Origin of the sequence: Citrobacter sp. B72 (assembly GCF_016894305.1) — a bacterium.
In the GTDB taxonomy this organism is placed as follows: domain Bacteria; phylum Pseudomonadota; class Gammaproteobacteria; order Enterobacterales; family Enterobacteriaceae; genus Citrobacter; species Citrobacter portucalensis.
In genome coordinates, this window is the sequence record NZ_CP069801.1 from 3,507,525 (window position 1) to 3,622,867 (window position 115,343).

Annotated in this window: 105 protein-coding genes, 1 tRNA gene, 1 other RNA gene, 1 pseudogene and 1 other annotated feature (2 of these 109 cut by a window edge); of the genes and pseudogenes, 48 read left to right on the top strand and 60 right to left on the bottom strand. The window is 52.5% G+C overall.

What is annotated here, in order from left to right:
- The 4 genes from JQN59_RS16775 to JQN59_RS16790 form a co-directional block, all read right to left on the bottom strand.
- Positions 1-1,669 carry the 5' portion of a CusA/CzcA family heavy metal efflux RND transporter gene (locus JQN59_RS16775; RefSeq protein ID WP_008784025.1) on the bottom strand. 1,475 nt of this gene lie to the left of the window's left edge, so the window shows 1,669 of its 3,144 coding nt (coding positions 1-1,669); it begins with the start codon at positions 1,667-1,669; the stop codon falls past the left edge of the window.
- An 11-nt stretch (positions 1,670-1,680) separates the two neighbouring features.
- The gene (locus JQN59_RS16780) at positions 1,681-2,973 is read right to left on the bottom strand and encodes an efflux RND transporter periplasmic adaptor subunit (protein WP_008784024.1); all 1,293 of its coding nucleotides are present in this window, start codon (positions 2,971-2,973) and stop codon (positions 1,681-1,683) included.
- A 76-nt stretch (positions 2,974-3,049) separates the two neighbouring features.
- A complete protein-coding gene (gene cusF / locus JQN59_RS16785) occupies positions 3,050-3,397 on the bottom strand; it encodes a cation efflux system protein CusF (protein ID WP_032942611.1) in 348 nt (115 codons plus the stop codon).
- Between the two features lie 32 nt (positions 3,398-3,429).
- The gene (locus JQN59_RS16790; RefSeq protein ID WP_048214747.1) at positions 3,430-4,812 is read right to left on the bottom strand and encodes an efflux transporter outer membrane subunit; all 1,383 of its coding nucleotides are present in this window, start codon (positions 4,810-4,812) and stop codon (positions 3,430-3,432) included.
- Positions 4,813-5,007: 195 nt separating this feature from the next.
- Here JQN59_RS16790 and cusR point away from each other — a divergent pair, with 195 nt between their 5' ends.
- From cusR to JQN59_RS16815, 5 genes are all read left to right on the top strand, one after another.
- Positions 5,008-5,691: a copper response regulator transcription factor CusR gene (gene cusR / locus JQN59_RS16795; protein ID WP_048226190.1), complete on the top strand. Its 684-nt coding sequence runs from the start codon at positions 5,008-5,010 to the stop codon at positions 5,689-5,691.
- Positions 5,681-7,132: a Cu(+)/Ag(+) sensor histidine kinase gene (locus JQN59_RS16800; protein ID WP_128317225.1), complete on the top strand. Its 1,452-nt coding sequence runs from the start codon at positions 5,681-5,683 to the stop codon at positions 7,130-7,132. Before cusR ends, JQN59_RS16800 begins: the two co-directional genes overlap by 11 nt.
- 125 nt (positions 7,133-7,257) lie before the next feature.
- Positions 7,258-7,584, top strand: coding sequence for a hypothetical protein (locus JQN59_RS16805; protein WP_048214749.1), 327 nt, complete (start codon positions 7,258-7,260; stop codon positions 7,582-7,584).
- A gap of 372 nt (positions 7,585-7,956) precedes the next feature.
- Positions 7,957-8,460, top strand: a complete 504-nt coding sequence (locus JQN59_RS16810) for a hypothetical protein (RefSeq protein ID WP_008784020.1) — start codon at positions 7,957-7,959, stop codon at positions 8,458-8,460.
- A gap of 83 nt (positions 8,461-8,543) precedes the next feature.
- Positions 8,544-9,347, top strand: coding sequence for an MBL fold metallo-hydrolase (locus tag JQN59_RS16815; RefSeq protein ID WP_149607755.1), 804 nt, complete (start codon positions 8,544-8,546; stop codon positions 9,345-9,347).
- A gap of 69 nt (positions 9,348-9,416) precedes the next feature.
- Here the strand turns inward: JQN59_RS16815 and JQN59_RS16820 are convergent, their stop codons facing one another.
- Both JQN59_RS16820 and JQN59_RS16825 read right to left on the bottom strand, forming a co-directional pair.
- Positions 9,417-11,861: a trimethylamine-N-oxide reductase 2 gene (locus tag JQN59_RS16820; protein WP_204528092.1), complete on the bottom strand. Its 2,445-nt coding sequence runs from the start codon at positions 11,859-11,861 to the stop codon at positions 9,417-9,419.
- 20 nt (positions 11,862-11,881) lie between these two features.
- A complete protein-coding gene (locus tag JQN59_RS16825) occupies positions 11,882-12,976 on the bottom strand; it encodes a NapC/NirT family cytochrome c (RefSeq protein ID WP_103015048.1) in 1,095 nt (364 codons plus the stop codon).
- A 530-nt stretch (positions 12,977-13,506) separates the two neighbouring features.
- On the opposite strand from JQN59_RS16825, the gene uspF reads away from it, so the two are divergent.
- Positions 13,507-13,935 (top strand): universal stress protein UspF, encoded by a 429-nt coding sequence (gene uspF / locus JQN59_RS16830; protein ID WP_003831130.1) that lies wholly within the window; start codon positions 13,507-13,509, stop codon positions 13,933-13,935.
- Between the two features lie 55 nt (positions 13,936-13,990).
- Here the strand turns inward: uspF and torD are convergent, their stop codons facing one another.
- Genes torD through torC form a run of 3 tightly spaced genes read right to left on the bottom strand, consistent with a single transcriptional unit; the run spans position 13,991 to position 18,310 of the window.
- Positions 13,991-14,605 (bottom strand): molecular chaperone TorD, encoded by a 615-nt coding sequence (gene torD / locus JQN59_RS16835; RefSeq protein WP_103015047.1) that lies wholly within the window; start codon positions 14,603-14,605, stop codon positions 13,991-13,993.
- Entirely contained in the window at positions 14,602-17,142 is a 2,541-nt protein-coding gene (gene torA, locus JQN59_RS16840; protein WP_149607756.1) for a trimethylamine-N-oxide reductase TorA, read from the bottom strand. The genes torD and torA overlap by 4 nt, the downstream gene beginning before the upstream one ends.
- Entirely contained in the window at positions 17,132-18,310 is a 1,179-nt protein-coding gene (gene torC, locus JQN59_RS16845) for a pentaheme c-type cytochrome TorC (RefSeq protein ID WP_003831126.1), read from the bottom strand. Before torC ends, torA begins: the two co-directional genes overlap by 11 nt.
- Positions 18,311-18,441: 131 nt before the next feature.
- Between torC and torR the strand changes: the two genes are divergently transcribed.
- The gene (gene torR / locus JQN59_RS16850; protein WP_204528213.1) at positions 18,442-19,134 is read left to right on the top strand and encodes a two-component system response regulator TorR; all 693 of its coding nucleotides are present in this window, start codon (positions 18,442-18,444) and stop codon (positions 19,132-19,134) included.
- Here the strand turns inward: torR and torT are convergent.
- Positions 19,107-20,138, bottom strand: a complete 1,032-nt coding sequence (gene torT / locus JQN59_RS16855; protein ID WP_149607757.1) for a TMAO reductase system periplasmic protein TorT — start codon at positions 20,136-20,138, stop codon at positions 19,107-19,109. The genes torR and torT overlap by 28 nt on opposite strands.
- Positions 20,139-20,220: 82 nt before the next feature.
- Between torT and torS the strand changes: the two genes are divergently transcribed.
- The gene (gene torS / locus JQN59_RS16860; RefSeq protein WP_149607758.1) at positions 20,221-22,986 is read left to right on the top strand and encodes a TMAO reductase system sensor histidine kinase/response regulator TorS; all 2,766 of its coding nucleotides are present in this window, start codon (positions 20,221-20,223) and stop codon (positions 22,984-22,986) included.
- Positions 22,987-23,023: 37 nt separating this feature from the next.
- On the opposite strand, the gene JQN59_RS16865 is transcribed toward torS, so the two are convergent.
- A tRNA-Arg gene (locus JQN59_RS16865) sits at positions 23,024-23,100 on the bottom strand.
- Positions 23,101-23,139: 39 nt separating this feature from the next.
- Complete coding sequence (locus JQN59_RS16870; protein ID WP_003831122.1) at positions 23,140-23,319, bottom strand: hypothetical protein; 180 nt, start codon at positions 23,317-23,319, stop codon at positions 23,140-23,142.
- A gap of 34 nt (positions 23,320-23,353) precedes the next feature.
- Here JQN59_RS16870 and fimW point away from each other — a divergent pair, with 34 nt between their 5' ends.
- From fimW to fimZ, 3 genes are all read left to right on the top strand, one after another.
- On the top strand, positions 23,354-23,947 hold the full coding sequence (fimW, locus tag JQN59_RS16875; RefSeq protein ID WP_008784010.1) for a fimbria biosynthesis transcriptional regulator FimW: 594 nt from the start codon (positions 23,354-23,356) through the stop codon (positions 23,945-23,947).
- A 386-nt stretch (positions 23,948-24,333) separates the two neighbouring features.
- Positions 24,334-25,056 (top strand): fimbria biosynthesis regulator FimY, encoded by a 723-nt coding sequence (gene fimY / locus JQN59_RS16880; protein WP_032942589.1) that lies wholly within the window; start codon positions 24,334-24,336, stop codon positions 25,054-25,056.
- 586 nt (positions 25,057-25,642) lie between these two features.
- On the top strand, positions 25,643-26,275 hold the full coding sequence (gene fimZ, locus JQN59_RS16885; RefSeq protein ID WP_003831119.1) for a fimbria biosynthesis transcriptional regulator FimZ: 633 nt from the start codon (positions 25,643-25,645) through the stop codon (positions 26,273-26,275).
- A 49-nt stretch (positions 26,276-26,324) separates the two neighbouring features.
- Here the strand turns inward: fimZ and sfmF are convergent, their stop codons facing one another.
- From sfmF to fimA, 6 genes are all read right to left on the bottom strand, one after another.
- Positions 26,325-26,819: a fimbria assembly protein gene (sfmF, locus tag JQN59_RS16890; RefSeq protein WP_187392937.1), complete on the bottom strand. Its 495-nt coding sequence runs from the start codon at positions 26,817-26,819 to the stop codon at positions 26,325-26,327.
- Positions 26,820-26,853: 34 nt separating this feature from the next.
- Positions 26,854-27,861 carry a type 1 fimbria D-mannose specific adhesin FimH gene (gene fimH, locus JQN59_RS16895; protein ID WP_048214757.1) on the bottom strand — a complete coding sequence of 336 codons (1,008 nt, stop codon included), beginning with the start codon at positions 27,859-27,861 and terminating at the stop codon, positions 26,854-26,856.
- Between the two features lie 4 nt (positions 27,862-27,865).
- A complete protein-coding gene (locus tag JQN59_RS16900) occupies positions 27,866-30,487 on the bottom strand; it encodes a fimbrial biogenesis usher protein (RefSeq protein WP_149607759.1) in 2,622 nt (873 codons plus the stop codon).
- Between the two features lie 7 nt (positions 30,488-30,494).
- Positions 30,495-31,187 carry a type 1 fimbria chaperone FimC gene (gene fimC / locus JQN59_RS16905; protein WP_008784004.1) on the bottom strand — a complete coding sequence of 231 codons (693 nt, stop codon included), beginning with the start codon at positions 31,185-31,187 and terminating at the stop codon, positions 30,495-30,497.
- Between the two features lie 41 nt (positions 31,188-31,228).
- The gene (gene fimI, locus JQN59_RS16910; RefSeq protein WP_048214759.1) at positions 31,229-31,762 is read right to left on the bottom strand and encodes a type 1 fimbrial protein subunit FimI; all 534 of its coding nucleotides are present in this window, start codon (positions 31,760-31,762) and stop codon (positions 31,229-31,231) included.
- Positions 31,763-31,839: 77 nt separating this feature from the next.
- Positions 31,840-32,394, bottom strand: coding sequence for a type 1 fimbrial major subunit FimA (gene fimA, locus JQN59_RS16915; RefSeq protein WP_032934356.1), 555 nt, complete (start codon positions 32,392-32,394; stop codon positions 31,840-31,842).
- Between the two features lie 575 nt (positions 32,395-32,969).
- On the opposite strand from fimA, the gene folD reads away from it, so the two are divergent.
- From folD to JQN59_RS16930, 3 genes are all read left to right on the top strand, one after another.
- Entirely contained in the window at positions 32,970-33,836 is an 867-nt protein-coding gene (folD, locus tag JQN59_RS16920) for a bifunctional methylenetetrahydrofolate dehydrogenase/methenyltetrahydrofolate cyclohydrolase FolD (protein WP_003831112.1), read from the top strand.
- A gap of 1 nt (position 33,837) precedes the next feature.
- The gene (ybcJ, locus tag JQN59_RS16925; protein WP_003831111.1) at positions 33,838-34,050 is read left to right on the top strand and encodes a ribosome-associated protein YbcJ; all 213 of its coding nucleotides are present in this window, start codon (positions 33,838-33,840) and stop codon (positions 34,048-34,050) included.
- A 125-nt stretch (positions 34,051-34,175) separates the two neighbouring features.
- Positions 34,176-34,700 (top strand): metal-dependent hydrolase, encoded by a 525-nt coding sequence (locus tag JQN59_RS16930; protein WP_048214760.1) that lies wholly within the window; start codon positions 34,176-34,178, stop codon positions 34,698-34,700.
- A 77-nt stretch (positions 34,701-34,777) separates the two neighbouring features.
- Here the strand turns inward: JQN59_RS16930 and cysS are convergent, their stop codons facing one another.
- A complete protein-coding gene (gene cysS / locus JQN59_RS16935; protein ID WP_003831109.1) occupies positions 34,778-36,163 on the bottom strand; it encodes a cysteine--tRNA ligase in 1,386 nt (461 codons plus the stop codon).
- Between the two features lie 173 nt (positions 36,164-36,336).
- Here cysS and ppiB point away from each other — a divergent pair, with 173 nt between their 5' ends.
- The 5 genes from ppiB (at position 36,337) to mnmH (ending at position 40,550) form a co-directional block, all read left to right on the top strand.
- A complete protein-coding gene (gene ppiB, locus JQN59_RS16940) occupies positions 36,337-36,831 on the top strand; it encodes a peptidylprolyl isomerase B (RefSeq protein ID WP_003021875.1) in 495 nt (164 codons plus the stop codon).
- Between the two features lie 2 nt (positions 36,832-36,833).
- Positions 36,834-37,556 carry a UDP-2,3-diacylglucosamine diphosphatase gene (lpxH, locus tag JQN59_RS16945; RefSeq protein ID WP_149607760.1) on the top strand — a complete coding sequence of 241 codons (723 nt, stop codon included), beginning with the start codon at positions 36,834-36,836 and terminating at the stop codon, positions 37,554-37,556.
- A gap of 238 nt (positions 37,557-37,794) precedes the next feature.
- Positions 37,795-38,304, top strand: a complete 510-nt coding sequence (gene purE / locus JQN59_RS16950; protein ID WP_149607761.1) for a 5-(carboxyamino)imidazole ribonucleotide mutase — start codon at positions 37,795-37,797, stop codon at positions 38,302-38,304.
- Positions 38,301-39,368, top strand: coding sequence for a 5-(carboxyamino)imidazole ribonucleotide synthase (gene purK / locus JQN59_RS16955; protein ID WP_149607762.1), 1,068 nt, complete (start codon positions 38,301-38,303; stop codon positions 39,366-39,368). The genes purE and purK overlap by 4 nt, the downstream gene beginning before the upstream one ends.
- 96 nt (positions 39,369-39,464) lie before the next feature.
- Complete coding sequence (mnmH, locus tag JQN59_RS16960) at positions 39,465-40,550, top strand: tRNA 2-selenouridine(34) synthase MnmH (RefSeq protein ID WP_149607763.1); 1,086 nt, start codon at positions 39,465-39,467, stop codon at positions 40,548-40,550.
- Here mnmH and JQN59_RS16965 read toward each other — a convergent pair whose 3' ends face one another.
- The 6 genes from JQN59_RS16965 to ybbA form a co-directional block, all read right to left on the bottom strand.
- A complete protein-coding gene (locus JQN59_RS16965; RefSeq protein WP_003831085.1) occupies positions 40,551-41,210 on the bottom strand; it encodes a methionine ABC transporter permease in 660 nt (219 codons plus the stop codon).
- Entirely contained in the window at positions 41,203-42,219 is a 1,017-nt protein-coding gene (gene sfbB / locus JQN59_RS16970; RefSeq protein WP_032942581.1) for a virulence-associated ABC transporter ATP-binding protein SfbB, read from the bottom strand. The genes JQN59_RS16965 and sfbB overlap by 8 nt, the downstream gene beginning before the upstream one ends.
- Positions 42,220-42,282: 63 nt before the next feature.
- Positions 42,283-43,113 (bottom strand): MetQ/NlpA family ABC transporter substrate-binding protein, encoded by an 831-nt coding sequence (locus JQN59_RS16975; RefSeq protein WP_003831083.1) that lies wholly within the window; start codon positions 43,111-43,113, stop codon positions 42,283-42,285.
- A gap of 260 nt (positions 43,114-43,373) precedes the next feature.
- Positions 43,374-44,507: a porin gene (locus tag JQN59_RS16980; protein WP_048214766.1), complete on the bottom strand. Its 1,134-nt coding sequence runs from the start codon at positions 44,505-44,507 to the stop codon at positions 43,374-43,376.
- Positions 44,508-44,693: 186 nt separating this feature from the next.
- Positions 44,694-47,108: a putative ABC transporter permease subunit YbbP gene (gene ybbP, locus JQN59_RS16985; RefSeq protein WP_149607764.1), complete on the bottom strand. Its 2,415-nt coding sequence runs from the start codon at positions 47,106-47,108 to the stop codon at positions 44,694-44,696.
- Positions 47,105-47,791, bottom strand: a complete 687-nt coding sequence (gene ybbA, locus JQN59_RS16990) for a putative ABC transporter ATP-binding protein YbbA (protein ID WP_149607765.1) — start codon at positions 47,789-47,791, stop codon at positions 47,105-47,107. The genes ybbP and ybbA overlap by 4 nt, the downstream gene beginning before the upstream one ends.
- Between ybbA and tesA the strand changes: the two genes are divergently transcribed.
- From tesA to JQN59_RS17005, 3 genes are read left to right on the top strand one after another with little or no spacing between them, the layout of a single operon-like run.
- Positions 47,759-48,385, top strand: a complete 627-nt coding sequence (gene tesA, locus JQN59_RS16995; RefSeq protein WP_003021850.1) for a multifunctional acyl-CoA thioesterase I/protease I/lysophospholipase L1 — start codon at positions 47,759-47,761, stop codon at positions 48,383-48,385. The two genes, ybbA and tesA, sit on opposite strands and share 33 nt — an antisense overlap.
- A 28-nt stretch (positions 48,386-48,413) precedes the next feature.
- Entirely contained in the window at positions 48,414-49,184 is a 771-nt protein-coding gene (locus tag JQN59_RS17000; protein ID WP_003835790.1) for an SDR family oxidoreductase, read from the top strand.
- Between the two features lie 58 nt (positions 49,185-49,242).
- Entirely contained in the window at positions 49,243-50,097 is an 855-nt protein-coding gene (locus JQN59_RS17005; RefSeq protein WP_048226259.1) for a co-chaperone YbbN, read from the top strand.
- A gap of 105 nt (positions 50,098-50,202) precedes the next feature.
- On the opposite strand, the gene fetB is transcribed toward JQN59_RS17005, so the two are convergent.
- Together fetB and fetA are read right to left on the bottom strand one after the other, a co-directional pair.
- Positions 50,203-50,982 (bottom strand): iron efflux ABC transporter permease subunit FetB, encoded by a 780-nt coding sequence (gene fetB / locus JQN59_RS17010; protein ID WP_048214769.1) that lies wholly within the window; start codon positions 50,980-50,982, stop codon positions 50,203-50,205.
- Complete coding sequence (fetA, locus tag JQN59_RS17015) at positions 50,969-51,646, bottom strand: iron efflux ABC transporter ATP-binding subunit FetA (protein WP_048214770.1); 678 nt, start codon at positions 51,644-51,646, stop codon at positions 50,969-50,971. The genes fetB and fetA overlap by 14 nt, the downstream gene beginning before the upstream one ends.
- Positions 51,647-51,779: 133 nt before the next feature.
- Between fetA and JQN59_RS17020 the strand changes: the two genes are divergently transcribed.
- The 4 genes from JQN59_RS17020 to JQN59_RS17035 are packed head-to-tail and all read left to right on the top strand — an operon-like array spanning position 51,780 to position 56,002.
- Positions 51,780-52,697 (top strand): SPFH domain-containing protein, encoded by a 918-nt coding sequence (locus JQN59_RS17020; protein ID WP_003831073.1) that lies wholly within the window; start codon positions 51,780-51,782, stop codon positions 52,695-52,697.
- Complete coding sequence (locus tag JQN59_RS17025; RefSeq protein ID WP_048214771.1) at positions 52,694-53,152, top strand: NfeD family protein; 459 nt, start codon at positions 52,694-52,696, stop codon at positions 53,150-53,152. The genes JQN59_RS17020 and JQN59_RS17025 overlap by 4 nt, the downstream gene beginning before the upstream one ends.
- A gap of 19 nt (positions 53,153-53,171) precedes the next feature.
- A complete protein-coding gene (locus tag JQN59_RS17030) occupies positions 53,172-55,316 on the top strand; it encodes a hypothetical protein (protein WP_149607766.1) in 2,145 nt (714 codons plus the stop codon).
- Positions 55,286-56,002, top strand: a complete 717-nt coding sequence (locus tag JQN59_RS17035) for a DUF3142 domain-containing protein (RefSeq protein WP_048214773.1) — start codon at positions 55,286-55,288, stop codon at positions 56,000-56,002. The genes JQN59_RS17030 and JQN59_RS17035 overlap by 31 nt, the downstream gene beginning before the upstream one ends.
- Here the strand turns inward: JQN59_RS17035 and cueR are convergent.
- Complete coding sequence (cueR, locus tag JQN59_RS17040) at positions 55,999-56,409, bottom strand: Cu(I)-responsive transcriptional regulator (RefSeq protein ID WP_048226264.1); 411 nt, start codon at positions 56,407-56,409, stop codon at positions 55,999-56,001. The two genes, JQN59_RS17035 and cueR, sit on opposite strands and share 4 nt — an antisense overlap.
- 109 nt (positions 56,410-56,518) lie before the next feature.
- Here cueR and copA point away from each other — a divergent pair, with 109 nt between their 5' ends.
- From copA to ybaK, 3 genes are all read left to right on the top strand, one after another.
- Complete coding sequence (copA, locus tag JQN59_RS17045; RefSeq protein WP_149607767.1) at positions 56,519-59,020, top strand: copper-exporting P-type ATPase CopA; 2,502 nt, start codon at positions 56,519-56,521, stop codon at positions 59,018-59,020.
- 153 nt (positions 59,021-59,173) lie between these two features.
- Positions 59,174-59,968 carry a TraB/GumN family protein gene (locus tag JQN59_RS17050; RefSeq protein WP_136391587.1) on the top strand — a complete coding sequence of 265 codons (795 nt, stop codon included), beginning with the start codon at positions 59,174-59,176 and terminating at the stop codon, positions 59,966-59,968.
- Between the two features lie 201 nt (positions 59,969-60,169).
- On the top strand, positions 60,170-60,649 hold the full coding sequence (gene ybaK, locus JQN59_RS17055) for a Cys-tRNA(Pro)/Cys-tRNA(Cys) deacylase YbaK (RefSeq protein ID WP_149607768.1): 480 nt from the start codon (positions 60,170-60,172) through the stop codon (positions 60,647-60,649).
- Positions 60,650-60,830: 181 nt separating this feature from the next.
- Here the strand turns inward: ybaK and ushA are convergent, their stop codons facing one another.
- Complete coding sequence (ushA, locus tag JQN59_RS17060) at positions 60,831-62,483, bottom strand: bifunctional UDP-sugar hydrolase/5'-nucleotidase UshA (RefSeq protein ID WP_149607769.1); 1,653 nt, start codon at positions 62,481-62,483, stop codon at positions 60,831-60,833.
- 174 nt (positions 62,484-62,657) lie between these two features.
- On the opposite strand from ushA, the gene fsr reads away from it, so the two are divergent.
- Entirely contained in the window at positions 62,658-63,878 is a 1,221-nt protein-coding gene (gene fsr, locus JQN59_RS17065; protein WP_003021788.1) for a fosmidomycin MFS transporter, read from the top strand.
- Positions 63,879-64,103: 225 nt separating this feature from the next.
- The gene (gene ybaL / locus JQN59_RS17070; RefSeq protein ID WP_048214776.1) at positions 64,104-65,783 is read left to right on the top strand and encodes a YbaL family putative K(+) efflux transporter; all 1,680 of its coding nucleotides are present in this window, start codon (positions 64,104-64,106) and stop codon (positions 65,781-65,783) included.
- Positions 65,784-65,828: 45 nt separating this feature from the next.
- Here the strand turns inward: ybaL and gsk are convergent, their stop codons facing one another.
- Positions 65,829-67,133: an inosine/guanosine kinase gene (gene gsk / locus JQN59_RS17075; protein ID WP_003021781.1), complete on the bottom strand. Its 1,305-nt coding sequence runs from the start codon at positions 67,131-67,133 to the stop codon at positions 65,829-65,831.
- A 152-nt stretch (positions 67,134-67,285) separates the two neighbouring features.
- On the opposite strand from gsk, the gene aes reads away from it, so the two are divergent.
- Positions 67,286-68,245 carry an acetyl esterase gene (gene aes / locus JQN59_RS17080; RefSeq protein ID WP_149607770.1) on the top strand — a complete coding sequence of 320 codons (960 nt, stop codon included), beginning with the start codon at positions 67,286-67,288 and terminating at the stop codon, positions 68,243-68,245.
- Here aes and hemH read toward each other — a convergent pair.
- The 8 genes from hemH to JQN59_RS17120 form a co-directional block, all read right to left on the bottom strand.
- Positions 68,242-69,204: a ferrochelatase gene (gene hemH / locus JQN59_RS17085; protein WP_003831052.1), complete on the bottom strand. Its 963-nt coding sequence runs from the start codon at positions 69,202-69,204 to the stop codon at positions 68,242-68,244. The genes aes and hemH overlap by 4 nt on opposite strands.
- Before the next feature lie 163 nt (positions 69,205-69,367).
- Positions 69,368-70,012: an adenylate kinase gene (gene adk / locus JQN59_RS17090; protein WP_003021773.1), complete on the bottom strand. Its 645-nt coding sequence runs from the start codon at positions 70,010-70,012 to the stop codon at positions 69,368-69,370.
- Positions 70,013-70,243: 231 nt separating this feature from the next.
- Positions 70,244-72,118: a molecular chaperone HtpG gene (htpG, locus tag JQN59_RS17095; RefSeq protein ID WP_032942554.1), complete on the bottom strand. Its 1,875-nt coding sequence runs from the start codon at positions 72,116-72,118 to the stop codon at positions 70,244-70,246.
- 110 nt (positions 72,119-72,228) lie between these two features.
- The gene (recR, locus tag JQN59_RS17100; protein ID WP_003021767.1) at positions 72,229-72,834 is read right to left on the bottom strand and encodes a recombination mediator RecR; all 606 of its coding nucleotides are present in this window, start codon (positions 72,832-72,834) and stop codon (positions 72,229-72,231) included.
- Positions 72,834-73,163, bottom strand: a complete 330-nt coding sequence (locus JQN59_RS17105) for a YbaB/EbfC family nucleoid-associated protein (protein ID WP_003021764.1) — start codon at positions 73,161-73,163, stop codon at positions 72,834-72,836. Before JQN59_RS17105 ends, recR begins: the two co-directional genes overlap by 1 nt.
- 57 nt (positions 73,164-73,220) lie before the next feature.
- Positions 73,221-75,149: a DNA polymerase III subunit gamma/tau gene (dnaX, locus tag JQN59_RS17110; RefSeq protein ID WP_149607771.1), complete on the bottom strand. Its 1,929-nt coding sequence runs from the start codon at positions 75,147-75,149 to the stop codon at positions 73,221-73,223.
- Positions 73,824-73,888: a sequence feature (DnaX frameshifting element), on the bottom strand. (Overlaps the previous gene by 65 nt.)
- A 209-nt stretch (positions 75,150-75,358) precedes the next feature.
- Complete coding sequence (gene apt, locus JQN59_RS17115) at positions 75,359-75,910, bottom strand: adenine phosphoribosyltransferase (protein WP_003021759.1); 552 nt, start codon at positions 75,908-75,910, stop codon at positions 75,359-75,361.
- Positions 75,911-76,103: 193 nt separating this feature from the next.
- Positions 76,104-76,481: a DUF454 family protein gene (locus JQN59_RS17120; RefSeq protein ID WP_008783969.1), complete on the bottom strand. Its 378-nt coding sequence runs from the start codon at positions 76,479-76,481 to the stop codon at positions 76,104-76,106.
- 69 nt (positions 76,482-76,550) lie between these two features.
- On the opposite strand from JQN59_RS17120, the gene priC reads away from it, so the two are divergent.
- The 3 genes from priC to JQN59_RS17135 all read left to right on the top strand — a co-directional run bounded on the left by priC (position 76,551) and on the right by JQN59_RS17135 (position 78,253).
- Positions 76,551-77,078 carry a primosomal replication protein N'' gene (gene priC, locus JQN59_RS17125; protein ID WP_182315468.1) on the top strand — a complete coding sequence of 176 codons (528 nt, stop codon included), beginning with the start codon at positions 76,551-76,553 and terminating at the stop codon, positions 77,076-77,078.
- A gap of 14 nt (positions 77,079-77,092) precedes the next feature.
- Positions 77,093-77,260 (top strand): pleiotropic regulatory protein RsmS, encoded by a 168-nt coding sequence (gene rsmS / locus JQN59_RS17130; RefSeq protein ID WP_065772037.1) that lies wholly within the window; start codon positions 77,093-77,095, stop codon positions 77,258-77,260.
- 69 nt (positions 77,261-77,329) lie between these two features.
- Complete coding sequence (locus JQN59_RS17135) at positions 77,330-78,253, top strand: Rpn family recombination-promoting nuclease/putative transposase (RefSeq protein WP_048214781.1); 924 nt, start codon at positions 77,330-77,332, stop codon at positions 78,251-78,253.
- 39 nt (positions 78,254-78,292) lie between these two features.
- Here JQN59_RS17135 and mscK read toward each other — a convergent pair whose 3' ends face one another.
- Together mscK and acrR are read right to left on the bottom strand one after the other, a co-directional pair.
- Complete coding sequence (gene mscK, locus JQN59_RS17140) at positions 78,293-81,658, bottom strand: mechanosensitive channel MscK (RefSeq protein WP_048214782.1); 3,366 nt, start codon at positions 81,656-81,658, stop codon at positions 78,293-78,295.
- A 128-nt stretch (positions 81,659-81,786) separates the two neighbouring features.
- Positions 81,787-82,437, bottom strand: a complete 651-nt coding sequence (gene acrR, locus JQN59_RS17145) for a multidrug efflux transporter transcriptional repressor AcrR (protein WP_149607772.1) — start codon at positions 82,435-82,437, stop codon at positions 81,787-81,789.
- A 141-nt stretch (positions 82,438-82,578) separates the two neighbouring features.
- Between acrR and acrA the strand changes: the two genes are divergently transcribed.
- From acrA to JQN59_RS17175, 6 genes are all read left to right on the top strand, one after another.
- Positions 82,579-83,772, top strand: coding sequence for a multidrug efflux RND transporter periplasmic adaptor subunit AcrA (gene acrA / locus JQN59_RS17150; RefSeq protein ID WP_020996573.1), 1,194 nt, complete (start codon positions 82,579-82,581; stop codon positions 83,770-83,772).
- A 22-nt stretch (positions 83,773-83,794) separates the two neighbouring features.
- Positions 83,795-86,944 carry an efflux RND transporter permease AcrB gene (gene acrB, locus JQN59_RS17155; RefSeq protein ID WP_008783964.1) on the top strand — a complete coding sequence of 1,050 codons (3,150 nt, stop codon included), beginning with the start codon at positions 83,795-83,797 and terminating at the stop codon, positions 86,942-86,944.
- A 488-nt stretch (positions 86,945-87,432) separates the two neighbouring features.
- Complete coding sequence (gene tomB, locus JQN59_RS17160; RefSeq protein ID WP_003021733.1) at positions 87,433-87,807, top strand: Hha toxicity modulator TomB; 375 nt, start codon at positions 87,433-87,435, stop codon at positions 87,805-87,807.
- A 27-nt stretch (positions 87,808-87,834) separates the two neighbouring features.
- Entirely contained in the window at positions 87,835-88,053 is a 219-nt protein-coding gene (locus tag JQN59_RS17165; RefSeq protein ID WP_002892050.1) for an HHA domain-containing protein, read from the top strand.
- Positions 88,054-88,234: 181 nt separating this feature from the next.
- Positions 88,235-88,786 carry a maltose O-acetyltransferase gene (maa, locus tag JQN59_RS17170; RefSeq protein ID WP_003835924.1) on the top strand — a complete coding sequence of 184 codons (552 nt, stop codon included), beginning with the start codon at positions 88,235-88,237 and terminating at the stop codon, positions 88,784-88,786.
- Positions 88,787-88,902: 116 nt separating this feature from the next.
- Positions 88,903-89,373 (top strand): YlaC family protein, encoded by a 471-nt coding sequence (locus tag JQN59_RS17175; RefSeq protein ID WP_149607773.1) that lies wholly within the window; start codon positions 88,903-88,905, stop codon positions 89,371-89,373.
- A 78-nt stretch (positions 89,374-89,451) separates the two neighbouring features.
- On the opposite strand, the gene ykgO is transcribed toward JQN59_RS17175, so the two are convergent.
- The gene (gene ykgO / locus JQN59_RS17180) at positions 89,452-89,592 is read right to left on the bottom strand and encodes a type B 50S ribosomal protein L36 (RefSeq protein ID WP_005125190.1); all 141 of its coding nucleotides are present in this window, start codon (positions 89,590-89,592) and stop codon (positions 89,452-89,454) included.
- Position 89,593: 1 nt separating this feature from the next.
- Positions 89,594-89,854, bottom strand: coding sequence for a type B 50S ribosomal protein L31 (locus JQN59_RS17185; RefSeq protein ID WP_008783961.1), 261 nt, complete (start codon positions 89,852-89,854; stop codon positions 89,594-89,596).
- Positions 89,855-90,042: 188 nt separating this feature from the next.
- On the opposite strand from JQN59_RS17185, the gene JQN59_RS17190 reads away from it, so the two are divergent.
- Positions 90,043-91,596: an EAL domain-containing protein gene (locus tag JQN59_RS17190; RefSeq protein ID WP_149607774.1), complete on the top strand. Its 1,554-nt coding sequence runs from the start codon at positions 90,043-90,045 to the stop codon at positions 91,594-91,596.
- Between the two features lie 51 nt (positions 91,597-91,647).
- Here JQN59_RS17190 and JQN59_RS17195 read toward each other — a convergent pair whose 3' ends face one another.
- Positions 91,648-92,001 carry a DUF1428 domain-containing protein gene (locus JQN59_RS17195; protein ID WP_048226278.1) on the bottom strand — a complete coding sequence of 118 codons (354 nt, stop codon included), beginning with the start codon at positions 91,999-92,001 and terminating at the stop codon, positions 91,648-91,650.
- A 64-nt stretch (positions 92,002-92,065) separates the two neighbouring features.
- Positions 92,066-92,695, bottom strand: coding sequence for a membrane protein YczE (gene yczE / locus JQN59_RS17200; protein ID WP_071445860.1), 630 nt, complete (start codon positions 92,693-92,695; stop codon positions 92,066-92,068).
- 87 nt (positions 92,696-92,782) lie between these two features.
- Here yczE and yczR point away from each other — a divergent pair, with 87 nt between their 5' ends.
- Positions 92,783-94,210 (top strand): MocR-like transcription factor YczR, encoded by a 1,428-nt coding sequence (gene yczR / locus JQN59_RS17205; RefSeq protein WP_149607775.1) that lies wholly within the window; start codon positions 92,783-92,785, stop codon positions 94,208-94,210.
- 59 nt (positions 94,211-94,269) lie between these two features.
- Here yczR and JQN59_RS17210 read toward each other — a convergent pair whose 3' ends face one another.
- The 3 genes from JQN59_RS17210 to ffs form a co-directional block, all read right to left on the bottom strand.
- A complete protein-coding gene (locus tag JQN59_RS17210) occupies positions 94,270-94,488 on the bottom strand; it encodes a hypothetical protein (protein WP_048226283.1) in 219 nt (72 codons plus the stop codon).
- The gene (locus JQN59_RS17215; RefSeq protein ID WP_149607776.1) at positions 94,485-94,736 is read right to left on the bottom strand and encodes a hypothetical protein; all 252 of its coding nucleotides are present in this window, start codon (positions 94,734-94,736) and stop codon (positions 94,485-94,487) included. Before JQN59_RS17215 ends, JQN59_RS17210 begins: the two co-directional genes overlap by 4 nt.
- A gap of 198 nt (positions 94,737-94,934) precedes the next feature.
- An RNA gene (gene ffs / locus JQN59_RS17220) (signal recognition particle sRNA small type) lies at positions 94,935-95,031 on the bottom strand.
- 84 nt (positions 95,032-95,115) lie between these two features.
- Here ffs and JQN59_RS17225 point away from each other — a divergent pair.
- A pseudogene (locus JQN59_RS17225) lies at positions 95,116-95,505 on the top strand (MGMT family protein).
- A gap of 31 nt (positions 95,506-95,536) precedes the next feature.
- On the opposite strand, the gene JQN59_RS17230 reads toward JQN59_RS17225, so the two are convergent.
- On the bottom strand, positions 95,537-96,106 hold the full coding sequence (locus JQN59_RS17230; RefSeq protein ID WP_003021666.1) for a YbaY family lipoprotein: 570 nt from the start codon (positions 96,104-96,106) through the stop codon (positions 95,537-95,539).
- Between the two features lie 212 nt (positions 96,107-96,318).
- On the opposite strand from JQN59_RS17230, the gene tesB reads away from it, so the two are divergent.
- Positions 96,319-97,179 carry an acyl-CoA thioesterase II gene (gene tesB / locus JQN59_RS17235; RefSeq protein WP_003831027.1) on the top strand — a complete coding sequence of 287 codons (861 nt, stop codon included), beginning with the start codon at positions 96,319-96,321 and terminating at the stop codon, positions 97,177-97,179.
- 50 nt (positions 97,180-97,229) lie between these two features.
- Here tesB and amtB read toward each other — a convergent pair whose 3' ends face one another.
- From amtB to decR, 5 genes are all read right to left on the bottom strand, one after another.
- Positions 97,230-98,516, bottom strand: a complete 1,287-nt coding sequence (gene amtB, locus JQN59_RS17240; protein WP_008783954.1) for an ammonium transporter AmtB — start codon at positions 98,514-98,516, stop codon at positions 97,230-97,232.
- Positions 98,517-98,547: 31 nt separating this feature from the next.
- Positions 98,548-98,886 (bottom strand): P-II family nitrogen regulator, encoded by a 339-nt coding sequence (gene glnK / locus JQN59_RS17245; protein ID WP_003021657.1) that lies wholly within the window; start codon positions 98,884-98,886, stop codon positions 98,548-98,550.
- 248 nt (positions 98,887-99,134) lie between these two features.
- Entirely contained in the window at positions 99,135-100,913 is a 1,779-nt protein-coding gene (locus JQN59_RS17250) for a SmdB family multidrug efflux ABC transporter permease/ATP-binding protein (RefSeq protein ID WP_008783952.1), read from the bottom strand.
- Positions 100,906-102,678, bottom strand: coding sequence for a SmdA family multidrug ABC transporter permease/ATP-binding protein (locus tag JQN59_RS17255; protein WP_048214788.1), 1,773 nt, complete (start codon positions 102,676-102,678; stop codon positions 100,906-100,908). The genes JQN59_RS17250 and JQN59_RS17255 overlap by 8 nt, the downstream gene beginning before the upstream one ends.
- A gap of 44 nt (positions 102,679-102,722) precedes the next feature.
- Positions 102,723-103,181: a DNA-binding transcriptional regulator DecR gene (gene decR, locus JQN59_RS17260; RefSeq protein ID WP_003831023.1), complete on the bottom strand. Its 459-nt coding sequence runs from the start codon at positions 103,179-103,181 to the stop codon at positions 102,723-102,725.
- Positions 103,182-103,297: 116 nt separating this feature from the next.
- Between decR and JQN59_RS17265 the strand changes: the two genes are divergently transcribed.
- Positions 103,298-104,353: a PLP-dependent cysteine synthase family protein gene (locus tag JQN59_RS17265; RefSeq protein WP_220471131.1), complete on the top strand. Its 1,056-nt coding sequence runs from the start codon at positions 103,298-103,300 to the stop codon at positions 104,351-104,353.
- 49 nt (positions 104,354-104,402) lie between these two features.
- Here JQN59_RS17265 and cof read toward each other — a convergent pair whose 3' ends face one another.
- Positions 104,403-105,221 carry an HMP-PP phosphatase gene (gene cof / locus JQN59_RS17270; RefSeq protein WP_008783948.1) on the bottom strand — a complete coding sequence of 273 codons (819 nt, stop codon included), beginning with the start codon at positions 105,219-105,221 and terminating at the stop codon, positions 104,403-104,405.
- A 144-nt stretch (positions 105,222-105,365) separates the two neighbouring features.
- Here cof and JQN59_RS17275 point away from each other — a divergent pair, with 144 nt between their 5' ends.
- Positions 105,366-107,066, top strand: coding sequence for an SgrR family transcriptional regulator (locus JQN59_RS17275; RefSeq protein WP_048214789.1), 1,701 nt, complete (start codon positions 105,366-105,368; stop codon positions 107,064-107,066).
- 65 nt (positions 107,067-107,131) lie between these two features.
- Complete coding sequence (gene queC / locus JQN59_RS17280) at positions 107,132-107,827, top strand: 7-cyano-7-deazaguanine synthase QueC (RefSeq protein WP_003021638.1); 696 nt, start codon at positions 107,132-107,134, stop codon at positions 107,825-107,827.
- 105 nt (positions 107,828-107,932) lie between these two features.
- Here the strand turns inward: queC and fadM are convergent, their stop codons facing one another.
- The 6 genes from fadM to clpX form a co-directional block, all read right to left on the bottom strand.
- Positions 107,933-108,331, bottom strand: a complete 399-nt coding sequence (gene fadM, locus JQN59_RS17285) for a long-chain acyl-CoA thioesterase FadM (RefSeq protein WP_003021636.1) — start codon at positions 108,329-108,331, stop codon at positions 107,933-107,935.
- Between the two features lie 106 nt (positions 108,332-108,437).
- Positions 108,438-108,812 carry a helix-hairpin-helix domain-containing protein gene (locus JQN59_RS17290; RefSeq protein ID WP_048214790.1) on the bottom strand — a complete coding sequence of 125 codons (375 nt, stop codon included), beginning with the start codon at positions 108,810-108,812 and terminating at the stop codon, positions 108,438-108,440.
- A gap of 146 nt (positions 108,813-108,958) precedes the next feature.
- Complete coding sequence (gene ppiD, locus JQN59_RS17295) at positions 108,959-110,833, bottom strand: peptidylprolyl isomerase (protein ID WP_003831016.1); 1,875 nt, start codon at positions 110,831-110,833, stop codon at positions 108,959-108,961.
- A gap of 268 nt (positions 110,834-111,101) precedes the next feature.
- Complete coding sequence (hupB, locus tag JQN59_RS17300; RefSeq protein WP_003021629.1) at positions 111,102-111,374, bottom strand: nucleoid-associated protein HU-beta; 273 nt, start codon at positions 111,372-111,374, stop codon at positions 111,102-111,104.
- Between the two features lie 208 nt (positions 111,375-111,582).
- A complete protein-coding gene (lon, locus tag JQN59_RS17305; RefSeq protein ID WP_003831014.1) occupies positions 111,583-113,937 on the bottom strand; it encodes an endopeptidase La in 2,355 nt (784 codons plus the stop codon).
- Positions 113,938-114,121: 184 nt separating this feature from the next.
- Positions 114,122-115,343, bottom strand: the 3' portion of a protein-coding gene (gene clpX, locus JQN59_RS17310; RefSeq protein ID WP_003831013.1) for an ATP-dependent protease ATP-binding subunit ClpX. The gene runs 53 nt beyond the window's last position; 1,222 of the gene's 1,275 nt are visible here — the last part of the coding sequence; the start codon falls outside the window, past its right edge — the gene reads right to left on this strand; its stop codon occupies positions 114,122-114,124.

Consider the following 115,343-nt stretch of genomic DNA (forward strand, 5'->3'; position numbering starts at 1 on the left):
CTTTATTCAGCGGGTAGACAACCGTCAGTATTGAAAGCACCGCCACCAGAATGGTGGTCTTGGGCCAGTGCAACACCTTCAGCAACAACGGATGGTAAATACGGATCAGAAAACGGTTAAGCGGGTTGCTACTTTCGGCCGGTATTTTTCCACGGATCCAGAACCCCATCAGGATAGGAATAACCACAATCGCCAGAAATGCCGCGCCTGCCATCGCATACGTTTTGGTGAACGCCAGCGGGCCGAACAGTCGCCCCTCTTGCCCCTCAAGCGTGAAAATGGGGATAAACGACAACGTGATGATCAACAGGCTGATGAACAATGCCGGGCCGACTTCTACCGAGGCGTCAGTAATAACCTTCCAGCGCGTTGCGTTATCGAGCTTTTCATTCGGATGCTGATGCCCCCACTCTTCGAGCCGCTTATGGGCGTTTTCAATCATCACGATTGCGGCATCAACCATCGCCCCGACGGCAATGGCAATTCCCCCTAGCGACATGATGTTGGCGTTCAAACCCTGGAAATGCATCACGATAAACGCGATACACAGCCCCAGCGGCAAGGAAATAATCGCCACCAGCGCCGAACGCAGATGCCACAGAAACAGTGCGCACACCAGCGCCACGACGATAAACTCTTCCAGCAGCTTGTAGCTGAGGTTATCAATGGCACGATCGATGAGCTGACTGCGATCGTATGTTGTAACTACCTCTACGCCTTCCGGCAGGCTGCTTTTCAGCGTGTCGAGTTTGGCTTTAACGGCAGAGATCACCTCACGCGCATTTTTACCGGAACGCAGGATAACCACCCCGCCCGCGACTTCGCCTTCACCATTCAGTTCGGCGATCCCGCGGCGCATTTCCGGCCCAATCTGTACGCGCGCCACATCGCGCAGGTAAACAGGTACACCGTCGGCCCCTGTTTTCAGGACGATGTTATTAAAATCATCGAGCGTTTGCAGATATCCACTGGCGCGGACCATATATTCCGCTTCAGCCATCTCAACAGATGAGCCGCCCGCTTCCTGATTCGACGTATCCAGCGCCGATTTCACGTCCGCCAGGCTGATGCCATATTGCGTCAGCTTCATCGGATCGATAACGACCTGATACTGTTTAACCACGCCGCCTACCGAAGCTACTTCCGCCACGTTAGGAATCGTTTTTAACTCATACTTTAAAAACCAGTCCTGAAGAGAGCGTAATTCCGCCAGATCATGTTTCCCACTGCGATCCACCAGCGCGTACTCAAATATCCAGCCGACGCCCGTGGCGTCCGGTCCCATTTCCGCGCTAACGCCAGCCGGTAATTTTCCCTGAACCTGGTTGAGATACTCCAGTACGCGCGAGCGCGCCCAGTAAGGATCGGTACCATCTTCGAAAATGACGTACACGTAGGAATCACCAAACTGCGAGAAACCGCGCACGGTTTTCGCGCCGGGTACCGACAGCATGGTGGTGGTCAGCGGGTAGGTCACCTGATTTTCAACAATTTGCGGCGCCTGCCCCGGATAGCTGGTTTTGACGATCACCTGAACATCAGAGAGATCGGGCAGCGCATCAACCGGCGTATTGATGATGGTCCAGGTTCCCCAGACGCTAAGAAACAGCGCCCCCATCATCACCAGAAAACGGTTTGCCACCGAACGACGGATAATCCATTCAATCATTTATCATGTCCTCAGTGTGAATGGGTCGCCTGGGCTGGCATGGCGGCTGCGTCTTGCGCCTTACTGTTCTGGGCGCGCATACGGTCCAGTGCGCCAGAGATATTCGCTTCAGAATCAATCAGGAACAGGCCACTGGACACCACTTTTTCGCCTTCGGTCAGGCCGGAGCGGATAGCCGTCAGCCCCTGGGATTCATGGAATACCGCAACCTGTTTCGGCACAAATCGGCCTTCGTTATCAACGGTGATGACCCGCTGCTCGGTACCCGTATCAATCAGTGCTTTAGACGGGATCAGCAGCATTGGCTCGCTTTGTGTTTTCAGTTGTAGGTAAGCATTCATCCCGGGCTTGAGCGCCTCGTCGGGGTTATCGACCTGTAAACGGAGCTGGAGCGTACGCGTGGTAGCATCAACGCTTGGTAAGATACTCCACTTGCTGATGGTGAAAGGCTTATCCGGCCAGGCGGGCACGGTGATGGTAAATTGCGAGGCATCTTTAATCAGCCAGGCGATAGATTCCGGGACCGACGCGCTAACCCATACCGGGTCCATACCCTGAATTTTCGCGACCACATTGTCTTTGGAAATGTTCATACCGGTACGCAAATCGAATGCGGTGATCACCCCATCGATAGGCGCTTTCAGAGTAAAGCGGGTCTGAATTTTACGCGTCGATTTTAAGCGCTGAATATCCGCTTCAGGCATTCCAGCCAGACGTAATCTCTCCAGAATCCCTTCCACCTGCGTCGCGCTGCCGCCCGTTTCCCGCAGCAATAAATATTCGCTCTGCGCCTCAACCCAATCAGGAATAGTCAGGTCGATCAGCGGCGAACCCTTCTTAATTTTGTCCCCCACGGTCAGCGGGTAAACCTTCTCGATAAAGCCCGCAGAGCGTGCCTGGACAATAACAAACTGGTATTCGTTATAACTAACGTTGGCCGGGAAAGTTTGCGCGTAGTGCAGTGGTCCACGACGCACTGGCTCTGTTTTCAGCCCCAGGTTCTGGGTCTGTGTAGGATCGATGCGCACGCCTGGTGATGATGCGTTCGCGGTCTCTTCATCGGCATATTTCGGGATCAGATCCATATCCATAAACGGTGATTTACCCGGTTTATCAAAGCGCGTGTTCGGATACATGGGGTCATACCAGAACAACACTTTTCTGGCTTCTTTTTGCTGAACTGGTCCGGCTACAGACGATATTTTTGCCGATGAATAATAAGTATAAACACCGACAGAAATAATCCCGCCGGCAATCATGCTACCGAGAATAAGCGCGGTATTTTTAATATTTAAAGACGCCATAGTGATTTCCATTGCGCGATAGTCTCGCCCGCGTTCGCAAAAACCCGGGCAAGAATAAAAGAGACCAGCGAGAACGTTATTTACTGATGTGAATATCGCGTAACACAGAGAGATTTCCCTGCTGAACAAACGTAAACGCGACCTTATCGCCTGGCTTAATATCATCAGCCTTCGTATCAGCAACCAGCGTAAAGCGCATCGTCATGGCCGGCCAGTTCACCGCTGGAATAGGGTCATGTTTGATCGTGATTTTTTTACTCTCCATATCAACAGCTTCAATCACCCCGGTAGCGCTAATGCGTTGTTCCTGTTGAGCCGCTGGCTGCATATTCATCATCTCACCATGCTGATTCTCACTGGCCTGAGCGTTAAACATAACCACAGAGAAAAGGCTAAACAGTACGGCTTTGGCGGTAGTATTCATACATCATGCTCCTGAAAAGTTAATATTAAGGATTACTCCACCCAACCGCCGCCTAAGGCAGCAAACAGTTTAATTTCATTAACCTGTTGGGCGTAATTAAGATCGAGCAGCGATTGCCGCGTAGCGAATAAAGAACGTTCTGCGTCTAATACTTCGATATAGCTAACTGCGCCATTCTGATAAAGCGCTCTGGCGCGCTGTAGTGTGATTTGCAATGAATCCAGATAACGCTGCTGCCCACTAATTTGATCGGCAATGCTTTGGCGTAACACCAGTGCATCCGCCACTTCTTTAAACGCGTTCTGAATTTTTTGTTCGTAATTCACTACCGACTGTTGCTGGCGAATTTCTGCCAGGTCGAGATTGGACTGATTACGTCCGGCATTGAAGATTGGAATATCTATTTTGGGGACAAAATTCCACATGCCGCTGGAGGCATTAAATAAATTGGAAAGATCGCTACTGCTACTGGACACGGAACTGGTCAACGTTATCGACGGAAAAAATGCCGCCCGTGCAGCACCGATATTGGCATTTGCCGCCAATAATCCGTGCTCAGCTTCCATAATATCCGGGCGCTGCAACAGTATTTGCGACGAAAGCGATGGCGGCAGCGTTACCGGTTTAATATCCCCACGGCTGCGCGCCTGGTCATCGGGTAATTTCCCGTATGTACCCAGCAACAGTTGCAGCGCGTTATTGGCCTGTGCCAACTCACCTTTACGCTTGGCAATTTCGCTACGCGTACTTTCAATCACGCCGCGCGCTTGTTCCAACGCCAGTACGTTGGTGCTACCGGTTATCAGTTGCTTCTCTACAAAAGCATAAGAGCGCTGATAGTTTTGCAGCGTTTCTTCGGCAACTTGCAACTGCGCGTAAGCCAGACGCTGGTTGAAATAACTTTGCGATACGTTGGAAATTAATAAGATATGCACCGCCCGATGCGCCTCTTCGCTGGCGAAGAAGTTCTGCCGTTCGGCTTCACTCATATTTTTAAGCCGCCCAAAGAAATCCAGGTCGAAACTGAGATTGAGTCCAGCTTCGAATTGACGATCGGTGCTGCTATCACCTTTTAATTTACCGCTGTAGGTACCGCTGGAGCCTGCCGTGATTTGCGGATAACGGTCAGCGTCCGTGACGCCATACTGCGCTCGCGCTTCCTGAACCTTCAGCGTCGCCATGCGTAAATCGCGGTTATTGATCAGCGCTTCACCAATCAACGCCTTCACCTGGTCGTCAACAAAAAAGGTTCGCCACCCCGTGTCCTGGTATTCACCAGGAGCCAATACCAGGGAATTCTGGCTTAAAGAAAATTGCTGTGGCACCGGCAAGGCCGGGCGCTGATAGTCCGGCGCCAATGAACAACCAGCGAGCACGAATATAGCGCTGAGAGTAAGAAGCTTAAATTTGCTCATAGTTCTTCTCGTCCTGACCGGACTGATGTCCCTAAAATAAGTAGGAATTTATAGTCTTGTACTTTAACGAAGTGACTCTGTTTAACCGGTGACAGGAAAATGACAAAACTGTCATTTTCCCAATAACAGATTGCTATCCGATCCCGCTTCCCTAGAATTGAAAGTCCGCACAACCAGTGCGAGAAGGAGAATGCGATGAAGGTTTTGATAGTCGAAGATGAGAAAAAAACCGGTGAATACCTGACAAAAGGCCTGACGGAAGCGGGTTTTGTCGTGGATTTAGCGGATAACGGCCTGAACGGGTATCACCTGGCGATGACCGGCGATTACGACCTGCTCATACTCGACATCATGCTGCCGGATGTAAACGGCTGGGATATCGTGCGGATGCTGCGTTCCGCCAACAAAGGAATGCCCATTCTTCTCCTCACCGCACTGGGTACCATTGAACATCGGGTTAAAGGTCTGGAATTGGGTGCTGATGATTACCTGGTTAAACCGTTTGCCTTCGCGGAACTGCTGGCACGGGTCAGAACGCTGCTGCGCCGGGGCGCTGCGGTGATTGTTGAAAGCCAGTTTCAGGTCGCGGATTTAATGGTCGATCTGGTCAGCAGGAAAGTCACCCGCAGCGGTACGCGCATCACCCTGACCAGCAAAGAGTTTACGCTGCTTGAGTTTTTCCTGCGCCATCAGGGGGAAGTTTTACCCCGCTCACTGATCGCCTCCCAGGTCTGGGATATGAATTTTGACAGCGATACTAATGCCATCGACGTCGCCGTTAAGCGTCTGCGCGCCAAAATTGATAACGATTTTGAGCCGAAACTGATTCAGACCGTGCGCGGTGTGGGATATATGCTTGAGGTTCCTGATGGCCAGTAAACGATGGCGACGCCCTTTTTCGCTGGCGACACGACTGACCTTTTTTATCAGCCTGGCGACAATTGCTTCATTTTTCGCCTTTGCATGGATAATGATCCACTCCGTGAAAGTCCACTTCGCCGAGCAGGACATCAACGATTTACAAGAGATTAGCGCCACGCTGGAGAGGATTATTAACCAACCCAACGAGCCAGAATCACGCCGCCTGGAAACGCTAAAAAATGTGGTGTCGGGTTATTCGAACGTCATTATTTCTCTGGAAGATAGCAACCAGAAGGCCATTTTCCATTCGCCCAATGCGCCGGATCTCCGGCAGTTTATCGCCAGTGCAAGGCCGGATAAAAATGCTCATGCCAGCGATGTTTTTATTATCTCAGGCCCCACACTGCAAACCTCCAAACATATCCACGGACAGAAAACATCGTCTAACTGGCGAATGATTCGCCTGCCGGTAGGACAACTTGCCGATGGAAAACCAGCGTATACGCTGTATCTGGCATTATCGATCGACTTTCATCTGCACTATATTAACGATCTGAAAAACAAGCTGATTATGACAGCATCGCTGATTAGCATGATGATTGTTTTTATCGTGTTGTTCGCCGTATACAAAGGTCATGAACCGATTCGTAACGTCAGTCGTCGCATCCAAAATATCACCTCGAAAGATCTCGATGTACGCCTCGATCCGCAAGCTGTTCCTATTGAACTGGAACAACTGGTGAGTTCGTTTAATCACATGATCGAACGCATCGAAGACGTATTTAAACGCCAGTCGAACTTCTCAGCGGATATTGCCCATGAGATCCGCACGCCAATAACTAACCTCGTCACCCAAACGGAAATTGCGCTCAGCCAGACCCGCAGCCAAAAAGAGCTGGAAGATGTGCTGTATTCTAATCTCGAAGAGTTTGGCCGTATGTCGAAGATGGTGAGTGATATGCTGTTTCTGGCGCAGGCGGATAACAATCAGCTGATCCCAGAAAAAAAAGCGCTCAATCTGGCTGATGAGGTCGGTAAAGTGTTCGACTTTTTCGAAGCCTGGGCTGAAGAGCGTGAGGTTGGTTTACGGTTTGAAGGACGCGCATGCTGGGTTTCAGGCGACCCATTAATGTTACGCCGGGCAATGAGTAATCTGCTGTCAAATGCCATGCGCTATACGCCAAAAGGCGAGTCGGTAACCGTACGGGTGAAAGAGGCGGATGGCCAGGTGCAGATAGTCGTTGAGAATCCCGGAAACCCCATTCCCCCGCAACATCTTCCGCGACTCTTTGACCGCTTTTATCGAGTGGACCCTTCACGACAGCGTAAGGGCGAAGGCAGCGGCATTGGTCTGGCGATTGTGAAATCAATTGTGACTGCCCATCAAGGAAAAGTCTCGGTGACTTCCGACCCTCATGCCACTCGCTTTATTCTGACGCTGCCCAAGCACGCGATTTAATTTATGGTGATGACGCTTATACCCGTCATCACCTGTTGTCTGACACAACCGTCATAATCCTGTCACGCCACTGACAGCCCCTATTAATTATACTTTCTTCCGTAAACCCAAACAGGAGAAATATGATGAATAAGATGTCCTCTTTTTTAGCTATCGCGTTTTTTATTTCAGCTGGCGTTAATGCGGCAGAAACACCCAAAATGCATCAGCAGGCCGCAATGGCTCATGAAATGATGAATAACAGCGACGCTCCTGCACATCAACAAATGGCACAAGCACACGCCGCGCAAGCAAATAATTCATCGTCAATATCAACCAATGCGAAATCATTTTCACAAATGAATGAACATGAAAAAGCGATGGTTGTTCACCAATCGGTAAACAACGGCCATTCATTTGCTCATGAGGTACAGGCCGAGCAGCACCGCGCGCAGATCTCCACTCAGGGGTAAAGACGAACTATATTGACAACGACATCCATAAATACGCGAAGTTTGAATATTGTGGACTACTCTCCCCACGCGGGCCTGTTTATATACAAGCCCGCGTCCCACTTCATCGTTAATGTCAATATTAATAATTTATTAAATCCTTCTTCTAAAAGTGAATACATCTTAGTTCTCTACCCGGGTTGTATAAAATAAGTAAATAAACGGCTTGTTTTGTTGCGTATTACAGCATTCATCACCCCACCCTAATTATAAATTAGGATTCCCCCTGGTATGCTTCATTAATATTTAATGGGAGACTGCCGTCGTCGTAAACATGACAGTCCAAAAGTTCGTATGCCTATAAATAAATTTAATGATGATAGTGAGTAAAAAATGAATAAACGTCTGCTAACCCTCCTGGTCCTTGGCCTGACAACTGCCACAACAGCATGTGCAATTACCCCGGCAATGCAGAAAAAGTATGAACGTTCAGGTTGTACACAGATGAGTGAACTCAATGGCTGCGATGTGAATAAATCCTATCAGTGGAACCGCGATCATGGCTTTATTGAGAACAGCAACGGCCAGCAGAATCGTCATCATCATGGTGAAAAACAGCAAAATACCACTAACACGGATAACCACGATAATGCCGGTATTGATGGCAAATTCAGCGGAAATTACGTAGCCAAATTTGCCAATGGTCAACGCAGTGTTGATATTCACGTCGAAGATTCCGGCGTTTACGTCAATGGTAATGAAGTGCGTGACGTAAATACCTATAAGGATACGATGACCTTCCGTGTCGGCTATGCCACCTATACGATTAAAACAAATGGTCACGGTAGCTGGAATGACAGCGATGCAGGAAACGCAGGCAAAATTGTGCGTGAATAACGGATAACGCTAAAGAGCGCTGAGATCACAGCGCTCTCAAAAGCGATGCATTACAGTATGCCGTTTTAATACGGGAGTCAGGCATGGCTTTAACCCTCACGGTGCTGCTTGAAAACCGACGCGCTGCTGGCGCAGAAAAATCAATACTGGCCAAGCCTGGATTAAGTCTGTTAGTTCAGGATGAAACAACCACCATATTGTTTGATACCGGGCCGGATGGCAGCTTCATGCACAACGCTGCACAAATGGGCGTGGACCTGACCCAATTAACCGCCGTAGTGCTGTCGCACGGTCATTATGATCACTGCGGCGGCGTGCCATGGCTTGCGGATAACAGCCGTATCATTTGCCATCCCCAAATAGCCTGCGAACGGTACGCCTCAGTTACGGTTGCGGGAACACCACGAAAAATAAAAAAACTCTCGCGTGATAACAACTACTCTCGATTCATAATGGAATACACCCGCGAGCCGCTGGCTATCAGCGATCGCTTTTTGTGGTCCGGGGAAATCAGTGTCCCCACGCCACAGTCCTATGGCGTGATTAGCGAGAAAACACTCCAGCCAGATTACATCAGTGACGAAGGCGTATTGATCTATAAATCTGCACGCGGGTTAGTCATCATTACCGGTTGCGGGCATCGGGGAATAGAAAACATCGTACGCCATTGCCAGAAAATCACCGGGGTTAACAAAATTTATGCCCTGGTCGGTGGGTTTCATTTACGCGCCGCCTCCCCCGCTAAGCTATGGCGGACTCGACAATTTGTTCAGCAACAACAACCCGAAAAACTGCTCGGCTGTCATTGCACCGGTTCGTGGGGGCGATTGTGGCTACCGGGAACTGACGCCCCGGCAACGGGAGATGTGATTGTGCTGGCTGAGTAACAACAGTAAAAAGCAGCCCAAACAGCAATAAAAAACGGGAGCCTTACGGCCCCCATTTATCAGTCATCACTACATGGTGACAATTGCTGGCTCATCAAAGACGGTGAGTTTTGGCGCTTCACCGGTGTATTTTTCTGCGTATACCAGGCTGGTATTCCCGGCACAGCCGTTCGCCAGTCTTGAAGTCGGGATATCCGCCGTCAGCACGTTCGCGCCGCCATTTTTACAGATACCGTTTTCAATATCCGGCCATGCGCCTTCATGAATACAGATGATGCCCGGTTTGATGCCGTCGCTGACGTGCGCCCCAACCAGAACCTGTCCACGAGCATTCCATACGCGGACCAGATCGCCCTCGGCAATCCCTCTGGCTTTTGCGTCATCCGGATGAATCGTCACCGGTTCACGATTGGCAATCGCGTACTCTTTACGTAGCGACGCGTAGTTCAGCTGACTATGCAGACGATGTGCCGGGTGCGCCGTCAGTAGCTGCAGCTGATCTTTATCCGCAGTTCCTTTCCATTCATCCGGTTCAATCCAGGACGCATGCGGCGGACAGTCTTTATACTGATAGCCTTCAATCGTTTTCGAGTAGATTTCTATCTTGTCGCTCGGCGTTCCGAGTGCGTTCATCACCGGATCGCTGCGGAAATCCGCGTAGCGCACATATTTGTTATTCTTTTCATTCTCACGCATTTCGATCAGTTTATTCTGCTGCCAGAACGCGTTGAACTGAGGCATGGCAACACGCTGGGCGCGGGCGGCTTTTTGCGCGACGTCATAGAACTGCTTCAGCCACGCCATTTCATCTTTGCCTTCGGTGTAGACAGCTTTCCCCCCCGGCTTGAGCATCTCAGCCAGATCGGCAAAGACGTCAAAATCACTACGCGCTTCAAACTGCGGCTCAATGACCTGCTTCATCGGTACCAGATGCTGGTTACTGTAATCACCGGTCATGGTCAGATCGTTACGCTCAAACGAGGTGGTGATTGGCAGAACGATATCGGCGTGTTTGGCCGCAGCGGTCCAGTAGCATTCAGAGATGACAACCAGTTCAGGCTTCTGCCAGGCTTTGATTAAGCGGTTGGTATCCTGATGATGGGTAAAGTTAGCGCCGCCCGCCCACCAGATCATTTTGATATCCGGGAAGGTTTGCTCTTTACCGTTATGTTGATATTTGCCGCCTGGGTTTTCCAGCGCCTCGACAATTCTCGCTACCGGCAGGCTGGTCACCGCATCGGAAACCGCCCAGTCATTACCTGCCGATGACCCACCCTCAATTTTGGCGGAGATCGCCGGTAAGACTCCACCGATGCGCGTTGGATTACCGCCGTTGGAATAGTGATAAGAGAACCCGAAGCCGCCGCCTTCGGTACCAATTTGCCCCAGCATCGCCGCCAGAGTCACCAGCATCCAGTGTTTTTGCTCACCGTATTGCTGGCGCTGAATCCCCCAACCTGCCATGAGCATGGTTTTGTTGCTGGAGAAAATTTCCGCCAGCTTTTCCAGTTGCTCAGCAGGCACGCCACACACGCCAGATGCCCACTCGGCGGTTTTCTCTACTTTATCGCTCTTGCCGAGCAGGTACTCTTCAAACTGCGGATATCCGGTAGTGTATTTTTCCAGGAAGGCTTTGTCGTGAAGGTTTTTCTTCACCAACGTATGGGCAATCCCTAACATCATTGCCACATCGGTCCCCATATGTGGCGCAATCCAGGTCGCATTATCACCAAAGAACTCGATAGTTTCAGAACGCATCGGATCGATGGCGATGACGCTTTTCCCTGATTTCTTCAGCAGATTAAAGTATTCGATCCCTTGTTCATCCGTGCTGCTCCAGGCAATCTTAAGGGTGTTGAGCGGGTTCATCCCCCACAGCACCACGACCTGACTGTGCTCAAGCACCATCGGCCAGGTGGTTTGCTGCTCATAGACCTCAACCGATCCCACAACATAAGGCATGATCACCTGCGCGGCACCGGTTGAATAATCTCCGGTATGCCCAGCGTAGCCACCGGCCATGCTCATATAACGTTGCAGTAAGGTTTGCGCCTTATGCAGAACGCCGCTGGATCGCCAGCCATAAGAACCGGCAAATATCGAAGCGGGACCATAGCTGCTGCGGATCCGGCTGTGTTGTTCATGAATGAGCTTCAGCGCTTGCTCCCAGCTGACCCGCACGAAAGGATCGTTACCGCGTTTGCCATCCGCTTTACCCGGGTTTTCCAAATAGCTTTTGCGCACCATCGGATACTTAACGCGGATATTGGTATGAACCTGATCTGGCGCAGTTTGCTGTAATGAGTTCGGCACCGTTTTCGGCAACGCACCTTTTGAGGAAACCACTTTTCCGTCTTTTACTTCCACGTATACCGCACCCCAACGTGCTGCCGTCAGGATTGCTCCGCCATTCTGGCCTTCGGCCCAGGCTGGCATTGGGATCACCGAAGAAATCGCCATTGTCCCGGTTGCCGCGCCAGCCGTCTTAATAAAGTCACGTCTTGTGAGTTTCATGATTTCTCCTGATTGATCGCTTATTTATTCATGTCTTTAGCGTTGTACTGGAAGTAACGGCTCAGGATATCCAGTTCGGTTTCACTGATATTGGTGCGAGCGCCCATCCCTTTGGCTACTGAAGGCCAGGCGTTGAGCGTGAAATGATTCGCCGGAATTGGCGCATGACAGCCTGCGCAGTACACATTGTCGAGTTTGCGCGCGTAATCCCACATTGGTTCGCGGCTGGCGAGAGCGGAACCGCTCCATTCCCCCTGTAGCACGACATCTCGCCACGCATTGCCGTAGTCATCTTTTTTCCAGTCGGAGAGGATCTTCAGCGACTGTTGACCTTTTTCACTCAGGCTGGCAAGAATCAAACGCTGCCCTGCTGCGTAGTAAATAACCTGTTCACTTCCTTGCATCTGGCTACCGCGAATCTCGACCAGTCGCGCGTTGTCCGTTGTTTTCAGGACCTGCATTTTAGTTGCCGGGTAAACGGTTCCCAGATCGCCCAACGCGGTGTTGCTTACAGCATAAAGTTCAGTTGCTGAAGCTGGGGTGGAGGCTGACTGCGCTTCAAGCCCTTTAAGCGCGCTGTCATCCATTTTTATTTCAGGTGGGAAATGGGCGACGCCTTTATGGCAATCAATACAGGTTTGCTTTTCCGCGATGCCCATTTTGTGCATCTTCTGAGCATCCGCGCTTTGTGCGGTAAGATCCATGGAGTCCATACTGTGGCAGCTACGGCAGGTCGCAGAATCATTAGCCTTGAGCTGTGCCCAAACGGTTTGCGCCATCTCCAGACGGTGTTCTTCAAATTTTTCCGGGGTATCGATCTTTTTGGTGATGAACTGATGATAAACATCTTTTGAGGCCCGCAGCTTAGCCACCAGAAAATCCAGACCGCCCTCCGGGATATGACAGTCCGCGCACTCTGCGCGAATGCCTTTCTGATTCTGGAAGTGAACCGAGCCGGTATATTCTTCGTAGGGCGCCTGCATCGTATGGCAAGACAAACAGAATTCTGTACTCGAGGTTTTATGTAATGTCCATTGCCCCGCCAAAACAATAACTGCGCCAAGAACAATGCACAGCAGCATCGTCCATAGGATAGTTTTATTTATTTTTCTCATCTTTTATTTCCATCAGACGAATACCCTTTTAGAGGTAGACAATAAATATCCTAAAGCAGCTATTTATTGATATTCATCAAGCAAAGAGAGAAATAAGAATCAGCCAATGGGTAAGTTTGAAGGGGCTCGCATAATTAGTGAGAATGAAATGTAAATATCAAATTTCGTTTAAAATTAGAGTTTTATTCTACACGCAAGGTTTGATTATCCATTAACCACACAAACTTCAGAATAAAAATTCTATAAACAGTAAAAGTCGCTGAAGTTAATCCCGCGTTAACACTCGCTATATAATTAAATATACAATGAAAGCATATAAAAAAGAACCCTTTTCTATTTTGCGATTACACGTATTAATGAAGATACCTGTCTTACTATTTCGCTCACATATACATTACGGCCAGACATACGACACACACACATTTCATTGGCCCGCACTGATGCACACATTCTTGATCTGGTCACTTATTATACAGAAACAACTTTCGCTACACTCAGGGTAGAGGTAAAACAAACAGGAGGTAGTGAATATGTATCGCTCAATTCTGGTGCCCATTGATATCTCTGAAGCCGATCTCACTCGTCATGTTGTGCCGCAGGTCCAGGCGCATGCCAAAACCGCGAAGGTCCACTTTTTAGCAGTTATTCCTACCGTTCCGTTCTATGCCTCGCTGGGACTGGCCTACTCTACCGAATTTCCGGACAGAAGTGGTCTGCAGGCCAAGGCCAGCGAAAAACTCGAAGAGATTATTAAGCAGTTCAATATTCCTGCCGGCAGGACTCAGACCCACGTTGTTTACGGCCCGCCGAAGGATCAGATCCTCAAGCTGGCGGAGGCGGTTGACGCCGAGCTTATCGTCATCGCCTCACACAAGCCGGGGTTTAGCACTTATTTACTGGGTTCAACGGCGGCAGCCGTAGTCCGCCACGCGAAATGCCCGGTGCTGGTTGTGCGGTGATAGGGTTAAAACGGGAGCGAATGTGCTCCCGTTTTTCTGTGGCTCAGGCCATCACTCAGTTCTGATGATCCAGCCTGACAAATGCCAGCAGCAGCTGGCTCAACGCACCGTAGAAACCAAAGTCATCATATCGGCGGCATTTAGCGGTGAACTCCGGTAACCAGCGTAACAGCCCCGCCAGCGTTTCTCTGCGCAACGCATCAATACGCTGACGGCTCCCTCCTGGCTCACCAAGAGAAAAATGCAGATGACTCAGCAATTCGATAAAAATCGCCAGATGATCGGCTGATTCGCTAAACGTATCGCTTACCTGCATGCCCGTATCAGATAACAGTTGTTTAATGACCCCGTAGTTTGGCCCTTCTTCAAGATGAGCCGACGCATAGGGTAACGCGGCGTGTTTATCCGACATCAGGAACAGGCTGCAAAAATCTGCCGCCAGTTCCAGGGTAGCGTCTTCACGTACCTTGAGCGCGGCAATTTTCGCTTCCAGCAAAAGAACATCCGCCTCAAGCGACGGTTCACCTTTGAGTACGGTGAACCACTCAGTCATTTCGCTGGACTGCAATTGCGCTAATCCCTCACCGTCACGCTCCCGGGAAAACATTTGCGCCAACCATGCATAAACACAGGCCATCTGTTCTGTCGTCAGGGAGGTGTGTTTCATCATGACGTCACCTTCTGTGCCGGGACATATTCACACTGCGCCACCATTTTTATCGGGCCGCTGAACGCCGTCACGTTATCCACCTTACCGGTATATTTCTCAATTTCCACCAGCGTAGTATGCGCACTGGTCGCCTGCGCCAGCTGAGACGTACCGATATCTAGGGTTAACACGTTCGGATTGCCGTATTTACACAGCGCTCCGATTTCTCCTCCGTTATCAGGATCGTACCAGGCACCTTCATGGATGCGCGCCACGCCCGGCGAGTAGAGATCGGAGACAACCGCGCCGGCCAGCACTTGTCCACGCGCGTTAAATACACGAACTATATCGCCGTTGCGGATCCCCCTGACGCTGGCATCCTGCGGGTTAATAAACACCGGTTCTTTGCCACCTACCGCGTAATGCTTACGCAGCGCTTCGGACTCGCAGAGCTGTGAATGCAGACGGAAATCCGGGTGGACGGATTGCAGATGCAGCGGCCAACGTTGCGATCCAGGCCCACCGTGTGAACGTTCGATTTTCTCAAACCACATCGGATGCCCCTGGCAATCGTCATATTGCATATCGGCAATAGTTTTCGAATAGATCTCGATCAAACCGCTCGGCGTCCCCAGAGGTTCAAGGTCGGGATCTTCGCGGAAGGCCTGATGACGGACAAACATCTGCGGATGTTCGAATTCAACGTACTCCTGCTGATTCCAGAAAACGTCGAAAGCCGGGAGATGGACGCCGCGCCCTTTCCCCTGCTGGCTACCTTCCTGCCAGATCCGTTTTAACCAACCCATCTCATCCAGCCCTTCGGTGAAGGCTTCTTCACGATTAAAGCGGCGGCAAAGATCGCGGAAAATATCGAAATCATTACGCGCTTCAAACTGCGGCTGCACCAGCTGCTTCATAGCGATAATGCCGCGGTTGGAGTGGTTGCCATATTGGTCGAGATCGTTACGTTCAAACTGGGTCGTCGCCGGCAATACGATATCAGCGAATCGACAGGTCGAGGTCCACTGATTGTCGATGGCGATAACGGTTTCCAGCTTACGCCAGCCCTCAATAATACGGTTGATCTGCTGGTGACGATGGAACGGATTGGTCCCGGCAAAAACGCACATCTTCAACGGTGGCAGCTTGACGGTTTTACCGTTCCAGTTAATGCTCTTGCCGGGCTCCAGAATCGCATCGATAAAACGCGCGATCGGAATGGTACTGCTGTAGCCCTTATAATCGGTGCTGTCATGTACCGGTGGAACGGTGGTAGAACCAGAAAATCCGCTCAGGATAACGCCTTTACGACCTGGGGTGCCCGCGCCGTTGTAATGCCAGCCAAAGCCAAATCCCCCGCCGGGTAAGCCAATTTGCCCAAGCATTGAGGCCAGCACTACGATCATCCACGCCCACTGTTCCCCATGCTGCATACGCTGCACGCACCAGCCAGCAATAATTTGCGTTCTGCCCCCCGCCATCTGCCGAGCCAGTTCACGGATTGCCTCAGCATCAATCCCGCAGATTTTTTCCGCCCACTGAGCATCTTTAGGCTGTCCGTCACTTTCTCCCAGCAGATAAGGCAGAAATTGCTCAAACCCAACGCAGTAGTTCTCGAGGAAATGCTTATCGTAGAGCTTCTCGGTATACAGCGTGTGTGCCAGCGCCAGTTGTAGTGGCACATCAGCCTGCGGGTTTACGGCGATGTGCTTAACCTTGTCGCGGCCCAGGTAGTCATGAGTCGAGGTGACGACCGGGTCAACGCTGATGACCGAAATCTCGCCCCGCGCCACTTTATCCTTCAGTTGCTCGTAGTATTCGTAGACATCATGATCCGGGCACCACCAGTTCGCCTGCTGGTTTTTGATGAGGTCAGAACCCCACAGCACAATGGTTTTGCTGTTTTCGAGTACCAGTGGCCAGGAGGTCTGCTGTTCATATACCTCCATTGAACCCACCACGCGCGGCAGAATGACCTGAGCGGCACCGGTGGAATAGTCGCCCCCCGTACTCACGCTGTTGCCATGCAGCGCAATGGCACGCGCCAGCATCCCGGAAGCATTGTGGAACATCCCGGTCGATTGCCAGCCGCTGGCCGTTAGCAGCGCGCTCGGACCATAAGTCTTCTGAATGCGCTCCAGCTCCTGATAGAAGAAATCCAGCGCTTCATCCCACGAAACGCGCACAAAGCGGTTATCTCCACGTTGCGAGGTATCGCTCTGATGGCGTTTACGCAACCAGTCCACGCGGACCATCGGGTAGCGAATACGCGCTCCACCATGTACGTGATCCGGGAGTCCGGCAATCATTTTTGACGGGTATTTATCGCGCTCGAACGGCCTGGCCTCAATGAAACGACCGTCAACCACGGTGGCACGAATCGCCCCCCAGTGAGAACCGGTCAGAATCCCCTCTTTGACGCCTGCCCCCTGTACTTCTGCAGCATTAGCGCTACGCGGCGTGAGCAGCGAAGGCCCTAACATACCAGCTACGGTCAAGCCGCCCAGTTGCAGCAAAAAACGTCGGCGCGATGCCTGAAAGAGATCGTTATTTTTCATTGCTTTCTCCCTTATCGCCATGCGGCTTATCCGTAGTGTCAGAGGCATTCATCTGCAAATATTTCAGCAAGGTACGTTCTTCACGTTTATCCAGACTGGTAAATCCAATCATGCCGTTCAACGTGCCAATCCAACCGTTAGCATCAAAGTGTTCTTTCTCTGGTGCACCGTGGCATTGGTTACAGGTTCCGTTATAGAGCGAGTCGGCATAAGCCCAGATAGGTTTGATATCGTTGACCATATCGCCCTTCTGCATCCAGGCAGTGGCCTGCAATTTACTCCATGGCGTATTCGTTTCCGCAACGGTGGTTTGCTCCAGCGTCTTCACGTGCTGCTGGATGTCGCCACGAATGGAAGCCACAAAAATGCGCTTGCCCGGCAGTTGCGCCAACACGCGCTGACGCCCATTACTCTCGGTCCAGCCCACAATTTCAATTTGCAGCCAGTCACCATCACGCTTTAACACTTTCACTTCAGAAGCGGGCAGCAGTGAGCCTGCAGGTTCTTTATCACCTTTGGCGGCATAAATAGGTTTGATGTCCAGAGAGTAGAGCGTCTCGCCATCGTCGTTCGCCCTGGCGCGTAACTCATCAAACTGCTTGCGGAAACCGCTGCTCATATCGGGAAGCTGGTGTGCAATACCTTTATGGCAGTCGATACAGGATTGGTTGTCCTTGGCCGCAATCTTCATCTGGCGCGCAGCTTCAGGATGTTGTTTCGCGTGGTCCATCGCATCATAGTCATGACAAGAACGACAGGTCGCGGAGTTGTTCTCCTTCATTCGCGCCCATTCGCGCTCCGCCAGCTCAGCGCGTTTGGCTTCGAATTTCTCTGGAGTATCAATAGAGTGGGCAACAAAGGTTTGGTAAATATCGTTGCTGGCCTCCAGCTTACGTTTCACCATGCCTGGAATATCGGATGGAATGTGGCAGTCATGACATTCTGCGCGCACCCCGGAGGCATTCTGAAAATGCGCAGACTGTTTATATTCTTCGTAAACCGGCTGCATACTGTGGCAGCTCACGCAAAACTCGGTAGAACTCGTTAATTTAATACCAACGTGCGGCAAGACGATCAGCGCAATACCGACCACAATCCCGATAACGACCAGCGCCAACACTGACCAACGTGCGCTCGGTCTGAGCAGCGCCCTCCATAGTTTCCGCATAATAGCCCCTGTAATCTTATGGTTTAGTTACAGAGGATCTTATTTCTCAAATGTGAACAGCAACACTGGTCAGGATGAATGGCTTACGGCACAATGTGAACAGATATGAACAGAAAGAGAACGCCATCAAGATGCCGCATCACATTGTCATTGTTGAAGATGAACCCGTCACCCAGGCGAGGTTACAGGCATATTTTGAACAGGAAGGCTATCATGTCTCTGTCACCGCCAGCGGAGCTGGTCTGCGTGAAATCATGTCACAACATCCTGTCGATCTCATTCTGTTGGATATCAACCTCCCGGACGAAAATGGCTTAATGCTGACCCGCGCCCTGCGCGAACGCTCAACGGTGGGGATCATTCTGGTGACAGGTCGTAGCGATCAAATTGACCGGATCGTTGGCCTGGAAATGGGCGCTGATGATTATGTCACCAAGCCGCTGGAGCTACGTGAACTGGTGGTTCGGGTTAAAAATTTGCTCTGGTGTATCGATCTTGCCCGCCAGACACAGCCGGAGACCAAAGATAACTGCTATCAGTTTGCCGGATACTGTCTGAATGTCTCCCGGCATACCCTGGAGCTGGGCGATGAGACGATCAAACTCACCCGCGCCGAGTATGAAATGCTGGTCGCCTTTGTCACCAATCCGGGGGAAATTCTCAGCCGCGAACGTTTACTGCGTATGCTTTCGGCACGACGGGTAGACAATCCAGACTTACGCACCGTAGATGTACTGATCCGCCGTTTGCGCCACAAGCTACGGGCTGATTTACTGGTGACGCAGCACGGAGAAGGTTATTTTTTAGCGGCCGACGTGTACTGATACAGATAAACCGGACGGAACCCGCCAGGAGACAGCGAGCGTTGAACATGCTGGCTGTCGGCATTTTTCGGGGTGAGCACCAGGATCGGCGGACTGATATTTTCCGGTACCGGTTGCCCTTGTAGTACCCTGATCGCCTGTTGAATCGCCAGTTCACCTTGCCAGACCATCTGATCGCTGGCAGCCATAATGATTCTTTCGCGTTTAAGTCCGCGATACACCTGATGCGACAGGTAAAAAGAGACCACGGTGAGCGGCGTCCCCGGATTCCGCTTCTCTCCCATCGCCGCTTCCGCAGCAATTGCCGTACCGGCAACCACATCGACATCCGGGTGACGCTCAAGCATCTCCTGCAACAGGTTGCGCTGAACTTCAATATCATTATCCCCCAACGCCACATCCACGATGTTCACCTGACTACCGGCAATCGCCTGACGGAATCCTGCCACCATTTCGCGGCTGCCTCCGGCGTCATCAGGTCCTGGCAATAGCAGAACCTTTAACGGTTTGCCGCCGCTCCACTTGACCAGATAGCGGCCCGGCTGGTACCCCATCTGGAACCACGGAACGCCGACCCGTGCTTTCACCGTCGGATCGTGTATCGCATTCACTACCTCAATGACTGGCAACGCGCCTACCTGCGCGGAAAGATCCGGGAAGGTCGTCGTGCTGCTACCCAGCAATATGGCATCTGCTCCCCATTGCTGGCACTGGGCGATTTGTGTTTTTTGCGTGGAGAACTGACGATACCCTCCCGCCTCTAACACCTTCAGACTTACTCCGTATTTTCTCGCCGCCTCAAGCATGCCGTAATTCACGGAAAGCCAATAGGAGTCTTTCAGGCTGGGATACAGCGCGCACAGTTTCCAGACTTTGTTTGCAGTAACGTCCGATTGCAGTTCCGGGACTGCCTGCTGCGTATCCTGCCAGCGCAGCAATGCGGACCCGGCCGCATAACTCAAACCGGGAAAAAGCGTGATTAACAGGAAAACCAATACGCGCATGATAGCCTCAACATTGATAAGGCTTTATCCTAGTTGCTTTCCTCTTTTGGACTCAACCTTTTTAATCTGTGGCGACCAGACAGTGAATTTATCTCTGACCAAACGACTGTGGATAGGCTTTGCGCTGATGGCGGCACTGACTCTCATCAGTACGCTGACAGGCTGGTATAACCTGCGTTTTGTCAGCCAGGTTGAGCAGGCCAATACCCAGGCGCTAATTCCAACCATGGATATGGCGCGCCAGCTCAGCGAGGCCAGCGCCTGGGAACTGTTTTCCGCACAAAATCTGACCACCGCAGACAATGAAAATATGTGGCTGGCTCAGGGGAGAATGTTAACCGCCCAGAGCCTGAAAATAACCACATTACTCAAAACCCTTCGTGAACAGGGCTTTGATACTTCTGCCATTGAACAGCAGGAGAAAGAAATCGCCCGGTCGTTAAGCCATCAGGGGGAGATGGTTGGCGAACGCCTGAAATTACGTGCTCAACAGCAACAACTCAGCCAGCAAATTATTGAGGCCACCGCCGACGTTGCCGAAATGGCACGCGGACAGGCCAGTAATGCCGCCACGTCGGCGGGTGCGACACAGGCCAGCATTTATGATTTGATTGAGAGCCATCAGGGGCAGGCCGCTGAACACGCGCTGGACAGGCTCATCGATATCGATCTGGAATATTATAACCAGATGAATGAACTGCGCCTGAGTGCGCTACGCGTGCAGCAAATGGTCATGAACCTGGGGAATAACCAGGCGCAGAATAACCTGGCTGCGCTGGAAAACCAGTTGAATGCCGCCGTCAGAGTACTTCAGCGCCGACAAATACGTATTGAAGATCCCGTGGTGCGCACTCAGGTGGCCAACACCGTCAATACGATTAGCCAATATGTTGAGCTGCTGTCCCTTTATCGCCAGGATAATGACATCACGACCCAATTGCAGATCTTATCGCAGAATAATATCGAGCAATTTACCCGTTTCAGTAGCGAAGTCAGCCAGTTGGTGGAAACCATCGGCCAGCGTAATCAAAGTGGACTGGCGCATCTCAAACAGGCCAGCCAGCGCGGGCAACACTTGCTGCTGCTGTTAAGTGGCGTGTCATTATGTTTGCTGATTCTTATACTTTGGCGTGTGGTTTATCGCTCAGTCACTCGACCACTGGCACAGCAAACCCAGGCGTTACAGCGTCTGCTGGAGGGGGATATTGACTCCCCATTCCCGGAAACCGCAGGCGTTCGTGAACTGGATACCATCGGGCGGTTGATGGATGCCTTTCGCGGCAGCGTTCACGCCCTCAATAGCCATCGCGAACATCTGGCCGCACAGGTTAAAGCTCGCACCGCCGAGCTGCGTTCTATGGTATCTGAACACCGACAGGCCCGTGCAGAAGCTGAAAAAGCTAACCAGGCAAAATCGGCATTTCTTGCCGCCATGAGCCATGAAATACGCACCCCGCTGTATGGTATCCTCGGCACAGCGCAGTTGCTCTCAGACAATCCCTCCCTGGCACAGCATCGGGAAAATCTACGCGCAATCACCGACTCGGGCGAGTCTCTGCTGACCATCCTCAACGATATCCTGGACTATTCCGCCATCGAAGCCGGTGGAAAAAATGTGGCGATAGGCGATGAGCCTTTTGAACCCAACCCCTTGCTGGAAAGTACGCTTCAACTCATGAACAGCCGCGTTGCTGGTCGCCCGGTCGTGCTGGTTGCGGATTTTGCCAATGACGTTCCCGCTTCCCTGCGTGGCGATCCGCGCCGCATCCGGCAAATCATTACTAATTTATTAAACAACGCACTACGCTTTACCGATCGGGGACACATCATCCTGCGTAGCCGATGTGAGGGCAAAAACTGGTACATCGAGGTTGAAGATACAGGATGTGGAATTGACCCTGCCCGCCAGCACGATATTTTTCAGCCGTTTGTTCAGGTAAGCAGTAAACGAGGTGGAACCGGACTCGGACTAACCATCAGCGCCAGTCTTGCCCAGGCAATGCAGGGAGAGCTGAGCGTCACCAGCACACCCGGCGTCGGGAGTTGTTTCCAGCTGCGTCTGCCATTGCGGGCAACCACGATGCCCATCATGAAACCCGCACAACGCTCCATATCGTTACAGGGCTTACGCTTATTGCTTATCGAGGATAATCCTCTTACACAACGTATCAGTACTGAAATGCTCATCCTCAATGGCGCACAGGTTACTGCTGCCAGCAGTGCCGCTGAGGCGCTAAAAATATTGCAGGAAGATACACACTACAATGCTGCTCTGGTTGATTTCGATCTTCCTGATATCGACGGGATCACGCTGGCACAGCAGTTAGCCCACGACTATCCGGCACTTAACCTGATCGGCTTTAGCGCGCACGTCATCGACGAAACGCTAAGCCAAAGAACCAGCACCCTGTTCCTTGGGATTATTCAAAAACCAGTCCCCCGGGATGAACTCAGTCGACTTATTACGCATTATCTGCACGGTAGTGCGACTCTCCCGCTTGCATCAGAAAATAACAACAAACGGTTAGATTTTCAGCAATTGGCTGGAGATATCCAGGTTATGGGGTGGCAAAAGGTGCACGAATGGTTAGCGCTCTTTAAGCAACACACTCTTCCTGTATTAGATGAGATTGACGCTGCCCGCGCAGCACATGACGACGAGCAGATAAAACGTCTGATGCATCAGCTAAAAAGCAGCTGCGCCAGCATGGGAATGCGCTCAGCCAGCACGATGTGTGCAGCACTTGAACAGCAGCCGTTGGGTGATTTTTCACTCAGAGAGGAGATCCAACAAAGTCTTTATGAGGTAGAACGTTGGCTGGAAAAAGAAAAACCGTCCCGCGCGTAACGGTACGTTGAAGCTGAGCATAGGGACTAACTTTAAATGGTACGCCCTGTAGGATTCGAACCTACGACCTACGGCTTAGAAGGCCGTTGCTCTATCCAACTGAGCTAAGGGCGCATTGCGAAGTGATTACTTCATGCAGATGAAACGCGTGAATTATACGGTCAGCGCCTGCTGAGTCAATGCCTTTTGTTTCAGTTGCTGGCGAAGTGAACGAATGTTGATTTTTTCTGCTTGTTCAAGGGTATCCAGGAAATCGCCTGGTAACAACTCAGCCCACGAAACGCCAGATTTAGGGATACATGTATTTAGAATATTTATGATTTTGCTTAACATTCCCTTACCCCTCCAGCGGTTCAGGAACTCTTTAATGTTAAGTATCGCCATCAAGGAAGAAAACAGTCACTTCGAACATGGACTAAAAATTATCATCTCCCATTTGGCAAATCAGTGGCATCAGGAGATTTGCTTTTTGCCTGTCGAGGATATCGATCGCGCTGACATCGCGTTTATTTCCCTGGATGAAGATTGGCTCAGCGCCGATTGCTATCAGATTCCGGTCCATACCCGCCGCCAACACCGGGTTGTCATCTGCAACAGAAACGATAAAGATAAGCTGATGTTCCGGCCCTGCCTGTACATGTTGCCACTGATCTATCGGGAAGATGACGTTGAGGAAATGACTAAAAAATTAGTCCTCATCCTGCAAAAACGTGCGCTGCGCAACAACGTGCCCGCAACTATCTGCCATTACTGCACCACTCGCAACTTTTCTATCGAAGAACGTCAGTTCTTAATGTTTCTCGCCAGCGGCTATACCTTAGCCGAAACGGCTCACTTGCTCTCGGTAAGCGAAATTCAGGCTAAAGCCACCCGTCGCAGCATTATGAAAAAGCTGCATGTGAAAAACGATCAGCAATTCTTAAGATACATCCGGGCGCATCTGAACTTTCTACAAAATTAGGTGGCATCTCTCTGCCTGATTTTTTATTGAGAAAAATCTCATCACCAATTAAGTATCGGCACCTACTGTACCTATCTCCATGCTGCCAGAATAATCCTGGCTTACTATTTCCGGGGTAACAGAAAGACACACCCGGTAATATTTTATCTAATCCCATAGAGAGGTTGAACTGGATAAAACGACTTTTTGGGCATTGAGTAAGACATCAGAAAACTTCCGGCAGATTATTCTGATGGGATACGCAATTGCCAGTCTGATGATTGCTGAAGCATTGAAACCCAACAGCACAAGGAAACTCGCCTTTACGCTGGAGAAAATTTGGGTCAGGGATGTTTATAGCCAGCAATTTATCCAGACCTGCCGCAACAGAAATGGAATGGAAAAGGATGCACAGCGCAAAACGCCGGGATCGACATCGCCGTATACGAAACACTAACTGTACCTGGCAATATCCTCACTACACATCACAGGTATTTGACCAACTTGAGTATCTGACGCAAAAACTCGAATACACATTACCGAGTGACACTATATCTCAGGCGATTATTACGACAGATTACTATCTGGCCTATGCGCTGGGTCGACATTTATTTTCAGGAGCACGTACCGCAATCTTCCAGACCATTGAATCGGCCAAAATCAGCCTGCGAGAGTCGGTAATTAGTCAGTTAGTGGTTGATATGGAAGGTTTAACAATCTCTTATTTTGATGTTCTGGAGTATCTGCGCCAGCTAATTAAACCGCGGAATAACATCCAAATCTTCATATTACTTTCCCGCCACGATGAAGACCTAATCCCTTTTATTTCTCTGTCCGGTCCATTTTATATCTTGTCACGTAGCCTGCGCCTCCCGGAGATGCGCCGCGCTTTATTGTCGCCAGTCCTTAACTATATTCACTCCAGGCACATAAACCAGCTTGATTGGGAGATGGTGGAATTACTCTTACAAGGTAACTCCTTAAAAGAGATTGCTTTGTTACAAGCTCGCCCCTACCACCGTATCATCTATCGCCTGAACCAGCTGATTGCGCGTCTGGGCTTAGCAAACCGGCAGCGTTTTTTGCACCTGATACATCGCCTCAGCGTTACCTCTGCTCATTTAATTTAACACCCTAACCCTATGTGCCATAAGATTTTTTAGGAAATTACTTATTTTTATATGAGATAAAAGATCTAAATTTCACAACTATTTAATATTTACAACTATTCCTGGTATTATGCTAACTTCCACCACCCCAGTAAACCATACTGATTCTGTGCATATCAGCACAAATAGCGTCATTCCCACCTTAACAAATCCTAAACAATTAGTTTATTGTATTGTTTTTACCATTTAAAAATTTTTTTCAGTCTGCCATAATTCAAACAGCAGTAAAATAATGCCAATAGTCATTAACACATCTGGATCTTTTAGAACATCCTAACTGACATTAACAACCTGAATGTTGTAAGCCTTTTCCGAAAGAACAGAGCAGGTATAATCCCCATAGTTTTCTGATTAATTGTTAGTTTTCCCAGTGTGAAATGGATTTTCCACAAATTCATTGTTCTGTAGAAGAGCAACCGAATAAACAAGGATGAAATAATATTTATTCGACTCTCCCTCAGAACAACCCTTGGCTATTTGACAATATTATAACGCCTGATGTTTTATAAAATTATCAAGATACGCATACAGTTTGAGGCATACAACAATGAAACCAGCATCCGTTATCATTATGGACGAACACCCTATTGTCAGAATGTCGATAGAAGTACTACTTGAAAAAAACAGTAATATCCAGGTTGTGTTGAAGACCGATGACAGCCGTACGGCAATAGAGCACCTGCGCACTTACCCTGTCGATCTTGTCATTCTGGATATTGAACTACCTGGTTCAGATGGATTTACATTACTCAAGAGAATAAAGTCTCTGCAGGAGAATACTCGGGTGCTGTTTCTCTCCTCCAAATCGGAGTCTTTTTATGCCGGGCGTGCTATCCGGGCCGGTGCAAATGGTTTTGTCAGTAAACGAAAGGATTTGAATGATATCTACAATGCGGTAAAAATGATTTTATCGGGATATTCTTTTTTCCCTTCAGACACCCTTAACTTCATTAACAATATAAATATGAAAAAAGGTGTATTGAATGACATGCCGCTCTCTAATCGCGAAGTTACGGTTTTGCGTTATCTGGCAAATGGCCTTTCTAATAAGGAAATTGCTGAGCAGCTGTTACTCAGCAATAAAACGATTAGTGCTCACAAAGCTAACATCTACGCCAAACTCGGCTTACATACTATCGTTGAGCTGATCGATTACGCAAAAATGCATGAATTAATGTAATAGCACTCCCGGCGAGACTTCGTTCGGGAGCGTTTTATCCGCGCATTGATTAGTTATAGTTAATCATAAATGTGGCATCGGCCCTGGCGAGGCCAGGCTGAACCCCGTCTGCTAACGCGATATAGTTGGCGAAAAAGGTCAGCGTGGCATTGCCGTTCTCATCAATCCCTACGGTTTGGCTGGCCTGCTCGAGCGGTAATCGCGTACGGTCGCTGTCATGCAGTTCGATCGCCACCTTTTGCGCCATCACCGCGTCATCAAGCGCCAGCAACGTCGTACCGGGGGCCGGAGTACCAGAAAACGTTATTGACGCGGATCCCGGCGGGCAGCCTTCCAGCTTCAGCGTAAACGCGACTGGTTGGGTAGTATCCCCGCTGGTCTGTAACTGCTTTGTTGGCCAGGTGCCCAATTCAACCGACTTATTGCTGTCGCTGGCAATCACCGCACAGGTAAAGTCCACCACGTTTCCGCGCAGTTCAATATTGATTTCGCCCAGCGATGAGGCCGCATGGCACAACGAGCTGAATGTCAGTATGGGCAGCATCACCAGAAGCGCCCATGAAGTTGGCGTTTGCTTGTTAGTCATAATCTACTCGCAGATAGCCACGGGCAGTAAAAGGCCCTTCGGTAGGTTTATTCCCCGTCACGCTGACCGGCCAAGTCCGAATACTCACGTTTGCCGCGGCGTTATCATCCAGTTGAAATGGGATCGTGCTGGACAGATTATTGGGCGTCAGCGGTCTACCGGTTTTGTCGGCGACAATGAACCCTAAGTCAGGATTGTCCGATACCATCATTTGCCCAGAGGCTTTCTCGGCCTCTACCCGCATGGTTAAGTAGGCCTGTGCAGCGACGTTGGTGCATTTTATCGCCACCGTTTTGGTCTGCGGATTAATGCCTTCGGGACGGTTTCCTGCCCCCGCCTTGCTGAACAACGATGCGCCAATATCGCCAAAATCAAACTCGACAATCTGCCCTGCGTTCACCTCACAGTTTTGTGGAACCTCCACCTTACCGCTGTAGCTGATGGTATAAACCGGCGTGCTTAGCGCATCTCCGGTACTGGTCGTGACATAGACTCTGAACATGGTCTGGCGCGGGATCGGCACCATGTTAATAAACGAGCGGATCACTTTGAGTTTAAACACCAGGTTTGAATCCTGTACGCCAAAAGGCTTCTGCTTCGAAACGTTCGAGTCAACGCCCATACGGATATAATTTCGCGGAGGATAAAACAACCCGGCATAGCTGTCGGTGATGCTCATGGCCCCCAGCAGGTAGTCATTGAGCTTCAGATACTGAAAACCACCCTCGGTACTTTGAACCGGAAGTTCAGTGACATAGCTTCGATAGGTGTAATTCACCGTTGTCCCAGCCGGACAGGTGGCATTAACGCCAACCCAGCCCGATTTTTCCGGTAACGTCACCACCTGCCCCGGCTGATTATTGCTGCTGTTAAAGACGTTCGACAGATCGTAAAAAACATCCGTTGGTGTGCCATTCGAGTTTTGGCAGACCGTCGCCCAGGACGAATGAGCCATCAGCAGTAAAGCGCTTCCCAGTAACAAACCTGTTTGTCGTTTCATCGTATTATTCCTGTCGTGCCGTTGGAGATTCGCACGTCACGTTCGTGAGCGTCACCGCCTGTTTCAGACTCTCCTCAGGCAAGGCATAGTGCGCCACGCAGCGAGCGTTAGCGCTTTCCCCCCATTGGATCAGCAATTCGCCTTTTAGCGGTAAGCCGCTCAGGTAGATTTGTCCGTCTTCGCCCACCATACTGGTCACGCCGCTGGTGTTTTCACGCACAACAGATCCAAATGGCACAGGTTTACCTGCATATTTCGCGGTTATCAGCGCCCGCACGCCGATACGTGTATCAAACGCTGCTCGCACCAATGCCCCTTGCGTTGGCACGACGCTGCTAACGTTATTTTCCACATCGGTATTGTTGTTCATTGAATTGGTATCTAACGCGACGCGGTTATAGCGATAAACGGTGGCATACGGCATCACCGCGTATCCGCGCCAGTCGGTTTGCACGCCGGTCTGGTTTTCTATCCGCACCCCCTGCGCGCCAGGTGCTTTAACCAGCACATTGGTGTCCCCCAGCGGCTGACTGAGGGTAATACCGTCCGCATGCCCCACCACGCCGCCGGAGAGCTGCCAGTTATAGTCATGTTGATCGCGATCGTAGTTGTATCCCACGCCCAGCGTGCCATAAGCCGCCTGCCAGTTGGCGCTGGCGTTTCCGCTGTAACCGTTAGTACTGCTGTGCCCCTGATTCACGCTGTAGCTCAGGTTGCGTCCATCCAGTAACGTACCGCCGATCCCGCTCTGCCAGCTGTTTTGTCCGTTGCTGTTGCGGTTGGCATTAAAAGTGGCGTAGGTGCGATCGAGCGCGTTATCACGCGAGTAGCGCCGTCCGCTTAGCAGGCTGAACGGCACTGACATATTGAATGCCAGAATACGGTCGGTGTCGGAGATGCCTACCGATTCATTCCACGACCAGGAGAGTGAATAGCTAATTCCCTGCCAACCGCTGGCATAGCCCACCTGATACCAGGTATTGGTGTCTGAGGTATTCCAGTACGTTTGCTGACTCCCCGAAACATACAGCGAGCCGTAGTCTCCCAGGTTCTGCGAAATGTTAATCTGGAAGCGGCCCTTTTTGCTGTAACTCAGGTTGTGGTAACTCTTCACATCGGGCACGTCGTGGCGATTGCCTTCGCTGTCGTATTCATACTCATACCCTTCCATGCTGCGATACGCGACATCATCAAGGGTATAGAAGCCGCGCGTTGAGTAGCGATATCCCAACAGCTGGAAGTTTGTGCCAAAGTTGTTCAGCGATTTTGCATACAGAAAACGCAAAGACTGCCCCTGGTGCGTACTGTCATCCGCCAGTTGACTGCGCGCATGGGTTAAATCCACAGAAACCGCCCCCCAGTCCCCCAGGTTTCGGCCGGTGCCTAAAACTACCGCGGTGTAACGTGAGGCCAGCTGCGTACCGCCATAAGCGGTGTAGCCTTCTGGTAATCCGGCAATTAATGTTCCCTGGAAAAAGAACGGTGAAGATTGCTGGCTATTGCCGCTGCGAAAATCCCCGGCAACCACGTCGTATTTGAAACGCCCTTCTCGTTGTAACAAGGGAACCGTGGAGTACGGCACCGTATAGCGCTGCTGGCTGCCGTCCTTTTCGTCCACCGTCACCTCAAGGTCACCGCTAGATGACGTCGGGTTGAGATCGGTTATCGAAAAAGCGCCCGGTGACACATAGCTTTGATAAATCACATAGCCATTCTGACGAATGGTCAGTTTCGCTGCGGTACGCGCAATGCCGCGAACGGTTGGCGCGTAGCCCTGTAAGCTGTCGGGATACATACTGTCTGAGGAATAAAGCCGCGCCCCGCGAAATCCGACGCTGTCAAAAACGTCGTTGCCGGTGTTGCTGTCGCCCATCACCAGTTCACCGTTCAGAGGGATAATCGCGCGCTGAAGCCATGTACCGATATTTTTCCAGCTTTGTGAGTGGTATCCGTCACCTTTGGAATAGCTCCATGCGCCGTTATTTCTCAAGCGCCAGGGGCCATAATTCAGGCCACTGAGCATACTTAAGAAATAGCTGTCAGTGTCACTGCCGCGGCTGCCGGTAAAACTGTAGTTGACCAGCGCAGCCGGGATCCCTTCATCCCACTCCTCCGGCGGAATATAGCCACGCGCGCTGTTTAACATTGACGCCTGCGGCAGGCTGACGTTTAAGCGCAGGGTAGAAAAATCAAATGCAATCTCACTGCCTGGAATCGCCTCCGGTAGATTGATGCAGGTATCGTTCGGATCCTTACTGAGTGCCGGAAATGCAGCGATATTGACGCCAAGGCGCTTCACCCAGTCGAGTCCAAAACACGGCATCAGCCCACCAGACTTCTCCCCGGTTTTTCCCGCACTGCTCGTAAAACGAATATCCTGAGTGGCAACAAACTCATCGTTGCGCCAGATATCCACACGATAAACGCCTTCAGGCTGATGATTGCCTTTTTCAAAACGTGATAAATCCGCCACGGTTGCCGTATCCGCAGATAAAAAGGCCGGATTAAAATAGCTTTCCCCATGGCTTAAAGAGGGAAAGAGCGCCGCCAGCGTGGACAACGCCACCCCCGCCAGCGGTGGCGTAACCCCCGGTAACAGGCCAGGAAAATACGTTGTCTTATTCATCGTTATCTCAACGCACGCTAACCGTTTGGGCCGGAGTCACGGCGCCATAATCATTGACCGTCTGGAACGTGACGTTGCCCTGAACGCCCGTTGGTAGCAGTACCTGCGCATCACTTTTCGGCGCGACCATCACGTTATCAACCTTCGTTTTCCCCACGTTGAGATTGACCAAGGTGACGTAATACGCTGACGGATTATTGATTTTCAGGTGGTTGCCGGTACGGGAAAATTTCAGCATCCCGGGCGCATCTTCCGGAATTTGCGGCAGATTATTCGGACGGACAAAAAGCTTGATGCGGGACAGAATCGCCAGTTGCAGAACGTTTTTACCCTCAAGGCTGTTTTTATTGACTGACGGAATGGCTTTCACATTCATCCAGAACAGCGATTCACGGTCTTTGGGCAGCGGAACACCTGCATAGATGATACGCAGCGTGTTTTCGCTTTTGGGTTCGCTGACGAACAGCGGAGGCGTAACCACAAACGATTTTTCTTTAACGCCTGCGCTATTCTCGATCCATGAATTGACCAGGTAACGTTCTTTGGTATCACTATTGCTAATAGACAGGGACGTTTGTTTGGCATCGGCTGGATAAATAACGCGGGTGGCGCCTAATGCAATGCCTCCGGCAGCCTGAACACTGGCAGCAGAAAATAAGGCCAGTAAAAGGATAAAACCTGATTTTAGATAATTAAACATAGCTACAAATACCTTTGGTGTGATTATCGTTGGGAAATTAATCAGGGATAAACCAACGTAAACCACACGTCTGAACGAAGCGTTCCCGGCGTTATATTTTCCGAGACAGCCCGATAACGAGCAGTGAAATGAAACGTCATCTCTTGCGTTATAATCGGCGCATAATGAAGCGGCAGCGCATTCGGAATAATTTGCTGTTGGCGCTCATCAAATAACGCCAGACCGATCCCCGAAGCCGCAGACGCATCACCACTAGCAAGAAAAACCTGCGGATCTTCTGCTGGTGTCACACCTGCAAACGCAATCCCAACGTGGTCGTAAACATCGGAGCTGCATGACGTTAAGCGCAGTGAAAACGGCACGCTGGTCGAGGCAAAGCTTCCCGTCCCGGAGAAAGCATTGGTGCGATACTGCCCCATTTGCACCCGCAAATTTTGGCTGTCGGTAGCGACCGTACAGGCACCATTGACGAGCTGCCCCCGTAAGTGAAGGCGGCCACTTTCCAGTATTACCGTATGTGCAAACACAGGCAGTACGCACAGCATTCCCGCCAGCGCCACGCCTTTCCCTATCATCTGCCGCATCCTTCATCATCCCCGGAAATTGCCTCATCCAGTGAGGCGAACGTCATCCTTGCGCAAATCAGAACGGCTTATTCGTACTTCATGATGAACGTCGCGTCGGCATTTGCCTGACCCGGCGTAGCGCTGGTGGCTGTGGCTTTGTAACGCGCAGAGAAACGTAGGGTGTTGGTCCCTTCTACCAGCGCCTGAGCGGTAGAGAAGGTGGCTCCATCCGGCTTCAGCGCGGTGGACGTATTGTCCAGGATTTCAATCCCGACACCGCTGGCAGTAGTACCGTTATCTGCAGAAGTGACAGCCAGCAGGTTGTTGTTGGTAATATCGGATTGACCAGAGAAAGCCACGGCTGCGGTTGCGGCAACTTTCGGGTCACAGTCGTTCAGCACGATTGAGAACGGAATTTGCGCCGTTGTATCGCCAACTGCGGTAAAACTGGCGGTACGATACTGGCCTAAGGTGACAACCTGATCGGATGACTGAGTACTGACTGCACAGGCTGCATTGACCAGTTCACCTTCAAAATGCACAGTACCGCCGCTAACGCTTACCGGATCGGCTGCAACCGCTGCACCTGCAACTAACATCAGGCTGGCAATAACAGAAGAGGTCATTAATTTACGTTTCATGGATTTCCCTTGAATTACACACATCCGGCTCCGGCGTCCTGCGGGATCCGTTTGAATCATTATCGACATTAAATGTCAGGCTAATTATCTCTGCATCCTGTAAAGATATATATCGCAAGAGAATTAGCTAACCTTTTACCCCAACTCTCCTGAGTATTTGATTCACTAATTAATCTTCGCGAATATGACTATTCGTCACAGGGTTAAATTAAACATTTCAATTAATGAAAAATACCTGCAAATCCTTTTATTGACCCTGGCCAATTCTTATTGGGACCTAAGAAAAATCTGGGTGAATATTACTTAAATGCTCCCATAAAGGTACGTAACAGATTGGTTTATGGCGCATTACCCCTGAAAACACCAGGGTGATGAATTGTTTCATTCACGTTAATTTTAATTCGCATGCTCATTAATTACCTGGGAGACTTCAGCCTCTGTGCTGATCCCATGCTCTGACCATGGCGCCCGTTATCGCACGTAAAAACGCAAACGAAAACTGACAGCACGCCCCGCTTCTGACAAAATAGTGACATCCCCTTCGGTTTAACGTAACAGACGGAATTCTCTCTCTGATGGCAGCAAAGATTATTGACGGTAAAACGATTGCGCAGCAGGTGCGCTCTGAGGTTGCTCAAAAAGTTCAGGCGCGTTTAGCGGCTGGATTACGCGCCCCAGGCCTGGCTGTTGTGCTGGTAGGTAGCAACCCGGCTTCGCAGATTTATGTTGCGAGTAAACGCAAAGCCTGTGACGAAGTGGGGTTTGTCTCCCGCTCCTATGACCTGCCTGAAACCACCAGCGAGGCGGAGCTTCTTGAGCTGATCGATACGCTCAATGCAGATACCACCATCGACGGTATCCTGGTACAACTGCCGTTGCCGGCGGGTATCGACAACGTGAAAGTGCTGGAACGTATTGCACCGGATAAAGACGTTGACGGTTTCCACCCGTATAACGTCGGTCGCCTGTGCCAGCGCGCGCCGCGTCTGCGCCCATGTACTCCGCGCGGTATCGTTACCCTGCTTGAGCGTTACAACATCGATACCTACGGTCTGAATGCCGTGGTCATCGGTGCCTCGAATATTGTCGGTCGCCCAATGAGTATGGAGCTACTGCTGGCTGGCTGCACCACCACCGTCACCCACCGATTCACTAAAGATCTGCGCCGCCACGTAGAAAATGCTGACCTGCTGATTGTTGCCGTCGGTAAACCGGGCTTTATTCCTGGTGAGTGGATCAAAGAAGGTGCGATTGTGATTGATGTCGGCATCAACCGTCTGGAGAATGGTAAGGTTGTTGGCGATGTGGTCTTTGACGATGCGGCCGCACGAGCGTCATATATCACGCCGGTCCCCGGCGGCGTAGGCCCAATGACGGTCGCCACACTTATCGAAAACACGCTGCAGGCGTGTGTTGAATATCATGATGTAAAGGACGTTTAAGATGGCCACATTTTCACTGGGTAAACACCCACACGTTGAACTCTGCGATTTGCTGAAGCTGGAAGGCTGGAGCGAAAGCGGCGCCCAGGCAAAAATTGCTATTGGCGAAGGGTTAGTGAAGGTCGATGGCGTTGTTGAAACGCGTAAACGCTGCAAAATCGTTGCCGGACAGACCGTCAGCTTTGAAGGCCACAGCATTAACGTCGTGGCGTGACCCTAAGTGCCGGATGAGGTTAACACCGTATCCGGCCACTTCCCCCTCTTGTTTTCAGATAATGACTTCATCTCCACTTCACAGTGAACTGATAGCATGTTGTTTTTCCTCACGAAGCGATCATCATGCCCACTATCGTTACCCACGCGGCCGTTCCGCTCTGTTTAGGGTTAGGTCTCGGACTTAAAGTCATCCCCCCACGATTACTGTTTGCTGGCGTCGTTCTGGCCATGCTGCCAGATGCTGACGTGTTGTCATTTAAATTCGGCGTCGCCTACGGCAATGTGTTTGGTCACCGGGGTTTTACCCACTCACTGCTGTTCGCCTTCGTGGTACCGCTGCTCTGCGTCTTGATTGGCCGACGATGGTTTAAGGCGGGATTGATTCGCTGCTGGCTATTCCTGACGGTTTCACTGCTGTCGCACAGTCTGCTGGATTCTGTCACCACCGGCGGCAAAGGCGTCGGCTGGCTGTGGCCGTGGTCGGATGAACGCTTTTTCGCGCCGTGGCAGGTGATTAAAGTCGCGCCGTTCGCGCTGTCACGCTACGCCACGCCATACGGGCACCAGGTGATCATGTCGGAGTTGATGTGGGTATGGCTGCCGGGAATCGTAATGATGGGTGTGCTGTGGTGGTATCGGAAATATTAATCTGCCGGATGCGACGCGATGCGTCTTATCCGGCCTACACGGCCCGGTAAGCGTAAGCGCCACCGGGCATTACAGAGTTACTTACGACGCCAGGTGGTACCCTGCGGGCCGTCTTCCAGCACGATGCCCATCTCGTTGAGACGGTCACGCGCGGCGTCAGCTGCCGCCCAGTCTTTCGCCTTACGCGCATCCAGACGCTGTTGGATTAACGCTTCAATTTCAGCGACTTCACCGTCATCCGCCTGCGCACCGCTTTGCAGGAACGCTTCTGGATCCTGTTCCAGCAGGCCCAGTACGCTGGAAAGCTTACGCAGATGCGCAGCCATGCCGTTAGCCGCCGCCATATCTTCACCCTTCAGACGGTTTACCTCACGTGCCATATCAAACAATACGGAGTAGGCTTCCGGGGTGTTGAAGTCGTCGTCCATCGCTTCAATAAAGCGCGCTTCAAAGGCTTCGCCACCGGCTGGCGCAACGGATTTGTCGGTGCCACGCAGCGCGGTATACAGACGCTCCAGCGCAGAACGCGCCTGCTTGAGGTTCTCTTCGCTGTAGTTTAACTGGCTACGGTAATGACCAGACATCAGGAAGTAGCGAATGGTTTCGGCGTCGTAGTATTTCAGCACATCGCGAACGGTAAAGAAGTTGCCCAGCGATTTGGACATTTTCTCGCGGTCAACCATCACCATCCCTGAGTGCATCCAGTAATTAACGTACTCACCGTCATGCGCACAGGTGGACTGAGCAATTTCGTTTTCATGGTGCGGGAACATCAGGTCCGAACCGCCGCCGTGAATATCGAAATGGTTGCCCAACTGTTTGCAGTTCATCGCCGAACATTCGATGTGCCAGCCCGGACGGCCCGCGCCCCACGGAGACGGCCAGCTCGGCTCGCCTTCTTTGGACATTTTCCACAGCACGAAGTCCATCGGGTTGCGCTTCACATCAACCACGTCAACGCGCGCGCCTGCCTGCAGCTGATCCAGATCCTGGCGCGACAGCTGGCCGTAGTTCGGGTCAGTCGGCACGTCGAACATCACGTCGCCGTTATCGGCAACATAAGCGTGACCTTTGGCAATCAGCTGTTCAGTGATTTCGATAATTTCAGCGATATGGTGCGTAGCACGCGGCTCCAGATCCGGGCGCAGAATATTCAGCGCATCGAAATCGCTGTGCATTTCCGCGATCATTCTGTCGACCAACGCCACAAAGCTTTCGCCGTTTTCATTCGCGCGTTTGATGATTTTGTCATCGATATCGGTAATGTTGCGCACATACTTCAGCTTATAGCCGAGGAAGCGCAGATAACGCGCAACGACGTCGAAAGAAACGAAGGTACGTCCGTGGCCAATATGACAGAGATCGTAAACGGTAATACCACACACGTACATGCCGACTTCCCCGGCATGAATAGGTTTGAATTCCTCTTTTTGGCGCGTCAGTGTATTAAAGATTTTTAACATCGAAGATTCCGTGTAGACGTGTGTGGATAGTAAAGTCTGTATAATACCCATAATTTAGACCGGAAGCAGCACACTTTGCGAGGTGATCGCAGCTTGCGGTTATGCTATAACACACCCCTAACTCTGACCCTTGACGGGGTCGAAGCACCAATCTATCGGAACAGGATGCAAAAATGGTTACTTTCCACACTAATCACGGCGATATCGTAATCAAAACGTTTGATGATAAAGCGCCTGAAACAGTTAAAAACTTCCTGGACTACTGCCGCGAAGGTTTTTACAACAACACCATTTTCCACCGTGTTATTAACGGTTTCATGATCCAGGGCGGCGGTTTCGAGCCAGGCATGAAGCAAAAAGCCACGAAAGAAGCGATCAAAAACGAAGCGAACAACGGTTTGAAAAACACCCGTGGTACGCTGGCGATGGCGCGTACTCAGGCTCCGCACTCCGCAACCGCACAGTTCTTCATCAACGTTGCAGACAACGACTTCCTGAACTTCTCCGGCGAAAGCATGCAGGGTTGGGGTTACTGCGTGTTCGCTGAAGTTGTTGAAGGCATGGACGTGGTTGATAAAATCAAAGGCGTTTCCACTGGTCGCAGCGGTATGCATCAGGATGTGCCAAAAGAAGACGTTATCATCGAAAACGTGACCGTCAGCGAGTAATCGTGGCGACACTGTTTATTGCAGATCTTCACCTCTGCACAGAAGAACCGGCGATCACCGCCGGTTTTCTGCGTTTTTTAGCCGGTGATGCGCGAAAGGCCGATGCGCTATACATTCTTGGCGACCTGTTTGAAGCCTGGATTGGCGACGACGATCCTAATCCGCTGCATCGTGAAATGGCCGCGGCGATAAAATCACTGACTGATTCCGGCGTTCCCTGCTTTTTTATTCACGGCAACCGTGATTTTCTGCTCGGTAAACGTTTTGCCCGTGCGAGCGGCATGACCTTGCTTCCCGAAGAAAAAGAGCTCGACCTGTATGGCCGCAAGGTGCTGATCATGCATGGCGACACCTTATGCACCGACGACGCAGGCTATCAGGCATTTCGCGCCAAAGTGCATCAACCCTGGTTACAGAAGCTGTTCCTCGCTCTGCCGCTGTTCGTTCGCCAGCGAATCGCTGCGAAAATGCGTGCCAACAGCAAAGCAGCCAACAACACCAAATCGCTGGAAATCATGGATGTGAATCAGCAGGCCGTGATTAGCGAGATGGAAAAACATCAGGTTCAGTGGTTAATTCACGGCCATACCCACCGCCCTGCCGTCCACGAGCTTACGGCCAATGAGCAACCCGCTTTCCGCGTGGTATTAGGCGCATGGCACACCGAAGGTTCGATGATCAAAGTCACCCCTGACGACGTTGAACTGATCGCATTTCCGTTTTAATTCTGCAGATACTCAGTTCCTCTTTACACAAAATTATTCGAGTTGCATCGAGGCGGCAAATCTGTGAGTCCTCTGGAGCTTACAAAAGTAAGTGACTGGGGTGAGCAGATGCAGCCAACAAAGAGGCAGCTTGAAGAGTGAAGCGCAAAGCGCGCAATCGTTTTCCTTGGCGGTGAATTATGCTATTCTCTGTGGCCTCAAAAGTCGAGTGTAGTGCACCACAGGAGTTTTCAGACGCATGTCTTCCCGCAATAATCCGGCGCGTGTCGCCATCGTGATGGGGTCCAAAAGCGACTGGGCTACCATGCAGTTCGCCGCCGAAATCTTCGAAATGTTGGACATTCCACACCATGTTGAGGTCGTCTCTGCTCACCGTACCCCAGACAAACTGTTCAGTTTCGCCGAAGGCGCTGAAGAGAACGGCTATCAGGTGATTATTGCCGGTGCCGGTGGTGCTGCACATTTGCCTGGCATGATTGCGGCGAAAACGCTGGTGCCAGTTTTGGGCGTTCCGGTGCAAAGCGCAGCGCTGAGCGGCGTAGATAGCCTCTACTCTATCGTTCAAATGCCGCGCGGTATTCCGGTCGGCACGCTGGCGATCGGCAAAGCGGGGGCGGCAAATGCGGCCCTGCTGGCAGCACAAATTCTGGCAACACACGACAAAGAACTGCATCAGCGTCTGGCTGAGTGGCGTAAAGCGCAAACCGATGAGGTGCTGGAGAACCCGGACCCGCGAGGTGTCGCATGAAGCAGGTCTGCGTACTTGGCAACGGACAGCTAGGGCGCATGCTGCGCCAGGCCGGTGAGCCACTGGGCATAGCGGTCTGGCCCGTCGGGCTGGACGCTGAACCGGCTGCGGTCCCTTTTCAGCAAAGCGTGATCACCGCTGAGATTGAGCGCTGGCCGGAAACGGCACTCACCCGCGAACTGGCACGCCACCCGGCGTTTGTTAACCGCGACGTCTTCCCGATTATTGCCGACCGTCTGACGCAAAAGCAGCTTTTTGACAAGCTCGGTCTGGCGACCGCGCCATGGCAACTGCTGGCAGATAAAAGCGAATGGTCTGCGATATTCGACAAACTTGGCGAGCTGGCGATTGTGAAACGTCGCGTCGGCGGCTACGACGGACGTGGACAGTGGCGCTTGCGCGCAAATGAAACTGAGCAACTGCCGGACGACTGCTACGGCGAGTGCATCGTCGAGCGGGGAATCAACTTCTCCGGAGAAGTCTCACTGGTTGGCGCTCGTGCGCACGACGGCAGCACCGTTTTCTATCCGCTGACCCATAACCTGCATCAGGACGGCATTCTGCGCACCAGCGTGGTGTTCCCGCAGGCTAACGCCAGACAGCAGGAACAAGCTGAAGCAATGCTCTCTGCCATCATGCAGGAGCTGGGCTATGTCGGCGTGATGGCGATGGAGTGTTTCATCACCCCGGAAGGTCTGCTGATTAACGAACTGGCTCCGCGCGTGCACAACAGCGGGCACTGGACGCAAAACGGCGCCAGCATCAGCCAGTTTGAGCTGCATCTACGTGCCATTACCGACCTGCCGTTACCGACGCCGGTGGTGAACCACCCTTCGGTGATGGTAAACCTGATTGGTAGCGACCTGAACTACGACTGGCTGAAGCTGCCGCTGGTGCATCTGCACTGGTATGACAAAGAGGTGCGTGAAGGGCGTAAGGTGGGTCACCTGAACCTGAGCGACAGCGATACCGCGCGCCTTAGCGCGACGCTGGAAGCGCTTATCCCCCTGCTGCCGCCGGAATATGCCAGCGGTATTATCTGGGCGCAGTCAAAGCTGAAATAAGCCAATAATGCCGGGGAGTTGATTTTATCCTTCCCCGGCCCCTCCTCTGGCGCGTAAAATCCCCTCCATTGCTGTTTTGTATTTTCAGGATCAAACATGAACGATGGAACGGACTACCGCGCAATTTTGCTTGCCGGTACGCCTTTAATCGATGTACGCGCCCCCGTGGAATTTCAGCAGGGCGCAATGCCGGGCGCATTCAACCTTCCCTTAATGAACGATGACGAACGTGCCGCCGTGGGTACCTGTTACAAACGCCAGGGGCCCGAAGCCGCCCTCGCGCTCGGCCATCAACTGGTCTCGGGGGAGACCCGCCAACAGCGCATGCATGCCTGGCAGGATGCCTGCCGTCAAAATCCTGCAGGCTATTTATGCTGCGCGCGTGGCGGTCAGCGTTCGCATATTGTGCAGCAGTGGCTGCATGAGTCCGGCATTGACTATCCGCTGATTAAAGGCGGTTACAAAGCCCTGCGCCAGGCAGTGATACAGCTGACTGAAGAATTAGTGCAAAAGCCGATCGTCTTAATTGGCGGCTGTACCGGGAACGGCAAAACCCAACTGGTGCAACAACAGCCAAACGGTGTGGATCTCGAAGGTCTGGCGCACCATCGCGGCTCCTCGTTTGGGCGCACCGTTGAACCTCAATTGAGTCAGGCGAGTTTTGAAAACCTGCTGGCGGTTGAAATGCTCAAAACCGATAGCCGTCAGGATTTACGTCTGTGGGTACTGGAAGATGAAGGCCGCATGATCGGGGCTAATCATCTGCCCGAATGCCTGCGCGAGCGCATGACCCAGGCATCAATTGCAGTGGTGGACGATCCTTTTGAGCGTCGTCTGGAACGACTACGCGAAGAGTATTTCGTGAAGATGCACCACGATTTTACCCACGCTTATGGCGAGAGCCAGGGCTGGCAGGAGTACAGCGAGTATCTGCACCACGGCCTGTTTGCTATACGCCGTCGTCTGGGTTTACAACGTTTTGCCGAGCTGACCACCCTGCTCGACGAGGCTCTGCGCGAACAGCAGGCAACGGGCAGCACCGACGCCCATATGGGCTGGCTGGTACCGTTGCTCAACGAATATTACGACCCGATGTATCGTTATCAGCTGGAAAAGAAAGCCGCGAAAATCGTTTTTCGCGGCACATGGCAGGACGTTGCCGACTGGCTTAACGCACAGTGATCAGTGTCTGTCGCGCTTATCTGCGCGTTTTGCCAGCCAGTCACCCAGCACCTGAACGACCTGCACCAAAATAATCAGCGCCACCACAGTGACGATCATGACCTGGGTTTCGTAGCGGTAATAACCAAAGCGAATCGCCAGGTCGCCGACTCCACCGCCGCCAACGATCCCGGCCATCGCGGAGTAACCGATCAGACTCACCAGCGTTATCGTCAACCCACGCAGCAGACCCGCGCTCGCTTCAGGTAACAGAACGGTGCAGATGATGCGCATCGGGCTGGCACCAAACGCTTCCGCTGCTTCAATAATCCCTTTATCGACTTCACGTAGCGCGCTATCAACCAGACGGGCATAGAAGGCGATTGCCGCCACTGAGAGCGGGACCGACGCCGCAATCGGGCCAATGGTATTCCCGAGCAAAAACTGGGTTAGCGGCAGCAGCAGAACCAGCAGGATCACAAACGGTACCGAACGAATGATATTCACCAGCACGGAGCTGAGCAGATACACAAAACGGTTTTGCCAGAATAAATGCCGGTCGGTGACGAAAATCAGAAAACCGAGCGGCAGACCACCAATAATTGCCAGCACCGTAGAGATGCTCAGCATCTGGAAGGTTTCATTAAACGCCAGCGTCAAATCAGGCAATAAATCATCCACGAATCACCTCCACCTGTGCAGTACGTTGACGAATATGTTCCACGGCGACTTCCACCGCTGAAGGGTTATGCGGCGCGGTCAGCTGCACGACCAGAATCCCCAGCGCACGTTCGCCAATATATTCAATTTTGCCGTGCAGAATGTTCACCGCCACGCCAAATTTAACCGCGACTTCTGACAACACCGGCTGTTCCGCCGAATCGCCGATGAACAAAATTTTTAGCAACTGGCCGGGCAGATGCTGGCGCAGACGCTCGGGCAGCGTCAAATTGAGGGTATGCGACACCAGCTGCTGGGTGAAAGCGTGCTGCGGGTGAGCAAAAACGTCAAACACCTCACCAGACTCCACCACCTTGCCACCGGACATCACCGCCACGCGATCGCAAATCGATTTGATCACGTTCATCTCGTGAGTGATCAGCACGATCGTGATCCCCAACTGTTGGTTGATCTGCTTAAGCAATGCCAGAATCGTGGCTGAGGTTTCGAGGTCCAGCGCCGAGGTAGGTTCATCACACAGCAGCACATCCGGGTGATTGGCAATCGCGCGGGCAATACCCACACGCTGCTTTTGCCCACCGCTGAGCTGAACCGGAAAGCGGTTCGCCTTGTCTGACAGCCCCACCAGCGCCAGGATTTCGCTTACGCGCGGACCAATTTTACTGCGCTCCCATCCGGCAGCCTTCAGACTAAAGGCGACGTTTTGCGCCACGGTACGGGTATGCATCAGGTTAAAATGTTGAAAAATCATACCGATACGCTGACGGGCTTTACGTAGATGCCCCCCTTCCAGCGCGGAAATTTCTACGCCGTTCACCTTCACGCTTCCCTGGCTCGGACGCGTTAAGGCGTTCAGGGTGCGCAGCAGCGTACTTTTCCCCGCGCCGCTGGTCCCGACAATGCCAAATATCTCACCTGCGCCAATGCGCAAGCTAACGTCATCAACCGCCCGGGTTGATGGTCCACGGCCTGCGCTAAAATCCACGCAAACTTTCTCAATCTCAATCATAGCCACCTCAGAAATGCGAAAAGGGCAGTCGTCGCTGCCCCTGTTAACCCTTGTGCGCAGCGATTATTGGGCTGTCGACATCCATTCCGGTTTCTGGAAGGCGCTGTAGATATTTTGCGGATCGTCGATCACCGCGCGATACGCCGGAGATTTCACCGCCTCAACAATATCTTTCGCGAACGGTTTATCCGCATCTTCACTGCGTACCGCGATGATATTTTTCAGATTTTCGTCCAGGTGTTCCTGCTTGATGGCGCTGGCGAGATCCATTTTTGCCGCCACGGCAAAGTTACCGTTGACCAGCGCGCCGGTCACACCGTCCAGCGTACGCGGCAGCTGTGCCGCTTCCAGCGGTTTAAACACCAGCCCTTTGGGATTGCTGGCGATATCGCGCTCGGAGGCTTTAGTTGGATCAATATTGTCTTTGATGGTGATAAGGCCAATAGACTGCAGGAAACGCAGACCGCGAGCCAGGTTGGTGGGATCGTTGGAAAGCGTGATCACATCCCCTTTTTTCAACTCATCCAGGCTTTTGATTTTATGTGAGTAAAACCCCATCCCGGCCGTCGGGACCACAATCAGCTTGCTCAGCTTCAGGCCTTTATCGGCGGTGAATTTGTCAAAATAGAGCGAATGCTGGAACAGGTTAGCATCAATGCTACCGTTGGAGAGCGCCATGTTTGGCTGCACGTAATCGCTGAATTCGCGCACCACTACCTTATAGCCTTTCTCTTTCAACGTGGGGGCAATGGCCTGTTTCACCATATCACCGTATGGCCCAGGCGCGACGCCAAACACGATTGTGTGCGGGTCACTGTTCGCATGAGCAAACTGTAATCCACAGGCCAGTAACAGCGCCCCGGTCGCGACGCGTAAACTCTGACGCAATCCCATATTTTCTCCATTTTAACGTTGTGGTGTCATGTCTCACGCCGTTCATGCGGCGTTGTTCTCGTTGGCCTGATAACAGGCAGATTTCTAACATGACACAGATCACAACCCGCTGTCCTTGAAATTATTTCATGATGTTGCAGAGTATGTTTTTAAATGTGAGAAGGTATGAAAAAGCCGGATGTCGGCACAAGTGCCTTATCCGGCCTACAACAGCTTTCTTAGGCCCGATAAACGCAAGCATATCGGGCGGCAGGCGTCGATTAGAAGTCGTAACGCAGACGAACCAGGTTCATGTCACCCAGATTGTCGGTGCTGGAGGTAAAGACGTGTTCGTAATCAACACGGAAACCGTAATCCAGCTGGAAGCTGATCCCTACGCCGTTGTCGGTACGCAGGTAGTTACGGCCATTCACGTACTCAATACGGTCGCCCATAAAGTAAGGCTGAACGGATTTCAGCGCATATTGACCCACCGGGAAGGTGTAACCGGCGAAGTATTCCAGACCCCAGGCGTCACCGGCAAAGTAGTCGTTAACAGAGACTTTTTTGGTGGTCATGAAGTTTTGATACCAACCGCCGCCCATCGAGAAGGTCCAGTTGTCCGGTTTCCAGCTCAGCGCGGTACCGACGATGTTTTGATCGTAGGTTTTGCTGGTGTTGCCACGCATTTCCGCGCGAGTGTAGTTCCACGCCGTACCCCAGGTCAGGTCATCGGTAATGTGATAATCCACACCCAGTGAGCCGCCGCCTTTACGCTTGTATCGCAGACCGTTGTTCGGGTTGTAATCATCGCTGAACAAATAAGATGCATAGAGATCAACATCCCCCACCGTTTTCTTATACTTCAGAGATTTACGTGTACGATAGGAACCGTCATAGTCGCCATTGATACCGTTACCTGGCGCCTGACCGATCATATCGTAGTCCCAGATATCCGTTTTCGCCCCGACCACGTCATAGTAAATGCTGTTCTGTTGACCGAAGGTCAGCGTACCCCAGGTTGCACTCTTCAGACCGGTGTACAACATACGACGCGTGGTATCGTTGGCACCGTCAGCGTAGTGGTTATCCCAGTTGAACATCGCCGGGAAGTTAACGCCCAGCTCGTAGTAGCTCACCCAACTAATATCATCAAACAGATAGTAGTCAGCGGCAAAGCGGAAACGTGTACCGCCATCGAAGCCATTACGTTTGTAGCCATTCTTACCATCGTCACCGGCCATATTCTGGAACTGCGGACGAATACTGCCGCCGACGGTGAAGTTAAGACGGCTCAGCGGGTTGCCCGCCTGCGGATCTTGTTTCAGGACCGTGATTTCCGCCTGTGAAGCGAAAGTCGTTAATGCCACTGCTGCGCCGATCGATACCGCCAGCGCTGTTTTTTTTATAGTCATTATTTATACCTTGATAGATAGCCTGCCAATTATTCAGCACACAAATATTAACGTTTATTAATACTCTCGTGTTGTTGGGTTTTTATTGTTCTGTGCTGTTAAATATCAAGGAGTTATCAATTTGTGCTACATAGAAAAAAAGACGCACCGATTTTAAAACCGGTGCGTAATCATCACGAATATGAATTAACTACTGAACTGACGGAACAGCGCTTTACCTTTTAGCAGACGTGAACCGAGCCATCCGCCGCATAAAGAGAGCAGCAATGCTCCACTAAATGGTAATACTACCCACAGTCGCCAGTCTGGCTCCCACGGGAAATCAAACACTTTGGTTTGCAGTACCGCCAACGCTGTTTCCGCACCGATGGCCGCCACCAGCCCGGCAACCATCCCGAGCATGGCGAACTCGCACCACAGCGTGGTACGCAGCAGCTTCTTACCGGCTCCCAGCGTGCGCCAGACCACCAACTCCTGATGACGTTGACGCATCCCCACCTGAACCTGCGCCAACAGCAACAACATGCCGCAGGCGGTAACCAGCACAACCATCACTTCCAGCGCTCTACTTACCTGCTCCAGCACCTGCCCTACCTGTTTGAGGATGGCGCCAATATCCAGCAGGCTGATGGTCGGGAATTCGCGGTTAAGCTGCGTCAACATGCCGTTGCCGTTCTCCCAGCGAAAGCTGGTTAACCAGCTCTGGGGCTGAGCATCCAGCGCGCCGGAGGGGAAGATAAAGAAGAAGTTGGGCCGCAGGCTTTCCCAGTCCACTTTGCGCAGGCTGCTGACCGCGGCGCTGAAATCCTGGGTATCGCCCATAAAAGTCACTCGATCGCCGAGTTTGACGTTCAGCCGTTTCGCTAACCCCTCTTCCATCGACACTTCGCCCGCTTTTGGCGGCCAGCTTCCGGCAGTTATCGGGTTATGATCCGGTCGGGTATCCTGCCAGGTCAGGTTAAGCTCGCGGTTCAGCGCCTCATCCTGATTGCCTTCGGTCGGCTTCTCATTGATCGCCGTCAGACGCGCCCGAACAATCGGATAGAACGATTCCGGGATCACCTGATGTTCCGACAAGAAAGCCTTCAGCGGAACCACCTGCTCGGTGGCAATGTTGATCAGGAAATAGTTCGGGCTTTCCGGCGGCATTTGCTGCTGCCAACGGTCGAGCAGATCGCCGCGCAGTACCAGTAACAACGCCAGCAGCATAAAGGAAAGCGAAAATGCCGATAGCTGGCTGAGCGTTGACCACGGCTGGCGCAACAGTCGACTGACCGCCAAACGCAACGGCAGCGAGGTGAGCGTCAGACCACGCAGCACGTTGAGCAGCATCCAGCCGAGCACCCCGCACAACAGCGCCAGTACCACCGCACCAGCCAGTACCGCCCACAGCAGCGGACTTCCGCCCATCAGTCCAGCAAGCAGTGCAATCACGACTATCACTACCACCGGCAAATAAAACTTCAGCGGCCAGACGTTTGCCACCACGTCACGGCGCAGCACCCGCAGCGGCTGCGTCGCCAGCAGCAGGCGGTAAGGGCGTAACCCGACCAACAGCGAAATCACCGTCATGGTGCCTAGTGCCCATAGCCACGGCCAGGGGCTGGCAGGCGGTAGTTCTCCAGGCAGAACCGGCTTGAGCAGTAGCACCAGCACGCGCTCAAATAGCAGTCCGAACAGCCCGCCGGTCAAGCCAGACAGCGCCAGCACCATCAGCCATTGACCAACAATCAGCCTGCGCAGTTGCGCTCTGCCCGCGCCGAGGGTTTTCAGAATAGCCACCAGATCGTAACGGCTGCGGCAATAATGGCTCATCGCCACAGCAACCGCGGCGACCGCCAGCAGCAGCGTTAACAGTGCCGACAACAGCAGGAACTGTTGCGAACGCTCCAGAGATTTCCCAAGCGCGCCTTCATCCTGCTCCAGCCCGTACCAGCGCTGTTCAGGCTTTAGCTGCGGCAACAGCCATTTTTCGTAGGCGTCCAGTTGCTGCGGCGTTCCGCCAAATTTATAGCGCCAGGTCACGCGGCTTCCCGGCTGGACCGCCGCCGTTTTTTCGACATCCGCCATGCTCATCATCAGACGCGGTGCTATCTGGAACGGATTAAAACCAGAGTCCGGCTCCTGCACCACCTCCCCGGCAATGCGCAGCGTGGCATCACCGACGTCAATAGAATCACCGATTTTTAGATTTAGCAGCGCCATCAGACGCGGGGCCAGCAACACCATGCCCGGCTGTGGTTTCAACCCCGGTGGATTAGTTTGTAACGTGCCGTACATCGGATACACGTCATCCACCGCTTTGACATTCGCCAGTTGCGGCGTATCCCGGGCAAAAGTCATGGTCGCAAAAGTCAGCTGCTCGCCGACTTTCAAACCCCGCTGTCGCGCCTCGTCAATCCACGCTTTCGGCACGGTACGCGAACTTTGTAGCGACCGATCGCCCGCCATAAACTCACGGCTTTGCTGGCTCAGCCCTTTTTCCATACGGTCGCTGATATTGCCCAGCGCCAGCACACAGGCTACCGCCAGGCTTAGTGCCAGCCAGACAATCAGTAATGAAGGCGAGCGCCATTCGCGCCAGAACCAGCGTGCAATCATGCCTCCTCCTGCAACTGTCCATTCACCAGACGTAAGCGCCTGTCGCAACGCGCCGCCAACTGCGGGTCATGCGTCACCAGAATCAGGGTGGTGCCGTGTTCCCGGTTCAGAGAAAACAGCAGGTCGGCTATTTTGTCTCCGGTCTGGCGATCGAGGTTGCCTGTCGGCTCATCGGCAAACAGCACATCCGGACGCCCGTTAAACGCTCGCGCCAGCGCCACGCGCTGCTGCTCCCCGCCGGAAAGCTGGGCCGGAAGATGATCAAGACGTTTTCCCAGTCCCAGTTGTTCCAACAGCGTTTTTGCCCCGTCACGACTTTTTCCGCTATTTTCGCCGCGCAACAGCGCGGGCAGTTCGACGTTTTCCAGCGCGTTGAGGGTCGGAATTAACATGAATGACTGGAAGACAAAACCCACGTGCCGCGCCCGCAGCTGCGCCCGGGCTTCTTCGTCCATGATGTGCAACGCCTGCCCCACCAGGCTGACTTCACCGCTGGTGCCATCGTCCAGCCCGGCGAGGATCGCCAGCAGCGTGGATTTCCCCGATCCCGACTCGCCAATCAGCGCAATGGTCTCGGCGCGTTTGACAACCAGTTCAACTCCGGTAAGGATGGATAGCTCATGATCACCCTGACCGACGGATTTCTTAAGATGATGAACTTCAACAATGTTTTCCGCTGGCATTGGCCTTTCCTGTTCCTGGTCCTGTTAACTTTCCGCGCCGCCGCAGCGGACACGTTATTAATTCTGGGTGACAGCCTGAGCGCCGGATACCGAATGTCCGCCAGCGCCGCGTGGCCTGCGCTACTTAATGATAAATGGCAAACCAAAACGCCAGTGGTGAATGCCAGCATTAGCGGCGACACCTCGCAGCAGGGCCTGGCCCGTCTGCCTGCATTACTCAAGCAGCACCAGCCGCGTTGGGTACTGGTCGAACTTGGCGGCAACGATGGCCTGCGGGGCTTTGCGCCTGCGCAAACCGAACAAACCCTGCGCACGATTTTGCAGGACGTGAAAGCGGCAAATGCCGAACCGCTATTAATGCAAATTCGTCTGCCGGCAAACTACGGTCGACGTTATAATGAAACCTTTAGCGCGATTTATCCAAAGCTCGCCAAAGAGTTTGATATCCCTCTGCTGCCCTTTTTTATGGAAGAGGTGTATCTGAAACCCCAGTGGATGCAGGATGATGGTATTCATCCTAATCGTGACGCCCAGCCGTTTATCGCCGACTGGATGGCGCAACATCTCACACCTCTAGTAAATCACGACTCATAAAACAACGGAGATCCTGACAGGTAAAGTTATGCAAAAATCGGTCTTAATAACAGGATGTTCCAGCGGAATCGGCCTGGAAAGCGCGCTTGAGCTAAAGCGCCAGGGTTTTCAAATTCTGGCAGGCTGTCGCAAACCTGACGATGTCGCGCGTATGAACAGCATGGGATTCACTGGCGTGTTGCTGGATCTGGATTCACCCGAAAGCGTGGATCGTGCCGCCGATGAAGTGATCGCCCTGACCGATAATCGTTTATATGGGATCTTTAACAACGCCGGATACGGTGTCTATGGTCCACTGCCCACCATCAGCCGTGAACAGATGGAACAGCAGTTTTCCGCCAACTTCTTTGGCGCACATCAGCTTACCATGCGCCTGTTACCTGCCATGTTACCCCACGGCGAAGGGCGCATTGTGATGACCTCCTCGGTGATGGGATTGATCTCAACGCCGGGACGCGGCGCCTATGCCGCCAGTAAATATGCGCTGGAAGCCTGGTCCGACGCACTGCGTATGGAACTGCGCCACAGCGGGATTAAGGTCAGCCTGATTGAACCCGGCCCCATCCGTACCCGCTTTACCGAAAACGTCAACCAGACCCAGAGCGATGCTCCCGTTGAAAATCCCGGCATTGCCGCGCGTTTTACGCTGGGACCAGAAGCGGTTGTCGCCAAAGTGCGTCATGCGTTTGAGAGCGATAAACCAAAGCTACGTTATCCGGTTACGCTGGTGACGTGGGCAGTGATGCTGCTTAAACGCCTGCTGCCAGGCCGCATAATGGACAAAATTTTACAGGGTTGAGTTGAAGCTCGCGCGTCAGCCCCCATGTAACAAGAAATCGACAAAAGAGAGTAACTCCATGTCCACACAGAATATTGTTAACATTAACGAATCGAACCTACAGCAGACCCTTGAACAGTCGATGACCACCCCGGTCCTGTTCTATTTTTGGTCTGAGCGCAGCCAGCATTGTCTGCAATTAACGCCGGTACTGGAGAGCCTTGCCGCCCAGTATAACGGTCAATTTATTCTCGCTAAGCTTGACTGCGACGCCGAACAGATGATCGCCTCCCAGTTTGGTCTGCGCGCGATCCCTACGGTTTATCTGTTCCAGAACGGCCAGCCAGTGGATGGATTCCAGGGCCCGCAACCGGAAGAGGTTATTCGCGCACTGCTGGAGAAAGTGCTGCCGAGCGAAGAAGAGCTGAAAGCACGCCAGGCTATCGAATTCATCGAAGCTGGTAATCACGCGGATGCGCTGCCGCTGCTGAAAGAAGCCTGGCAGATCTCCAACCAGAGCAGCGAAATCGGTCTGCTGCTGGCGGAAACGCAAATCGCCCTGAACCGTTCTGATGAAGCCGAAGCGGTACTGAAAACCATTCCGTTGCAGGATCAGGACACCCGCTATCAAGGGCTTATCGCACAGATCGAATTACTGAAGCAGGCCGCTGATACACCGGAAATCCAACAGTTGCAGCAGCAGGTCGCCAGCAATCCACAGGATGCGGCGCTGGCAACGCAGTTGGCTATTCAATTGCACCAGGTCGGACGTAACGAGGAATCGCTGGAATTACTGTTCAGCCACCTGAAGAAAGATCTTACGGCTGCCGATGGTCAGGCACGTAAGACTTTCCAGGAGATCCTTGCCGCACTGGGTACCGGTGATGCGCTGGCCTCGAAGTATCGCCGCCAGCTGTACGCGCTGTTGTACTAATTGGTTCATCATGCCCGATGGCGCTACGCTTATCGGGCTTACAAACACAACCAACACCTCATTCCCGTCGGCCGGATATGGCGGTAGCCGTCATACGGCATCACATCACGGTTTCTTTAATGGCGTCACCACCAGTTGGTGGCGCGAATTATAGAACTTCCGATAGGTTAAATAGCAGGCAATAATGGTCGACAGGCTGGCGGTTGATAGCAGCATAAACGTCACCATAATCTGATACTTAATCGCTTTTACCGGGTCAATACCTGCAAAGATCAATCCCGACATCATCCCCGGTAAACTCACCAGCCCCACTGTCTTCGCTGAATCGATAGTCGGAATCAGCGAGGCGCGAATGCTGTCGCGAATCAGCGGCGCAGAAGCCACCTTCGGCGTTGCGCCGAGGCTGAGTTTTTCCTGAATTTGCTGCTGCTCGCTGTTAAACCGCTGCCCCAAATTGTTGTAACACAGCCCCACCGCCACCATCGCATTACCTGCAATCATGCCGGAGATCGGGATGACCTGCATCGGCGTGAACTCGATAGAGCCTGACAGAACCAGCACCGAAAGCGTTAGCCCCGCCCCCGCCGTAATGGCAATAAACGACGAGAGAAAAGCTTTATCAATATATTTACTGCGCTTTTGCGCGTTATAGGCCGCGTTAAAGCAGATAAACAGCACCATCAATAAGGTCAGAATGCTATGGTTGACGCCAAAAATATATTTCAGCACGTAGCCCACGATAATAAGCTGAACCACTGCCCGGCAAACGCTCCAGAGAATATCTTTTTCCAGCGCCAGCTTTTCTTTGTTGCTGATCAGTATCGCGACCACCACCAGCATCATCGCTAACGCCAGGGATTCATTGGTAATATTATGCTCGTTCATTGCTGACTTCCTGCATTTCTCCGGCGTGCGGTTGAAGAGTGATGACATTATCCGCGTGATTAATCTCATCTTTATCGTGCGTCACCCACAGCACGGCAATATTCTTGTCGCGAACATAGTGGTGAATTAATTCGTTCACGTTACGTTTGTTGGACTCATCCAGTGCGCTGGTGATTTCATCAAGCAGCAGGATTTTCGGCAGAAACTGCAAATTACGAATTAACGAGACGCGCTGCTTTTCGCCACCAGATAGCTCATTGATATTTTTTTTCAGGATCGTCTCGGGCAACTGAAAACGAGCCAGATCTTCCAGAAACACATCCGGTTCCGGGCGTTTATCGCGGATTTGCCAGGGAAAAATGAGGTTGTCGTAGACGGTATCACCGAACAAAGCGGGCGTTTGCGCGCAATAAGAGACCTGCTGGCGATAAGCTTCAGGCTTAAGCGTTGATATCTCCTTACCCTCAAAAAGGATTTCACCGGAACTCGGGCTAATTAACGACGCGACTATCTTGAGTAACGTACTTTTACCGCAGCCGGACTGGCCGGTAATCAGCTTAAATTCTCCGGCGCGGAGATCAAAACAGATGTTATTAAGAATCTGCGTCGCCCCTGCCTGCCATGCGACATTTTTTAACTGAAGCAGAATGCTGCTTTCTTCCATTACCAATCCCTTTTTACATCTTTCGTGCAGATAGTCTATCCCTGTAATTTATTATAGGGGAGCCCACCTTGATAAATCGGGTATAATTTGACTAATGAGGCAGTAAAGGACAGCACAACAGGAGGTTTCATCAATGCTCATTTTTATTCCTATTCTTATTTTTGTCGCGCTGGTGATCGTCGGCGCAGGCGTCAAAATCGTCCCGCAGGGATATCAGTGGACGGTAGAGCGTTTTGGTCGTTACACCAAAACCCTGCAACCGGGTTTAAGCCTTGTTGTACCGTTCATGGACCGCATTGGTCGTAAGATCAATATGATGGAACAGGTACTTGATATCCCCTCTCAGGAAGTCATCTCCAAAGATAACGCCAACGTCTCGATTGATGCTGTGTGCTTCATTCAGGTGATCGACGCGCCGAAAGCCGCGTATGAAGTCAGCAACCTGGAACTGGCGATCATCAACCTGACCATGACCAACATTCGTACTGTTCTCGGCTCGATGGAGCTCGATGAAATGCTCTCCCAGCGCGACAACATCAACACGCGCCTGCTGCATATCGTTGATGAGGCAACCAATCCCTGGGGCATCAAAATCACCCGTATTGAGATCCGCGACGTGCGTCCTCCGGCAGAACTTATCGACGCCATGAACGCGCAAATGAAAGCCGAACGTACCAAGCGCGCCTACATTCTTGAAGCCGAAGGGATCCGTCAGGCAGAAATCGTCAAGGCCGAAGGTGAGAAGCAGTCGAAAATCCTCATCGCGGAAGGTGAACGTCAGTCCGCATTTTTACAGGCTGAAGCGCGTGAACGTTCCGCAGAAGCAGAAGCCCGCGCAACACAGATGGTGTCTGAAGCCATTGCCGCCGGGGATATTCAGGCCGTGAACTACTTCGTGGCTCAGAAATACACCGAAGCGCTGCAGCATATCGGCTCGTCGAATAACAGCAAAGTGGTGATGATGCCGCTGGATGCCAGCAGCCTGATGGGTTCCATTGCCGGGATCGCCGAACTGGTTAAGGACAGCGCCAGCGAGCGGAAAAAATCATGATAGCGATGATTCTGGTGCACCCGCATATCTTCTGGCTCAGCCTCGGTGGTCTGTTACTGGCCGCCGAGATGCTGGGCGGCAACGGCTATCTGCTGTGGAGCGGCGTGGCAGCGGTGATTACCGGTCTGGTCATCTGGCTCGTTCCACTAGACTGGGCGTGGCAGGGGGCAATGTTCGCTGCCCTCACCTTGCTGGCAGCCTGGCTGTGGTGGAAGTGGCTGGCAAGGCGCGTTCAGGAGCAGCAGCCAGCCGATAGCCATCTTAACCAACGTGGACAACAGTTAGTTGGCCGTCGATTTACTCTGGAAACTGACCTGGTCAATGGTCGCGGACATATGCGCGTCGGCGACAGTTCCTGGCCCGTTAGCGCCCGTGACGATTTGAGCGCCGGAACGCAGGTTGAAGTCATTGCCGTTGAGGGAATCACCCTGATTATAAAAGCGGTATCACACTAAAAAGACAGGAAATAAGACTATGGTCAGGAAGACACCCCTTGCCTTTGCCCTTTGCACATTGCTGACCGCCGCCCCGCAGGCATTCGCTTCGTTCGATATGGAAGACTGCAAATGGAGCGACGACAGCTGCCTGCTGAAGGGAACGCCGACCTTTAACCCTGAAAACGACAGCCGCGACAACCTGCTGCGGCTGCTGAGCCAGGAAAAATCATTTGCTCTGCCCGTGCAGTCGATGCCCGCAGACATCACTCGCTCCCTCGATTTCTATTTTGCCTATCACCCGCAATGGGATGAGGCTGCCCCGCAAACAGCGGCAGCTCAGGCATCCGCCGCGGACAGTCCTCTCTCCCGACAGATGGCCGAGCTGAACATTAGCGCCGACGAAATAAACATCAATGACGCTGAGCTAGAGAACCGTCATGTTTCGAATAATACCGGGAGCGTTAGCGCCTTTTTTGCCGCGCTGTTGGCCGATTCCACATTAACAGCGGAACAGCGTCAGGCTTTAGCCCAGGCGCGTACAGGACTGCTTTCTGGGGCAACCCGCGAGCAAATTGAGTCTTCTCTTGCCACCTTCCCGGCAGATTCTCAAGCTCTGCCCTATAAAAGCTATCTGGCAGCAGCCGCCAGTTTCTATGCCGGTGATTATGCCAGTGCCGAACGGGATTTCACTCAGCTTGCTACAAGCGACCGTCCGTGGTTAGCAGAGACCGCGCAATACATGCTGATGCGCACGGCGTTGAACAAGAGCAGTCAGAACAGCGTGGGCGAGTACGGCGATTTTGATATTGCGAAAATTAACCGCGAGGATGCCACTCAGGCTCAAGAGTTGGCGCAGACCTATCTGCAGCGTTTTCCCCAAGGACTCTACGCTGACTCTTCACGAGGCATGTTGCGTCGCATCAACTGGTATTTACAGTCATGGCCGCAGCTGGCCGGGTTGTATGAACAGGCTTTGCAGCAGTCGGCAGACGCACGGCAACTGCGCGAAAATGTCATCGAATACGATAATGTCTATGGCATGGCGTTCTACGATCAGTCCGTCGTTGAGGCCTTCCCCGACGCGCCGCGAGTCAGCTATATCGAACTGCTACGCGCGCTGCGCCTGGATAACAACAGCAAACCCACGCTGACGCAGGCACAGCTCGACGCCAGCAAACCGGTGTTTGAACAGAGCCAAAAACTGCCGCTATGGCGCGATCTGCAACTGAATCTGTGGCTGGCAACGGGCAACTACGCGGCAATTATTCAGACAGTTACGCCAGCGCAGAAACTTGCCGCTCACGATACCCTCGCCTTCAGCGAACAGGTGCTGTACGGCGAAGCGTTGATGGGCCAGAAGAAATGGGCCGAGGCGCGCGATTTTTGGCAGCAGTTGTTAAAACTCAGCCAGGATAACGAACAGCAGCAATATGTGCAGGCTAAGCTTGCCGCCACGCTGGTATATAGCGGCGATGTGGCGGCAGTTTTCGCACCGAATAGCGCGGTGACCAACCTGCGCTTTCGTTCGCAGATACTGAAAACGCAGGCCACACCAGAACTGCTGCGCCAGCAGGCCGTTCATGGCCCGAATAACGAAGAGCGTACCATTGCGCTGCATACGCTGCTGGTGCGGGATCTTACAGAGAATCGTTTTGGCGACTGGCTTACTGACAGAAAACTGGCCAGCGCGATTACATCACCGGTCATTGGCGAAGCGTTTGATGACGTTAACCTGAGCATATTCGACTGGGATGGCGACACGGCGCAGGCGGGTTATACGTGCCGCAGCCTCAATGAAACGGTAACGGTATTGAGCAAAAAAGCGGATGATGCTCACGCGCTGAACTGCCTTGGCGAATTCTTCCGCACCACGCAAACACATGTTGATCTGTGGAAAAACAGCGCTGGCAACGACGTGCTTGAATCAGCTATCTCGCGCAAGAAACCTTTCGGCCAGTTCGACAGACAGAGCTACTACCAGCAGGTAATCACCTCACCCACCGCGGAAGTCGAAGATAAGAGCTTCGCGCTGTATCGCGCCATCATGTGCTATGCGCCATCAGGCGCTAACGAATGTGGCGGTGAAGACGTGGATAAACTGCAGCGTAAGGGCTGGTTCACCCAACTGAAAACGCAGTATCCGGGAAGCCCGTGGGCGCAAAAACTCAAATATTACTGGTAACCGCACTGCTTCTCGGCCAGGCACAGGCAGCGGATATCGTCGCCGCCCGTGAACATTCAGCCTTCTGGCTGTGGTCTGGGGTGAAAGCCAGTGACGAGCTGAAAGACGCGCAAACGGTTTATCTGCACCAGGGCGAGGTACTGGTTCGTTCCGGTAACGTGGTGTTCCAGCGCCTCGGACTGCCGGTCAGTCGTCTGTCTTTTCCCTCAATCTGGCTGACCGTACGCTTTACAACCCTCGACGTACCGGAAGAGATCCCGGCGCGTATCATACGGTTGATGCAGCGCTGGCAGATCGCCGGGAATCACGTCGTCGGCCTGCAGGTTGATTTTGACGCTGCGACCCATCAACTGACCGACTACGCCCGCTTTCTGCAGCAACTGCGCCAACAGCTCCCGGCCGAGTTTGCGCTAGGCGTAACCGGACTACTGGATTGGGCAAAAACGGGCGACGTCGCTACGCTGAACGCGTTGGCGGTCGATGAACTGGTGGTGCAAAGCTATCAGGGGCGTCACACGGTGACGAATTATCAGGCGTATCTACCCGCGCTGAGCCGCCTGCGCATTCCATTTAAACTGGGACTAGTGCAAAACGGTAACCGGGACCCACTGGCTGAAGCGCAGCTTGAGAAATCCCCGTGGTACCGCGGCACGGTGGTGTTTATGCTTAATCCCTCTCGCCGTTAAGCCTTGGCTTTGTGATGACTGCAACCGGAGAGATTATCCATGATCGGACATTCAGCACTGTCATCGCCAGGGCAACTGTCTGCCAGCGCCAGTAAATGCAAGCGCATGGCCTGCAATTCTCTGATATGCCGCTCAATGTCAGCCACCTTTTCCAGGGTGCGCTTTTTCACATCCGCGCTATGACGCGCCGGATCGTTAAACAGGTTTACCAGCTCGCCGCACTCTTCCAGGTTAAATCCAACCTGCCGCGCCTGACGCAGCAGCATCAGTTCATTCAAATGCTTTTGGCTGTATGTGCGATAGCCATTTTCACCACGCAGCGGCGGCGTCACCAGCCCTTTCTCTTCATAAAAGCGAATCGCTTTACTGGTTAAACCGGTTTTTTTAGCAACATCGGATATATTCACATCTCCCCCCTTGACCTTCCCCTTGATGGAAGGTTTAACCTTTATAACAGTTAGTCAAAACGATTGCTAAGGTCAATGAATCTCAGACCAATCATAGAGGAAATTTGTTATGTCTCAAACAATCGATCTAACCCTGGACGGCTTGTCCTGTGGTCACTGCGTAAAACGCGTTAAAGAAAGTCTGGAGCAACGCCCGGACGTTGAGCAAGCGGATGTCACTGTGACTGAAGCGCACATCACCGGGAGCGCCAGTGCTGAAGCGCTGATTGAAACCATCAAACAAGCCGGTTACGGCGCGGAGTTAAGCCACCCAAAGGCTAAACCGCTGACGGAGTCATCAATCCCGTCGGAAGCACTGGCAGCGGTCCCTTCCGAGCTTCCGGCAGCTACGGCTGATGATGACAGCCAACAGTTGCTGTTAAACGGCATGAGCTGCGCCAGCTGTGTTATCCGCGTACAAGATGCTCTGCAAAGCGTACCGGGTGTCACGCAGGCACGGGTAAACCTGGCGGAACGTACTGCGCTGGTAATGGGCAGTGCGTCCGCCGACCAGTTAGTGAAAGCGGTGGAAAAAGCGGGCTACGGCGCAGAAGCCATTGAAGATGATGTTATGCGCCGCGAGCGTCAGCAAGAAACCGCCGTAGCAACCATGAAACGTTTTCGCTGGCAGGCGGCCGTCGCGCTGCTGCTGGGTATCCCTGTCATGGTATGGGGAATGATTGGCGAAAACATGATGGTCACTGCCGACAACCGTAGCCTGTGGCTGACGATTGGTTTGGCAACGCTTGCCGTGATGGTTTTCGCGGGCGGTCATTTTTACCGCAACGCGTGGAAAAGCCTGATGAACGGCACCGCGACCATGGATACGCTGGTGGCGCTGGGTACAGGGGTGGCATGGCTTTATTCCATGAGTGTCAACCTCTGGCCGCAATGGTTCCCGATGGAAGCGCGACACCTCTATTATGAAGCCAGTGCGATGATTATCGGTCTGATTAACCTCGGGCACATGCTGGAAGCGCGGGCTCGCCAGCGTTCGTCCAAAGCACTGGAAAAATTACTCGATCTGACGCCGCCGACCGCGCGTGTTGTTACCGACGAAGGCGAAAAGAACGTGCCTCTGGCAGACGTTCAGGCGGGAATGCTGCTGCGCCTGACCACCGGTGACCGCGTTCCGGTAGACGGCGAAATCACTCAGGGCGAAGCCTGGCTGGATGAAGCCATGCTGACCGGAGAGCCTATTCCGCAACAAAAAGGCGAAGGCGATAGCGTCCACGCCGGTACTGTCGTACAGGATGGCAGCGTGCTGTTCCGCGCCAGTGCCGTTGGCAGCCATACCACGCTGTCACGCATTATTCGTATGGTGCGCCAGGCGCAAAGCAGTAAACCGGAGATTGGTAAACTAGCCGACCGTATCTCCTCAGTGTTCGTTCCGGTCGTCGTCGTCATTGCGCTGGTGAGTGCGGCAATCTGGTATTTCTTCGGGCCGGCACCACAAATTGTTTATACGCTGGTGATTGCCACTACCGTACTGATTATTGCCTGCCCTTGTGCGCTGGGCCTGGCGACGCCGATGTCGATTATTTCCGGTGTAGGTCGTGCCGCTGAGTTTGGGGTTCTGGTACGTGATGCCGATGCGCTGCAGCGCGCCAGTACGCTTGATACCGTCGTATTTGATAAAACCGGGACATTGACTGAAGGTAAACCGCAGGTTGTCGCCATCAAAACGTTTGGCAACACCGATGAAGCACTGGCAATTCGTCTGGCAGCAGCCCTTGAACAGGGGTCCAGCCACCCGCTGGCCAGAGCGATACTGGACAAAGCCGGTGATGTTACGCTGCCACAGGTCAATGGTTTCCGTACGCTGCGCGGTTTAGGCGTAAGCGGTGAAACGGAAGGTCATACGTTGCTGCTGGGCAACCAGGCACTGCTCAATGAGCAACAGGTTGATACCACTGAAATGGAAGATGAAATCACCGCTCAGGCATCCCAGGGTTCAACCCCGGTCCTGTTGGCGATTGATGGTAAAGCGGCGGCGCTGTTAGCGGTGCGTGATCCGCTGCGTAGCGACAGCGTGGCAGCACTTCAGCGCCTGCACCGCAACGGGTATCGTCTGGTGATGCTTACTGGTGACAACCCGACCACGGCTAACGCTATTGCCAAAGAAGCCGGTATTGATGAGGTGATTGCCGGTGTTCTGCCGGACGGTAAAGCCGAAGCGATTAAACGTCTGCAAAGCCAGGGGCGTCAGGTTGCCATGGTGGGTGACGGTATTAACGATGCGCCTGCGCTGGCTCAGGCCGATGTCGGAATTGCCATGGGTGGCGGCAGCGATGTGGCGATTGAAACCGCCGCGATTACGCTGATGCGTCATAGCCTGATGGGCGTTGCGGATGCACTGTCTATCTCCCAGGCAACGTTGCGTAATATGAAGCAGAACCTGGTTGGCGCGTTTATTTATAACAGCATCGGTATTCCCGTTGCCGCTGGGATCCTGTGGCCGTTCACCGGAACACTGCTGAATCCGGTCGTTGCAGGGGCGGCGATGGCACTCTCCTCCATTACTGTGGTGAGCAACGCTAACCGACTGCTGCGCTTCAAACCGAAAGAGTAACCCTCTGCCGCATGGCGCTCACGCTTATCCGGCCTACAAAATGCAGGTAACATTGTAGGCTGGATAAGACGATTTCGCGTCGCCATCCGGCGATTCTCGCATTGCACCTTCCTGGACCACGCGCTAGCATGAAAGTCTACTTAGGGAGGTCGTATGGATCTGTTATACCGGGTAAAAACATTTTTCACCGCGCTACGCGGCAACCACTATACCTGGCCTGCCATCGACATTTCATTGCCCGGCAACCGCCATTTTCATCTGATTGGCAGTATTCACATGGGCAGTCGCGATATGGCACCTCTGCCTGCCAAATTACTCAAAAAACTCAACCATGCCGACGCGCTGATTGTCGAAGCGGATGTTTCCGGTGACGACGCGCCGTTTGCTAACCTTCCTACATTTGCCGCACTCGAAGAACGTATCAGCCCGGAGCAGTTAGAAAACCTGCATAAAGTCACCAACGAACTGGGTATTTCCCCATCGCTGTTATCTACTCAGCCGTTGTGGCAAATCGCCATGGTATTACAGGCGACACAGGCACAGCAGTTGGGGCTACGGGCGGAATACGGAATTGATTACCAATTGCTGAAAGCGGCAAAACAAGCGCATAAACCCGTTATCGAGCTGGAGGGCGCATCCAGTCAAATCGAGCTGTTATGTCAGTTGCCTGATAACGGACTGGCCCTGTTGGACGATACTCTGACGCACTGGCATACCAATGCCAGATTGTTGCAACAAATGATGGGTTGGTGGCTTAAAACACCGCCACGCAATAGCGAACTGACGCTTCCCAATACCTTTAGCCAGTCGTTGTATGACGTATTGATGCATCAACGCAACACAGCCTGGCGCGATCGGCTCAGGGCGATGCCTGCTGGTCATTACGTCGTGGCCGTTGGCGCGCTACATCTGTACGGAGAGGGAAATTTGCCGGAGATGTTACGGTAAAAAAAATGGCCAATATTTCTATTGGCCCGTCAAAGAGGAATTTCATCATTATTATGATCCCAATGCTTAAAGCATCGGTGTAGTTCGATTGTCGCTCAAAGTCATCATCCTGCCAATACTATTGCGCAAGATGGTACTATTTTTTAGACAGACATCAGGCGTATGCTTGAGTCGTATTTTGTCTGGTCTAGGAAAATTGCTATGACACCCGCCGTTAAATTACTCGAAAAAAACAAAATTTCTTTCCAGATTCACACCTACGATCACGACCCGTCCGAGACGAACTTTGGTGATGAAGTGGTACGCAAGTTAGGTCTGAATGCGGACCAGGTCTACAAAACGCTGCTGGTTGCCGTGAATGGCGATATGAAGCATCTGGCGGTTGCGGTCACGCCTGTAGCCGGTCAATTGGACCTCAAAAAGGTCGCTAAGGCGCTGGGGGCTAAAAAGGTCGATATGGCCGATCCAATGGTTGCGCAACGAACCACCGGTTATCTGGTGGGGGGGATCAGCCCATTAGGACAGAAAAAGAGATTGCCAACGCTCATTGATGCCCCTGCCCAGGCGTTTGACACCATTTATGTTTCCGGCGGCAAACGCGGGCTGGATATCGAACTGGCAGCGGGCGATCTGGCGAAAATTCTGGATGCGAAATTCGCCGACATCGCACGCCGTGATTAAGCGATTTTAGAATGATTGCCTGATGGCGCCCAGCTTTAAGGCCTACAAATCGAATACTCAACAGGGCGTTATTGGTGAAGGCAGTTTGGACGCGGCCAGCGCGCAGGAACCGGAGCGTACATGTAGTACGTGAGGATTCCGAGCACTGCCCGCGTTCAAAATGGCGAACAAAATAGCCCTGTTACTGCCAGGTAACTTCACCCTTCGGCTCATACATACTGGCATCCAGCGGTGAGTTCTTCTGCACGAACTCTTTCAGCACTTCCGCATCAATAAACCCGGTATTCACATAGCCTGGTTTGTTATCAATGCGCGGATAGCCATCACCACCGGTCGCGTTGAAGCTTAGCGTTGCCATGCGATAGGTTTTGGCTGGGTCAACGGGTTCGCCTTTAATTTTCAAATCGTTAAGCTTGCCGTCTTTCGCCACAAAGCTGACGTTAGCAAACTGCGGATAGGCCCCGGAGTCCGGCTTCATTTGCGCCACGGCGGTCAGATAGTCAATCACCTCTTTCCCGCTCATGTCGGCATACACCACGATGTTTCCGAACGGCTGTACTTTCAGTACGCTCTTATAGGTGATATCACCGCCTTCGATGGAATCACGGATGCCACCGCCGCTCATCACGCCAAAATCAGCGCTGGTTCGCGCCATTTGCGCAGCCAGCAGCAAATGTCCCATGTTGGTCTGCACAAAACGGACTTTGCTTCGGTCGCCTTCGAGGCGCGCATTGACGCTACCAATTTTCACGTCGAGCTGCGCTTTACCTTTATTCTGGAACGGCGTCAGCAGCGAAAGCATTTGCTGATTTTCAGCTATTTCCGGGGTATAGAGTACGCGCTCACTTTTACCGTTGTCCCAGGTCACTTTTTTCTTCAGGTTGACGGGAATGAGCTGGTAGTTGACCATTTTCATTTCGCCGTTACGGAACTCAAAGTCCGCCCGGCCCACATATTTCCCCCACTCGTGCGCCTGCACAATCCAGATCCCATTTTGCTTGTCTGGCGCACACGGCGTACCCGGTACGTAATCAACCTGCTTCTTGTTCTCTGAAGCCATACACACCGGATCCTGCGAGTGACCACCGACAATCATCGCCAGCGATCCCGCCGGCAGGCTACGCGCCATTTCGACATCGCCAGGGGCGTTCGAGCCGTGGTTGCCGTTGTCATAATGTCCCATATGGGTGGTCGCGATAATGATGTCTGGCTTTTCACCCATATTCAGTTCCTGAATAACCAGTTTGGCTTCATCAGCAGGTTTACGGAACTCAATATCGGTAAAGAACTCGGGGTTGCCTATTTTTGCCGTATCGTCGGTGGTTAAACCGAGTACGGCAATTTTTAAATCCTGGCGCTTAAAGATGGCCCACGGCTTAAACAAACGCTCGCCAGTGCTTTTCTGATAGATATTGGCCGAGAGAAACGGGAATTTGGACCATTTTTCCTGCTGGCGCAGTACGGTCATGGGATTATCAAACTCGTGGTTTCCGACCGCCATTGCGTCATAGCCAATCAGGTTCATCCCACGAAAATCAGGTTCCGCATCCTGCAGATCGGACTCCGGTACGCCGGTATTAATGTCGCCACCGGAAAGCAGCAGTACGCTTCCCCCTTCCTCTGCCACCTCTTTACGAATACTGTCCACCAGCGTTTTTTGCGCCGCCAGTCCGTATTCTCCGTATTCGCTGCGCCAGAAGTGACCGTGATGATCGTTGGTATGCAGAATGGTAATTTTGTAGGTTTTATCTTTTTCGTACGCTTGCGCTGGCTGACCTGCCAGCGTAAATGCGGCTAATAACGCCAGCGCCACGCCCCGTTTTAAAAACTTCATATTTCTCTCCCTGAGCCAAAATCAACGACTGAAATTACAATGATATGAAATAATAGTCGAAAATGTTTTCAGAAATGAGACTTCCTTCAAACACCTTCCGCAGGTATGTTAGTCAGGTAATAATAACAAAATAGATTACCCTCATAATCGCAACCCAAACAGAAGTGACTTTCTATGGCAATAAGTGAACCAACCCAGCCTGTGGCTGGCGCGTCAGCGTCGGTTGCTAAAGCACGCACCTCATTTGGCATTTTAGGAGCGATCAGCCTCTCCCATCTGCTAAACGATATGATTCAGTCGCTGATCCTGGCGATTTATCCGCTATTGCAGTCAGAGTTCTCGCTAACGTTTATGCAGATCGGGATGATCACCCTAACCTTCCAGCTTGCTTCCTCGCTGCTGCAACCGGTGGTGGGTTACTGGACGGACAAATACCCGATGCCGTGGTCGCTGCCCATTGGGATGTGCTTCACGCTGAGCGGACTTGTTTTGCTGGCCATGGCCGGCAGCTTCCATATGGTGCTGCTCGCCGCGGCGCTGGTTGGCACCGGCTCTTCGGTATTTCATCCGGAATCGTCCCGCGTTGCGCGCATGGCCTCCGGCGGTCGTCACGGCCTGGCGCAGTCAATTTTCCAGGTTGGCGGCAACTTCGGCAGCTCTCTGGGGCCCTTGCTGGCAGCTGTCATCATCGCGCCATATGGTAAGGGTAATGTGGCCTGGTTTGTTCTGGCTGCGTTATTAGCGATTGTCGTCCTGGCACAAATCAGCCGTTGGTATGCCGCGCAGCATCGGATGAGTAAAGGAAAACCGAAAGTCGCCATCGTAAATCCGTTACCGCGCAATAAAGTGGTGCTGGCGGTAAGCATCCTGCTGGTGCTGATTTTCTCCAAATACTTCTATATGGCGAGCATCAGCAGCTATTACACCTTTTATCTGATGCAAAAATTCGGATTATCGGTACAAAACGCCCAGTTTCATCTGTTTGCCTTCCTGTTTGCCGTCGCGGCCGGGACGGTGATTGGCGGACCATTAGGCGATAAAATTGGCAGAAAATATGTTATTTGGGGCTCTATCCTCGGCGTTGCGCCATTTACCCTCGTTTTACCCTACGCAACTCTGGAATGGACCGGGATTTTAACCGTGATCATTGGTTTTATCCTCGCATCGGCGTTTTCTGCTATTTTGGTCTACGCGCAGGAGCTGCTTCCTGGGCGTATCGGCATGGTTTCTGGGCTATTTTTCGGGTTTGCCTTCGGCATGGGCGGCTTGGGAGCCGCGGTGCTAGGGCTAATAGCCGACCATACCAGCATCGATTTGGTCTACAAAATATGTGCTTTCCTGCCACTTCTGGGGATACTGACCATATTCTTACCTGATAACCGACACAAAGCCTGATTTTCTGACGGCCAAAAGTAAATTTTGGCCGTCATTACTTGCAGTAGCCATCAGCCTTTACCTCTCACATATCACCGTACTTTTCCGATCCGTGCTTTTTTACTCTTAAAATCCCGTTTTCTTCAAAATTCAATAATTATTCATAAACATAAACATTAAAATTGTCATAAACTATTACTCGTAGTTTGGGTTTTCAGGATCATCACAGCAACCAAAGGAGACGGAATGCATCACGCCACCCCGCTTATCACCACCATTGTCGGCGGCCTTGTGCTCGCTTTTATATTAGGCATGATTGCCAATAAACTGCGTATTTCTCCTCTGGTGGGATATCTGTTAGCGGGCGTTCTGGCCGGTCCATTTACACCTGGTTTTGTTGCTGATACTAAGCTCGCGCCTGAGCTGGCCGAGCTTGGCGTTATTCTGCTGATGTTTGGCGTGGGGCTGCACTTTTCGTTGAAGGATTTGATGGCGGTAAAGTCTATCGCCATTCCCGGCGCGATTGCCCAGATAGCGGTGGCAACGCTGCTGGGTATGGCGCTTTCCGCCATATTGGGCTGGTCACTGATGGTGGGGATCGTGTTTGGTCTGTGTCTTTCAACCGCCAGTACCGTGGTGCTACTGCGTGCGCTTGAAGAACGACAGCTCATTGACAGCCAGCGCGGGCAAATCGCCATTGGCTGGTTGATTGTCGAAGATCTGATGATGGTGCTGACGCTGGTTCTCCTGCCAGCCGTCGCCGGGATGCTGGAAAAAGAAGACGTCGGCTTTGCCTCGCTGGCCGTCGATATGGGTATTACCATCGGTAAGGTGGTGGCGTTTATCGCGATCATGATGCTGGTGGGTCGTCGCCTGGTACCGTGGATTATGGCCCGCAGCGCCGCAACCGGTTCACGCGAACTGTTTACCCTCTCAGTCCTCGCCCTCGCCTTAGGTATCGCCTTTGGCGCAGTAGAGCTGTTCGATGTCTCCTTTGCGCTGGGCGCGTTCTTCGCCGGTATGGTGCTAAATGAATCTGAACTAAGCCACCGTGCGGCGCATGATACTCTGCCGCTGCGCGATGCGTTCGCCGTGCTGTTCTTCGTTTCAGTCGGGATGCTGTTCGATCCGTTAGTTCTGATCCAGCAGCCGTTGGCGGTACTGGGCACGCTGGCGATTATCATCTTTGGTAAATCCCTTGCCGCCTATTTCCTGGTGCGCCTGTTTGGTCACTCCCAACGCACAGCGCTCACCATTGCCACTAGCCTGGCGCAGATTGGTGAATTTGCCTTTATCCTGGCGGGTCTGGGAATGGCGTTGAACCTGTTGCCGCAGGCCGGACAGAATCTGGTGCTGGCCGGGGCAATCCTGTCCATCATGCTCAACCCGGTGCTGTTTGCGGTGTTAGAAAAATACCTCGCCAAAACAGAAACGCTGGAGGAGCAGACGCTGGAAGAGGCTATCGAAGAAGAGAAGCAAATTCCGGTGGATATCTGCAATCATGCCTTGCTGGTTGGCTTTGGTCGCGTCGGCAGCCTGCTGGGTGAGAAATTGATGGCTGCGGGGATCCCGCTGGTGGTGATCGAAACCTCACGTACCCGGGTGGATGAACTGCGCGAGCGTGGGATCCGCGCGGTACTGGGAAATGCCGCCAACGAAGAGATTATGAATCTGGCGCATCTGGATTGCGCGCGCTGGCTGCTGCTGACCATTCCCAATGGTTATGAAGCGGGTGAAATTGTCGCTTCTGCACGTGAGAAATGCCCGTCGATTGAGATTATCGCCCGCGCGCATTATGACGATGAGGTGGAATATATTACCGAACGCGGCGCCAACCAGGTCGTCATGGGTGAGCGTGAAATCGCCCGCACCATGCTGGAGCTGATTGAAACGCCGCCTGCAGGTGAAGTTGCTACGGCCAGTTAATGTCCGTGCCGGATAGCGTTATCGCTTATCCGGCCTATGCAAGATTTAACGGTCCCAGTACGACTCTTCGAGACTGTCTTCACGTTCCGGTAAACCGCGCGTCAGGCGCGGTGAATGCTGGTTCAGCACCTGATAACTCACGCGATTAGCATACTTACACACCTGGGCTAACGACGAATAGGTCAGCCAGGTGAACTTGTGCTTGCTGGAGTTAGGCACGTTGCTGCGGTGATAGCTGTTGGCGGTAATATCATGCAGCAATGCCGCCAGCGCGCCGTCACCTGCGCCGTTGGTGTTCATGATCTTCTCAGGCCCGCCCATATACGGTGCGATGTGCGAATACACGCGCAGCGGATTGGTACAGTCTTTATGGCGCATGGCGCGGCTGAATTCGTACTGGTTAAATTCGGCAATAGCACCAGGGAGCAGCGGATGCTGGGTTTTACGTTTAACTTCTTCTTCCGTAAAGCCCGCCATATACAGACCCGCCGGACCCGCCGTGCACAGCACCAGATCCACCCAATCCAGCGCCTTATCAGACGCCAGCAGCGGGTCGTTCTCGCCGGTCAGCGCTTCAGCCTCTTCTTCATTCATCGCCAGAATAGAGACATGCTCTTTCAGGAATGCCTGCCACCACTGCGGGTTATCGGCAATGACGAATTTGGTGCCCAGGGTCAGAACCACCGGCACATTGTGCTTTTTGGCGTATTCAATCGCCTTCATGGTCGCTTCCGGCATCGGCTCACCCGGTTCGCAGCGCACCAGATAAGACGTCAGCACCAGCGCGGACGCTCCGGCAATCACTGATTCAGGGATGCTATCCGCTCGTAGCTTATTCATATGCCCAGGGCTGATTGCGAAGGTACGCTCACCTGACTCGCCAATCAGCGTAAAGCAGCGGCCAATCGGTCCGTTAACGCCTTGCAGGTAATTCAGGTCGGTACGGCTGGAGGTATTGCATAAATAGCGGTAAGCATAGCTGCCAATCTCGATATTGCTGCACATCACGCCCAGCAGCACCGAGCGGTCATCCGCCAGCACAGAGTAGTTGTGCATCGTGTTACCGATAGTACCGCCCGCAAACTGATGGGTGATCAAATTTTCACGCACCAGTTCCTGGTAGAGCGCTTCTGCGACATCATCGGCAATCACCAGAGAATGCCCGGCGCTTAATCCATAACGTTTTACAAAGTCATCATCCACTTTGGCTTCAATATCCACCAGCGTCTGGTCGATACCTACCACCCAGGCTGCGCTGGTTTCATTTTCTGGCTGAATTTGTTGCAGCAACGGATCGCGCGCGCTGACGGGAAAATAGTGTTTGGATTTGCGTTTACCGGGAAATTTCATGGTCGATTTTACGGGTGGTTAACTGAGCGATGCATGGTAGCACATTCCCTGCCACGCATGCGATGCGGCGCTAAGTTTCAATATCAGACGGTGAGATCGCAGTTTATACGGGATTAATTTCTACAATAACTCACCTTCACAAGGAGCGTTTTATGAAGCCGGAAAACAAGATCCCCGTACTCGACAGAATTTCGGATGAAATGAAAAGCGTGGTGAATTTTCATCGCGACGATCTGCCGCCGTGGCCCCCTGCAGATGACTTCGTGGCCCAGCGCCAACACTACATTCATGAACGGCAGCTGTGGAATGCCGATGCCCCAGAGATGAATACCCGCGAATGCGTTATTTCTACCGCATGCGGCCCCGTGGCCACACGTATTTACTCACCGCAGCCTCATAGCCTGGCAACGTTGTATTATCTGCACGGCGGCGGTTTTATTCTCGGTAATCTGGATACCCACGACCGTATTATGCGCCTGCTGGCGCGCTATACGCAGTGCACGGTAATTGGTATCGACTATTCGCTTGCGCCAGAAGCCCGTTTCCCGCAAGCCATCGAAGAGATTGCCGCCGTCTGCCAGTATTTTCATCAGCACGCTGGCGACTATTCTCTTAATGTGAATCATATCGGTTTTGCGGGCGATTCCGCCGGAGCCATGCTGGCGCTTGCCAGCGCGCTGTGGCTACGGGATAAACGCATTGTCTGCGGCAAGGTGGCTGGAGTGCTGTTGTGGTATGGGCTTTACGGCCTGCAAGATTCACTGAGTCGACGGCTGATGGGCGGAGCGTGGGATGGGTTAACCCGCGAGGACTTGCAGATGTACGAAAACGCGTACCTGCGTAGCGCTGACGATCGCGAGTCACCGTATTATTGCCTGTTTAATAACGATCTGACGCGTGACGTGCCACCGTGTTTTATCGCTGGCGCTGAGTTTGATCCGCTGATTGACGATAGCCGCTTACTATTCCAGACGTTGCAGGCGCATCAGCAGCCCTGCCAGTACAAAATGTACCCCGGTACGCTGCACGCCTTCCTGCACTATTCGCGAATGATGAAAACCGCCGACGATGCATTACGGGAAGGCGCTCGTTACTTCAGAGCCCAGCTTTAACGGTAAGCGTCGGTCAGTTTAACCATCATTTCGATATGTTCCGGTGCGGCATTAAGCGCCGGAATATACTCATATTGCTTACCGCCAGCTTCGAGGAAAATCTCCCGGTTTTGTACCGCTATCTCTTCCAGCGTTTCGAGGCAATCTGCCGAGAAGCCCGGACACATAACCTGGATATGTTGTGTCCCTTTCTCCGCCAGCATTTTTAACGTTTCGTCGGTATACGGCGTCAGCCACGGTTCGCGACCAAAGCGAGACTGGAAGGTCATCATTACTTTTTCTGGCGGCAGGCCAAGCGCTGAAACCAGCTCTCGGGTGGTATCGCGACAGCGCTGCGGGTAGTCATCGCCTTCATCGGCGTAACGCTGCGGAATGCCGTGATAGGAGAGCAGCAGCAAATCAGGTTCACCGTGTTGAGCAAATGAATCCCGGGCACTCTTCGCCAGCGCATCGATGTAGCTGCTGTCATCGGCGTAATCACGAATAAATGAAACGCCAGGAATACCGCGTTTACGCGCTAAGATACGCGCCAGCTCGTCCCAGACTGCCGCCACCGTCGAACAGGAATATTGCGGGTACAGCGGTAACACTACCATGTGTTCAACCCCGCTTGCCAACAGTTCATCGACCGCGCTTTCAAGCGACGGCGAACCGTAGCTCATTCCCAGCGCAACAGGGGTATTTGGTAGGCGTTCTGCCAGCGCACGCTGTTGTGCCTTGCTATAAACCATCAGCGGGGAACCGTCTTCCATCCAGATTGACTGGTACAGCTTGGCTACGCGTGGCGCACGCAACGGTAAAATCACCCCGCGCAGAAGCGGCCACCACAGTGCAGGTGACGTATCAACTACGCGTGGATCGCTTAAAAACTGGCGCAGGTAGCGCTTAACGGCTTCGGGGGTTGGGGCATCGGGAGTGCCGAGGTTTGCCAGCAGGATACCGGTTTTCGTCTGACGCATTACCGCCTCTTATCGATTCAAATTGTTGATAATTGTAGCGGAAAAGCGATAAAGAAGAACTAATTGCTGTGAGAGGTAAGACGAGAATTTGCCTGATGGTGCTACGCTTATCAGGCCTACGCGATAATGGCAGGCCTGATAAGAGATTTATTACGCGAAAAAATTAGCCGAGGATTTTTTCCAGCGCTGCGCGCACGTCAGCAACGGCCTGAGTGCCATCAACTTTCGCGTATTTGGTGTTACCCGCCTGCGCTTCTTTAGAGTAGTAGCCGATCAGCGGAGCGGTCATCTGATGGTATTCCACCAGGCGCTTACGTACAGTTTCTTCCTGATCGTCTTTACGGGTGGTCAGCTCTTCGCCGGTCACGTCGTCTTTACCTTCAACCTTAGGCGGGTTGAATTTGATGTGGTAAACGCGGCCAGAAGCAGCGTGTACGCGACGACCCACGATACGGTCAACGATCAGTTCGTCAGGAACATCGAACTCCAGAACGTAGTCCACGTTGATGCCCGCTTCTTTCATGGCGTCTGCCTGCGGAATAGTACGCGGGAAGCCATCCAGCAGGAAACCATTACGGCAGTCTTCCTGAGCAATACGCTCTTTTACCAGCGCGATCACCAGCTCATCAGTCACCAGCTTACCGGCGTCCATGATGTCTTTCGCTTGTTTGCCCAGCTCGGAGCCAGATTTCACGGCGGCACGCAGCATATCACCGGTGGAGATTTGCGGAATACCATACTTCTCCATGATGAACTGAGCCTGAGTTCCTTTACCCGCGCCCGGAGCGCCAAGCAGAATGATACGCATTACGAAAATCCCCTTAAAGGTTGTCGATATTTTTTAAAAAGCGCTAAACGATACCACCATCACGCAATTGGCTCAAGAAAGACGCCCGACGCTGAAACGGTTAACGGTGGGAAAATTAAAAATAAGGCGAGAAAATGCCGGATGGCGGTGGAAACACCGTATCCGGCATACTATTACGAGATGCTGTAGGCCGGATAAGCGTTAACGCCATCCGGCATTACATTACGGGTATCAGGACACCAGCAACTGGTTCATACGACGGATGAACTGGTTCGGGTCTTCCAGCGTGCCGCGCTCAGCAAACAGCGCCTGATCCAGCAGCAGTTCGACCCATTCTTTGAACTGCGCTTCGTCCTGGGTATCCGCCGTGCGTTTTACCAGCACGTGGTCCGGGTTCAGTTCAAAGATATATTTCACTTCCGGTACGGCCTGGCCCGCAGCGGCAAACAGTTTCGCCATCTGGGTACTCATTTCATCCGCATCGGTGGTGACGATGGCTGGCGTGTCGGTCAGACGGTGAGTCAGACGCACTTCTTTCACGCGGTCGCCCAGCAGGGTTTTCACGCGCTCAACGAACGGCGTCAGCGCTTTTTCCGCTTCTTTTGCCGATTCATCAACTTCATCCGCCAGCTTGTCGATGGACTCGTCAGCTTTGGCAACAGACTGGAATGCCTTACCGTCGAACTCGGTCAGGTAGTTCATCATCCACTCATCGATGCGGTCAGAAAGCAGCAGCACTTCGATGCCTTTCTTACGCAGCAGTTCCAGGTGCGGGCTGCTCTTCGCTGCCGCATAGCTGTCTGCGGTGATGTAGTAGATTTTCTCCTGCCCTTCTTTCATCCGCGACACGTAGTCTTCCAGCGACACGGTCTGTGCGGAGGAGTCAGTGTGCGTAGACGCGAAGCGCATCAGCTTAGCGATCGTTTCCTGGTTGGCGTGATCTTCCGCCGGGCCTTCTTTCAGTACCAGGCCGAACTGTTTCCAGAAGGTCTGGTATTTTTCCGCGTCGTCTTTCGCCAGTTTTTCCAGCATCTGCAGTACGCGTTTGGTCAACGCGCTGCGCAGGTTACGGGTGACGGTGCTGTCCTGCAGGATCTCACGGGAAACGTTCAGCGGCAGATCGTTGGAATCTATCAGACCGCGCACAAAGCGCAGGTAGTTCGGCATGAACTGCTCGGCGTCGTCCATAATAAACACACGCTGGACGTACAGTTTCAGACCATGCTTGTGATCGCGGTTCCACATATCCCACGGAGCCTGGGACGGGATGTACAGCAGGCTGGTGTACTCCTGCTTACCTTCCACACGGTTGTGGCTCCAGGTCAGCGGGTCAGTGAAGTCGTGGGCGATGTGCTTGTAGAACTCGTTGTATTCGTCGTCTTTGATTTCCGACTTGTTACGGGTCCACAGCGCCTGCGCTTTGTTGATCTTTTCCCAGGAAACCACGGTCTCGCCGTCTTTTTCTTCGGATTTTTCGATCTCTACCGGCAGCGCGATATGGTCGGAATATTTGCTGATGATGGAACGTACGCGCCAGTCATCAAGGAACTCATCTTCGCCTTCACGCAGATGCAGGGTGATTTCGGTGCCGCGATCGTCTTTGGTGATGTCAGCAACGGTGTACTCACCTTCACCCGCAGATTCCCAGAACACGCCGTTTTCCGGCTTATCGCCCGCAGCGCGGGTACGCACGGTGACTTTGTCCGCCACGATGAACGCAGAGTAGAAACCCACCCCGAACTGGCCGATCAACTGGCTGTCTTTCGCCTGATCGGATCCCATGGACTCGAGGAAAGATTTAGTACCGGATTTCGCAATGGTCCCCAGATGATCGATAACGTCATCACGGTTCATCCCCACGCCGTTATCGGCAATGGTCAACGTACGCTTATCTTTATCGAAGGAAACACGTACACGCAGCTCACCGTCGCCTTCATACAGGTCCGGGTTAGACAGGGCGCGGAAACGCAGCTTGTCTGCCGCATCCGAGGCGTTAGAGATAAGCTCACGCAGGAAGATTTCTTTATTGGAATACAGAGAATGGATCATCAGGTGCAGAAGTTGTTTTACTTCTGACTGAAAACCACGAGTTTCTTGTCCTTTCATGTAGATCTACCTCAACAATGCCATTTTCAATGGTAAAAACACGTTGAGGGTGAAATGGGGACAAGCGGGAAGGATTTCAAGCGGAAGCCGCCGTCGCGGCCTCCGTTTGTTCAGAATTTAATCTTGTGTCGCCCTGCCAGAGAGTGCGACAGCGTGGTGCCATCGACCATTTCCAGCTCGCCGCCTACCGGAACGCCATGGGCGATACGGCTGGCTTCAACGCCATATTGCATGCAAAGCTCAGCAATATAGTTGGCGGTCGCCTCTCCTTCGACCGTGGGATTGGTCGCCAGGATCAGTTCGTTGATTTGCTCAGACGCCAGTCGCTGTTCGAGACGATCCAGCCCGATATCATCAGGGCCAATACCGTCCAGCGGCGACAGGTGTCCCATCAGCACGAAGTAACGTCCGGAAAATTGCCCGGTTTGCTCAATGGCGTAGATGTCCGCCGGACTCTCCACCACACAAATCTGACCGTTTTCCTGGCGACGCGGGTTCGAGCAAATGTTGCAGACGTCTTGCTCTGTGAAGGTGCGGCAATCGGCACAATGGCCGATTTCCGACATTGCCTTCGTTAACGCCTGTGCCAGACGCATCCCGCCGCTGCGATCGCGCTGAAGTAGCGTGAACGCCATGCGCTGCGCCGACTTCGGGCCAACGCCCGGCAGACAGCGCAGTGCTTCCATAAGCTGAGTTAACAGCGGGCTGGTTTGCATCAGAACGGCATCTTAAAGCCAGGCGGCAGCTGCATTCCGGAGGAAACAGAGGCCATCTTCTCTTTCTGCGTCTCTTCAATGCGACGTGCTGCATCGTTGAATGCCGCAGCAACCAGATCTTCCAGCATCTCTTTGTCGTCTTCCAGCAGGCTTGGATCGATCTCCACGCGACGGCAGTTGTGCGCGCCGTTAATGGTCACTTTTACCAGACCCGCGCCAGATTCGCCGGTCACTTCCAGCTTGGCGACTTCTTCCTGCATCTGCTGCATTTTTTCTTGCATCTGCTGGGCCTGTTTCATCAGGTTACCCAGACCGCCTTTACCAAACATAGGCTTCTCTCTCAATCACGTTAAGGGATGACGACCGTCAAACCATTAGGCTCACGATCAAATGGGGCGAATACTCTCTTCGTCCAGCTCCGCATCGAAAAAACGACGCAGTGTCTGGATGTTATTATCCGCAATAATCGACTCACGCGCCTGCGCGAGCTTCTCTTCATAAATGGCCTGACGCCACTCCAGCGGCGTACGCACCGCTGGATTATCATCTTCAACGATGGTCAATTCAACCGTTGACCCCGTTAAGGAACTCAGTGCTTCAGCCAGTTTTTGCTGCGCGCCGCTGGAATTTAGGTGTCGCTGCGTGGAACGCAGGTGCAGGCAAACTACGTTGCCATTCTCTTCTTTCCAGGCATTAAGCGCCACCTGCTCCACCAGTTTAGGCAGCGAGAGCTGACTCACCTGGGCGGCCCACGGGTCGCGTTCAATGGCTTCAGCCGCAAGCTTTGCCGCCAGTTCCGGCGTTTTTTCATGCTCAAGCGCTTTTTTCAGCGCTTTCGGCGTGGCAACGACTTCTTTAACCTCTGCAACAGGATTGGTCGCTTTCCAGCGATACGCTTCTTTCTTCGCCGGTGCTTTTTCCAGCGCAGAGACCGCCGGACGCGCCTGAACACGTTCCGACACCGAAGCCAGTCTTTCCAGCGCAGCATTATTCACCGGCCGCGCGCGGGAAGCGGCTGCCGGTTCACTCTTTTTTGCTTTGGTTGCTCCCTGAGCGCGTTGCAACTGGCTACGCGCCGCCAACACCTGACTGGTGGCATCGGAGAGCGGCACATTCTGTTGCTGTTGTGCAGGCGCAGGCTGCTGCTGCACCTGCGTCGGGGTCATCACCGCAGTGGGTGCGACCGGGGCAAACGACTGTCGTGGAACTTCAGGTTCCGGGAGCGGCATGCGCGGATGAAAAGCCAGCGCACGCAGCAGCGTCATTTCGACGCCCATTCGCCTGTCCGGCGCATACGGCAGTTCTTTGCGGCCGATTAACAAAGTTTGGTAGTAAAGCTGCACATCGGTTGGCGGAACAATTCGCGCCAGTTCACGCATACGCTGTTCAATGGCGGCCATATCGCTGCCGAGCGCGGCAGGCGAAAGCTGAACCATGGCAATACGATGCAGCAAAGCCGACATCTCAACCAGCAGCGCTTCCCATTCGATACCGCGCGCGGCGGCGTCGTTTACCAGCGCCATAACGCGTTCGCCGTCCGCAGCCACAACCGCTTCAACGAGCGAGAGCGCCTGGTCGTCGTCCATCGTGCCGAGCATGGTGCTTACCGCCTCGGTCGAGACCTGACCATCGCCGCTGGCGATCGCCTGATCGGTCAGGCTCAGCGCATCACGCAGGCTGCCGTCCGCGGCGCGAGCCAGCAGTTGCAGTGCACGCGGTTCATGGGCGATATGCTCTTCTTTGAGGATATGCTCAAGCTGATGGCGAATCTGTTCGACATCCAACGCTTTAAGATGGAATTGCAGACAGCGCGACAGGATAGTCACCGGCAGCTTCTGCGGATCGGTAGTCGCCAGCAGGAACTTAACGTGCGCGGGCGGCTCTTCGAGCGTTTTCAGCAAGGCATTAAAACTGTGGCGCGACAGCATGTGCACTTCGTCGATCAAGTAGACCTTAAAGCGACCGCGCGCAGGCGCATACTGGACGTTATCCAGCAGGTCACGGGTGTCTTCGACTTTGGTGCGTGAGGCGGCGTCGATTTCAATCAGATCGACAAAACGCCCCTGCTCGATTTCCCGGCAGTTATCGCACACGCCACACGGCGTGGCGGTGATGCCGGTTTCACAGTTTAATCCCTTCGCCAGCAAGCGGGCGATAGAGGTTTTCCCGACGCCACGGGTGCCGGAAAACAAATAAGCATGATGAATACGCCCTAGCGACAAGCCGTTCGCCAGTGCCGTCAGCACATGTTCCTGGCCGACGACGTCAGCAAAGGTTTGTGGGCGCCATTTTCGGGCTAAGACCTGATAACTCATTGGCAGGCTCTGAAAGGCTGGAGGGTGGATTCACAGGGGGATAATGCTAACACAACCTCGCAGCGACGGCGAGGTTGACACGTTATATTCGGGCGTTATCGTTGCAGTCAGTTTGGTTTCGGGCAGCGCACAGAAACCGGAGCGTACACGCAGTACGTGAGGATTTCGAGCACTGACCGGGGCCAAAATGGCAAAAAGATAGCCCTAAATTAGTGGCCCGGGAATGGAACCAGGCTATAACAGGTAAGCCCCTGTTTTTCCAGACGCTGTTCGCCGCCCAGATCAAACAGGTTAATGATAAAAGCAGCATCGGTAACTTCACCACCCAGACGGCGGATCAGCTTTACGGTCGCTTCAATCGTGCCGCCAGTTGCCAGCAGGTCGTCCACAACCAGCACTTTATCGCCAGGTTTGATGGCATCAACGTGGATTTCCAGCTGATCGGTGCCGTACTCCAGCTCATAGGTCTCAGCAATAACTTCACGCGGAAGCTTACGGGGTTTGCGTACCGGAACAAAGCCGACGCCCAGCCCCAACGCTACCGGCGCGCCAAACAGGAAGCCACGCGCTTCGGTGCCAACCACTTTAGTGATACCCGCATTTTTGTAGCGTTCAACCAGCAATTCAATGCTGAGGGCGTAGGCTTTCGGGTCTTCCAGTAAACTGGTGACATCACGAAAGAGAATGCCCGGTTTTGGGTAGTCGTGGATGCTTTTGATGCTATTTTTGAGAAACTCAAGCTGCTGTGCTGTCGCGGTCATAAGTTTGTGCCTGATTAATACAGTATTACTTCACGGCGCACTAAACACTTCATCCTCGACGTATCTTGAATGATTTTGTGTCTATATAAGAGCCAAGGTTACACTTGCTTAACCTTTGACCACCTGCGCCTGTGCTCGAAAACGGTCGAATTTACTGGCTGTGAGAGACAATTGCAACAGCGATTATTGCGCTTTACTGCTTTTGTTGTTTTTCATCAATCACCGGGATCCGCCACATAAAAATCAGTAAACAGGCGAGAATAACCAGCAGCAGGCCGCGCACCCACATCATATTGACCAGCCACAGTGAAATGCCAAACGTCACCAGGATCAACAAAATAGCGCGCGGTTTTGCTCCCGGCGGCATCGCACGGTGTTTTTGCCAGTGGCGCAAATACCCGCCGAACCACGAACGGTAAAGCAACCAGTCGTGAAAACGCGGCGATGAGCGGGCAAAACACCAGGCGGCCAGCAGTATAAACGGCGTCGTCGGCAACAGAGGCAATACAACGCCCAGCGTACCTAGCACTACCGCTATCCAGCCAATGATGATTAGAATAATGCGTTGCATAATATGAGTACTTAACACAGAGAATCGCTACTTTAGCATAACGGTTCTCATTTTCATCGGAGTGTTGTTGTGAAAACCGCCATGCTGTTACAGATGCTCGAAAACCAGCTTAACCGCTTGCGACAACATTGCGCCCCGCTGGCGCACCACACAACGCTTAGCGCCCGCTTTGACAGGCATCTGTTTCACACGCGCAGCACGTTGCTGCAGGCCTGCCTGGAAGAAGCTGACGATAATCTTACTGCCCTGCGCCGCGCCGTTGAGCAGCAGCAACTCCCACAAATCACCTGGCTTGCGGAACACCTTGCCTCACAGTTAGAGGCGATTTCACGTGAAACCGCCAGTTGGTCCCTTCGAGAGTGGGACAGCGCTTCTCCAGGTCTGGCGCGCTGGCAGCGCAAGCGGGTCCAACATCAGGAATTTGAACGCCGTCTGGTTGAAATGACGCGTGAACGCAAAGAGCGTCTGGCTCAGGCTACCGGCTTTGAAGAACAGCAAAAACTGCATCGTGAAGTAGAAGCATTCGAGGCGCGGCTGGCGCGCTGTCGCCATGCTCTGGCAAGAATAGAAAACGTGCTGGCGCGTTTAACCCGTTAATCCCCGGAGAATTTATGTCATTAGAGAACGCCCCGGACGAGGTCAAACTGGCCGTCGATTTGATTGTTTTACTTGAGGAAAATCAGCTACCAGCACGAACGGTGCTACGCGCGCTGGAGATCGTCATGCGTGATTATGAAAACAAACTTAAAACTGCGGAAGGCACCTCGCAAACTGATTAATTGCCCTCTGGTCTGCCATTGGCTTCGGTGTCAGAGTCGTCGCAACATCTCGACGATAACGGACAGATCATGGAACGACTCCCCACCACACCTCACGACGCGGTCTTTCGGCAAATGCTGACGCAAAAGGAGGTTGCCCGAGATTTTTTGCAGATCCATTTGCCTGAAGCATTTCTCAATATATGCGATATGGATACATTAACGCTGGAATCAGGCAGCTTTATTGAGGACGATTTACATACCAGCTATTCAGATATCCTCTATTCCCTGCAAACAACACATGGACCCAGCTACGTTTACGCACTGATTGAACATCAGAGTAAGCCCGATAAATTCATGGCCTTTCGCCTGATGCGCTACGCAATTGCCGCCATGCAACACCATCTTAACGCCGGGCATAAGACATTACCTCTGGTCGTTCCTATCCTGTTTTACCATGGTATGGAAAGTCCGTGGCCTTATACCCTTAACTGGCATCACCTGTTTAGCGAACCAAAGCTTGCGAAAGCGCTTTACGGCAATGAATTTACACTGGTAGACCTGACCGTAATGCCAGATAATCAGATCTTGCAGCATCAACGGGTAGCGATGCTGGAACTCCTGCAAAAACATATTCGTCGACGGGATCTGAGTGAGCTATTGGATCAACTGGTCACACTCTTAACACAAGAGCATCTGACAGAATATCAAATCGACGTTTTGATTAATTACATGCTTAAAGCAGGAAATACCACGGAACCCGGCGTACTTGTCCGCCATCTGGCGCAGAGTGCGCCACAGTACAAGGAACAGCTGATGACGATTGCCGAATGGTTGGAAGAAAAAGGCAGAGTGGAAGGCATACAACAAGGGCTGGAAAAAGGGTTAGAAGAAGGTCGGCAGGTTGAAGCGCGTAATATCGCACAAAAAATGCTCGCCCGCGGCCTGGAACTGGAGCTGATTACGCACCTTACAGGCCTGACGCAGGAAGAACTGGTCGCGCTGGCGCACTAAATGCAATCAGGGCGGCAAATATGCCGCCCTGATTGCAACTTAACCTACCGAAGGCGTCGGATCATCACCTTTAATGATGTCACGCTTAACCTCGGTCACGGTATCACCTTTCGCGTTATGCAGGTGCACTTCGAGCTGGTTAAAGGCGATATCAATGTCGTTTTCACGGCATAAACGATCGACCGCACGGTTCAGTTCATCAACCGTGTGGCTACGATCGCGCAGTTCACGTACGTATAATCGCAGTTCATGATCCAGCGTGCTGGCGCCGAAGGCGGTAAAGAACACCGCAGGCTCTGGATCGTGCATCACTTTCGGGTGTTCCATCGCCGCCTGCAACAGCACTTTCTTCACTTTATCCAAATCCGAACCGTAGGCCACGCCGATGCGGATCACCAGGCGCGTGGTGGTATCGGAAAGCGACCAGTTGATCAAACGCTCCGTCACAAATGCTTTGTTCGGGATGATCACCTCTTTGCGATCGAAGTCGGTAATAGTGGTGGCACGGATACGGATCTTGCTGACCGTTCCTGAGAACGTACCGATAGTCACGGTATCGCCGATGCGGACCGGGCGTTCAAACAGAATAATCAGACCCGAAACAAAGTTACCGAAGATTTCCTGCAAGCCAAAACCAAGACCAACCGACAGGGCTGCTGCCAGCCACTGTAGCTTATCCCATGAAACACCGAGCGATCCGAAGACCGTCATCGCGCCGATGGCGATGATCGCGTAGTTAAGGATCGTGGTGATCGCATACGAAGCGCCCTGACGCATCTTCAGTCGCGACAGCACCAGCACTTCCAGCAGGCCGGGTAAGTTACGGATCAGCGCCCACGCGACCATTGAGGCAATAATCGCAAACAGCAGGCTGCCCATGGTGACGTCTTTCACCACCGCAGCTCCCGCTTCGGTGCCGTTGTAATGCCAGAGCGTAATGCTATCGAGGTAGCTGAATACAGTTATCAAATCAGACCAAATAGCCCAGAACAGAACACCAAACAGGGCAACCATTACCAGCATGGTGATGCGCAGCGTTTGCTGGTTCACCTGCTCAAGCGCGATGGTCGGTTCTTCCTGCGGCTCGGCTCCTTCCGCCCCTTCTTTCACCAGGTTCTGACGACGCGCTAAGGCACGGCGCCAGGCGATACGCCGTGCCGCCACGCTCAATCCACGCAGTACCGTCTGATACAGCAGGTTCCAGAGGATAACCAGATAGACCGTTTCAATCCAACGACCGGCCAGGCGCAACGTGGTGTAGAAATACCCTGTCGCCGTCAGCACCATTAATGCAATCGGGATAATTGAGAGGACAGTAATGGTAACCAGACGCAAGCCATGCGACTCTTTGTCGCGCCAGCTTTCACGACACATTGGCCATACCAGGAAGGCGATCAGCAGCAGGTTGAGGAAAATAACTACCTGACCCAGCACATCGTCCATCAAATTAAGCGGTGACAGCTCAGCAATGACCGACCAGAAGTTGAGCGGTAACAGCGCCAGGCTAATACGCACGATCTGGCGGCGCCAGTGGCTGGTCTGCTTCGCTGGCATACCAAAATGACGAATTGCCACGCCATCTTTTTCCAGCACCTTCCAGCACAGACCAAACACCAGCCAGAAGACTGTCATCTTCTTACTGAACGCCCACAGCAGGTCGCTGATATTCAACTGCATGGTAAGCAGAATCAGGCCCACGGCGAGGATAATCAGGCACGCCGGCAACGCTCGGATCAGATCGATCAGAATCGCTTTTGGCGTATTGAGCTGACTGTCATTACGCAGATTCCCTACTGCGGCGGCTAATTTCGCCTGATACTCTTTCAACCATTTCAAACGCCAGCGGATTAACCCGGCAATAAGTAGCAGCGGTAGCCCCGCCAGGAACGCAATAAAGACGGCGGGCCAGGCTTTTTCCCAGTTCACCGTGATTTTCATCGACTTAAACTGGTCTTTTAGCGTTTGTGGGAAGGCTTTGATCCAGTCCCAGTCCATCGGACGGTTACTATTAACCCAGAAGATTTGCTGCGTGAGGATCCCTTTCAGGTTCTTCGACACGCTCATTAGCTGCTGTTGATTGATTTGCAGGTTAATCGCCATCATCAACTGGTTGCCCAGCTGCTTGTTCAGCTGATCCAACAGTTCACGGCGCATATCCACAACCTGCAGCAGGGCATCATGGACTTCACCATTCACTTCGTTGCTGTGCCCTTCTTCCAGTTTGGCGACAAACGCATCGTTCTGGAATAGCGCATCACGCTGCTGGTTTATCTCAAACTGTTCCAGACGCAAATCAGCGATCCGGTTAGTCATATCGGCAAGTTCATCCGCCGACGGCAGTGTTTGTTGTTGCTGATACAGAATACGCGACAGCAGCAGGCTGCCTTTCAGGACGGCAATCTGTTCTTTAATGTTGCGTTCGGATTGCAGCGCGCGGTCAAGCCAGTTTTTGACTTTGATATTCTGCTGCATCAGGTTGTTGCCGTTTTCGGTCGCGGCAATCAGACGCTGGCTGAGCTGATGGTTAACGTCCAGTTCCTGCTTCACTAACGGGTTTGACTGAATACGTTCGGCTTCATCCGGCGTTACCGCTTCCTGAGCCGTCTTTTCGGTTAACGTTAGTCGTTTGCTGTTCACCGCTTCTTGCAGAAGCTGGAGCTGATGTTCAAGCCGGTTACTGTTAGCTGTTACGTAATCACGTTGTTTTTGCAAGGTATCCTGCAAAACAGTATTACCTTCGAGGCTCTTACGCTGTTGGTCGATCTGCGCATTCAGCAGCGCCTGCTGCGCCTGCAGCAACACCTGCTGGCTGGGGCGTAACGCCGCCTCTCCCACATTGGTGCCATCGAGTCGATTGCGGATTTGCTGCATTTGCTGCGACGCGGTGTACATCGCATTCTGCACACGCTCTGGCTGCGTTTGCAGCGACACCAATTGGCTGTTGTAGGCAGCAAGATCGTTTTGCGAGCTTTGCAGATCATCCAAAACCTGTGCCACGCGCGACTCAAGCTGTCGTAAGGAGAGTGTACTCAGTGTTTTTCGCGTTTCATCGTCGTTATCGACATCGCTGAGCGAATTTAACGCATCCGTCGCCTGACGCATTTTCTCCGGCGCCTGGGCAACTTTCTGACGAAGCTGTACGGTCTCATCTTTCACGCGATCGATTTTATCCAGCGTGGCGATGGTATCGAGGAGATCCTGTTGAACCAGCTTATCCTGCGCGGAGAGATCTTTTTGTTTACTCAGTGCATCCAGTTGGCTCTGAATATCCGCTTTCGTCGGCAGTTCACCACTCTGTTGCGCCCGCGCAAAAGCAGACGACTGGCAAGATAGCAAGAGAATGAAGAAAAGAATGGTAATAGCAATAAGATGCTGTGAACGTTTATAGAGCTGCAACATAGTCATGAGAATGAACGTTTCTGAACCGGAAAAGTGACCGAAAATAGTCAAGCGGCAAGAATATCACGGCTGTGACCGGCAGAATAGCAGCAGGCAAAACGACCAGGAGAATTCCTGGTACAGGCCCAAAACATTTAGTGGATTTCCGCCACGCCAAGCCGCAGAGTTGGGCACATAAGGCACATCTCCAGCAGCACTGCGACGTATTCCCGAGCTTCTTTTTTCAGATCAAACGATTCGGGGGCAAATAACCAGTTTTCTATGATTCCGGTAATATAGCTGCGCAACAGGACCGCCACGCGACGTGTGTTCAGGTTTTCCGGCAGCATATTGGCATCCATACAGTGCCGCAATGTTTGTTCGATACGATCGTAATTTTCAATACAAAGATGGCGTTGAGCTAACTGAACAGAGGTCATTTCCCCGACAAATTCGCATTTGTGGAATATAATTTCCAGCAACAAACGTCGGCGTTCTTCTGTCACGGTAGCTTCAAGAACGTAAATTAAAATTTCTCTTAATACTGATAGTGGATCGTCGGGGAATTTTGCCTGATACTCAGTCTCTAACTCATCAATGTTAGGTTTTGCTAGCTCCCAGATTTCACTGAATAAATCCGACTTGTTTTTGAAATGCCAATAGATTGCGCCGCGCGTGACACCAGCGGCTTTTGCGATCTCCGCAAGCGAGGTGGATGATACCCCTTGTTGCGAAAACAAATGCAGAGCAACATCGAGAATATGCTGTCGTGTTTCCTGTGCTTGTTGTTTGGTTTTTCGTGCCATATGTCAGTGAATTTACAGGCGTTAGATTTACATACATTTGTGAATGTATGTACCATAGCACGACGATAATATAAACGCAGCAATGGGTTTATGGGCTTTAAGCCATTGATCAATTTGAAATCGGACACTCGAGGTTTACATATGAACAAAAACAGAGGGTTAACGCCTCTGGCAGTCGTTCTGATGCTCTCAGGCAGCTTAGCGCTAACAGGATGTGACGACAAACAGGCCCAACAAGGGGGCCAGCAGATGCCAGAGGTTGGAGTTGTTACGCTCAAAACTGAACCTCTACAGATAACAACTGAGCTTCCGGGTCGCACCAGTGCGTTTCGCATTGCAGAAGTTCGCCCTCAGGTTAGCGGTATTATCCTGAAGCGTAATTTCACCGAAGGTGGTGACATCGAAGCGGGTGTATCTCTCTATCAGATTGATCCTGCGACTTACCAGGCCGCTTATGAAAGCGCAAAAGGTGATCTGGCCAAAGCACAAGCCGCAGCAAATATCGCTCAACTGACGGTTAAACGTTATCAGAAACTGTTGGGTACTAAGTACATCAGTCAACAGGATTACGATAGCGCGCAGGCAGACGCACAGCAGGCAAACGCCGCCGTTGTCGCCGCGAAAGCCGCGGTAGAAACTGCACGCATCAATCTGGCCTATACCAAAGTGACGTCGCCGATCAGCGGCCGCATTGGTAAATCATCCGTTACGGAAGGTGCTCTGGTGCAAAACGGTCAAGCGACCGCGCTGGCGACTGTTCAACAGTTGGACCCGATCTACGTGGACGTGACGCAGTCAAGCAACGACTTCCTGCGCCTGAAACAAGAGCTGGCCAACGGCACGCTGAAGCAAGAGAACGGCAAAGCGAAAGTCGAACTGGTAACCAATGACGGCATTAAATTCCCGCAGTCCGGTACGCTGGAATTTTCTGATGTGACGGTTGATCAAACTACCGGGTCGATTACGTTACGCGCCATCTTCCCTAACCCGGATCACACCTTACTGCCGGGTATGTTCGTTCGCGCACGTCTGGAAGAAGGGATTAACCCAACGGCATTACTGGTTCCACAGCAAGGCGTTACCCGTACACCGCGTGGCGATGCCAGTGCATTGGTTATCGGTGCAGACAACAAAGTTGAAACTCGTCAAATTGTCGCCGCACAAGCGATTGGCGACAAATGGTTAGTCACTGATGGACTTAAGCCGGGCGACCGCGTGATTGTCACTGGGCTGCAGAAAGTACGTCCTGGCGCGCAGGTAAAAGCGCAGGAAATCACCGCTGATAACAACCAGCAAGGCCAAAGCGGTAGCCAGCCTGAACAGTCCAAGTCTTAACTTAAACAGGAGCCGTTAAGACATGCCTAATTTCTTTATCGATCGCCCAATATTTGCGTGGGTGATCGCCATTATCATCATGTTGGCAGGGGGGCTCGCGATCCTCAAATTGCCGGTAGCGCAATATCCGACTATTGCACCGCCAGCAGTGACGATCTCCGCGACCTACCCTGGCGCTGATGCCAAAACAGTACAGGATACTGTTACGCAGGTTATCGAACAGAACATGAACGGTATCGATAACCTGATGTACATGTCCTCTAACAGTGACTCCACGGGTACCGTGCAGATCACCCTAACCTTCCAGTCTGGTACTGATGCGGATATCGCGCAGGTACAGGTGCAGAACAAACTGCAGCTGGCCATGCCGTTGCTGCCTCAGGAAGTACAGCAACAAGGGGTTAGCGTTGAGAAGTCATCCAGCAGCTTCCTGATGGTTGTCGGTGTTATCAACACCAACGGCACCATGACGCAGGAGGATATTTCCGACTACGTTGGCGCCAACATGAAGGATGCCATCAGCCGTACTTCAGGTGTGGGTGATGTTCAGCTGTTCGGTTCTCAGTACGCGATGCGTATCTGGATGGATCCGAACAAACTGAACAACTTCCAGCTGACGCCGGTTGATGTAATCAGCGCCATCAAAGCGCAGAACGCCCAGGTTGCAGCCGGTCAGTTAGGTGGTACGCCACCGGTGAAAGGCCAGCAGCTTAACGCATCAATCATCGCGCAAACCCGTCTGACCTCCGCTGATGAGTTCAGCAAAATTCTGCTGAAAGTGAATCAGGATGGTTCCCAGGTTCGTCTGCGTGACGTGGCGAAAGTGGAACTGGGCGGTGAGAACTACGACATCATTGCGAAGTTCAACGGTAAACCGGCATCCGGTCTGGGTATCAAGCTGGCGACAGGTGCTAACGCCCTGGATACAGCAAACGCTATCCGCGATGAACTGAAGAAGATGGAACCGTTCTTCCCGTCAGGTCTGAAGATCGTTTACCCGTATGACACCACACCGTTCGTGAAAATCTCTATTCACGAAGTAGTGAAAACGCTGGCGGAAGCAATCATCCTCGTGTTCCTGGTAATGTATCTGTTCCTGCAGAACTTCCGCGCGACGCTGATTCCGACTATCGCCGTGCCGGTGGTGCTCTTGGGTACGTTTGCCGTCCTTGCGATTTTCGGCTTCTCGATAAACACCCTGACGATGTTCGGGATGGTACTCGCCATCGGCCTGCTGGTGGATGACGCCATCGTTGTGGTCGAGAACGTTGAACGTGTAATGGCTGAGGAAGGACTACCGCCGAAGGAAGCAACGCGTAAATCAATGGGCCAGATTCAGGGCGCACTGGTGGGTATCGCGATGGTACTGTCAGCGGTATTTATCCCAATGGCGTTCTTCGGAGGTTCTACCGGTGCAATTTACCGTCAGTTCTCCATCACCATTGTTTCCGCGATGGCGTTGTCTGTGCTGGTGGCGTTGATTCTGACCCCTGCCCTGTGTGCGACCATGCTCAAACCGATTGCTAAAGGCGATCACGGAGAAGGCAAAAAAGGCTTCTTCGGCTGGTTTAACCGCATGTTCGATAAGAGTACGCACCATTACACCGATAGCGTAGGCGGTATTCTGCGCAGCACCGGTCGTTATCTGGCGCTGTATCTGATCATCGTCGTGGGCATGGCCTATCTGTTCGTTCGTCTGCCAAGTTCGTTCCTGCCAGACGAAGACCAGGGGGTATTCCTGTCTATGGCTCAGCTGCCTGCGGGTGCAACGCAAGAGCGTACCCAGAAGGTGCTGGACGAAATGACGGATTACTATCTGACCAAAGAAAAAGCGAACGTTGAATCGGTGTTTGCCGTTAACGGCTTCGGTTTTGCAGGTCGTGGTCAGAACACCGGTATCGCATTCGTCTCTTTGAAAGACTGGAGTGAACGTCCAGGTAAAGAGAACAAAGTTGAAGCGATTACTCAACGTGCAATGGGCGCATTCTCGCAGATCAAAGACGCGATGGTCTTTGCCTTTAACCTGCCAGCGATTGTGGAGTTAGGGACCGCGACCGGTTTCGACTTCCAGTTGATTGACCAGGCTGGTCTGGGCCATGAGAAGCTGACTCAGGCGCGTAACCAACTGTTTGGTGAAGTCGCGAAGCATCCTGATCTGTTGGTCGGTGTTCGTCCTAACGGTCTGGAAGATACGCCGCAGTTCAAGATCGATATCGATCAGGAAAAAGCGCAGGCTCTGGGCGTTTCCATTAGTGATATTAATACAACGCTGGGTGCAGCATGGGGCGGAAGCTACGTGAATGACTTCATCGACCGTGGTCGTGTGAAGAAAGTTTACGTCATGTCTGAAGCGAAATACCGTATGTTGCCGGAAGATATTGGAAACTGGTACGTCCGCGGCAGCGATGGACAGATGGTACCGTTCTCCGCCTTCTCTACCTCACGTTGGGAATACGGTTCACCGCGTCTGGAACGCTATAACGGTCTGCCGTCCATGGAAATCTTAGGCCAGGCCGCTCCGGGTAAAAGTACCGGTGAAGCCATGGCCATGATGGAGCAACTGGCCAGCAAACTGCCATCCGGTATCGGTTATGACTGGACCGGTATGTCCTACCAGGAACGACTGTCCGGCAACCAGGCCCCTGCCCTGTATGCCATTTCACTGATCGTCGTGTTCTTGTGTCTGGCAGCGCTGTACGAGAGCTGGTCAATTCCGTTCTCCGTAATGCTGGTTGTACCGCTGGGTGTTATCGGTGCATTGCTGGCAGCAACGTTCCGCGGCCTGACCAACGACGTTTACTTCCAGGTAGGCCTGCTCACAACCATTGGGTTGTCGGCGAAGAACGCGATACTTATCGTCGAATTCGCCAAAGACTTGATGGATAAAGAGGGTAAAGGTCTGATAGAGGCGACGCTGGACGCAGTACGCATGCGTTTACGTCCAATCCTGATGACGTCACTGGCCTTTATTCTGGGCGTAATGCCGCTGGTCATCAGTTCCGGCGCAGGTTCCGGTGCACAGAACGCCGTTGGTACTGGCGTAATGGGCGGGATGGTGACGGCAACCGTGTTGGCGATCTTCTTTGTTCCGGTGTTCTTTGTGGTGGTACGCCGCCGCTTTAGCCGCAAAAATGAAGATATTGAGCATAGCCACTCAGTAGAGCATCATTGATACATCTCTAAAGATAAGGCCGCGCAAGCGGCCTTTTTTCTGGAAAAATCATAAAAATCACTTATTGCCATTCCGTTTATTTTCTATCGGATAAATAAGCGATATAATCCTTGCAGCCTTAAAGGCTATTCTTAAAAAAACAGCGAGAGTTCTTATTTACTTTAATAAATATTAAGATTAATCCTATCCACTGGTTCACATTGTCGGTTGTTGCCTTTCGTTGCTAAACCTAAACAAGATAACCCGATGATTGCCCGAAGAATAAAGAAATTGTCCCATTTCGAATAGCGGCATTTATCTGTTAAAATGTAAAAATGACGTAGCATCATAATTTTACATAATTGTAATTTTTCGTGATATGACGATGAAATCTTTTTTAGAGTAGATTATAGTTAAATCATCAGGAGTCGCGGGCAAGTTCCAGGTAGTTGTTGTATCCATCCCGAAAGGTGTTCGGTTAGTTTAAGCCACTAAGAAGGGGATGCGTTATGGATGAATACTCACCCAAAAGACATGATATCGCGCAGCTTAAATTTCTCTGCGAAACTCTGTATCATGACTGTCTTGCAAACCTTGAACAAAGTAACCATGGCTGGGTTAATGACCCTACCTCTGCAACCAGCTTGCAGCTCAATGAACTGATAGAGCATATTGCAACCTTCGCACTTAATTATAAAATTAAGTACAATGAGGACAATAAGCTGATCGCGCAGATAGATGAATACCTGGATGACACTTTTATGTTGTTCAGCAGTTATGGTATTAATACGCAGGATCTGCAGAAATGGCGGAAGTCAGGTAATCGACTGTTTCGCTGTTTTGTCAATGCCACCAGGGCTAATCCTGTAAGTTTGTCTTGTTAAAAATTATTACAATCATAGGTAAGAGTTATGTCCGATAAACCATTAACTAAAACAGATTATTTGATGCGCCTGCGACGTTGCCAGACAATTGATACGCTAGAGCGCGTTATTGAAAAAAATAAATATGAATTGTCCGACAACGAACTGGCTGTATTTTACTCAGCAGCGGATCATCGCCTTGCTGAATTGACCATGAATAAGCTTTACGACAAGATTCCAACTTCTGTTTGGAAATTCATTCGCTAATTGCACTCAAGGTTAAGTCAGGTATAGCGGTACCGTTGTCTGGCTGACCATTTTCGTATTTACAATGGTTATTTAATTCAAATCGCGTGACTATGATCACAGCAAAGAAGCGGGAACGTTCCCCTTTTTTGCATTACGTTTTACTGTGCTGAAATAACCTTCAGTACACAGGGAATTCGTAATGCGTAATGAAAAGCAAAAAATGATCGCCGGCGAATACTATCGCCCGGCAGATGAAACGCTGCGCAGTGACCGACTACGCGCTCGTCAGTTGATCCATCGCTACAATCTCACCGCACCCGATGAAAAAAATGAGCGTCAGGCAATCCTGCACGATCTGTTAGGTCAGAGTGAGGGAGCCTATATTGAACCCTCTTTCCGTTGTGATTACGGTTATAACATCTATCTTGGTAAAGACTTTTACGCTAATTTCGACTGCGTTATGCTCGACGTCTGTCCAATTCATATTGGCGACAACTGCATGCTGGCACCAGGCGTTCATATCTATACCGCGACCCATCCGCTGGATGCTACCGAGCGCAACAGTGGCCTGGAGTTCGGGAAGCCCGTGACTATCGGCAATAATGTCTGGATAGGTGGCCGTGCAGTGATCAATCCCGGCGTCACGCTGGGCGATAACGTGGTTGTGGCATCAGGCGCAGTGGTCACTAAAAGCGTTCCGGCAAACACCGTGGTTGGGGGCAATCCCGCAAGGATCATCAAAACGCTGTGATCTTAAATGTAACTGTTATGCTAAATTGCGGTTAATCTGTTACTTTCTTCAAAGGGTATCCCCTTTTAAAATAGGGCGATCCCTCCTGAATTTTGCAGATATCACGAAGGCAAGAGATGACAGAAATACAGCGCCTGCTTACTGAAACAATCGACGACTTAAATATTCGCGAGAAGCGCGACAACAGACCGCGCTTTAGCATCAGCTTTATTCGCAAACACCCAGGGCTGTTTATCGGCATGTATGTTGCGTGGTTTGCCACGCTGGCGGTGATGCTACAGTCAGAAACGTTAGTCGATTCGGTATGGCTGCTGGTGGTACTGTTCGTTGTACTCAACGGCTTTTTCTTTTTCGACGTTGCGCCACGATACCGCTTTGAAGATATCGACGTTCTGGATTTTAGAGTTTGCTATAACGGAGAATGGTACAACACGCGCTTTGTCCCCTCCTCGCTCATCGATACTATCCTGCACTCACCGTCCGTGGATAGCGAACATAAAGCACAGCTGCAAAAGATGATATCGCGCAAAGGCGAACTCTCGTTTTACGATGTCTTTACGCTTACCCGCGCCCAGAACAGCCAGTAACGGCATCTCAGCACAGATAAAAAAAGTGCGTTCCTGCGAAGGTAACGCACTTTAATCCCTGAAATGCTGGCAAAGAAACTAACGTCTTTTTTTACGCCCCTGTACTGCTTTAAAGCGCGGATTCGTTTTGCAGATAACGTACAAACGCCCTTTACGTTTTACTATCTGGCAGTCAGGATGGCGCTGTTTTGCGCTGCGAAGTGAATTGAGTACCTGCATTTTAACCCCGCTTAACGCCAATAAAATGACCAAAACGTTTTTGGAAACGTGCTGCACTACCTTCATTATCAAAGGTTTTTTGTTTCCCGGTATAGTACGGATGTGATTTAGAAGAGATATCGAGGGTCACGTACGGGTACATTTTCCCCTCAAACTCAATCTCACGCTCAGTCTTGATGGTCGAGCCGACCTTAAAGAATTCATTGGCACTGGTATCGTGAAACACCACGGTACGATAAAAAGGATGAATATCCGGTTTCATGGTAACCTCAATTTGATACGTTATAACATAACCATCAAAATACACCACTCTTGTACAAACCACAACCTGATTTACGCTACAGGGAGTCAAACGGGATGATAAATGGCCGTAAATATATGATGCCAATCGAATAGCTTTTTGGGGTTTCGGATATACTTTCCCTACGCTGTGTAAATAAGGATATCACTGTGACAACACGACATCTGATAAGCCTGGTGACTGGGGTACTGTTCCTTTCTATCCTCGCGCCGGTAGGTTTAAGCCTGTGGCTGGCACATCGACAGGTCGAAACGAAATTTATCGATGAACTCGACATGTTCTCAACACGAGTCGCATTACGTACGGAACGCGTAGGCGAGCAGGCGAAAAAAGCATTACGCCATATTGAAGCATTTCAGGGGGTGCCTTGCAGTGACGAGCATTTGCTGGAAATGCGTCGTTTGTCCTATAGCTACCGCTATATTCAGGAAGTGCTGTACCTCAAAGATAATGTTCCGCAATGCTCATCTCTGGAAAAAAGAAGCCAGGCAGACGCATTTCCACCCGCAATGAAAGTCACGCCTGATGGATATCGCGCATGGCTTACCACGCAAAATGATTTGGGCATCAAGCGCTTTATGGCAGCATTAGGGAGCGAACATTATGTTGTGATGGTCGATCCGGGTTCTTTCATTGACGTCATCCCTTTTGGCTCATGGCCGATTGAAGTGACTATCATTGGCACCGTGCGCAACGTTGTTGTTGCCAGTAGCGCCGATCTGCCATCGGACGTTTTGCAGCATGTACAGCAAGAAAAATCGATTACTCATTTTAAAAAAGATGGCAGCATTTATAACGCCCGCCCCTTTCCTGAGTTGGGTATTACGATCGTAACCTGGGCATCTACCCTGCCATTGCAAAAAACCTGGCACCGGCAGGCACTGATCTGGCTCCCGGCAGGCATTCTTATAGGCTTGCTCACCGCCGCCTTTGTTTTGCGTATTTTGCGCCGCTTACAGTCGCCCCATCACCAATTACAGGACGCTATCCAGCATCGGGACATCAAAGTCCACTACCAACCAATTATCTCGCTCAAAACGGGGAAAGTGGTTGGAGCAGAGGCGCTGGCTCGCTGGCAGCAGGCCGACGGAAGCTATCTGTCGCCGGAAGTTTTCGTCGCGCTGGCGCATGAAACCGGGCAGACAGAGCCTCTCACACGGTTGATTATTGAAAGCGTATTTGAAGATTTAGGTAAATGGCTACGTCAGCATCCTGAGCAGCATATATCCATCAATCTTGAGTCAGCCGATCTGGCCTCCGAAACGCTTCCTGCTCTGTTAAGTCAGAAAGTGAACCACTGGCAACTTAAGCCTGCGCAAATCGCGTTGGAGCTAACTGAACGCGAGTTTGCCGACCCGAAAAACAGCGCGCCGTTTATTGCTAAATACCGTCAGGCAGGCCACTCGATCTATATCGATGATTTTGGCACCGGCTATTCCAGCCTGAGCTATTTACAGGATCTGGATGTCGACATCCTGAAGATAGACAAATCGTTCGTTGATGCACTGGAGTACAACAACGTGACGCCGCATATCATCGAGATAGCAAAAACGCTGAAACTTGAGATGGTGGCGGAAGGTATCGAAACCAAGAATCAGGAAACCTGGCTACGCCAGCATGGCGTGCAGTACGGTCAGGGCTGGCTTTACAGCAAAGCGCTGCCGAAGGCGGAATTTATTCTGTGGGCAGAAAAACGGCTTTAACATTGCTGTTGATGTTGAGATGGCTGGCGGCACGCCGCACAGCCAGTCACATCACTCTTCCATAATGGGCGCAAATCCACCGTAGATCATTCGCTTGCCGTCAAATGGCATAGATTCACCGAACTCCTTCATACGGGGATCGGACATCATCTTCTGATTCGCCGCATCGCGGACCTCTTTGGAAGGGTATTCAATCCAGCTGAATACCACTTCTTCATGCTCCTGTGCTTTCACAGCCATGCGAAAATCGGTCAGTTTGCCGTCGGGGACATCATCTGCCCAGCACTCCACTATGCGCAATGCACCGAACTCCTTGAAAAGCGGAGCTGCTTTTGCCGCCATCGCAATGTACGCCTCCTTGTTTTCAGCGGGTACGGCAACCACAAAGCCATCAACATACTTCATGAGAAAAACCTCCGAAGTGTACTGCGCGGCAAGCCGATTCCGGCCGCGTCAGTCGAGGTTAAGTTTAGTCGCCAGTAGGCGATCGCGCCCCAGGTGCATTCCTGATACGCGTACATGACTGCGGCTGATGCCGAAACCACGGCAGGCAAAGCTGAATCAACGGTCCGATAGCCAAGGCATACAGCACCGTACCAACGCCCACGGTTCCACCCAGCAGCCAACCGATAAGCAGCACCGACACTTCGATTGCGGTTCGAATTCGTCGTACTGGCCAGCCGGTACGCGCGTGGATACCGGTCATCAGACCATCACGCGGACCGGCGCCAAAACCTGCGCCAATGTACAGGCTGGTTGCTAACGCATTCAATATTACCGCTGACACCAGCAGCCCACTGCGCGCCAGCAGAGATTCAAATCCAGGAATCACCAGCAGCGCGGCATCTGCCGCCAGCCCGATCATAATCACGTTGCTCAGCGTGCCAAAGCCTGGACGCTGGCGCAGCGGTATCCACGCCAGCAACACCAACACGCCCACGGCAATAATCACCACGCCGATATTCATCGACAATAAATTGGCTACACCCAGGTGAAACACGTTCCACGGATCGGCCCCTAAATCAGCACGGACAAACATCGCCGTCGATACACCGTACAGTGTCAGCCCGATAAACAGCTGAAGCAAACGACGCAGCATGCTTTTCCCCTCTCACTCTCAGATAACTTTCATCTTCACCGCAATTGGCACTATGATTAATGTCCAGTTTTCAAAAAGTGGACTGCTATGTCATCTCGCCGTTATGGAAGTCAGTCTTTGCAACGCCTGCTCGGACACTGGCTGGAAAGCCCCTCGCGAACGCCCATCTGGCGACAGCTGGCAGAAGCGTTACGTCTGCTTATTCTCGATGGTCGACTGGCGCTGGATAGCCGCTTACCGGGTGAACGCGAGCTCGCCGTCGTCCTGCAAGTAAGTCGAACTACCGTCGCCAGCGCTATGGCGCAACTGCGTGAAGAGGGATATCTGGAAAGCCGTCATGGTAGCGGCTCACGGGTGATCCTGCCGGAACATATTCGCCATGTGCCAACCCGGACCAGTACCGGCACAGCACTTGATTTGTCCACGGCGGCTCTAAGTGCCGGTCCCGAAATTCATCAGGCTTACCAGCAGGCGCTGTTTGCTATGCCACAGCATTTGCTGAGCTCCGGGTATCTGCCGCAGGGGTTGTCGGTATTACGTGAATCCATCGCCCGGCATTATTGCGATCGCGGGCTCCCGACGCAGCCCGATGAAATCATGGTCGTGAATGGTGCAGTCAGCGGCCTGGCGCTGATCCTGCGTTTGCTCACCGGCCCCGGCGATCGCGTGGTGGTCGATCACCCCACTTATCCGCTGGCGATTGCCGCGATTCAAGGCGCATCCTGTCGTCCCGTCGGCGTGTCGCTACCCGAGCACGGTTGGGATACCGCGGGTCTGGTCGCCACCATCGCGCAAACCGCACCGAGAATGGCCTACCTGATGCCGGACTTTCACAATCCGACCGGGCGTTGCATGGACGCTGCAACTCGCCAGGTCGTGGCGGATATTGCCGAACGAACCCGCACAACCCTGGTGGTCGATGAGACGATGGTGAACCTGTGGTATGACGCCCCGCCGCCGCCGCCACTTGCCGCATTCAATCGCGACGCGCCGATCATTCTGTTGGGTTCGGCCGGGAAAAGCTTTTGGGGGGGATTACGTCTGGGCTGGATCCGGGCGTCGGCGCGAACCATTGCGGCGCTGGTACAAACCCGCGACACCTTCGATTTAGGCTCCCCGGTGCTTGAACAACTTGCCACCAGCTGGCTGCTGGATAACGCCGCCGACTTTATTCCTTACAGAAGACGGCTACTCACGTCGCAGCGCGATCTGTGCTCGAGCCTGATGAACGCACATTTCCCGGAGTGGCAGTTTACCCAGCCACAGGGAGGACTCTCTTTTTGGGTTGAACTGCCCGATACGCTGGCAACGCTGTTCGCTACGCGCGCCGAAAGCGTAGGCATTCAGTTAGGAACCGGTACGCGGTTTGGCCTTGATGGCGCATTCGATCGTTTTTTGCGTATGCCTTTCACGTTGCCGGATGACACAGCGCGTGCCGCCTTCAGGGTGTTACAACCCATTTGGGATAACCTGCGTTTGCAGGCCAACAGCGGGAAAGTACGCAAAATAATTTAAGCGACGAGTCAAAGGACTCGCCCTTATAAGCCGGGATGGATGAGAGAGTCCCGGTGATATTACCGCTGAGGGGGAACCGGAAAACCCTTCAGTGAAATCACGAAATTTTCACCGTCTTTCTTAATTTTTGCCCCGGCATCACACCAGTCTGAGGCAATACGGAAGAACTCATCGCTGCCGACGTTCCAGCTCAGACGAACATGTTTCACATAACCGGAGCGTAGTAAATCACAAGCTTCGCCGTAATTACAGGCAGTTGAGAGCGGTTGTTGTTTCATTTTTTCTTCTTCAGTAGTCTGCGCAACGCTTTGATTTCTTTAGGAGTCAGTGCTTCAACTACGGACTCTTCCGTATGCTGGCTATCGATATCCTCAGCGGAGACTCCCGCCTCTTCAACGGCGGTAAACGCAATCAGCAGCAGTTTTTCCGTCGCAATACTTAAATTTTCGTTATGCACTTCAGCGTAATGGCGAAGCTTTTCTTTTAGCGCCTCATCAATTTTGACATTCAATACAGCGGTCGACATCGTAGAAAATCCTTGTGGTCAGCCAAAACACACCGAATGTAAGACCCTGTCGTTACAGCGCGATGGCGGCGGCAAAAGCATCAAATAACATCCCCGAAACACATTGACAGCATTTGATGACAATAAAATGACAATACGATGACAAAGAAAAGAAGATAAGCAGAAGGGAAATTGCCGGACGGCAGAATTGGGTGGGGGCCCTGCCAGCTACATCCCGGCACACACGTCATCTGCCTTGGCTGCTTCCTTCCGGACCTGACCTGGTAAACAGAGTAGTGTTGCGGGAGAACCAACAGAGCCCCCATTGAGAGCGTTGTTAACCAACGCGCAGGCGCATTATCACTGCTGCACCCTGTAATTGCAACCCATCCAGCATCGGATGCTGTTTTCTTGTGCAATGCGGCTTCACTCCCTCGCCATTCGGCATTATGCTGGAGGATTAGCGCAGGAATAAATAATGGATATACAAGACACTTTCCCCCAACGCGTCTGGCAAATCGTCGCATCAATCCCCGAAGGTTTCGTCACAACGTATGGCGATGTTGCCAGGCTTGCCGGTTCGCCGCGCGCTGCGCGCCAGGTCGGCGGCGTGCTTAAGCGTCTCCCCGAAGGCAGCACTTTGCCCTGGCATCGGGTGGTTAATCGTCATGGTGCCATTTCGCTGACCGGCCCCGACTTACAACGGCAGCGTCAGGCGTTGCTGGCAGAAGGAATAGTGGTTTCAGGAAGCGGGCAGATAGATTTACAGCGCTATCGCTGGGTGTACTAACCCTCTCCAGACGGAGAGGGTTACGACTGCCTTAGTACTGCGTGGGAGCAGGAACGGCAGAAGAGGGATTTACCTGGGTTGGTGACGTTGACGGCACCGTGGTGGCTGCCCCACCGCTTGCCTGAACCGGTACTGCTGTTTGCTGTACAGGGACCAGCGTCAGGTCAGCTTTCGTACCACCCTGATTAATGACCGTCTGAACGGTATCAGTAATAAAGACCAGTTTGTCATTAACCGTAATTGCCGCACTCAGCAGAATACGGGCGTTAGGCTGAATATCTGCCGGGTTAAATGGTAATACAAAGCTGAATGGCGCCTGCTTACCTTCAGTACGGACCGCTTTTTGCGACAGCACTTTTGACGGTGCATCGGCCAGCGACGCATCTGACAGCGTGACGGTCAGCACCGCATCGGGTGGCAAGGCCACTTTCTGGCGGATCCATACCGTACCAGAAACGTTTGGCTGTTGAATTTTAGACTGTGTGTCAGCAATTGACGTATTAGGGCTTGGCGCAGGTGTCTGAATATCTGCACTTTTATCAGCACAGGCCGCCAGAGCGACCGCAACCGCTAAACCACTTACCATGTGCACGAGTTTCATTAAATTCTCCTTATCATCTATGCACCAGCGAGAACTATCCTCGCCAGAAGAGTGGTTAACAAAAACATAACGTGACTAAGTGTGGCACAAGACAGCTGTTTTTGCCTGTAATAGGCCTTTAATTCAGACAATTGCACCCATCGGACCACTTTCAAAATTGCGTTATACTCTGCCTACCTCGCTGCGAGATCGATATAACCTGGAGAGCACGTATGAGTCTGGCGCTGAAAAATTTGCTGACATTGTTAAATCTGGAAAAAATTGAAGAAGGACTCTTTCGGGGCCAAAGTGAAGACTTAGGGTTACGTCAGGTTTTTGGGGGACAGGTTGTCGGTCAGGCGCTGTATGCCGCCAAAGAAACCGTACCGGAAGAGCGTCTGGTGCACTCCTTCCACAGCTACTTTTTACGCCCCGGCGATAGCCAAAAGCCCATCATCTATGATGTAGAAGTCTTGCGTGATGGTAACAGCTTCAGCGCGCGCCGCGTTGCCGCAATTCAGAATGGTAAACCCATTTTTTACATGACCGCCTCTTTCCAGGCACCGGAAGACGGATTTGAACATCAGAAAACCATGCCGGATGCGCCGGGTCCCGATGAGCTGAAATCAGAAACAGAAATTGCCCGCTCAGTGGCGCATTTACTGCCGCCGCTGTTGAAAGAAAAATTTATCAACGATCGTCCGTTGGAAGTGCGCCCGGTTGAATTTCATAACCCCTTAAAAGGTCACGTCGCACCTCCGGCGCGCCAGGTATGGATCCGTGCAAACGGCGAGCTGCAGGACGATCTGCGCGTCCATCAATATCTGCTGGGTTATGCCTCAGACCTGAACTTCCTGCCTGTAGCGCTGCAGCCGTACGGGATTGGTTTTCTGGAAAAAGGGATTCAGATCGCCACCATTGACCATTCAATGTGGTTCCACCGTCCGTTCAATATTAATGAGTGGCTGTTGTATAACGTCGAGAGTACTTCTGCCTCCGGTGCCAGAGGTTTTGTACGCGGGGAGTTTTATACGCAGGACGGCGTGCTGGTCGCCTCTACCGTGCAGGAAGGGGTAATGCGTAATCGCAATTGAGAATTACCGGATGGTGGCGCAAAAGCGTTACCATCCGGCAGATTGAAACATCAAGCGTTATAAGCGTTCTCGCCGTGACTGTTCACATCCAGACCTTCGCGTTCCTGCTCTTCCGGTACGCGCAGCCCCACCGTCATATCCGCCAGCTTATAGCCAATGAAGGCCACCACGCCGGACCAGACGATGGTGATCGCCACACTTTCCAGTTGCACCAGCAGCTGATGCCCCATGGTCACGCCCTCAGCAAAGCCCACGCCGCCCAGTGAGCTGGCAGCGAAAACCCCGGTCAGGATGCAGCCAACAATACCGCACACGCCGTGCACGCCAAACACATCACACGGATCGTCCACGCGCAGAAAACGCTTCAGCATGGTTACGCCCCACAGGCCAGCCAACCCCGCAACCACACCGATAATCAGCGCCCCACCGACACCGATGTAGCCACATGCAGGTGTTACGCCCACCAGACCCGCAATAGCGCCAGAACAGGCGCCCAGCAGAGACGGTTTGCCACGCAGCGCCCATTCACCGAAGATCCATCCGAGGATGGCGGCGGCGGTGGCGACCACGGTATTGACGAAGGCCAGTGCGGCAATTTCATTCGCCGTTCCCGCTGAACCGGCGTTAAAGCCAAACCAACCAATGTAGAGAATAGCGGTACCGGTGAAGACCATCGGCAGATTATGCGGTTTAAAGGCTTCTTTGCCAAAACCGACACGTTTGCCAATCAGATACGCACCAACCAGACCGGCAATCGCTGCGTTGATGTGCACGACCGTCCCGCCGGCAAAATCCAGTGCGCCGTGAGAAGCCAGCAATCCGCCGCCCCAGACCATATGTGCAATGGGGATGTACGACAGCGTTAACCACACCACCACAAAAATCAGCACCGCAGAGAAACGAATACGCTCAGCCAGCGCCCCGACAATCAGCCCAACGGTGATGCAGGCAAAAGATCCCTGAAAAGCAACGTGAATGTACTGGTAGAAGCTCCCCGTGACCGCCGTCAGCGCGATGTTCTTCAGCAATACCCAGTTGAAGTTGCCGAAGAAATTATTCCCTTCGCCAAAGGCCAGTGAGTAGCCATAAACCACCCATAGAATACAAACCAGAGCGAATGTCACCGTCACCTGAGTCAGCATCGACAGTACGTTCTTACCGCGAATCAAACCGCCGTAGAACAACGCAATGCCAGGGATAGTCATAAACAGCACCAGCGCGGTACAGATCATCATAAAAGCGTTATCTGCTTTATCCGCAACCGCCGGTGCCGCCATCGCCAGTCCCGGCAGTAGTGCCAGTGAAGCAATACCCGTTTTCATCGTTGCTATCTTCATTTTTTGGTTTCCTATCACTGTGTGCCAGAAGTTACAGTGCGGCTTCGTCGGCTTCGCCGGTACGAATACGAATCACACGTTGCAGCTCGGCGACGAAGATTTTGCCGTCGCCAATTTTTCCGGTGTATGCCGCCTTACTGATGACATCAATCACGCCATCCAGTTGGTCGTCGGCAATCGCCACATCAATCTTCACCTTTGGCAGAAAATTGACGCTATATTCAGCCCCACGGTACAGCTCAGCATGACCTTTCTGTCGGCCAAACCCCTTCACTTCGGTGACGGTCAGCCCCTGAATACCAATAGACGACAGTGCTTCACGGACGTCTTCCAGTTTGAACGGTTTGATTACCACGGTAACCAGCTTCATAGATCCCCTCCAGTCAGAATTCAGTAGTGGCTGCAGATACACGAGAGGAATATTGCAAGGGGTGTGCCAGGAATGAAAAACGCGGAATGATTCAGGTTCGCCGGGTACTATCGGGAGAGAAAAAGAAAAAACGCACTATAACGGTGCATAGTGCGTTACATTTTTGCACCAGATTGTTGATTGCCGGATGGCGGCGTAAACGCCTTACCCGGCCTACGATACCGCGTGGCCGGATAAGCACTGCGCCGTCAGGCGATAACAGAATCCTCTTGCGTGCTGGCGGCTAACTCTTCGCCCGCCAGCTGCAGCTGATACATCTGCCAGTAACGGCCTTGCGCCGCCAGTAATTGCTGGTGCGTACCACGCTCAACCGCCTGACCGCGATGCAGCACCAGAATGGTATCCGCATCGACAATCGTCGATAACCGATGCGCAATCACCACCAGCGTAGTGTGTTCACGGACCGCCGCCAGCGCGTGCTGAATGGCCTGTTCAGTACCGGAATCAATACTGGCCGTGGCTTCATCGAGGATCAGCACCTGCGGCGTTTCAACCAATACCCGCGCCAGCGCCAGCAGCTGTTTCTGCCCAACGGAGAGATTATTGCCCTGCTCGCCCAGCCGGGTATGGATCCCCTCGCTCAAACCCCGAGCCAGTTCTGCCAGTTGCACAGTCTCCAGCGCCTGCCAGACCCGCTCTTCTGAGATATCGCGACCCAGCGTGACGTTTGCCAGGAAGGTATCCGCCATCACCACCGGATCCTGCTGCACCATCGCGATGCCCTGACGTAACGCACCGTGGCTCAGAGAAGACAACGGACGTCCGTCAAGGCGGATTTCCCCCTGCGTCAGCGGGTAATATCCCATCAGCAGGCTGGCCAGCGTGCTTTTGCCGCTGCCTGTGTGTCCGACCAAAGCCACAAAGCTGCGCGAAGGCACGGACAGACTGATGTTTTGCAGCACCAGGTTGTCGTCGCGATAGGCAAATGAAACGTTATCCACCTCAATGTCTCCGCTTTTGAGCGGGCGATCGTCTTCACCATAGCGCTGACGAGGCCCGTCCATCAGTTCGAACACTCGCTCACCAGCGACAACCGCCTGCTGCAGCATTGATTGCTGGGTGGTCAGCTCGATCAGCGGTTCGTTCAAACGGCCGAGGTAGCTGATGAACGCGTACAGCACGCCAACCTCGATGGAGGTGCCAGAGGTAAAACTGAACAGCATCAGCAAACCGCAGAGGATCAGCGCCGAGAACAGGCTCAGCAGCGGACGCAGCAAAAAACCATCCAGTCGCAGGGTTTGCATACGCGCCATATAGTGCGAGCGGCTGGCCTCGCCCATTCTCTCGCCAAACCTTGCCTGCTGGCGGAACTGCTGGATAACGCTCATGCCGTTGATGACTTCGTTAAAGCCATCGTTAATATCCGCCAGATAAGCGCGTACCCGACGCACAATCGGGGTGCTGTAGCGTTGGTAAATCACCATCACCACCAGCACGGCCGGGAAAATGGCCATTGCCACCAGCGCCATGCGCCATTCCAGGCTGAACATTGCCACCAACATCGCGCCGATTAAGGCCGCACTGCGCAGGACCGTTGCGACCACCGTCACGTACAGGTCGCGAATAACTTCAGTATCATTGGTCACGCGGGAGATAAGCTGCCCGACGGGCTGAGTATCAAAAGCGCTGAGCGGCTGGCGCAGCGCAGCGTCCATTACGTCGGTGCGTAACTGTTGTACTACGCCAACCGCCGCCTGGTTAAACAGCAATGACTGCGCGTAATGCAGACCTGCCGCCAGCAGTTGCAGACCGACATAGGCCGCAACCAGCCCGGCAACCATCGCCAATGGCAGATTGTTCTTCGCCACCATGTTATCGATAAAATAGCTAATCAGCAGCGGACCGCTGACTTCCGCCGCCGCAGCCACCCATAGCATGACTACCGCAATCGCCAGCTGTTTTCGCCATGGGGAACCATACGCCAGCAGTCTTTTCAGAGTTGGCCATAATTGCCCGAAACTACGCATTAGCCGCCTCCTCGTTTATCTCTGGTGCATCAGACAGCGCCGCTTCAAGTTGCTGATAGCGGTACATGTCGCGATACCAACCGGGCTGTTGCACTAAAGATTCATGCTCACCGCGCTGAGCAATATGCCCATGCTGCATCACGATAATCTCGCTGGCTTCCGTCAAAGCCGATAAACGGTGTGCGCTGATAATCACGGTTCTGCCTTCGCCCCACTGGCGCAGGTTATGTAGGATCTGATGTTCGGTACGACCATCCACCGCCGACAGCGCATCATCCAGAATCAGAATTTCAGCGTTCAGCAGTAACGCTCGAGCGATAGAAATACGCTGTTTTTGCCCGCCAGACAGCATCACCCCGCGTTCGCCCACTTCGGTGTCGTAGCCCTGAGGAAGACGTAAAATATCCTCATGAACGCTGGCAAGGCGCGCCACATGCTCGATCTCTTCCTGCGTGGCCTGCGGGCGTCCTAAGGCGATGTTATTACCGACGGTATCGGAAAACAGGAATGGCGTCTGGCTGACAACCGCCAGTCGGCTGCGCCAGCTATCCAGCTGTAAGCGCGTTAATGGGATATCATGAAAGCGCACATCGCCCTGGGTGATATCAAAATGACGCTGGATCAGCGACAGTACCGTACTTTTTCCCGCACCGGTCGGACCACAGATGCCCAGCATCTGTCCAGGTTTGAGCTGGAAATTCACATTTTCCAGCGCCGGGTGGGTGGTTTGCGGGTAACAAAATTCGCGAATCGCCACCGCCAGCTCCCCGCGTCCTTCCGGCACCGGTTCAGTACCGTCATCCACTACCGGCGCTTCTGCCAGCATGGCGCGAATTCGGCTATACGCGGCGCTGCCGCGTTCGACGATGTTAAACATCCAGGCCAGCGCCAGCATCGGCCAAATCATCAGACCGAGATACATCATAAAGCTGGTGAGCTGCCCGAGCGTCAGCGAGCCGTGAACCACCATCCAGCTTCCCCCGGCAATCGCCAGCAGGTTAGCCATACCAATGGCGATATAAATCGTAGGATCAAAGCGGGCGTCAATGCGCGCCACACTCAGGTTTTTCTTACCGGTATCTTCAGCATCAGCGGCAAATAATGCCGACTGCCGATCCTCCAGCCCAAAGGCCTTGATCATACGAATACTGGTCAGGCTTTCCTGAGTACGATCGTTGAGACTGGAAAACGCCGCCTGCGCCAGCTTAAAACGGTGATGGAGTCGATCGCCGTAACGTTTGATCATCAACGCCATCACCGGCATCGGCAGCAGCGCAATGAGCGTCAGTTGCCAACTTATCTGCGTTGACATCACGATCAGCACCGCACACCCCATAACCAGCGAATCTACCAGCGTCAGCACCCCTTCTCCGGCGGCAAATACGACGCGATCGACATCGTTGGTTGCCCGCGCCATCAGATCGCCCGTACGGTGCCGCAGATAAAATTCTGGATGCTGGCGACTCAACTGACGGTAATAATCTTCCCGCAGCTCAACCGCCAGTTGGTAGGATGCGCCAAAGAGCAGCACGCGCCAGACATAACGCAGCAAATAAACCACCACGGCAATCAGGGCAATTGTCCCCACCCACATCAGCAGCCGCTCGGTGGTGAAGCGTTGAGTCGTCACGCCATCCACAATGATCCCGACCACTTTCGGCGGAATAAGCTGAAGGATAGCGATGATGATAAGCAGGGCCACTGCCCCGAGGTAGCGACGCCACTCCCGGCGGAAGTACCAGCTTAATTGAGCAAATAATCGCACGCGTTATGTCCTGACAAGATTTCCGGCAATAAGCGCCGGGAGAATTATTCAATAGGTAGAGCAGTTGTGTATTTAATCTGTTCCATGGCAAAGCTGGAGGTGACGTCAGACAGGCCCGGTACGCTGTTCACCAGGCGCTTATAGAATTCATCATAGCTTTTCATATCAGCAACCTGCACTCGCATCAGGTAGTCATACTCCCCTGCCATACGCCAGAACCCCAGAACCTCGGGCATTCCGGTCACTTCAGTGACAAAGCGGCAATACCATTCGCTGCTGTGATGCTGAGTTTTGATCAGCACAAACGCGGTGAGTCCCAGCCCCAGTTTTTCTGGATCCAACAGGGCGACTCTGCCCAGCAGGATACCGTCATCCTCAAGTCGTTTGAGACGTTTCCAGCAGGGGGTGGTAGTCAGATTAACGGCATCTGCTAATGCCTGCAAAGAAAGGGTGCAGTCCTGTTGCAGTAAGCCGAGTAGCTTGCGGTCAATTTTGTCTAACATATCCACTCCACAGAGAAGAATTTTCTCCTTACATTCTATTTTAAAGGCTAAATGGCAACAATTTTTTCCGTGCTTTTCGCTATTCTGGGCACAAAATGACAAATGGATATCTATTAATGATGAATAGCTCCTGGGTTAAAAACGCCATCAATGAAATCAACGCGGATTATCAGCGTTCTGCGGATACGCATCTCATTCGCCTGTCGCTACCGGCGTTCCCGGGCATTCAGCTCTATTTAAAAGATGAGAGCACGCATCCGACCGGGAGTCTGAAGCATCGTCTGGCACGCTCACTGTTTCTGTACGGATTGTGTAATGGCTGGATCAAAGAAGGCACCACCATCATTGAATCATCGTCCGGTTCAACGGCGGTCTCTGAAGCTTATTTCGCTCGACTGTTAGGGTTGCCATTTATTGCCGTCATGCCTTCCTGTACGGCAAAACGTAAAGTTGAACAGATTGAATTTTACGGCGGTCGCTGTCATTTCGTGGAAAGCGCCTGCGAAATCTATGCGGCCTCTGAGCAACTGGCGCGTGAGCTGAACGGTCATTACATGGACCAGTTCACTTACGCTGAGCGCGCCACCGACTGGCGCGGCAATAATAATATCGCCGACAGCATCTTTCGTCAGATGCAGTGCGAGCCCAACCCCGTTCCCCGCCATATTGTGATGAGCGCCGGAACCGGTGGCACCTCAGCAACCATTGGCCGCTATATTCGCTGTCAGGGCTACGACACTCAACTGATGGTAGTGGACCCGGAAAACTCGGTCTTTCTGCCCTTCTGGCAGGATCGCGATGCCACGTTACGCAGTCCGGTAGGAAGTAAAATTGAAGGCATTGGCCGCCCGCGTGTCGAACCGTCTTTCATTCCTGACGTGGTCGATGAAATGCTGCGCGTGCCGGATGCCGCAAGCGTGGCCACCGCACACTGGCTGGAAACGCAGTTGGGCCGCAAGGTCGGCGCCTCTACCGGCACAAACATGTGGGGAACGCTACAACTTGCCGCCCGTATGCGCGATGCAGGCGTTACCGGTTCGCTGGTGACACTGTTGTGTGACAGCGGCGAACGCTATCTGGAAACCTACTACAACCCACAGTGGGTCGACGCTCACATCGGTGATTTAACGCCGTGGAAAGCGGAGCTTGCCCAACTACTGAACACCCATTAATGGGATAAAAAAAGCCAGACGCGAAGTCTGGCTTGCTGGAAGGGATCTCTCATTCGGGGGAATAAGGTAGATGTGGATTGTCCAGCCAATGCGTCAAAAAGTGTGACACTGCCTGATTACGGCAATGCCCAATCACCGATAAATGAGGCAGTTCAGCAATCAGTTGCGGCATCGCGTTACCCATAATCAGGCCGCGCCCAACGCTGCCTAACATTTCGCGATCGTTCATGGCATCGCCAAACGCCATACACTCGGCCATTGAATAACCTAAATGGTCGCTCAATACCGCCAACGCGGATCCTTTATTACAGCCCAGCGGCAGCACCTCAAGGCAATCAAACGCGGAAAAACAGAGATTCGCCTGTTCACCCAGCGCTTCATTCAGTTGAATTCGCAATTGGATCAGAGAGTCATGATCGCCGCAGAAACAGACTTTCGTAACCTGATGCGCCGGAATACGTTTCACATCGACGATCTGGTAGCGAAATCCGCTATACACATGCGCCTGCAGCAGTGAGGGGATCTCTTGTCCGGTGAACCAGCCATTGTCATTAAAGACATGCATGCTGGCGGTAGTGTCCCACTTCTGATGCAACACAATATCCGCGACATTCGGATCCAGATCCTGACGGTGTAACACATCGCCCTCAACAGAGTGAATGCGCGTGCCATTACCCGTGATCAAAAAGGCGTCCAGCGAGATCGAGCCTAAAATATGGCGCATCTCAAGCACATGGCGACCGGTGGCAAATGTCAGAGTAATATCGCGTTCACGCAGGCGCGACAGCGTTGAAAGCGTTTCGTCACCTAAATGGTGATTCGGCATCAAAAGGGTGCCATCCATATCAAATGCAGCCAGACGAGCCATTTCTTTCTCCACACTGTGACGCGGTTAACTTGTGATCCAGTATCACCTGAGATATACGGAAGTAATAGTGAATAGATAAAATGAATTGTTCCGGGTTTCTCTACGCATACACCGTTAACGAACATCCTGAAGGAAAAAGTATCAATGCGTCTGCTTAATCGCCTGAACCAGTACCAACGCCTGTGGCTGCCCTCGAACGGCGAACCGCAGTCGGTGACCGTCGGGGAACTGGCCGAACGCTGTTTTTGTAGCGAACGCCATGTACGTACCCTGCTAAAGCAAGCGCAGGATGCGGGCTGGCTGGAGTGGCATGCCCAGTCGGGGCGCGGGAAACGGGGGCAGCTGCGGTTTTTAGTGACGCCAGATTCACTGCGCAACACCATGATGGAACAGGCCCTGCAAAAGGGCGAGCAGCTTAGCGTACTGGAACTGGCTCAGCTGGCGCCGGGCGAATTGAGAACACTGCTACAACCGTTTATGGGCGGTCAGTGGCAAAACGACACGCCAACCCTGCGTATACCCTATTACCGCCCGCTCGACCCCTTGCACCCCGGTTTTCTCCCCGGTCGCGCGGAGCAACACCTCGCTGGACAAGTTTTCTCTGGCCTGACCCGGTTTGACAGCACTACGCAACGTCCCTGTGGAGACTTAGCCCACCACTGGAATATCTCCGCTGACGGCCTGCGCTGGGATTTCTATATTCGTTCCACCCTGTACTGGCATAACGGCGATGCGGTCAGCAGCACACAGCTACATCAGCAGTTGCTGAAGCTGTTAGAACTCCCCGCGCTGAATAAGCTGTTTATCAGCGTAAAGCGCATTGAGGTGACGCATCCCCAGTGTCTGACCTTTATTCTGCATCGTCCCGACTTCTGGCTGGCGCACCGTCTGGCAAGCTACAGCAGTCACCTGGCGCATCCTGAGCACCCGTTTGTGGGTACCGGCCCGTTCCGGTTGACGCTGTTTACTCCTGAGCTGGTGCGTATCGAGAGTCACGATCACTACCATCTGAGTCATCCGCTGCTAAAAGCCATTGAATACTGGATAACCCCGCAGCTCTTCTCCCAGGATTTGGGCACCAGCTGTCGCCATCCGGTGCAAATTGCGATTGGTAAACCCGAAGAGTTGCCTATGCTAAGCCAGGTAAGCAGCGGGATCAGTCTTGGTTTTTGCTATCTCACGCTCAGAAAAAGCGCGCGCCTGAATACGCAGCAGGCCCGTAGACTGATCAATATCATCCACCGTTCTTCCCTGCTACAAACGCTTGAAGTGGATGAAAATCTGATCACGCCAAGCAATGCACTGCTCCCCGGATGGACTATCCCGCAATGGGATGAACTCGATGAGGTGGCATTACCGGAAAAGCTGACGCTGGCTTATCACCTGCCGGTAGAACTTCACGCTATGGCTGAACAGCTTCGCCAGGCGCTGGCGCTGCTCGGCTGTGAATTAACGCTTATTTTTCATAATGCTAAAAACTGGGATGGCGATCATCCCTTAGCCCAGGCCGACCTGATGATGGGCGATAGGCTGATTGGTGAGGCACCTGAATATACTCTCGAACAGTGGTTGCGCTGCGATCAGCTCTGGTCACATGTATTGAATGCGCCCGCATACACACATTTGCAAACGACCCTGGATGCCCTACAAATTCAGGCCGATGAGGACGATCGCCACGCGGCTTTACAGCAAGTTTTCGCTACGCTAATGCATGACGCTACCCTGACGCCACTGTTCAATTATCACTATCGCATCAGCGCGCCACCGGGCGTGAACGGCGTACGCCTGAATCCTCGTGGCTGGTTCGAGTTTACCGAAGCCTGGCTGCCACCTCCTTCAGCGTGAAGAAGCTGGTCGACGGCACGCCCAGGCGCTACCATAAGGGCTTCGTTATTTTGTCAGGAAAAGCCATGAAACGTGCCGTTGTTGTATTCAGTGGAGGTCAGGACTCCACGACTTGTCTGGCGCAAGCGCTGCATCAGTATGATGAAGTGCACTGCGTGACCTTTGATTATGGTCAGCGCCATCGCGCTGAGATTGATGTCGCACGTGACCTGGCCTTAAAACTTGGCGCGCGCGCGCACAAAGTACTTGATGTCACATTGCTCAGTGAACTGGCTGTCAGCAGCCTGACCCGCGATAACATTCCGGTACCCGATTACGAACCGGATGCGAACGGCATTCCCAATACCTTTGTGCCAGGACGCAATATTCTGTTCTTAACGCTGGCAGCAATTTACGCGTACCAGGTGCAGGCAGAGGCGGTCATTACCGGCGTTTGTGAGACCGATTTCTCCGGCTATCCGGACTGTCGCGATGAGTTCGTTAAAGCCCTGAACCATGCTGTAAGCCTGGGGATGGCGAAAGATATTCGCTTTGAAACCCCACTGATGTGGATCGATAAAGCCGAAACCTGGGCACTGGCCGATTACTGGGGCAAGCTGGACCTGGTACGCGAAGAAACGCTGACCTGCTATAACGGCATCAAAGGTGACGGTTGCGGTCACTGTGCGGCGTGTAATCTGCGGGCCAACGGCCTGAACCATTATCTGGCGGATAAACCTGCAGTGATGGCGGCAATGAAACAGAAAACCGGGTTAAAGTGATTGTATTGCCGGATGGCGCTTTGCGTATCCGGCCTACATGCAGTTGCAGCAACTCTTGTAGGCCGGATAAGACGCTTGAGCATCGCCTTCCGGCAGTCGCAGCCACTACTGCACCATCTGCTCCAGTTTTTCGCGCAACTCCCCTTCCAGCGGCAGCGCTTTTTGCGTCTTCAAATCAATGCAGACGAACGTAATCAGCGCATCAGCCACCACCTGCCCTTCCGGCTCCAGGGTAATGGTCTGATTTAACACACCACTTTTGCCATTTAACTGTTGAACCTGACTGGTGATAGTCAGCAGGTCGCTCAGCACCGCAGGACGGCGGTAGTTGATATTAATATTCACGACCACAAAAGCGATGTTGTGTGCGGTCATCCACTGAAAGCTGTCGCTGTTTTCCAGACCATCCCAGCGGGCCTCTTCCAGAAACTCCAGATAGCGGGCATTGTTAACGTGCTGATAGACATCAAGATGAAAACCACGAACTTTGATTTGTGTTTGCATAGCGCAGGAGCCTTACGTTGTTTTTATAGGAACAGACTTTAGGGTAAAGAGGTCATAACTGGTATGACCTCTACAGTCTGGCAAACTTTCAGCGCTCTGCAAGTTATTAAAGTGTTAAAACTGCCAGATTACGCTCAACCAGCGAACTACCCATGCCCGGCACCTGCTTTAAATCGTCCACCGTTTTAAACGGCCCGTACTCCTCACGATAGCTCACAATCGCCTGCGCTTTCTTTAGACCCACGCCATTCATGACTCGCGCTAAATCCTCAGCAGAAGCGCTGTTGATGCTTACCCTGGTACCTTCATCGTCGCTTGCTTTAGCGGGCAGTGTGGCTTTGCTGTGTGCCGCCCCTGAGTTTTCCGCTTTGGTTTGAGTCGCCTGGCTTTTGGCGACAGGCTCAGCCGCCAATGCGGTTTGGGCCATACCAGCGCAGGTCAATGAAAGAGTGATAAGCAGAGCTTTGATTCCATGTTTCATACTGTTTTCTCCTTGTTTGTTAACAGTGGAATCACGATAGCGAGGTGCAGAACGGCAGACAAACGGCAAATATCAGAAATGGAAAAGGCCGCGAAAGCGGCCTTTGGTAGGTACAACTTTTTGCAATTTTTTGCGAACTGCCTCGGTTATTGCTGCTGTTCCAGCGCATCACCGATTTTAATTTTTGCGGCTTTACGCAGGTTGCTCATCAGCGCTTCGAAGACAATCTGCGCGTTGTTCTGAGTGATCCCCTGAACCATCGCTTTCTTCTGCGCTTCAGGCATAGAACCAGCTTTCACCTCGTCCAACGCCAACAGAACAACGTTACCCTGCATGTCGTTCGCGACGCCGTAGCTCGGTTTGTCTTTCGCCGGCAGGCTCAGACCAAAGGCAGCCTGGCTCAGCGGATCCTGACCCGTACGGCTCAGCGTTTTCGCCTCGCCAAAGCTCAGACCCGCCGCTTTCATCGCTTCATCGCCTTTACCGGCTTTCAGATCCGCCAGCAGTTTATCGGCATCAAGCTTCGCCTGCTGCTCTGCTTTATTGTGCTTAACGAGCGCAGTTACCTGCTCTTTCACTTCAGCCAGTGGCTTCACGGCTTCAGCTTTGTGCTCTGCAATACGCAGCACGAACGCACGATCGCCGTCCACGGTGATGATATCGGAGTTACTGCCAGGCGTACCGTTCTCACCAACCAGACCACCATTGAAAATGATGTCAGCGACTGGTTTGAAATTCAGTTCTTCCGGCAGGCTGTCACGGCTAAACCAGCCCGTTTCAACCGCTTTCATACCCGCAGCCTGCTCTGCACCCGCCAGAGATTCGTTATCATTGCTGGCCGCGTCGCTGACTTTCTGCTGCAGCGCATAGTACGCATCCAGCGCTTTTTCCTGCTTCACTTTTGCCGCAATCTCGTCACGGGCTTCGCTCAGCGGTTTAACTTGCGCGGGCTGTACGTCGTCAAGACGCGCAACGAGGAAACCAACGGAAGACTTAATTACGCCAGACAGTTGGCCTTTTTCTTTCAGACCAGCATTTTTCAGCTCATCCGGGGTGGTGGAATCTTCCAGCCATCCCATATCGCCGCCTTTACGGGCAGAGATGATATCGGCAGATTTTTCTTTCGCCAGCGCAGCAAAATCACCGCCTTTGTTCAGCTCATCCAGTACCGCTTTGGCTTCATCTTCCGTTTTGGTCTGAATGATACTGTAGCGGTTACGCTGCGGCTGAGTGAACTGATCCTGATGCTGGTCATAGTAAGACTGAATATCAGCATCGCTGGCCGTCTCCTGCATAGCAGCAGCGTCCAGCTTGATGTAGCTCACGCGGAACTGTTCCGGCGTCATAAAGTTGTTTTTATTCTGCTCGTAGTAGCTGGCAACTTCCTGCTCGGTAACAGACTGCTTCGCGGCCAGTGCGTTAACGTCAATCGTCGCCTCGCGCACGATACGCTGCTGCGCGACCAGCGCTGCCAGTTCGTCCGTTTCGCCTTTCAGCATGAAGTCCGTACCGGCAACACCGTTAATCAGCTGCTGTGTCGTAAGCTGATTACGTAATGCCTGAGCGTACTGGTCTGCAGTCATTCCCATTTGATTGACAATCGCGTTGTAGCGGTTGTTATCAAACTTGCCGTCCACCTGGAACGCAGGCGTGGCGAAAATGGCCTGTTTAACCTGATCGTCGCTGATGTTGAGCTTAAGCTCGCGGGAATACTGATCCAGCAGTGCTTCGTCAACTAGACGATTCAGCACCTGCTGACGCAGCGTTTTCATATAACCTTCGTTCGCGGCCAGCTCGGAGTATTGATCGCCCAGCTGTTGCTGCATGCGGTTACGTTCACTGTTGAACGCATTCTCGAACTGCCCGCGGCTTATCTCCTGGCCATTCACTTTGGCGGCGAAGTTATTGCCCCCGCCAATCAGGTAACCACTCACGCCGGTCAAAATGAACGACACGATAATGATACCGAAAATAATCTTGAGCACGAGACTGTTAGCAGCCGTGCGTAAGCTGTCCATCATGGTGTAACCACACTCCGCTGTAGATGACTATACGCGTTATCCTTTCTGCTGCCCCCGCGTTGATGACAACAACGGCAACAAGGATTTTGAGTATATATGCTTCACGCAGCATAGCGTTTCCTGAACGCTGCGCACAAAGGTCTATTGTGACAAGAAACAGGGGCAATTGTCAGCCCACAACGCGTAGAAAGTACCGGAATTACAAATAAAAAAGGCACATCAGTCGATGCGCCCTTGTACTTCGTCACATCCCCAAAGGGGAAATCACTTAGTTTACCGCGTCTTTCAGTGCTTTACCTGCACGGAAGCCCGGTACTTTAGCCGCGGCGATGGTGATCTCTTTACCTGTTTGCGGGTTGCGACCAGTACGGGCAGCACGCTCTTTAACGGCAAAAGTACCAAAACCTACCAGCGCTACGTCATCACCTTCTTTCAGAGATTCAGTAACAGAAGCAATAATTGCATCTAACGCACGTCCAGCCGCAGCTTTAGAGATATCAGCCCCTGCAGCAATTTTGTCGATCAGTTGAGATTTATTCACTCTTCTCTTCCTCTTTATAATTTATATCGCACCTGAATCCTTCAAAGTGCGACCGCGCAGCAGTTATATCAGGCCTGCCATGCCCTTACAACACCCGTTAATGATGGCAAGCCCAATCCGTTATCTAAATTAGCTATACAAAAAAAGGCTGGCAAGCCCGAAATGGCCTGCCAGCCCTGTTTTTATTAATGCTCTTTGCGCGAGGTCACTATTTTGCCGTCACAACCTGCATTCCAGAGGGTTCATTTTGCAACGCAAGAGTCAGAACTTCCTCAATACGTTTCACCGGGTGAATATTAAGATCGGCAATTACGTTGTCCGGAATCTCTTCCAGGTCACGTTTGTTCTCATCGGGAATTAAGACCGTCTTAATGCCGCCACGGTGTGCCGCCAGCAGTTTTTCTTTCAAACCACCGATAGGCAGAACCTGACCACGCAGGGTGATCTCACCCGTCATCGCCACGTCGGCGCGAACTGGGTTACCGGTAAGACAAGAAACCAGCGCAGTACACATAGCAATACCCGCACTTGGACCGTCTTTCGGCGTAGCCCCTTCAGGTACGTGAACGTGGATGTCGCGTTTTTCGTAAAAGTCCGGGTTAATACCCAGTTTTTCCGCACGCGCACGCACCACGGTCAGCGCAGCCTGAATCGACTCCTGCATGACTTCACCCAGAGAACCGGTGTAGGTCAACTTACCTTTACCCGGTACGCAGGCGGTTTCGATAGTCAGCAGATCGCCGCCCACTTCCGTCCACGCCAGCCCCGTCACCTGACCAACGCGGTTTTCGTTGTCCGCGCGGCCATAGTCAAAGCGCTGTACACCCAGATAGTCGTGCAGGTTGTCGCCATTGATCTCAATATGTTTCAGCGATTTATCCAGCAGCAGCTGTTTCACCGCTTTACGGCACAGTTTAGAGATTTCACGTTCCAGACTACGCACGCCTGCTTCACGGGTGTAGTAACGAATAATGCCCACAATGGCGCTATCGTCGACCGTCAGCTCACCTTTTTTCAGCGCATTACGCTCAATCTGTTTCGGTAACAGGTGACGTTTGGCAATGTTCAGCTTTTCGTCTTCGGTATAACCGGACAGACGGATCACTTCCATACGATCCAGCAACGGTGCCGGAATATTCATGGAGTTAGAGGTCGCAACAAACATCACGTCGCTGAGATCGTAGTCCACTTCCAGGTAGTGATCGCTGAACGCCACGTTCTGCTCTGGATCCAGCACCTCAAGCAGTGCGGAAGCCGGATCGCCACGCATGTCGGAAGACATTTTGTCGATCTCATCAAGCAGGAACAGCGGGTTTTTAACGCCCACTTTGGCCATTTTCTGGATCAGTTTACCCGGCATAGAACCGATATAGGTCCGGCGGTGACCACGAATTTCGGCTTCATCACGCACGCCGCCCAGCGCCATACGGATGTATTTACGCCCAGTTGCCTTAGCGATGGACTGCCCCAGAGAGGTTTTACCTACCCCCGGCGGTCCAACCAGACACAGGATCGGCCCCTTGATTTTATTTACACGGCTTTGAACCGCGAGATACTCAAGGATACGGTCTTTGACGCGCTCCAGACCATAATGGTCGGTATCGAGGATTTCCTGCGCCTGACGCAGGTCTTTTTTGACCTTGCTACGCGCATTCCACGGCACCTGTACCATCCAGTCGATGTAGCCACGCACCACGGTCGCTTCCGCCGACATAGGAGACATCATTTTCAGCTTCTGCAGTTCTGCTTCCGCTTTCTCTTTTGCCTCTTTCGGCATTTTCGCCGCGTCGATTTTACGCTTCAACGCTTCGTTTTCGTCCGGTGCATCGTCCATCTCACCGAGTTCTTTCTGAATAGCTTTCATCTGCTCGTTCAGATAGTACTCACGCTGAGATTTTTCCATCTGCTTTTTCACACGGTTGCGAATGCGTTTCTCAACCTGCAGCAGATCGATTTCAGACTCCATCATCGCCATCAGATATTCCAGACGTTCGTTAACGTCGGACATCTCCAGCACGGACTGCTTGTCAGCCAGCTTCAGCGGCATGTGTGCAGCGATGGTATCCGCCAGACGTGCAGGATCGTCAATGCTGTTCAGCGACGTCAGCACTTCTGGTGGGATTTTCTTGTTCAGCTTGATATAGCCTTCGAACTGGCTGATAGCGGTACGCACCAGCACTTCCTGTTCGCGCTCATCAATAGCAGGCGAGTCAAGGTACTCTGCTTTCGCAGAGAAATGCTCGCCGTTGTCAGACAGCGCAGAAATACGCGCACGCTGTAACCCCTCGACCAGCACTTTTACGGTGCCGTCAGGCAGTTTCAGCATCTGCAAAATAGAGGCCACGGTCCCGACGGTGAAAAGATCGTTTACACCCGGCTCATCCGTTGACGCTTCTTTCTGTGCGACCAGCATGATTTTTTTATCATGGTCCATAGCCGCTTCCAGACAACGGATAGATTTTTCCCGCCCTACAAATAAGGGTATGACCATGTGCGGATAAACCACCACATCGCGCAACGGCAATACGGGGATTTCAATGCGTTCAGAACGCTCAGGATTCATAGAGCTCTCTCTTAGTTTAGTTTCCGCCAGGTAATCAGGTGGTACGACTGTGCTTCACACCACCTTTAACATGTATGTCAGTATATGGGGATGTTTCCCACACATTCAACGCCATGTTTACGGAAAAATAAAAGGGGAGATAAAATCCCCCCTTTTTAATTAAATGTCTGTATGAATTGATGAATTATTCGCCAGATGCCTGCTGCGCTTCCGGCTTACCGTAAATCAGTAATGGCTTGCTCTGACCGCCAATCACCGACTCATCGATCACCACTTTTTCGACGTCTTCCATAGAAGGCAGATCGTACATGGTGTCGAGCAGCGCGGCTTCGACGATAGAACGCAGACCACGAGCACCGGTTTTACGCGCCATCGCTTTCTTAGCGATCGCATCCAGCGCTTCCTCACGGAATTCCAGATCGACACCTTCAAGATTGAACAGCGCCTGGTACTGCTTGGTCAGGGCGTTTTTCGGCTCTTTGAGGATCTGGATCAACGCTTCTTCGCTCAGCTCGCTCAGCGTTGCCACAACCGGCAGACGACCGATGAACTCAGGGATCAGACCAAATTTGATCAGATCTTCCGGTTCAACCTGCGACAGCAGTTCACCTTCGCTGGCTTTATCAGACTGTGCTTTTACCGTTGCGCCAAAACCAATGCCGGAGCCGGTTTCAACACGGTTAGCAATCACTTTATCCAGACCGGCAAAGGCACCACCGCAGATAAACAGGATCTTGGAGGTATCAACCTGCAGGAATTCCTGCTGAGGATGTTTACGACCACCCTGTGGCGGAACGGCAGCAACCGTCCCTTCGATCAGTTTCAACAGCGCCTGCTGTACACCTTCGCCGGAAACGTCACGGGTAATAGATGGGTTATCAGACTTACGAGAAATCTTGTCGATCTCATCGATATAGACGATCCCACGCTGTGCTTTCTGCACGTCGTAATCGCACTTCTGCAACAGCTTCTGAATAATATTTTCAACATCTTCACCCACATAACCGGCTTCGGTCAGCGTGGTGGCATCAGCCATGGTGAACGGAACGTCCAGCAGGCGCGCCAGCGTTTCAGCCAGCAGCGTTTTACCGGAACCCGTCGGGCCAATCAGCAGGATGTTACTTTTGCCCAACTCGACGCCATTGCTGGTGTCGCCGTTGCGCAGACGTTTGTAATGGTTGTATACCGCGACCGCCAGCACTTTCTTCGCCTGCTCCTGACCGATAACGTAATCGTCCAGGTGGTTGCGAATTTCATGTGGCGTCGGCAGCGCACTGCGTTCACGGTGCGGTGCTACTTCCTTAATCTCTTCGCGAATGATGTCGTTGCATAAATCAACACATTCGTCGCAGATATACACGGATGGACCGGCAATCAGCTTACGCACTTCATGCTGGCTTTTGCCG

Bases quoted from the DNA above. Each gene is read 5' to 3' on its own strand.
- JQN59_RS16870 (WP_003831122.1), bottom strand. From the start codon at position 23,319: ATGTTAAGCAAAATCATAAATATTCTAAATACATGTATCCCTAAATCT.
- torT (WP_149607757.1), bottom strand. From the start codon at position 20,138: ATGCGCGTATTGGTTTTCCTGTTAATCACGCTTTTTCCCGGTTTGAGT.
- fimI (WP_048214759.1), bottom strand. From the start codon at position 31,762: ATGATAGGGAAAGGCGTGGCGCTGGCGGGAATGCTGTGCGTACTGCCT.
- gsk (WP_003021781.1), bottom strand. From the start codon at position 67,133: ATGAAATTTCCCGGTAAACGCAAATCCAAACACTATTTTCCCGTCAGC.
- JQN59_RS17195 (WP_048226278.1), bottom strand. From the start codon at position 92,001: ATGAAGTATGTTGATGGCTTTGTGGTTGCCGTACCCGCTGAAAACAAG.
- cusF (WP_032942611.1), bottom strand. From the start codon at position 3,397: ATGAATACTACCGCCAAAGCCGTACTGTTTAGCCTTTTCTCTGTGGTT.
- adk (WP_003021773.1), bottom strand. From the start codon at position 70,012: ATGCGTATCATTCTGCTTGGCGCTCCGGGCGCGGGTAAAGGAACTCAG.
- ushA (WP_149607769.1), bottom strand. From the start codon at position 62,483: ATGAAGTTTTTAAAACGGGGCGTGGCGCTGGCGTTATTAGCCGCATTT.
- aes (WP_149607770.1), top strand. From the start codon at position 67,286: ATGAAGCCGGAAAACAAGATCCCCGTACTCGACAGAATTTCGGATGAA.
- JQN59_RS16800 (WP_128317225.1), top strand. From the start codon at position 5,681: ATGGCCAGTAAACGATGGCGACGCCCTTTTTCGCTGGCGACACGACTG.
- apt (WP_003021759.1), bottom strand. From the start codon at position 75,910: ATGACCGCGACAGCACAGCAGCTTGAGTTTCTCAAAAATAGCATCAAA.
- JQN59_RS17030 (WP_149607766.1), top strand. From the start codon at position 53,172: ATGGTCAGGAAGACACCCCTTGCCTTTGCCCTTTGCACATTGCTGACC.
- JQN59_RS17230 (WP_003021666.1), bottom strand. From the start codon at position 96,106: ATGAAACTCGTGCACATGGTAAGTGGTTTAGCGGTTGCGGTCGCTCTG.
- ybbA (WP_149607765.1), bottom strand. From the start codon at position 47,791: ATGCCAGCGGAAAACATTGTTGAAGTTCATCATCTTAAGAAATCCGTC.
- fsr (WP_003021788.1), top strand. From the start codon at position 62,658: ATGGCAATAAGTGAACCAACCCAGCCTGTGGCTGGCGCGTCAGCGTCG.
- JQN59_RS17215 (WP_149607776.1), bottom strand. From the start codon at position 94,736: ATGTCGACCGCTGTATTGAATGTCAAAATTGATGAGGCGCTAAAAGAA.
- ybaK (WP_149607768.1), top strand. From the start codon at position 60,170: ATGACACCCGCCGTTAAATTACTCGAAAAAAACAAAATTTCTTTCCAG.
- maa (WP_003835924.1), top strand. From the start codon at position 88,235: ATGCGTAATGAAAAGCAAAAAATGATCGCCGGCGAATACTATCGCCCG.
- amtB (WP_008783954.1), bottom strand. From the start codon at position 98,516: ATGAAGATAGCAACGATGAAAACGGGTATTGCTTCACTGGCACTACTG.
- JQN59_RS17105 (WP_003021764.1), bottom strand. From the start codon at position 73,163: ATGTTTGGTAAAGGCGGTCTGGGTAACCTGATGAAACAGGCCCAGCAG.
- torA (WP_149607756.1), bottom strand. From the start codon at position 17,142: ATGAAAAATAACGATCTCTTTCAGGCATCGCGCCGACGTTTTTTGCTG.
- cusR (WP_048226190.1), top strand. From the start codon at position 5,008: ATGAAGGTTTTGATAGTCGAAGATGAGAAAAAAACCGGTGAATACCTG.
- fadM (WP_003021636.1), bottom strand. From the start codon at position 108,331: ATGCAAACACAAATCAAAGTTCGTGGTTTTCATCTTGATGTCTATCAG.
- JQN59_RS17120 (WP_008783969.1), bottom strand. From the start codon at position 76,481: ATGCAACGCATTATTCTAATCATCATTGGCTGGATAGCGGTAGTGCTA.
- JQN59_RS16930 (WP_048214760.1), top strand. From the start codon at position 34,176: ATGCCCACTATCGTTACCCACGCGGCCGTTCCGCTCTGTTTAGGGTTA.
- yczE (WP_071445860.1), bottom strand. From the start codon at position 92,695: ATGCTGCGTCGTTTGCTTCAGCTGTTTATCGGGCTGACACTGTACGGT.
- recR (WP_003021767.1), bottom strand. From the start codon at position 72,834: ATGCAAACCAGCCCGCTGTTAACTCAGCTTATGGAAGCACTGCGCTGT.
- htpG (WP_032942554.1), bottom strand. From the start codon at position 72,118: ATGAAAGGACAAGAAACTCGTGGTTTTCAGTCAGAAGTAAAACAACTT.
- JQN59_RS16810 (WP_008784020.1), top strand. From the start codon at position 7,957: ATGAATAAACGTCTGCTAACCCTCCTGGTCCTTGGCCTGACAACTGCC.
- ybaL (WP_048214776.1), top strand. From the start codon at position 64,104: ATGCATCACGCCACCCCGCTTATCACCACCATTGTCGGCGGCCTTGTG.
- rsmS (WP_065772037.1), top strand. From the start codon at position 77,093: ATGTCATTAGAGAACGCCCCGGACGAGGTCAAACTGGCCGTCGATTTG.
- uspF (WP_003831130.1), top strand. From the start codon at position 13,507: ATGTATCGCTCAATTCTGGTGCCCATTGATATCTCTGAAGCCGATCTC.
- decR (WP_003831023.1), bottom strand. From the start codon at position 103,181: ATGTTAGACAAAATTGACCGCAAGCTACTCGGCTTACTGCAACAGGAC.
- mscK (WP_048214782.1), bottom strand. From the start codon at position 81,658: ATGACTATGTTGCAGCTCTATAAACGTTCACAGCATCTTATTGCTATT.
- JQN59_RS16815 (WP_149607755.1), top strand. From the start codon at position 8,544: ATGGCTTTAACCCTCACGGTGCTGCTTGAAAACCGACGCGCTGCTGGC.
- JQN59_RS16975 (WP_003831083.1), bottom strand. From the start codon at position 43,113: ATGGGATTGCGTCAGAGTTTACGCGTCGCGACCGGGGCGCTGTTACTG.
- tomB (WP_003021733.1), top strand. From the start codon at position 87,433: ATGGATGAATACTCACCCAAAAGACATGATATCGCGCAGCTTAAATTT.
- JQN59_RS17265 (WP_220471131.1), top strand. From the start codon at position 103,298: ATGATGAATAGCTCCTGGGTTAAAAACGCCATCAATGAAATCAACGCG.
- JQN59_RS16790 (WP_048214747.1), bottom strand. From the start codon at position 4,812: ATGAGCAAATTTAAGCTTCTTACTCTCAGCGCTATATTCGTGCTCGCT.
- lon (WP_003831014.1), bottom strand. From the start codon at position 113,937: ATGAATCCTGAGCGTTCTGAACGCATTGAAATCCCCGTATTGCCGTTG.
- fimH (WP_048214757.1), bottom strand. From the start codon at position 27,861: ATGAAACGACAAACAGGTTTGTTACTGGGAAGCGCTTTACTGCTGATG.
- JQN59_RS17175 (WP_149607773.1), top strand. From the start codon at position 88,903: ATGACAGAAATACAGCGCCTGCTTACTGAAACAATCGACGACTTAAAT.
- JQN59_RS17275 (WP_048214789.1), top strand. From the start codon at position 105,366: ATGCGTCTGCTTAATCGCCTGAACCAGTACCAACGCCTGTGGCTGCCC.
- JQN59_RS16980 (WP_048214766.1), bottom strand. From the start codon at position 44,507: ATGACTATAAAAAAAACAGCGCTGGCGGTATCGATCGGCGCAGCAGTG.
- cof (WP_008783948.1), bottom strand. From the start codon at position 105,221: ATGGCTCGTCTGGCTGCATTTGATATGGATGGCACCCTTTTGATGCCG.
- queC (WP_003021638.1), top strand. From the start codon at position 107,132: ATGAAACGTGCCGTTGTTGTATTCAGTGGAGGTCAGGACTCCACGACT.
- copA (WP_149607767.1), top strand. From the start codon at position 56,519: ATGTCTCAAACAATCGATCTAACCCTGGACGGCTTGTCCTGTGGTCAC.
- torD (WP_103015047.1), bottom strand. From the start codon at position 14,605: ATGATGAAACACACCTCCCTGACGACAGAACAGATGGCCTGTGTTTAT.
- glnK (WP_003021657.1), bottom strand. From the start codon at position 98,886: ATGAAGCTGGTTACCGTGGTAATCAAACCGTTCAAACTGGAAGACGTC.
- JQN59_RS16780 (WP_008784024.1), bottom strand. From the start codon at position 2,973: ATGGCGTCTTTAAATATTAAAAATACCGCGCTTATTCTCGGTAGCATG.
- ppiB (WP_003021875.1), top strand. From the start codon at position 36,337: ATGGTTACTTTCCACACTAATCACGGCGATATCGTAATCAAAACGTTT.
- JQN59_RS17025 (WP_048214771.1), top strand. From the start codon at position 52,694: ATGATAGCGATGATTCTGGTGCACCCGCATATCTTCTGGCTCAGCCTC.
- torC (WP_003831126.1), bottom strand. From the start codon at position 18,310: ATGCGGAAACTATGGAGGGCGCTGCTCAGACCGAGCGCACGTTGGTCA.
- sfmF (WP_187392937.1), bottom strand. From the start codon at position 26,819: ATGCTGCCCATACTGACATTCAGCTCGTTGTGCCATGCGGCCTCATCG.
- sfbB (WP_032942581.1), bottom strand. From the start codon at position 42,219: ATGATTGAGATTGAGAAAGTTTGCGTGGATTTTAGCGCAGGCCGTGGA.
- JQN59_RS17250 (WP_008783952.1), bottom strand. From the start codon at position 100,913: ATGCGTAGTTTCGGGCAATTATGGCCAACTCTGAAAAGACTGCTGGCG.
- folD (WP_003831112.1), top strand. From the start codon at position 32,970: ATGGCAGCAAAGATTATTGACGGTAAAACGATTGCGCAGCAGGTGCGC.
- ppiD (WP_003831016.1), bottom strand. From the start codon at position 110,833: ATGATGGACAGCTTACGCACGGCTGCTAACAGTCTCGTGCTCAAGATT.
- acrA (WP_020996573.1), top strand. From the start codon at position 82,579: ATGAACAAAAACAGAGGGTTAACGCCTCTGGCAGTCGTTCTGATGCTC.
- yczR (WP_149607775.1), top strand. From the start codon at position 92,783: ATGTCATCTCGCCGTTATGGAAGTCAGTCTTTGCAACGCCTGCTCGGA.
- fimZ (WP_003831119.1), top strand. From the start codon at position 25,643: ATGAAACCAGCATCCGTTATCATTATGGACGAACACCCTATTGTCAGA.
- tesB (WP_003831027.1), top strand. From the start codon at position 96,319: ATGAGTCTGGCGCTGAAAAATTTGCTGACATTGTTAAATCTGGAAAAA.
- fetA (WP_048214770.1), bottom strand. From the start codon at position 51,646: ATGGAAGAAAGCAGCATTCTGCTTCAGTTAAAAAATGTCGCATGGCAG.
- fetB (WP_048214769.1), bottom strand. From the start codon at position 50,982: ATGAACGAGCATAATATTACCAATGAATCCCTGGCGTTAGCGATGATG.
- ybbP (WP_149607764.1), bottom strand. From the start codon at position 47,108: ATGATTGCACGCTGGTTCTGGCGCGAATGGCGCTCGCCTTCATTACTG.
- fimW (WP_008784010.1), top strand. From the start codon at position 23,354: ATGTTAAGTATCGCCATCAAGGAAGAAAACAGTCACTTCGAACATGGA.
- JQN59_RS16820 (WP_204528092.1), bottom strand. From the start codon at position 11,861: ATGAAACTCACAAGACGTGACTTTATTAAGACGGCTGGCGCGGCAACC.
- ybcJ (WP_003831111.1), top strand. From the start codon at position 33,838: ATGGCCACATTTTCACTGGGTAAACACCCACACGTTGAACTCTGCGAT.
- fimY (WP_032942589.1), top strand. From the start codon at position 24,334: ATGCACAGCGCAAAACGCCGGGATCGACATCGCCGTATACGAAACACT.
- JQN59_RS17000 (WP_003835790.1), top strand. From the start codon at position 48,414: ATGCAAAAATCGGTCTTAATAACAGGATGTTCCAGCGGAATCGGCCTG.
- ykgO (WP_005125190.1), bottom strand. From the start codon at position 89,592: ATGCAGGTACTCAATTCACTTCGCAGCGCAAAACAGCGCCATCCTGAC.
- JQN59_RS16825 (WP_103015048.1), bottom strand. From the start codon at position 12,976: ATGAGAAAAATAAATAAAACTATCCTATGGACGATGCTGCTGTGCATT.
- fimC (WP_008784004.1), bottom strand. From the start codon at position 31,187: ATGTTTAATTATCTAAAATCAGGTTTTATCCTTTTACTGGCCTTATTT.
- JQN59_RS17020 (WP_003831073.1), top strand. From the start codon at position 51,780: ATGCTCATTTTTATTCCTATTCTTATTTTTGTCGCGCTGGTGATCGTC.
- dnaX (WP_149607771.1), bottom strand. From the start codon at position 75,149: ATGAGTTATCAGGTCTTAGCCCGAAAATGGCGCCCACAAACCTTTGCT.
- purK (WP_149607762.1), top strand. From the start codon at position 38,301: ATGAAGCAGGTCTGCGTACTTGGCAACGGACAGCTAGGGCGCATGCTG.
- JQN59_RS17165 (WP_002892050.1), top strand. From the start codon at position 87,835: ATGTCCGATAAACCATTAACTAAAACAGATTATTTGATGCGCCTGCGA.
- JQN59_RS17050 (WP_136391587.1), top strand. From the start codon at position 59,174: ATGGATCTGTTATACCGGGTAAAAACATTTTTCACCGCGCTACGCGGC.
- mnmH (WP_149607763.1), top strand. From the start codon at position 39,465: ATGAACGATGGAACGGACTACCGCGCAATTTTGCTTGCCGGTACGCCT.
- torR (WP_204528213.1), top strand. From the start codon at position 18,442: ATGCCGCATCACATTGTCATTGTTGAAGATGAACCCGTCACCCAGGCG.
- purE (WP_149607761.1), top strand. From the start codon at position 37,795: ATGTCTTCCCGCAATAATCCGGCGCGTGTCGCCATCGTGATGGGGTCC.
- cysS (WP_003831109.1), bottom strand. From the start codon at position 36,163: ATGTTAAAAATCTTTAATACACTGACGCGCCAAAAAGAGGAATTCAAA.
- JQN59_RS17290 (WP_048214790.1), bottom strand. From the start codon at position 108,812: ATGAAACATGGAATCAAAGCTCTGCTTATCACTCTTTCATTGACCTGC.
- JQN59_RS17210 (WP_048226283.1), bottom strand. From the start codon at position 94,488: ATGAAACAACAACCGCTCTCAACTGCCTGTAATTACGGCGAAGCTTGT.
- JQN59_RS17185 (WP_008783961.1), bottom strand. From the start codon at position 89,854: ATGAAACCGGATATTCATCCTTTTTATCGTACCGTGGTGTTTCACGAT.
- hemH (WP_003831052.1), bottom strand. From the start codon at position 69,204: ATGCGTCAGACGAAAACCGGTATCCTGCTGGCAAACCTCGGCACTCCC.
- acrR (WP_149607772.1), bottom strand. From the start codon at position 82,437: ATGGCACGAAAAACCAAACAACAAGCACAGGAAACACGACAGCATATT.
- fimA (WP_032934356.1), bottom strand. From the start codon at position 32,394: ATGAAACGTAAATTAATGACCTCTTCTGTTATTGCCAGCCTGATGTTA.
- JQN59_RS16900 (WP_149607759.1), bottom strand. From the start codon at position 30,487: ATGAATAAGACAACGTATTTTCCTGGCCTGTTACCGGGGGTTACGCCA.
- JQN59_RS16805 (WP_048214749.1), top strand. From the start codon at position 7,258: ATGAATAAGATGTCCTCTTTTTTAGCTATCGCGTTTTTTATTTCAGCT.
- JQN59_RS17135 (WP_048214781.1), top strand. From the start codon at position 77,330: ATGGAACGACTCCCCACCACACCTCACGACGCGGTCTTTCGGCAAATG.
- JQN59_RS17005 (WP_048226259.1), top strand. From the start codon at position 49,243: ATGTCCACACAGAATATTGTTAACATTAACGAATCGAACCTACAGCAG.
- tesA (WP_003021850.1), top strand. From the start codon at position 47,759: ATGATGAACTTCAACAATGTTTTCCGCTGGCATTGGCCTTTCCTGTTC.
- acrB (WP_008783964.1), top strand. From the start codon at position 83,795: ATGCCTAATTTCTTTATCGATCGCCCAATATTTGCGTGGGTGATCGCC.